Genomic DNA, 89,195 nt, shown 5'->3' on the forward strand with positions numbered 1-89,195 from the left:
AATCCGCCCCTCGATTCGGCCCGGGTGGGGCAGCGCTTCTGCCACAACCCGGCCGCCTTCGATGCCGACGGCGACAGCCTGGCCTATCGGCTGAGCGTACCGCAGGAAGGGCTGCAGGATGCCGGTTGCCGCGGTCGGTTCATTCCGGCCTACCAGGACCCGACCCGCTTCAGCCGCACCTCCGAGACGGGTGGCACCCCCACCTTCCAGATCGACTCCCGCACGGGCGAGCTCTGCTGGGATGCCCCCGGCGAAGAAGGCCAGTTCAACTTCGCCTTCATCGTCGAAGAGTGGCGCAACGGCGTGCTCATCGGCGAGACCACCCGCGACATGCAGATCATCGTGGTCGACAACCCCAACCGCCGACCCCGCATCAACCCCCTGCCCGACCTCTGCGTGGAGGCTGGTACGCTGATCAACCAGCCCGTAACGGCTACCGATCCCGATGGACAGCGGGTCATCATCACCGCCTTTGGGGGTGTCTTCAACGTGGGCCAGGACGGTCGTCCGCTGGCTCCCGGCGAACTCATCGCTCCGCAGTATGCCCAGCTTATTCCGGCCAACACGGCCCTGGCACAACCCGCCACGGTCAACTTCCGCTGGCAAACTAACTGCAACCAGATTCGGGAAGCCCCCTACGACGTCACCTTCAAGGTCAACGACGTGCCGCCCCGGGGCACCAACTCGCTGGTGTCGTTCCAGACCCTGCGCATCCAGGTCGTAGGCCCATCGGTCAAGAACCTCACCGCCCGACCTACCGCCACCGCTACCGGACGAGCCATCCAGCTCAGCTGGGATCCGTATACCTGTGGCCCTCCGGGTACACAGCTGATCATATACCGCAAAGAAGGTTGCGAAAACATTCAGATTCCGCCCTGTAGCACCGGGTTGGCAGCCAGCACCGGCTATCGGGAGATTATTCGGGTACCCATCACAGCTACGTCATACGTCGATACCAGCGCCCTGCGCCGGGGCGTCAGCTATTCGTACCGGCTGGTGGCCGAGTATCCCGACCGCAATGGTGAGTTCATCAATGGGGGTCAGAGCATAGCCTCCAACCAGGCCTGCCTCGAACTCCCCCTGCTGGCCCCCGTCATGACCCAGGTCACCGTCGACTCCACCCGCGACACCAACGGACAGATCACCGTCCGGTGGAGCCGACCCATCGGACTCAACCCCGGCGACCTACCAGGACCCTACCAGTACCGGCTCCAGCGGGCCACCGGACTCGACGCCCAGGACTTCGCCACCATCGCCACCATCAATACCAGCCTGCTGCCCAACCCCGACACCGTCTTCGTCGACCGCGGTACCCCCAGCGCCCCCCTCAACACCCAGGCCAACCCCTATAGATACCGCGTCGAGTTCTTCTACACCAGCACCGCCGGACAGCTCACCCGGCTCGACGTCACTGAAGCGGCCTCCAGCGTGCGGCTCACCACCCGACCCGCCAACCGGCAGGTCAGCCTCAGCTGGCAGGCCAACACCCCCTGGGCCAACACCAACCAGACCCACCTGATCTTCCGCAGCCGATCCGGACCCAACGGACCCTTCAACCAGATCGCCCAGGTCAGCGTCCAGGGACCCGACTCCTTCACCTACGTCGATGACGGCACCGACCGGCTCGCGGCCGATGGCAACACCAGCCGCACCCTCTCGGCCGACTCCAGCTACTGCTACCGGGTGATGACCCGGGGCCGCTACGCCGACGCCCGCCTGGCGGGCCTGGGCCTGCTGATCAACTACAGCCAGGTCAGCTGCGCCACCCCCGCCGACACCACCCGGCCCTGCCCCCCCAGCCTGCGGCTCGACAGCCTGGACTGCGCTAGTTTGAGCCCCGAGAGTGGCTGCAACCAGACCAGCTTCACCAACCAGCTGGCCTGGACACCCACCCAGGGACCCACCTGCGACCCCAACATCGCCACCTACCGCATCTACTACGCCCGCTACCAGCCCGACACGCTGGGCCTGCTGACCAGTGTGGCGGCCCCCACCACCAGCTTCAGCCACAGCAGCCTGACGACGGTGGCGGGCTGCTACTACGTGACGGCCGTCAGCCAGCGGGGCCTCGAGAGCCGCCCCTCCAACCTGGTCTGCAACCAGGCCTGCCCCTACTTTGCCCTGCCCAACGTGTTCACCCCCAACGGAGACGACAAAAACGACACCTTCCGGCCGATGCGCTGCGAGCGGTTCGTGGAGCGGGTGGAGCTGGTGGTCTACAACCGGTGGGGGGCGAAGGTCTTCGAGAGCAGCGGGCCGACGGTGAACTGGGACGGTCGGACCAGCGACGGTCAGGAGCTGCCCAGCGGTCTGTACTACTACCAGGCGACGGTGTACTATGCGGTGCTGGAGCGCAACGCGGCCCCCTCGGTGATCAAGGGCTGGGTGCAGATCATCCGGGGCGGAGGGGCCTGACCCCAACCCACCCTAAATAGAAAAGCGAAGGGGGCTGATGCGTTTGTTATAACGCATCAGCCCCCTTCGCTGTATTCGACGGATTACTTCATGTTATGGTATACGGTCTGAACGTCGTCATCTTCTTCGATGCGCTCGATCAGCTTCTCCACGTCGGCGGCTTCGTCGTCGGAGAGTTCCTTGTAGTCGTTGGCGATGCGTTCAAACTCCGCGCCTTTGATCTCGAACCCTTTTTCTTCCAGGTATTTCTGGATAGCGCCGAAGGCCGTGAATTCGCCGTAGATGACGATCTGGTTGGTATCTTCGTCGAGTTCGAGCTCGTCGCCACCGTAATCGATAATGTCGAGTTCGAGTTCTTCCATATCGACCCCGTCGGCCGGGATGCGGAATACCGATTTACGATCGAACATAAAATCGAGCATTCCCTGCGTGCCGAGGCTACCACCCAGCTTATTGAGGTAGCTGCGGATATTGGCTACCGTCCGGTTGTGGTTGTCGGTGGCGGTTTCAATGACCAGCGCTACGCCGTGGGGGGCATAGGCTTCGTATACGATTTCTTTATAATCTTCCTGATCCTTCGATGTCGCCTTCTTGATGGCCCGCTCCACATTCTCCTTGGGCATGTTGGCGGCCTTGGCGTTCTGGATGATAGCCCGCAGGCGCCCGTTGGTGTCCGGGTCGGGGCCCCCGCTTTTTACGGCGATCACAATGTCTTTACCAATTCGGGTGAAGGTCTTGGCCATCTGCCCCCACCGCTTCATTTTCCGGGCTTTCCGGTATTCAAACGCGCGTCCCATTTTGTTGAAAAAATGATGAGTGATTAGTGATGAGTTACTGCTGGTATGCCGGACTTATACAACCTGATCGTCGCTTACGGCTACCAGCTCGTCGCTGAATATATCGACCTGCCCCCGAACCAGATCCTCGAAGGTTTCGCGCTGACGAACCAGATGCGGCTTGCCGTCGTACACCAGGACTTCGGCGGGCCGTTCGCGCAGGTTATAATTCGAGGCCATGCTGAATCCGTAAGCCCCTGCATTCTCGAGCGACAGTACATCGCCGGGCCGCACTTCGGGCAGCTGCCGATCCAGCGCGAAGGTGTCGGTTTCACAGATGTAGCCCACCACGTCGTACAGCCGTTCGGCACCGGCTGGGTTCGAGACGTTCAGGATATGGTGGTAGGCTTCGTACATCATGGGCCGAATCAGGTGGTTCAGGCCAGAGTTTACCTGCACAAAGGTGCGGGTGGGGTTTTCTTTCACGACGTTGACCCCAACCAGCAGGTGGCCGCTTTCGCTCACCAGCAGTTTGCCGGGCTCGAAACACAGCTCCACCTCGCGACCATACCGGTCGCAGAATGATCGGAAAGCGGCCGATACCCTGGCGCCCAAATCGTTCAGGTTGGTGTAGTAATCGCCTTCGCGGTAGGCCACTTTGAAGCCGCTGCCGAAGTCGATAAACCGCAGATTCGGATAGTCGCCCGCCATGTCGAACAGCACGTCGGCAATTTTCAGGAACGTATTGCTGTCCTTGAAGTCCGAACCGGTATGGATGTGCAGCCCCACCACCGGAATCTGATACTGCTCTACCAGGGCCAGAATCTGGTCGCGGTACTGGTTGGGAATCCCGAATTTCGAATTTTCGTGGCCGGTCTGGATCTTGAACGTTCCGCCCTCGGCAATGCTGGGATTGATCCGCAGCGCCACCGGATACCGGCTGCCATACGTCTGCCCGATCTGCTCGAGCAGCGGCAGACTGTCGGCGTTCAGCTGCAAGCCCATTTCCAGTGCCTCCTGAATTTCGGGCCAGGCGTTACCGCTGGGGGTGTACATGATCTGACCAGGCTCAAAGCCCGCCAGCAAGGCCAGCCGCGCTTCGTTAACCGACACCACCTCTATGTCGATACCCTGCATCTTCATCAGCTTGAGGATGCTCAGATTGGTCAGGGCTTTGGCAGCGTACTTAATCTTCAGGTTGACCCCCTGAAACGCCGACCGGAGCGAGCCGATTTTTTCGATAATTTTGTTGGCGTCGTAGACGTATAGTGGCAGGCCGAACTCGTCGGCGATGTCCAGTACATCAACACCCTGAATTTGATAGCGGTAGTCTGACAGTTGCATAATCGGAAAACGAACCGCAAAATTACTTGATCTTTCCCCCATGTACAAAATTCACTGTAGGCTCCTGCTCGTCATTCTGCTCCAGAGTGCCCTGCTGGCAACCGCCCAGGTTCCCGTTACCTCCCGAACGAGCAAGACCGGCACCCCCCGGCGGGCCGCCCCGGCTACCCTCCTGCAGTCGGGGCCCATGGTTGGCTACTCCGACAGCCGGGAAGTAGCCCTCTGGGTACAAACCAACAAACCGGCCCGGGTGCAGATCCGCTACCATGAAGCGGGCAAGCCCAGTCCGGCTTACCTGACCAGCGAGGTACAAACCCACGAGAAAACGGCTTTTACAGCCCACCTGCTCGCCAACCAGGTGGAACCCGGAAAAAAGTACGCGTACGAACTACTGATCGGGGGCCAGAAGGTGAGCCTGCCCTACCCGACAACGTTCCAAACCCAAAACCTATGGCAGTGGCGGACGGACCCACCGGCCTTCCGGTTCGGCGTCGGAAGCTGCACCTACGTCAACGAGACAGCCGTTGACCGGCCCGGTACGCCCTACGGCAATGGCTACGAAATCTTTACGGCCCTCAACGCCCAGAAACCCGACTTCATGCTCTGGACCGGCGACAATACCTACACCCGCGAGGTAGACTGGAACAGCCGGACGGGTGTACTGCGTCGCTATACGCACACGCGCTCGCTCCCCGAAATGCAGCCGCTGCTGGCCAGCACCCATAACTACGCCATCTGGGACGACCACGATTACGGCCCCGACGACTCGGACCGGGCCTACTGGCTCAAACCCGTTACCCTCGAAGCGTTTAAGCTGTTCTGGAGCAATCCAAATTATATCTTCGACGAAGGCTGTACCGGCACCTTCACCTGGAACGACTGCCAGTTTTTCCTGCTCGACGATCGCACCTTCCGGGCGCCCGACGCCATGCCCGACGGACCCGAAAAGACGTATTTTGGCGAGAAACAGATGCGCTGGCTCATCGATGCCCTGCGCTTCAGCAAAGCAACGTTCAAGTTCATCATCACGGGCGGGCAGATCGTAAACCCCTCGGCTATTTTCGAAAACTATGCCGTTTACGGCACCGAACGCGAGCGACTCTTCAACGCCATTACCGAAGCCCGCATTCCGGGTGTGCTGTTCATTACCGGCGACCGGCATCATACCATTCTTCAGAAACTCGACCGGCCCGGCACCTATCCGCTCTACGACCTGACCGTTTCGCCCCTGACATCGGGCCCGGCCAAACCCCGCCCCGAAGAACTCAAACAGTCGACCGTTATTGACGGAACCCTCGTCACCGACCGTAACTTCGGCCTGCTGAGCGTTAGCGGCCCGCTCAACGACCGCGTACTCAACATTAAAGTCTATGATCAGAAAGGCATCCAGCGCTGGACCAGAGACCTGCGTGCCGCTGAGTTAAAATAAACCAGTAACCCAACCCCTCGAATGACCCTACAAACCTTCCCAACCCACGACCTGCTCTCTCAGCATACGGCCGAACACATGGTGGCCCTGATCAATCAAAAACCCGACGCGCTGATCTGCGTAGCCTCCGGCGATACACCCATCGAAACCTACCACCGGTTTGTAGAACTGGTCAGAGCCGGCAAAACCGACGTTAGCCGCTGTATGTTCATCGGCCTCGACGAATGGGTTGGCTTTGCTCCCGACGATGTAGGCAGCTGCTCCTACTACATCTTCCGGGACCTGTTCGAACCCCTCGCCCTGCGGCCCGACCAGATTCGGGTATTCGATGCCCAGTCAGACGATCTGGCAGCGGAGTGCCGCCTGACAGACGAGTTGATCGATCGGCGGGGCGGGCTGGACCTCCTGCTGGTAGGTATGGGCATGAATGGCCACATCGCTCTGAACGAACCCGGCACGCCCTTCACGAACGGTTGCCACGTGAGCCAGCTTGCCGAAAGTACCATTACGGTGGGCCAGAAATACTTCGAGAAAGAAACCGTACTGACGCAGGGCATTACCCTGGGGCTTCGGCACCTGACCGGAGCGCAGGAGGTCATCCTGCTGGTTAGTGGCGAAAAGAAAGCCCCCGTACTGCGCGATGCCCTCACCGGCCCCGTTACCGAGCAGCTGCCCGCCAGCCTTATTCAGACCCACGCGAACGCCCACGTATGGGTCGACGAAGCCGCCGGGCAGCTTGTGCAGGGCCTGTAAGAGTACCTCGTTGACCGCCACCCAAACCCAGACTGGTTCCAGGAGCCGTTCCGGGTTCACCGTAAACTACATACCGTGTCTCACACACCTTCTTACCGTACCGAAATACTGGCCGGGGTCTCTACCTTTCTGGCTACGATGTACATCATTATCGTGAACCCGTCTATCCTGAGCCAGGCGGGGTTACCGTTCAGCGGGGTGCTGACGGCAACGGTACTGCTATCGTTCTTCTGTAGTCTGATGATGGGGCTCTATGCCCGTAACCCGATCGTAGTAGCGCCGGGTATGGGGCTAAACGCCTTTTTCACGTTTACAGCCGTGAAAGGCATGGGCATCCGGCCCGAGGTAGCGCTGGGTGCGGTCTTCTGGGCGGGTATCCTGTTCCTGCTGCTTTCGCTGCTCAACGTCCGGTCGGCCATTGTCCGCATTATTCCGTTACCGATCCGCTATGCCGTATCGGCCGGTATCGGATTGTTCATTACGCTGATTGGCTTCGAAAACGCCCGCTTCATCATTGCCAATCCGGCCACCCTGGTGGGCATCGCCCGCCTGTCGGACCCCGTCGTGCTCACGTTTGTATTCGGCTTGCTGCTGACCGCCGTTCTGGTGGTGCGCGACGTGCCGGGGGCTATTATCATCGGTATCGTTCTCACAACCCTGGCGGCCTGGCCCATCGGGCGGTACTGGGGCGATGCATCGGCCATCAACTTCGGCCAGCGGACGCTCGTTAATTTTCAGGGTCTGATAGCCGCTCCCGACTTCTCGCTGCTCGGTAAGCTCGATCTGGCCGGGTCGTTTAGCTGGGCGCTGTGGCCCGTTATCTTTGCCTTTGCGTTCACCGATCTGTTCGATAGCCTCAGCACCTTCGTGGGCGTGGCCGAAGCGGGCGGCATACAGGACGAAAACGGACAACCCCGAAACCTGAACCGGTCGCTGCTCACCGATGCGGTCTCTACCACCCTGGCGGGCCTGCTCGGCACCAGCCCCGGTACGGCCTACATCGAGTCGGCAGTGGGTATCGCGCAGGGCGGCCGCACGGGGCTGACGGCCATTGTGGCGGGCTGCTGTTTTCTGCCCTTCCTGTTCCTGTCGCCCCTGCTGTCGGTCATTCCGGCCATTGCTACGGCCCCCGCGCTGGTGCTGGTGGGCGCGTTCATGATGAAGCCCATTACCCGGATCAACTGGGGTCAGCTCGACGATGCGCTGCCGGCTTTTCTGGCCCTCGTGCTGATTCCGTTCAGTTACTCCATTACGCAGGGGCTGATCTGGGGGTTTTTATCCTGGACCGTCATCAAAGTAGCCGTGGGCAAACGACGCGACGTACCGCTGGGGCTGTGGATCGTGGACGTCTTCTGCGTGCTGGCGCTGTTTTCGGGCCATTAGCCTCTTACTGCCCGGCCTTCAGTTGCGCATTGGTGCTGAAAACCAGCCGCTGTCCCAGATCGACACGCACCTGTCGGGCCACCGCCACCAGACTGGCCGGAATGGTTATGACATGCCGGATATAAACGACATCGGTGCTGACAGGAACCCGGTTACACGACCATACGGCTGGATCGTTCCATAACCCGGCTTTAACGGTGGCCATATTGAGACAATTGGTAGTGAACAGTACCGAGGCCGAAAAAGCAGAGGCTTCCGTTGCCGAGCAAAGCGTCCGGATCTGCCACTCGTACGTCAGGTTGGCGGTTAGCCCGGTAATGTCCGTAAACCCCTGCCCGTTGGTACTTCCCAGCCCGGCCAGAACGATCCAGTCGGCGGCATTGACGATCCGGTAGCGGACTTCGTAGCGGGTTTCGGCATTGGCCAGAAAATAAGACCAGTTGAGCCGGGCCGAGGTGCTGGTCTGCAGACTTGCCATCAGGTTGACAGGTACTGCACACGAAGGCGTTGTAAAGCCGTTTGTTCCCGAGAACTCCGACACCACGTTACTTTCGCAAAGGGTTCTGACCTGCCATTCGTAGGCGGTGTTGCCGGTAAGCCCCGTTATGGTAGCCTCGGTACCCGTCACAGCGCTCCCCAGCAGCCAGTTCTCGCTGCCGGTGGGTCGGTACCGAATCTGGTACTGGGTGCCAAACCCGGGATAGCTCCAGTTCAGGGTTGCCGAGGTGACCTTTGCCTGCACATACAGACTGTTGGGACTGGCGCACTGGGTGGTAAAAGCAGTGCCAGCCACAAAGTCGGACCCTTCGCTGGCCGAGCATATTGTTCTGATTTGCCACTCATACGTCGTATTGGTCAACAGGCCCGTCAGGTCGGCAGTACCAACGCGGTTCGTACTGCTCAGATTACCCACCAGGGTCCAGTCGGTGGTGCCGAGTGCCCGGTAGCGGAGTTCGTAGCGGCTGTCTGCATCGGCATAGTAAAAAGTCCAGCTCAACCGGGCCGAGCTTACGTTTGTCAAGGCCTGCAGCCCGAACGGCGCCGAACAGGAAGCGGTCTGAAACGTATACGCATCCGAAAAAGCCGAATACAGCCCGTCGCTGCATCGGGTTCTGACCTGCCACTCGTACTTGCTGTTGCTGGTCAGGCCGGTGATAGTCGCGTTGGGCGCCGTCAGCGTATTGATCATGATCCAGTCCGCTGTTCCGAACAGCCGATACCATATCTCGAACCCGGCCCCCGTTTCGGGCGATAGCCAGCCGATGGCAGCCGACGTGACAAACGCATTGACGCTCACGCTGACGGGTGCCGCACATTGGGTGGTAAAAAGCGGGCCGGGCGTAAACGTGGAGCTGGTCGTACCGGAGCATACCGCCCTGACCTGCCATTCGTACTGGGTACTGTTGGTCAGTCCCGTTAGCGAATAGCTGGTCGTAGTCAGACCGTCGATATTGGTCCAGTTGGCGGTTCCGGCTGGCCGGTAGCGCAGATCGAACCGGGTTTCGGCATCCGTGTAGTGACTCCATCGAAACTGAGCTGCCGTGGCCCACACACCGGTGACCTGCATATAGTCCGGATTGATGGCGTAACAACCCGTCGTGAACGTAATGACGGGCAGGTAGTCTGAATAGGCGCCGGGCGAACAGAGCGTCCGCAGCCGGGCTTCGTAGGTAGTGTTGACAGCCAATCCGGTTACGGTCTGGGTCGTATAGCTACCGGATAGATACCCCACAACGGTAGTCCAGCTGAGGCTCTGCAGGGGGCGGTACTGCAATTCATACGTACTGTTCGGTTCGGGCGTACCGGCGTATGACCAGTAGAACGAAGCGGCTGTAGCAGCGGGCTGGCTGCTCATTCCTACCACATTCAGGCAAACGGTCGTAAACGTACCCGAAGGGGTATAGTCGGAGAAGCTGCCCCCCAGGCAGGCTGTTCTCACCTGCCATTCGTACTGGGTGTTGTTGCTGAGGCCGGTCAGCGAATAGCTCGTTGTCGGTACGCTGCTGGTGTTCGTCCAGGTTGGAGTATTGACCGGTCGGTACCGGATTTCGTACTGCCGACCCGGATCATAATAGGCCGTGGACCACGACAGGAAAGCCGACTGCGACCTGACGTTCTGCGAATTTGGGAACAGGGGTGGCTCACACGAGCGCGGAGTAAACTCTGCCGAACCCGAGAAGCCCGACGCTTCGGTAGGCGAACATAACGTCCGGATCTGCCATTCGTAGCTCGTGTTGGTCAGCAGACCCGTCAGATCGAGTGTACCGACGCCATTGGTACTACCCAGATCAGAAATGGTTGTCCAGTCAGTAGTTCCCTGCACCCGGTAGCGAATTTCGTAGCGGGTGCCTGCATCGGCCGAGGAAAAATTCCAGCGCAGCTGAGCCGCATTGGCGTTGGTAGTGGTCTGTAAGCCATAGGGTGCCGAACAGGACGCGGTTTGAAAATAAGCCGGCGGGGAGAAATCAGCCGCAGCGCCATCACGACACAGGACCCGAACCTGCCACTCATACGACGATCCACTGGCTAATCCGGTCAGGGTTGTACGAGTGCTGCTCAGGTTACCGACCGTTGTCCAGGTGGTTGTTCCGGCTGGCCGGTAGCGCAGGTCGTAGCCAGTGCCGCTGGCCTCAGTCCAGGTCAGCGAGGCCGATGTTACCAGCGCAGTGGCACTCAGGCCACTGACCAGACCGCACTGGGTGGTAAAAGCGGGTCCGGGTGTAAACAGCGAATTAGGTGTATTGGGGCACGTAGCTCTCACCTGCCACTCATAAGGGGTGTTGCCGCTGAGTGCGGTCAGGGCATAGCTTGTCGTTGTCAGGCCACTGACCGTGATCCAGTCCGGAGCCCCTACCGGCCGGTAGCGCAGGTCGAATGCGGAGCAGGCGGCTACCTCACGCCAGGCCAACTGTACACCGGCAGACGTGATATTCGTGGCAGTCAGCGTAAGCAGGGCAACGTCGATACTGGTTGTCGGACTCAGGCTGCCCGTGGTCGTGTTGGACGGGCGAATCCGGTAATAATACGTCGTTTGGGGGGCTATGGTGGCGTCAATAAACGTGGTCCCATCCGGAGCCACCCCGCCGATTGGCACGAAGCCCGTAGTGGGCGAAACCGATCGTTCAATAAAGTACCCCATTTCGTTGGTCGCGTTATCCTGCCAGACCAGCTGCACCGACGAACTCGTCAGACTGGCAATCAGACCGCTGGGGGGCGTTACGTTGGCAGGAGGGGCGTTGAGGGTATAACTCGTATGCGTCTGCCGAAGCGCCAGCGCGGCCTGCATCTGGTTGTTCTGGTCAGGAGTAAACTCATGCGCACAATGAGACCGGTAATTTTGCCAATACGACATAATGTTCGACATCGACGGCACATATAGCTCCCCGTTGGCATCGCGGGCGGTACTGGTGGGGCTGTAGACCAGGCAGCCATTTACGTTGATATACCCGATCTCGTCCCACCGGCCGTATGGGTCGGCTGGTGTATCGCACAGAAAATCGCCTTCCTGCAAACAGTTGGCCCCGCTCCCCCGCGTCACCAGCTCCTTGCTCAACTGAGTACCGTTCCCAAAACCAAATGTATGATAGAGCGAAAAATTATGCCCCAACTCATGAGGTACGGTATTATTGGCCAGCCACTCCAGGTTAGCCACCGGATCGTTCAGGGCGTTGGTCAGAATATACGAATGGGTCGACAGTGGATTGTCGTACGGAAAACTCGCCAGGCCGCCATACCCGGCCAGACTACCCGAAAAGTGATTGGCATAGTACTGATTGAGGGCATTGTTATCGGTCTGTCTGGGCGATAAACTACCATCAAAATTGGCAAAAGACCCATCGTCGTCGATGTAGTCGGGGGTACTGCCGGAGAAATAAAACTGGATACCCGTATCATTTTTTAGAAAATAACTGTTGGTCAGGGCCATGACCTGGTTCATACTCGCCAGATCGAATCCGCCCGTACCGTTGCTGCGCCGAAAAATATGGGGCCGAATGGGTACGTAGGTTATAGCCGTCAATGAGCCCGTCTGCGCCCGCTTGCGTTCCAGCGCCTGAGTAGCCAGCTGGACCTGCAAACGAGCCTGGGCCGGCGTCAGTGCCGTTGTACCGCAGGCGGGTACAGCCGTCAGACTGCTGACCTGCGCCGAAGCGGCCTGATTGTGGATGCAGAGGTATACCACAGCAATAATGAATATAGTATAAATTTTTATCATATTTTGAAGAAATAATTTCATCTATATCATACTATTATCAAAGGTTGCTCTTTGCCGCAGGGATATTACCATACTTGACCAATATTTTTTTAATCGGTAGACAATCAGGGCTTTGCTATGCTTTTACGCTAACGCGGCCGCTTATACGCACGAGCTGTATTTAGTCTTTCCTGAACCTCCGGCGGTAAAATTGTACTTTTGTTAATCAGCTTCCTGAAAATCCGGCCACCCCCATTTCAGGCTTTTGTATACAACCGACTCGATTAACGCCGAACTGATGAAGAACCTGTTTCCTGTACTCCTGCTCATCTCCCACCTTGCCTTTTCTCAACAGTATAAAACCAGACCCGTTACGGGCTTGCTGGGTGCTTTTGGCGCCGAAGTGGCCCTGGTTAAACAATCGCTGAAAAACCCGAAAACGGTCGTCGTCGATGGCGTATCGTTCACCACCGGCCGCATTGGCAAACAGCAGGTGGTGGTAGCCGAAACCGGCATCGGCAAAGTCAACGCGGCCATGACCACGGCCCTGATGCTGAACTACTTCCGACCGGAGCGGATTCTGTTCACCGGTATTGCCGGCGGTACCAACCCCGACCTGCAACCCGGCGACATTGTCATTGCCCGGCAAACGGCTCACCACGACTACCAGTCGATCACGATGGACCGGAAACCGACCAGGCAGACCTATTCGCTGTCGGGCAAGGTGAACCCGGCCTTTTTCCTGGCCGATTCGGTCATGCTCAGCCGCGCCCAAACCACGGCCCGGTCGGTAGCGTTCGAGCCGATTCCGCTGACGACGCGCCCGCCAACGGTTATCACCGGGATTGTTGTCACCGGCGATCAGTTCATTTCATCGGCCGAGAAGGTAACGCAGCTCCGTCAGGCCTTCAATGCCGACGCTACGGAGATGGAAGGAGCCGCCGTGGCGCAGGTGTGCTACCAGATGCAGGTGCCCCACCTGGTGATCCGCAGCCTGAGCGACCGCGCCGACGACAACGCCCGTAACGACATGCTGTCGTTTTACCAGACGGCCGCCCGCAACTCGGCCAAGCTGGTGCTGGCCATCGTAGAAGGCCTGTAAACGGCTCGGGCGCGGTCCGGAACTCCGAATCGTTCCAAAACAGTCGCTGTCGATTGGGGGTTAGTTGTCTAGATTACCTCCCGACAACTCAATCGTATGCCATTGACCACTACGCCCGATTCATTCGTAAACCCGTTCAAATCATTCTGGTGGGCAGGTTTCGAATGTACGGACCAACTCAACTGTTTCGGCAATCGGGTCGACTTTTTACCGCTGACGGGACACCTTCAGCTCCTGCGCGACGACTACCAGCGGCTCAGTCCGTTCAACATCCGGACCGTACGCGAAGGAATCCGCTGGAGCCAGGTGGAGCGAACAGCCTACCAGTACGACTGGAGCGTCGTGGAGGCCATGATGACCGAAGGCCACCGCCAGGGTATTCAGCAGGTCTGGGACCTTTGCCACTTCGGGTATCCCGATGACCTGACGCCCCTGCATCCGATGTTTGCCCGGCGCTTTGCGCACCTGTGCCGCGCGTTCGTCCGTTTTTACCGCGACCGTTACCCCGACGATACCCTGATTGTTACCCCCATCAATGAAGTCAGCTTCATGTCGTGGCTCGGGGGCGATGCCTGCGGTACCTCACCCTATTGTACCAAGCAGGGCTGGGAAGTGAAAGTGGGACTGATGCGGGCCTATATCGAGGGGGTTGCGGCCATGCGCGAGATCGATCCCGGCATCCGCATCCTGACCACGGAGCCACTGGTGCAGATTGTCCCCCCGCTTCAGGCCACCGAGCAGCAAATCATCGATGCCGCCATTGCCGACGACAACCAGTTTCAGTCGGTCGATATGCTGGCGGGGCTGCTCACCCCCGAGCTGGGCGGCTCACCCGACTACCTCGACATACTTGGTTTCAACTATTACTACAATAACCAGTGGGTACTGGGCTTTCTGAATTTTCTGCCCTGGGCCGATGCCGTACCCGACCCGCGCTGGGTGGAGCCCCGGCGGCTGCTGATGAAAGCGTACCGCCGTTACCAGCGGCCCATTGTCCTGACCGAAACCAGCCATCCCGGTATTGACCGGCCCCAGTGGATCGAGATGATCGGTCGGGAGTGCGCGGCCGTGATTGAAGCGGGGGTACCGCTCTGGGGCGCCTGCCTCTACCCCATCATCGACCGGCCCGACTGGGACCACCTCGACCACTGGCACCATTCGGGCCTGTGGGATGCCGACCTGACAACCGTGCCCCCCGGCCGGGTGCTGGCCGAACCCTATGCCGAAGCGCTTCTGCGCGCCCAGGCCACCGTAACAGCCGCTCAGCCCACGCTGATAAATACTGTCTGATTTACCGTTACATGCCGACCCCCCCGGCGTCTCAGCGCATCATTTACTAAATCAGACTATGCATCAACGGATAACAGGTTTGTTTCTGGGTACCATGCTGGTGCTTTGCGCAGCCTTCACAACGGTTTTTGCCCAGGTTCAGGGCGGTAATGGAGGAGGTTTCGGCGGTAGTAACGGAGGAGGCTTTGGCGGTGGCAACCGCCCCTCAAACGGCCGGGTCGTGTTATATACGGGTATAAAGTACACCGGGCAGTCGAGGTCATTCGGGGTCGGCAATTTCACGGCCCGGCAGCTCGGCTTCGGCGTCATCGGCAAAATTTCTTCGGTTCAGATTCCCCGGGGCTGGTATGTCGATATAGCCGACAATCGCGGACGGCGGTACCGGCTTACGGCCAGCCAGACCGCCCTGAGCAGCATTGGCTGGGACAATCGGATCGTGTCGGGCGTTATCGGGGTGCTCAACGGCTCGGGTAACGGCGATGGTTTCCAGGGGGGTAACAATGGCGGTGGCGGTAATCAGCCTATCGTGGTCACCCTGCATTACGATCTGAACATGACCGGGCGGGCGGTTAACTTCGCCACCGGCTCGTTTCCCAGCGTAGGCGTAAACGTTGACAGGAATATTACCTCCATCACGGTAGCGCCGGGCTACGCCGTTCGGGTGTACAGTCAGACGGGGCTGCGGGGTCGATCGCAGATATTTGGCCAGTCGGTCAACGACCTGCGCCGGTACGGCTGGGACAACCAGGTGGCATCTATCGTCGTGTATGCCGTGGGGCAGGGCCGCCCGCCCGGTTTCGGTTCTAACTAAGCATCTGTCTACCTGTCTCTTTTTATTACACATCTGCTACTCATATCACCCCGGCCCGGCCGGTTGGCCGCTACGGTCATTAAGATGCGGCCGACCGGCCCCGGGGCAACACAGGCCTAACAAAACAGCAAAACCGATTCGTACACAGGTTCTAACCCAATCGCTACCAATCATCATTGACCGCCGGTTCGTACCGGCTCCATCCGCTCCTACTTATGCGCTATCTGCTCTCTTTACTCGCTACGGCTCTGTTTTGTACAAGTACCCTGGCCCAGGCCCTGAAGCCCGGTTTCGACAAGGCCGAATACATTGAAATGCTGAAGGTGTCGGCCCAGTTTGGCGACTCGACCTACGTGCAGGCGTTTCCGGCCCCGCAACAGTTCAAACTCGTTTACCGGTCGCCGGTTGTCGGGCTCGACAACCGCTGGGATCTATGGACCAACAACCGGTCGGTAGCGGTCATCAGCCTGCGGGGTACAACGGCCAACAGTGTGAGCTGGCTCAGCAATTTCTACGCGGCCATGGTTCCGGCCAGGGGAGAGCTTCAGCTATCGGCCGGCGAGACATTTCCGTATCAGCTGGCCACAGACCCCAAGGCAGCGGTTCATGCGGGCTGGCTGGTGAGTATGGCTTTTCTGTCGAAAGATATTATGCCCCGGCTCGACTCGGCCTATAAAAAAGGCACCAAAGACATGATTATTCTGGGCCACAGCCAGGGGGGCGCCATTGCTTTTCTGCTAACGGCTTACCTGTACAACCTGCAGAAACAGGGTCGCCTGCCGGCCGATATCCGCTTCAAGACCTACTGCAGCGCCGGCCCCAAACCGGGTAATCTGTTCTTTGCTTACGAATACGAAGCCGCTACCCAGGCCGGATGGGCCTATAACGTGGTCAACTCCGCCGACTGGGTACCCGAGGTACCCCTGTCGGTGCAGACGATCAACGACTTCAACGCCACCAATCCGTTCAAAAATGCCCCGGCCATGATCAAGAAGCAGAAGCTGCCGCAACGGATTGCGCTCAACTACGTCTACAACCAGCTTAGCAAACCGTCATTGAAAGCCCAGCGGAATTACCAGAAGTTTCTGGGTCAGTTTACGTCCAGAACCGTCAAGAAAAACCTGGCGGGCTTCGAATCACCGGCCTATTACAACAGCAGTAACTACACCCGCGCCGGCAACACCATCGTCCTGCTGGCCGATGCCGATTATTACAAACAATACCCCGACAGCGAGGAGAAAATCTTTGCCCATCATTTTCATCCGCCCTACCTGTACCTGACCAATAAACTGCCTTAAAGATACAGCGGGGCCATTTTCTGCCAGTCGTCGGCCTGGTGGGCCCGCCCGTCCCAGACGAACAGCTCGTGCGAAACCTGCTTGTCGGCCAGCGCCTGGCTGAGTGCTACGTTGCTGCCCAGGAAAGGATCGTCGGCACCGATGGTGAGCGTGATCTGCATCCGACGGAGCTGGGTCAGCAGCTGCTCATCGGTCAGGTTCGGCAAAAAATGATTAGGGCTGTGAAAGTAGATATCGTCGTCGTAATAGTCGTCGAACAGCCCCCTGAACTCGCCAACCGGAGCCGAGAGGTCGTACCGCCCGCTGAACGCCACGACCTTGCCAAACCACTGCGGATGCCGGAACGCCGTATTCACCGCGTGGTAGGCACCCAGGCTGCATCCGTGCGCAATCATAAACGGCTGCGGATTTTTGAGCCGCGAGAAAACCAGCACTTCGTTCAGGATGTACTGCTCGTACTGATTATGCCGCCGGATGCGATCGTGGGGCGGCACGTACCGGTTGTAGATACTTTCGCGGTCAACGCTGTCGACGCAGAAAAGCTGTAGCCAGCCATTGTCGATCCGATCAGCCAGAGCGTTGACCAGCCCGAAGTTTTCGTATTCATAGAATCGGCCGCGTCGGGTCGGGAACACGAGTACACGAGCGCCTGCGTGGCCAAAGACCAGCAGCTCCATATCGCGATTCAGGTTCGGACTAAACCATTTGTGATACTCGCGGTGCATAGCGGTAGTAACAGGGACCGGCGAAATTGCAACGTTTCTACCTGACTAGCCTACTTAGTGAGTAAACAAATCATTAAAAGTTATCAACGTGCGCCTGTAGCGCATTTTTCCAGACCTGATACCCCCTGGGGCTAAGGTGCAGACCGTCACTTTCGAAGTACTCGCGGGCGGGCCTACCGTCGGCACCCAGCAGCGGATCGGTCGTATTGACCAGTTGGGCGTGGGGCATCCGGCCAATCTCGCCGGCAATCAGCTGATTGGTCCAGCGAATCTGCCCGACCAGGTTCCAGCGGGACGGGCTAATCTTAATGCTGAGAAACGTCAGCGGTACCTGGGGCAGGTGACGACGCATTTTTTCGGCGAAAGCGCAGAAAAACAGATAGACCTCTTCGGGGTGGCGACCATCGCCCAGGTCGTTATCGCCGGCATAGAAGACCACCGAGCGGGGGTTGGCGGGCACGACCAGCCGGTCGAAGAACCAGGTGCAGGCCGCCAGCGTAGAGCCGCCAAAGCCCAGATTGAGCAGGTCCAGCTCCAGAAAATCGTTGGCCAGGGTTTTCCAGAGTCGGATGGAGGAGCTGCCGTAAAAAACAACCGGTCGGTTGCCGGCCGGTTGCTCACGCGTATTTTTTTCGAGTTCGCTTACTTCGTTTTCGTACCAGGTCATATAGCTCTTTACTTACATCCGGCTGGTTTTGTTTGCCCGGTGGCTGATCTTATGAGCTTACGCACTGGTCAGGCCAAGCATTAAACCGCGTAGTTCGGCCAGCCCCCGCAGCCGCCCAATGGCCGTATAGCCCGGGTTTATTTTCTTCGTCGACTGCAGATCGTCGAGCATCCGGTGCCCATGGTCGGGTCGGAACGGCATCCGCAGGTACCCATCACCGGGCGACGAGGCCTCGCTGACCCGGCGTTTGTTCTCGGCCAGCAACGCCCGCATGACCCCCACCATCGGCACATCGCCTTCGAGGTGGTTGGCCTCGTAGAACGAGCCGTCGGGTTCGCGCTGGGTGCTGCGCAGGTGAATAAAATGAATGCTGGGCGCCAGCCGTTCTACCATACCCACCAGGTCATTATCCGGACGAACACCGTAGCTACCGGTGCAGAAACAGAGGCCGTTGGCGGGCGAGTCGACAGCGGCCAGCAGCGCCCGGGCGTCGGCTTCGGTGCTAACCACGCGCGGCAGACCCAGAATAGGGTATGGCGGATCATCGGGATGGATGGCCAGCCGGACCCCTGCCGACTCGGCAACGGGTACGATCTCCCGCAGAAAGGCGTACAGATTCTGGCGCAGTTCCTGGTCTCCCACATCGGCGTAGGTAGCCAGCGCGTCGCGGAACTGCTCAACGGTATAGCTTTCTTCGGAGCCGGGCAGGCCCGCAATGATGGTACGGGTCAGTCGTTTGACCTGTGCGTCGGTCATGGCATCGAGCTGACGGCGGGCACGCTGTTTCTGCTCGTCGGTATAGAGGTACTCGGCCCCCGGCCGCTGCAGGATAAACAGTTCAAAAGCCGCAAACTCGGTAGCGTCGAAGCGCAGTCCCGTCGATCCGTCGACCATCGGAAAATCGAGGTCAGTACGGGTCCAGTCGAGTACCGGCATAAAGTTATAGCAGACCGTATCGATACCCGCCTGGGCCAGGTTAACGATCGACTCTTTGTAATTTTCGATATGCAGCCGAAAATCGCCGGTGCGGGTCTTAATGCTTTCGTGAACCGGAATACTTTCTACCACCGACCAGGTCAGCCCCGTTGCCTCGATCATTGTTTTCCGGTTCAGCACCTCGGCCAGCGGCCATACCTCCCCGTTTTTGATATGATGGAGCGCCGTTACGATTCCCGTGGCACCGGCTTGTCGGACGTCATTCAGCGATACGGGGTCGGCGGGGCCGAACCACCGCCAGGTTTGTTCAAGCATGGTTGATTTGATGGGTCATTCGCCCAAACGGATTGATAAAAATGGAATAAGGAACACAACTCGATAGCTGTAGTCAGGTAAAAAAGGCCCTGCCCGCGCTTTTCTCCCCAACTAAGCTATTTCTATTTTGCAAACGACCACCACTTCCGGCCGCTTCCGCTGGCGTATCGTAGCGCTCCTTTTTCTGGCAACAACCATCAACTACGTAGACAGGCAGGTCTTGTCGTTCACCATGACCGACGAAGTATTTCGCAAAGAAATGCTCGATCTGGCTCCCGATGCGGTGCTGACCAAAGAAGCAACGGATCGGTTCAAAGTGCTCTACGGCGATGTTGACGCGGCCTTCAAATTTGCCTACGCCATCGGTTTTCTGCTGGTCGGCTGGCTGATTGACCGGATCGGTACCAAACGTGGGTTCGCGCTCGGCATTACCGTCTGGAGCATTGCGGGGGTGCTGACCGCTTTTGTGAACAACATGGTAGGGCTACGCTGGGCCCGGGCGCTGCTGGGACTGGGCGAAGCGGCCAACTTCCCGTCGTCGATCAAAACCATTGCCGAGTGGTTTCCCCGGCGCGAACGGTCGTTTGCCAACGGTCTGTTCAACGCCGGAGCCAACGTAGGCATCATCCTGACGGCCATTGCCGTACCGTACCTGATTCTGGAATACGGCTGGCGATCGTCGTTTCTGGTCACGGGTATACTGGGTTTTGGCCTGCTGGTATTGTGGTGGCTGACCTACAGCAAACCCGAAACGAACCCCAAGCTCTCGGCCGACGAACTGGCGTATATCCGGAGTGACCAGGAGAAAGTAACGCCCCTGAAGATATCCTGGGGGCGGCTGCTGGGCTACAAACAAACCTGGGCTTTTGCGGTGGGCAAGTTCATGGCCGACCCCATCTGGTGGTTTTACATGTCGTGGCTCCCCGATTTTTTCAACTCGAACGATGCCCTCGACCAAAAACTCGACCTCAAAAGCTTTGGCGTTCCGTTCCTGATCATCTACGTCGTATCTGACGCGGGTAGTATTTTCTTCGGCTGGCTCACTACCCAGCTCATGAACCGGGGCTGGACGGCCAACCGGGCCCGCAAAACGACCATGCTCATCTGTGCGCTCTGCGTTGTACCGATCTTTTTTGCGGCCCAGACCAGCAGCCTTACCGTGGCCATTGCGTTAATTGCACTGGCAACGGCCGCGCATCAGGGCTGGTCCGCCAATATGTATACCTTTGCATCGGACCTGTTTCCCCGCAACGTGGTGGCTTCGGTCACCGGAATCGGGGGGATGTTCGGCGCCGTTGGCGGTATACTGCTGGCCTTGCTGGCCGGCCGGATTATAACCGCGTTTGGCTACTTGCCCATGTTCATCATTGCCAGTTGCGCGTACCTGATTGCGCTGGCTATTATCCACCTGGTACTGCCCAAAATGGAGCCGGTAAAGGCCGAAGAACTGACGCAGGAACTGGTATAACCCATCTATGAAAATTATTACGTTTGGCGAAGTCATGCTTCGGCTGAGTCCACCGGGCGTGGAACGCTTTGTGCAGACCGACGTCCTCGACATGCATTTTGGCGGCACCGAAGCCAATGTTGCCGTTTCGCTGGCCCAGTTCGGGCTCGATGCCAACCACGTCACCCGCTTTCCTGACCACGCCCTCGGGCGGGCCGCAGCGGGCTACCTGCGCCGGTACAATGTCGGTACGCAGTATATCCGTTACGGCGACGGACGCCTGGGGCTTTATTTTCTGGAGACGGGAGCCGGCAGCCGGGCCAGCCAGATCATCTACGACCGGGTCGATTCGGCTTTTACCCGCATCCAGGCTGACGGGATCGACTGGGAAACGGTGCTGACCGGGGCGGCCTGGTTCCACTGGACGGGCATCACCCCCGCCCTGTCGCAGGGAGCAGCCGACTGTCTGCTGGCCGGTATCCAGACCGCCAACCGGCTGGGGGTTCCGGTTTCGGGCGATATCGTTTATCGGAGCAACCTCTGGCAGTATGGCCGTACTCCCCAGGAAATCATGCCCGCTCTGACCGAGGGCTGTACGCTGGTGCTGGGCAGCAAAGCCTTGTTTTCAGAACTGTACGGAGTCGTTGGCAGCACGTTTACCGAAGCCGGCCGGGCGCTGATGGAGCGTTTCCCGCGGGTCAAATACGTAACCGATACCAAGCGCACGTCGCTCAGTGCCTCCCACAACCGGCTGTCGGCCAAACTCTACGATGGCGAAACCGTGTTCAAGTCCCGTACCTATACCATGAACCCCATCGTTGACCGGATCGGTACCGGCGATGCCTACATGGCCGGGCTGATTTACGGGCTGGTTTCGTTCAACGATCCGCAGCGCGCGGTCGAGTTCGGCGCTGCCGCATCGGCCCTGAAACATACCATTCCGGGCGATGTCAACCTGGCCACGGTGGCCGAGGTAGAAACCCTCGAACGGGGCGATAGCTCCGGTAAACTGAAGCGGTAATTCCGCCGTAACCATTTTTCGTTCCTATGGCTCGTCTGTCCCGACTGTCTGTCTATCAAACCATACGCGAGGTGCCGCTGGTGCCCGTTTTTTATCATCCTGACCCCGAGGTCTGCGCGGGCGTACTCACCGCCTGCTACCGGGGCGGCATCCGGGCCTTTGAGTTTACGAACCGGGGCGATTTTGCGCACGAACGCTTTGCGGAACTGAGCCGGCTCTGCGCCCGCGAGTTCCCCGACATGGCCCTGGGGGCCGGTACGCTGGTCGATGCGCCCACCGCTGCGTTATATCTGCAGCTGGGGGCCGACTTCGTGGTAGGCCCCAATTTCATCGAGGATATTGCCCGCGTCTGCAATCGTCGGAAGGTTGCCTACATGCCCGGCTGCGCTACCCTGACCGAAATTACCACGGCCCACGAGTGGGGGGTTGAGTTTGTCAAGATTTTTCCGGGCGATGTGCTGGGGCCGGGATTCGTAAAAAGCCTGCGCGGGCCCCTGCCGTATACCAACGCTATGGTGACGGGGGGCGTTGAGCCGAACCGGGAAAGCCTGACCAAATGGTTCAGCGCCGGTGTGGTAGCGGTTGGCATAGGCTCCCAGCTTTTCCCCAAAGAACGACTCGATACTCGTGCGTTTGATCAAATAGAAGCCACTGTTAGCGACCTGGTTCGTATTATTGCCGAAATAAAATGACGCCCATTGACACTATGTCCCGACTAAACCGTACTTCTCACCCGGCCCCTACTCATCCCGAAAAAATTCTGCAGTTTGGCACCGGTGTGCTGCTTCGCGGTTTACCCGACTATCTGGTCCAGAAAGCCAATGAAGCGGGCCAGTTCAATGGCTCCATTGTGGTCGTTAAATCGACGGGTAGCCAGACCGACGAATTTACCGGACAGGACAACCTGTATACGGTAGCGGTGCGGGGGGTTCAGCAAGGCCAGAACGTGGCCGAAACAACCGTGATCTCCGCCATCAGCCGGGTGCTGGCCGCTCCGACGCAGTGGGACGAGATATTACGCCTGGCCCGGAATCCGGCCTTGCAGATCATTATATCGAATACCACCGAAGTTGGTCTGAACTACGTGGAAGAAAGCATTTTTCAGCGCCCCCCCGAGTCGTTCCCGGCCAAGCTGACGGCGTTCCTGTACGAGCGGTTCCGCAGCGTGGGTGGGTCGAAAGCCAAAGGGCTGGTTGTTATTCCGACCGAGCTGGTCACCGACAATGGGCTCAAACTGCGCGAGGCCGTTGAAAAGCTGGCTACGTTCAACGAGCTCGGCAAGCTCTTCACCAAATGGCTCAAGTTTCATGTCCGGTTCTGCAATTCGCTGGTAGACCGGATCGTTACCCGCCCGACCGACGAGGCCCGGCAGGCGCTGGAAGCCGAAACGGGGTATGAAGATGAGCTGCTGACGTTCACCGAACCTTACCACCTCTGGGCCATCGAAGGCGACGACCGGGTACGGCAGATGCTGAGCTTTGCCAGCGACGCAACGCCCCAGATCATCATCGACGAAGACATTAACTTCTACAAAGAACGGAAACTGCGGGTACTGAACGGAACCCACACGCTTACCATGCCGCTGGGGTATCTGCTTGGTCTGGAAACCGTGGCCGATGAGATGCAGCATGCCGATATGAGCCGGTTCGTTGAGTCGCTGATGCTCGACGAGATCGTTCCGACCGTACCCGACTACGGCACTCCCGGTATGGACAAAGCCGCCATCCGGCAGTTTGCCCTCGACGTGCTGGACCGGTTCCGCAACCCGTATCTCGATCACCTGCTGCTGAATATTTCGTTGCAGGAGACCGCCAAGATGCAGGCCCGTAACGTAGCCACGCTGCAGCGCTATTACGACCAGTTCAATGCCGTACCGAAACATATGGCGCTGGGCTTTGCGGCTTATCTGCTCTTCATGAAAGCGGTGCGGGAAGAAGAAGGGCAGTTCATTGGCGAGATCACCGCCAGCGGGGGCGTTATTTCGTACCCGATCCGGGATGAAAAAGCAGCCTATTTCTACGGCGACTGGCAAACGGTCGATGTCAAAGAGGCCAGCACCGTGCATACCTTCGTCAAAAGCGTGCTGTCTGACGCAGCCATCTGGCAGGCCGACCTCAGTACACTACCCGGCTTTGTCGACGCCGTTGCCGAGAACCTGAACCGGCTGCTGAACGAAGGAGCCGAAGCCACACTACGCCAGCATATGACTGCCTGACATCGGTATCGGCACTGATCCATATCGGTGTGTTAACCAAGCTTTTTGTTTGATTAACACACCGATTTTTTAGTTTTATAGGCGGTTACCAGCGTTGGCCGTTTATTGACGAAACAGCCAGAAAACCGATCAGACCATGAGCTGCCTACGAAGCCGGTATTTGTTTTTTCTGCTGTTCCCACTCGCAGCCAGCGCCCAGCGTCTGGCGCCCCCCGCGCAACTCGCTAACCCCGCCGAAACGCGGCAAGCCTACCAGGCCAGCCTGACCCAGCTTCGTCAGGGCTACCCAGCCCGGTTTGCGGTGCCGGAGCTGTCTTTTTTTCTCTTCGGCATGGGCGACCGGCTCAAGCTCATCTACCGCAGCGGGCGGCTCCTCAACGCGCTCACCGGTAATATCGAAGAACAATGGACGGTAAAAAAAGAGGTTATCGTTCCGTCCGAATACACCGTTCATCTCGACCTGGCCGACGAACCGGGGCAGCCCCCCCGGTCTGTTCAGATTCGGGAAGATGAACAGGGCGTCTGGGTACTGCAACCCGGCAAACGCCCGCGCCTGATTCCCGGTACGCGCCGACCGCTGACACTGCCCCGCTTTGCCGACCAACCGTTCGGGCCTGTTCTGCGGGTGCTGCACCACGAAGTGCTGATCAACATCAGCGCTGGTCGTCCCCTGCCCAACTTTATGGTCTATGCCAGACCCCGGTATCGGGACGCGGCCCTGATGGCTATGGTCCTGCGCGAAACCGGCAACCTGGCTCTGATACGCGACTGGATCATGGCCCTGCGCGATCCGCTCGATCGCTACCAGGATATGACCGGCGCCGATAACCTGGGTCAGGTTCTGTTTCTGGTATCGCTGGTGTCGGACAAAACCCATCCGGTCGTGGCCGTGGCGCTCGACTCGTCCCGGCGAGCCATACCGCCACCGGCCGAACATGGCGTTTATCAGACCACCTGGATGAACTTCGGCCTGGCATCCCTGGGCCTGCCCAACCCCTACCCGGTGCCCAGACAGACCGATAGCTACGCATCGCTGTGCTGGTGGGCCCGGGCCGAAGAGCCGGTGCCCGCTCAGCCGGTTTCAGCCGCCGACCGGGAGCGCTATCCTTACCTGGCCTGGGCCAGCGATCATTTCAGAAGCCGCACCGGCAATCGGCAAAAACTGGCTCCCGTCGGTACTGCCGACTACCCGCTGAGCTGGGAAGCGCAAACCCGCGATGCGCATTATCCGGGGCTGACCGTACTGGACAAGGGGCTCGTGAAACAGAAACTGGCGGTTCTTCACGCCTGGCAGGCCGCCGAAATGTTTCTGGCTATTGCGCAGCCGTAGGCCGGTCAGGTGCCGCAGTATTTCAGCCCAAACGGGGATTGGATTCCGGGCAGGCTGACCGTTCAGTACTTACCTTTGCGGTCATGAATTACGTTTTTTTACTCCTTGCTTTCCTGACAGGACTCGCGATAACGGTTCAGGCGGGCGTAAACGCCAATCTGCGGCAGGCCATTACCAATCCGCTACTGGCCGCTGCCATCTCATTCGGAACGGGGTTCATGTCCCTGCTGCTGGTGCTGTTGACAACGAGTTCGTCGGCTCCTTCGATCGATACGTTTCGGCAAATAAGCTGGTGGAAATGGACGGGTGGCTTTATTGGGGCTATTTACGTATCGACGGTTATTGCCAGCGTCCCCAAAATAGGCTCCGGTAACCTGGTCAGCCTGAGCGTGGCGGGACAACTGCTGGCCGCGGTTGTGCTGGATCACTACGGACTGCTTGGCTTCACCCTCCACCCCGCCAACGGCTGGCGTTTGCTGGGGCTGGTCCTGATCATGGCCGGGGTTCTCCTGGTCGTTCGCAATTAGGCACACGGCCCTGACTGCTGGCCGGAGCGCCATTTCTTTCTGCCGGGTGTGTGCTCTCCTGAACGGAGGTCGGTATGGTGTATACCACTTTATCGATTATACCTATAGAAGACAAAGCTATTAAGCCTCATTGATTATCTTGCAGGATAAACCGACACGTAATTAATGACTGGCGAGCAGAAGCCTTTTAGTCGATACGATACCCTTGCCCTGGACCGATTGCAGTTTGCCTTGCAAGCCGCCCATGTTGGAACCTGGGATATTGATCTGGTCAATCAGCAGGTCTGGTGGGACGACCATTGCCAGGAACTCTTTGGTATTTCAGGAGCGAATCAGGTGCCGTTTGCCCAGGTACTGACGATGGTGCACCCGGCCGATCAGCTGCGGGTTGGGCAGGCCGTTCAGCGGGCCATCGACCAGGAGGAAAACGGCCGATACGATATTATGCACCGCGCCAACAGCGTTGATGGCAGCGAGCGCTGGTTACACTGCCGGGGCAAAGCCTATGTAAACGAGCAGGGGCTGCCTTACCGGCTGGCGGGTACGGTAGCCGACGTTACCGAGCAGGTTCTGGCCCGCCAGCAGGTCGATGCCAGCGAAGCCAGGCTCCGCTTCATCGTGGCGTCGGCCCCCATTGCCATCGCCCTGTTCACCGGCGAAGAGCTGGTGATCGACCTGCCCAATCAGACGTTTATCGACACCATCGGCAAGGGGCCCGACATTGCGGGCAAACCCCTGCGGCAGCTGATGCCCGAGCTGGAAAACCAGTCTATTTTACAGATACTCAACGATGTATACACAAGCGGCACCCTGCACCAGAGCTTCGGCACCCCGGTTGATGTAGTGCAGCAGGGTGTGCTGCGGCATAATTTTTACGATATCACCTATACGCCCATCCAGAATGCCGTTGGTCATACCTACGCGGTGCTGAACATATCGGTCGATGTAACCGAGCAGGTACTCGCCCGGCAAAAGATAGCCGAAGCAGAAGAGCGCTTTCGGGGCGCTATCGAACTGGCCGAGCTGGGTACCTGGGAAGTCGATCTGTCTACCGCTGAGTTCCGCTTTTCTGACCGGCTAAAAGCATGGTACGGGCTGCGGCCTCACGAATCCGTAACGGGCGAACATGTTTATCTGGCCGTTCGGGAAGCGGATCGGGCCCGGCTCTGGGCGGCTGCTTCTGACATCATAAGCCAGGCGTCGCCCAACCGCCTGTACGATGTTGAGTATACCATCGATGCCGCCCGCACGGGTCGTGAACGAATTCTACGGGCGCAGGGGAACGTATTCGTCGATGCCAGCGGACGGCCCACCCGAATCAGTGGTACCGTACAGGACGTAACCGAACAGCGCTGGGTGCAGCTGGCCCTGGAGCGGGAAGTGCAGGAACGCACCGAAGAGCTGGCGGTCATGAACCGGGAACTGATGACCACCAACGAAGAGTTTATGGTCGTCAATCACGCGCTCGAAGAAGCTAACAACGACTTGGTCCGGTCCAATCAGAACCTGGAGCAGTTTGCCTACATTGCGTCTCACGACCTGCAGGAACCGCTGCGCAAAATTCAGCAGTTTGGCGATTTGCTCAAGATCCGCTACGCCGACTCGGCGGGCGACGAACTCGACTTTCTGAATCGGATGCAGTCGGCGGCCGGCCGCATGTCGATCCTGATTCGGGATCTGCTGGCGTTCTCCCGCATATCGACCCGGCAGGCCTCACTAACCCCGGTGGCGCTCAGGCAGGCGGTTGATCAGGCTCTGGATAACCTATCGGTATCCATTGCCGAAACAAAAGCGCAGATTGACATTCACGACTTACCAGTCATTCCGGGCGACTCTTTGCAGCTGAGTCAGCTCTTTCAGAACCTGCTATCCAACGCCATCAAATTCAGCCGGCCGGGGGTTACGCCACACGTGGTGATCAGCAGCCACCCGGTGCAGGCCCGCGAACTCCCTCCCTCGATCAAGCCAACCCGGCTGGCGGCCGCTTACCACCGCGTCGAAGTAGCTGACAACGGCATTGGGTTCGACGAAAAATATACCGACCGCATTTTTCAGGTGTTTCAGCGACTGCATGGTAAAAACGAATTTGCGGGTACCGGGGTGGGCCTGGCCATCTGTGAGAAGGTAGCCGTCAACCACGGGGGAGGCATTACCGCCAGCAGCCAGTCGGGGCAGGGAGCCACGTTTTCGGTTTACCTGCCCGTCAGCGAATGAGCCGGAGGCTGGTCTTTTGTTATTAACTACTTATTACTTGCGTTTTGGGCGCTACTCAACAAACATCGGAAAATAGCCTCATCGAAGCGTCAGCTTTGTCCACGTCGCCCGTAGCACTGTTGCAGGGAATCCTGAACGCATCGCCGGGCTGTGTGGCGTATTACGAGCCGGTTCGTTCATCCGACAACGAACCCGGGCAGGTCATCGATTTTGTATACCGGGTGGTCAATACCCGGCTGTGTAGCCTGATTGGCCGGCCCGTCGATCAGCTCGTTGGCCAGCAAATGACTGAGCTTTCGCCGACGGTTAAAACCAACGGTCTCTTCGCGCGATACGTCCGCGTGCTGGAGACCGGAGAGGCCGATAGCTTTGAATCGACCTACCTCGCCGACGGCACCGAAGGCTGGTACATGATTACCGCTGAGCCGCTGGCCAGCGGTCTTGTTGTCTCCCTGATCGACATCACCGATCGGAAACAGGCCGAACTCCACGCCCGCCGGCAGGCCGACGAACTGCGGGCTACGCTGGATGCGTCGCTGAACAGTATTCTGCTGATGCGGGCCATGCGGGATGCGGCTGGTCAGATCATCGATTTCCGGATGGAAACCGCCAACAAATCGGTGGTTAACAGCCTGTTTCGGCAACCTGAAGAGCTGGTTGGCCAAACGCTGCTGTCCGTCTTTCCGGGTAATGTAGAGTCGGGGTTCTTCGCCTTATACGCCCGGGTGGCCGACACGGGTTATTCTGAACAGGCCGAATATTATTACCAGGATAAGAACGGATTTCGGGGCTGGTTCGAAGTATCGGCCGTTCGGCAGGAAACCGACCTGATTGTTCTGACCTTCAACAACGTGACTGCTCAGCGGGAAGCCCGCCTGGCTCAGGAAGGCCAGACGCAGGTGCTACAGGCTATTCTCGACCACTCGCAAACGGCCATTTCGCTACACGAACCCGTTCGGAATGAGCAGGGTCAGATCGTCGATTTCCGCCCCGTGCTGGCCAACCGGCAGGCCCTGCTGAGTCTGGCCCCCCTGACCGACGTGATTCCGCAGCAGTCGGTTGCCAACATCCAGCAAACCGATGAGTTTGCCCGCTACGTACGGGTCATCGAAACAGGTCAGCCCGATTCGTTCGAGGTAGCCTATAACAACCGCTATTACGCCATTACCATTGCCGGCGCCGACGGGGGCGTGGTTACCTCGGCCGTCGATGTGACCAACGACCGGCAGTACCGTTTCGAGCTCGAGGCCGTCAACCGGACGCTGCAACAGTCGAACGAGAGTCTGCAATCCTTTGCCTACGTAGCCAGCCACGATCTGCAGGAGCCGCTGCGCCGGATCCAGGCCTTCAGCGATATTCTCCAGAACCAGTTCGAAGACAACCTGTCGGAAGGGGAACGCGACATGGCCCGGCGCATTCAGAAGTCGGCCAACCGCATGCAGCTGCTGATCAAGGATCTGCTGGCCTATTCGCAGGTGGCTGCCCACCGGGACCCTTACGCTGCCGTTGACCTGAACGACGTATTCGACGATGTTGTCAGCGACCTGGACGTGTCGATTGCGGAGAAAAAGGCCACCGTTCAGGTGAACCCGCTCCCTACCGTTCAGGGGAGTGCGTCGCGCCTGCGGCAACTGATGCAGAACCTGGTATCAAACGCCCTGAAGTTCAGACGACCCAGCGTAGCGCCTTTTGTTCAGATCGACGCCCGCCCGGCCCAGCCCGGCGAGCTGCCCGAAAGCCTGCCCGACAACGTACCTTTCTGGCTCATCAGCATAACCGACAACGGCATCGGTTTCGACGAGAAATACAAGGATCGCATCTTCCAGCCTTTTCAGCGGCTTCATAACGTAGCGACCTATAGCGGAACGGGCATTGGCCTGGCCATTTGCCAGCGCGTTGCCGAAAGCCACGGCGGAGCCATCGACGTCAGCAGCCGCCCCAACGAAGGTACCACCTTCAGGCTGTTTCTTCCCGTTTCCTAAGCCGACGGGTCGGCCTCGGCAAGGTAAGCCTGCGCCCGGGTTTGCGGGAATAGCGTCTGATAGACTAAAAAGGCCTGGCGGGCACCTTCCACTACATCAGCCGGTTCCGCATCGGCGGAGGTCAGGAACGTACTGAACAACCGCCAGCGCTGCCCCGTGTCGGCGCCATAGCCGCGGTAGAAACGCGCGTTCTCCAGCAGGCTATCGAGAAACGGACTCTGGCGCAGCAGGTTCCAGACGGTTTTGCCACCCAGCATAGACCCCTCGCCCACGTAGGCAGCCCCCAGCAGCCAGGCTGGAGACCAGTCTTCGAACAGAGAGGCAGACACCGAATCTGCCGACAGCCCCGTTTGGGCCAGATCGTTCAGGAGCCAGGGTGTTTTCCGGCGCGTATCGGGTTCGTAATCCTGAAAAAAGGCCGGATGCCGATCGATAGCCTGCTCCAGCGACCCGTGAAACTGCGCATGCATCAGCAGCAGGTGGCGGTACTGATCGACCGAGAGCGTACCGGCCCGCAGCGCATCGGTGTACAGCAGCTGTTCGGTCTGCTCGTGGAGTAGCCGGGTCTCCTGCCGTAGTTGTTCATGAAGTGTATTCATTGATTTCCGAATCGGGTGTTGTCATGCAGCCAGAACTCGCAGAGCCGCTGCAACATCACGCCCGTTGCCTGATAGCTGCCTGGTTTTACGAGATAGGCATTGATCCCCGCGGCATACGCCTGTTCAATATCTTTGGGGTTATCGGATGTACTGAACGCTACGATAGGTAGCCAGCGGGTTCGTTCTTCGGCCCGAATCACCTCCAGCACGTCGATGCCGCTCATACCATCCAGATTCAGATCCAGCAACAGCAGCTTGGGCAGCGAAACGTCCTGGTTCGCATGGTCAGCCGGCGGGTTCGACAGGTACTCCAGCGCTTCCGAACCACTGTTCAGTATGGTGTAGCTGACTGGCAGGTTAAGCTTCCTGATCAATCGACAGAAAATGTCAGCATCATCTATATTGTCTTCTACATATAAAATATCAGTCATGATATACGCTAGCCTGATCGATTGGAAACGAAACAAAAAACGCAGCGCCCCGATTGGGTTCGCTATGATACCAGATTTTTCCGCCATGCCGGTTGATAATCCGCTTGACAATGGCTAATCCGACCCCCGTTCCTTTGAAAGAGCGGGCATTTTCCAATCGTTTGAACAAATCGAACATCTTACCGGCCCCTTTCATATCGAAGCCGATACCGTTATCCGTCACTGAATAAATTACATCGTCGGCCGTTTGCTGACCGGTTACCACGACCTTCCCCTCGGAGGCCGAGCGGGTATACTTGGCCGCGTTGGCCATCAGGTTCGTAAACAGCTGGCGCACCATGACCGGATCGGCATGAAGGGCCGGAGCCGCGTCAATATCGAGGGTCAGCACCCGGTCTTTTTCGGTAATCAGAATCTCTTCCCGAATCGTTTGCAGGAGTTGCTCCATATCAATCGGCTGGGCGTTGATTTCGGTGCGTCCCATGCGCGAATAGAACAGGATATGCCGAATCAGCGCCCGCATACGGTCCGTAGAATCCACGATTTTCTGGAACAGCACCTGCGCATCGGGGTTCAGCTCAGCACCGTGCTCTTCCTGCAGGATTTCGGCATAGCAGCGGATCGACGACAGGGGCGTACGCAGGTCGTGCGAAACGGTATAACTGAAGGCATCCAGCTCTTCGTAGGCCGCCTGGAGCCGCTGGTTGAGCAGCCGGATTTCGTTGGCCTGCCGGGTAACTACCTGCAGCACATCTTCCCGGAGCTTCACGGCCGCCGACACTTCGGTCTCTGTCCAGGACTCCGAGGTGTTATGAACCAGTTCGGTCCAGGCTTCGAAGCTCTTGCGCGGGCTGATGCGGGCTTGCCCGTTGTCGCTTACCGTCACCGGTTTCTCGGGATTACCGGCCCAGGTCACCTGCTGCACCTGCTCCGGCTTGAACCAGATCAGGTATTCGTTCAGCTCCCTCGACAGAACGACGGCCAGTATACCCGCCCCCGTCTCGCGAAAAGCTTCGGCCGCCGGGTAAAGCCGCGGCAGCTGGCTGGTTTCGATGATCGAGTCGGTGGTGTTGGTCCTGAGCCAGTCGGCCAGGCCCTGAATAGCGGCTTCGCCGGGCGTTTGCCCCAACGGATACTGTTTGTTGTTGAAGAGCAGCACCGCCCCCGTTGCCCGGGTCAGATCCAGCGCCGTCACCGAACGTCGGGTCAGGGCCTGTACGATATCGCCATCGAGGAGGAGCTGCTCGTGTAGTTTTTTTCCGTTCTCCCGGCTCAGCAACAGCTGCGCCTGGTCTTCTTCGTCTTTTCGGAACTCCAGTGCAGCCGACAGCAGCTGGCTCACGAACCGGGCCGACTGCCGGGCCCCGTAGCCCACAAAGCGGGGCGAGTAATGGTGACACGACATCAGGCCCCACAGTTCGCCCCGGTACAGCAGCGAAATGCTCATCGACGCCTGAACCCCCATATTTTTCAGGTACTCGATATGCACCGGCGATACGGCCCGCAGCGACGACTGAGTCAGGTCGAGCGGCTGATCATCGGGCCAGCCGGGTTGCGACAGTATGGGGGCGGGCGTGCTGCCAACATCGGCAATCAGTCGCACAAGATTGATCTTGTAGAGTTCGCGCGCCTGCCGGGGAATGTCGGAGGCCGGGTAATGCAGCCCCAGAAACGGTTCCAGATGCGGTTCTTTCTCTTCGGCGATGACCTGCCCGTGCCAGTCGTCGGCAAAGCGGTAAACCATAACCCGGTCGAAGCCGATGATGGTTTTGACCCGCCGGGCGGTGTTTTGCAGCAGCTCGACCAGCTGCCGGCTCGATTGCATTTCGGTCAGCGCTTCGGCAATCAGCCGCTGATTGAGCGAAATCAGCTCGGGCTCCTGAACGGGCTCCCACTCGAGCAGCAACAGGCCGTTATACTCGTGGACGATCAGGTTCCAGGGGTGACCGTTGATCCGCAGGGCCTGCGGGTTAATGGTATCCCAGGAGTGATTGCGCTGCCCTACGTTCAGCAACTCGACCAGGGTACTGGCGGGCAGGTCGGTCTGGGCCAGCAGCACCTCGATCGACTGGCCCAGTACGTCGGCCACCGGCTGGTTGATCAGATCCGGCAGGTTGGCACTCGCGTGTACAACCACGTAGGTGTCGGGCCGTAGCGCCACCAGATAACCGTGTGACTGGATATGGCCTAAGATATGAATGGGTTCCTGCTCGCAGTTCGTCAGGTCAACGTTGAAGTGAGTCATTCTGTGTAAAAACGGCATTTGTTGCCTGGTCAACTGCTAGCTAGCCGACCCCTGTTGATGGCAGTAAAAGCATTACGATAGGCAATATACGTCATATATGCTAAATGTACCAACCAGGCCATACTACTAACTGCCAGGAAAGCACCCCAAGCCCCATTGGCCCGGATAAATTTACCCATCGGCCCGGTTGGTAGTCTTCCGAAGAGCGGGCCCGACACCCGTTTCAGCACGCCTACGGCGCTACCCATGAACCAGTTGACCGGCACACAGGCCCGGCCCGGCGTTACCCTGGATCGACCTTATAAATTACTTAGAAATAAATTATAAAAAACTTATAATCAATTATTTACAAATCAATCTCTAGCCATACCGGGTTCATTTATAAAGGCTGTCATCGCACATAGCCATAGTACACCCGGTCCTGAAGGGCCGCCTAAACAGACGAACATATGGATTTAGTACGCGCCGAAAAGGAAACTATACTCAAACTGGCCGACCAGAGTCATCAACAATGCATCTCTATTTTTATACCTACCCACGTCAGGGGCAAGGAAGTTAACGAGAGACAGGATCAGCTTGCGTTCAAAAACCACAGCCAGACCATCCGGCGGGCCCTCGAACAGCAGTCACTGCGCAGCAACGACATCGACGAGCTGATGCAACCGCTGGAGTCCCTGCTCGACAACTCGCCGTTCTGGCGCCACCAGCGCGAAGGACTGGCGGTGTTCCGGAACCCCGATTACTTCGCCGTTTTCCAGAGTCCGCTTCCGCTGGAGAACAGCTGCCATCTGGACTCCAGCTTCCGGGTGCGGCCGTTGCTGACGTTTGCCGAGCCCTTCCCGATTTATTACGTCCTTCAGGTTGGCAAAGACGGCGTGGTTCTCTACCAGGCCGACCCGTTCTCTATCTCTCAGGTCGATACCGGCGAGGTGATGCCCCTGGGCCTGAGCGATATTACCCAGTATTACGATTTCGAGGAAGAGTTGCAGGGGCGTACGACAGGCCGGGGCGGTATGGCTACCAGGTACACCAGCGACGACCTGGACAACAAAGAAAAAGGGCATCTGCTGGCCGACTATTTCCGGCTTATCGACGAGGGCGTTATCAAGCTGATGGGCACCAGAAATGTGCCGCTGCTCCTGGCGTCGGTGGCCTATTACCAGCCTATCTACCAGCAGATCAACTCGTATCCGTATCTCAGAAAAGAAGGACTAACCGGCAACTTCGATCACGTTCAGCCCCGTGACATTCATCGGATGGCCAACGAACTGCTGATCGATGATTTCAGGCAAAACCGGCAGCTACGCATCGACCAGTACCAGCAGCATAGCGGCACGTCACTCGTATCGCGCGATCTGCGGCAGCTGCTGACAGCAGCCGTGATGGGCCGCATCGACGTGCTGTTTTTGCAGTCTGAGGCCGACGTATGGGGGCATTTTGACGAAGCTACGCTGGCTACTACCCTTCACGACGAGCGCCAGCCGGACGACCAGTCGCTGCTGGATCGGGTAGCGCTGCTGACGCTTCGCCAGGGCGGAGAGGTATATATGGTCGATGACATGACCATCGTAGACCCTCAGGGGTCGGGTTCCGTAGCGGCCTTATTCCGCTTTTAACAGTCAGTTCATTCTCTCATTTAATACGCTAAAACCAGTATGGAATACACCATCGATCGCATCAAAATAGACCTGCAAACGGTTGGGTTTCGGGAAACGCCCGAGTTGCTGAACCAGGTAGAACATGAACTTCGACGGGTCATGCGCTTTCGGCAGGACATCGTAGCGGCCGACTTCTACCTCCGCGAAGAAGGCCGTAACCCCACCAATAACAAGACGGTTCGCTGGCGGCTGGGGATTCCCGGCACCGATCTGTTTGCCGAAGGTGCCGGTCCATCCTGGGCAGCCGGCCTGCGCGATGCCAGCGATAAACTACGCCGGCAGTTTGTTGACTAGATAGCCCGCTACCAGCGGCAATTGATTCACAACCAAAGCCAGGCGGGGACAACAGCGCTGTCACATCCACCCGCCCCGACGATAAACACCCACCAACCAACCAATAATGCTCTATTCGTCAGCCAGTTAACTCACCGTTCGACTACCGACCTCTTGAAGTACGAGGGGTTTCCGGTAGTGAAAACAGCATGCTACAGGCCAAGGAATGAGGTTGGAGTCCTTCAACATCGGCCCAACTCTGGTTGCTGAACCACCCTAAGTTTCGGTTTGTACGCCCGGAAAAACCATGCCTTTGTTCCAGTCCTTAGGCCGCTCCTTCGACCAGACGTACCACGACCGGTATGGCGAATCCTTACGGCGCTGGGCCTCTTTGAACCACGGATGCTCGTTGGAGGTGTGGTTGATAACGAGAGCCATCACGACCCGGATATCCCGGCGGCTGGCCTGCTGCATGAACGTCTGGAAGTCGCGCTCGGTGCCCAGGCGCTTATCGATGCGGTAAAAATCGGACACGTCGTAGCCGTCGTCTTTGTTGGGCGTTGGTTGAAAAGGCGACAGCCAGATTACGTCGACGCCCAGGTTCTTCAGATAACCGAGCTGCTGGGTCAGGCCATTGACATCGCCGATACCGTCGTTGTCGGAGTCTTTGAACACCTCAACGTCGAGGTTGTAAACGAGGCTGTTTTTGTACCAAAACTCATTCAGAAAATCGGCCGGCACCGGAATGGGCTGCGCCCGTACCGACAGCGACGCCAATACGCCCGCCAACAGGCCGGCGCCTGGTCTCAATCTGCTCATAAGGGCATGGAGAACGATGTACCGAGTAAACCCCATTGAGTCAATAAGGTTAAACTACTTTACCTAGTTGATTACTATACCAATCCAAACATTTCAATTTTGACCGGGTTGACAGCTATAGTAATCAGACCAATGACCCGTAAACAACTCCTGCTCTTATGAACCGTTCGCCTTTGTTTATTCCCAACTCCTCGCTCATCCGCCGGGACTTTATCCGGCATCTGGGCGCAGCGGCCGTGGCCATACCCAGCCTGGCTACCCTGGCGAGTCTGCAAGCCTGCGGAGGCAGCTCGAACAACGAAACGGCAGGCACCGATGCCGCTGGCTCAGGCCGAACCGAGTCGGGCCGCAAACTGGGCATTGCGCTGGTCGGGCTGGGCAAGTACAGCGAGGGCGAACTGGCCCCGGCCCTGCAGGAAACGGAGTACTGCCGGCTGGCAGGGATTGTGTCGGGCACCCCCGAAAAAATAGACAAGTGGAAACGGAAATACGACATCCCTGATAAGAACGCCTACACCTACAAGACTTTCGACCAGATTGCTGACAATCCCGAAATCGACATCGTGTACGTGGTGTTGCCAAACGCCCTCCATGCCGAATACGTCATCCGGGCGGCTCAGGCTGGTAAGCACGTCATCTGCGAAAAACCGATGGCTACCACCGCCGAAGACTGTCAGAAGATGATCGATGCCTGTAAGAAAGCGGGCAAGAAACTCTCGATCGGTTACCGGCTTCATTTTGAACCTCATAACCTGGAAATGATGCGACTGGGCCAGAAACAAACTTACGGGAAGGTTAACCGGATCATTGCCGAAAACGGCCAGAAACAGGGTAACGACACCCCCTGGCGGCTGGGCAAAGGCCTGGCGGGTGGTGGCCCCCTGCCCGATGTTGGCGTCTACTGCATTCAGGGCGCCATCTATACCAAGGGCCAGGTACCCATTTCGGTTACGGCTAAATTCCACCCCGTAACGGACAAGGAAAAATTCAAAGAGGTAGAAGAAGGTATCGACTTCCAGTTAAGATTCGCCGACGGGTCCATTGCCGACTGCCGAACCAGCTACAACGACAAGTACAATAAGCTACGGGCCGAAGCGGCCAGCGGCTGGTTCGAGCTGGCCCCGGCCTATCAGTACGATGGCCTCAAGGGCGAAACCAGCCGGGGGAAGATGGACATCGAGAACGTGAACCAGCAGGCCCGCCAGATGGATGCCTTTGCCGACTGCATTCTGAACAACAAAGAAACCACCGTTCCGGGCGAGATGGGCATGCGGGATGTTCAGCTGATCGAAGCCATCTACCGCGCGGCCGAAACCGGCAGGCCCGTCTCGACCGCCGACGTACGCCAGGTGCTGGATTCGACCGCCGTTGCCAGTCGGTAAGCCCTTTCTGTTCTAACCCGGCAAGGCCCTGACACGTTGGGGCTTTTGTCTCTATCTTCAGGCCCTCATCTGGCAAACGCATGTCTGTACACTATCGTTTTTACCCATCGCTGCTCAACGTTTTTTCGCGCTACGTCCGCGGTGGTAATCTCTCGGCCCAGGCGTTGATTGACAGCATCAACCGGGTGCCAACGCCCACCACCGACGCCCAGGAGCGCGGCACCTCGTTCGAGGAAGCCATTATCAAAGGCACCAATGAAGAGCGCTTCGACCCGGAAATTGTCCGGCGGGTTCGTAAGCTGCTGCCCCGCCCTATCGTCGACACCCAGGTATTTTGTCAGTGGCAGATCGACGATGTTTTGTTCTACGGCTATGTCGACCTGATTGGTACGTTCAAGGCAGTTGACCTGAAAACAACTGGCTCGTACCAGAAAGACCGGTATCTGTTCAACCACCAGAACCTGTACCTGCACGCGCTGAAGCGAAAAGGAATCCGGCTGATGGAATACGTCATCACGGATTTTAATGACGTGTACGTAGAAAGCTACAGCCTGACCCACCCCATTGACCGGCAGCTGGAAGAGATCAGGCTGTTCAAAGCCTTTCTGGAGGAGCACCGCCCGCTCATTACCGATAAAAAGATATTTGTGGCCCCCGGCGAGGACCCGGCGGCCCAGCGCCGAGGCTGAGCCAGCCGAAACGCCTACCTTTGCGGCCATGCTGCAACGTACAATTCGTCTGTATCGCAATGCCTACCAGGGTCTCTCGCCATCGGTCTGGCTCCTGGCGGGTGTGATGCTCATCAACCGCTGCGGCACCATGGTGCTGCCTTTCCTGACGCTATACCTGACCCAGCATCTGCATTTTTCCGTCACCAACGCCGGTATCATCATGGCTGTCTACGGTGTGGGCGCTTTCGTGGGAACGTTTCTGGGTGGGCGGCTCACCGACCGATACGGCTTTTATTACGTACAGCTGATCAGCCTGCTGTCGGGAGGTGTTTTTCTGCTACTGCTCCAGTTCGTAACCGAGTTTTACACCCTGTGCGGCAGTGTTTTTGTCTTCACCTTGCTGGGCGATACCTTCCGGCCGGCAAACCAGGCGGCCGTGGCTCATTATGCCGGCACCGACACCCGAACCCGGGCTTTCTCGCTCAACCGGCTGGCCATCAACCTCGGCTGGGCGGTGGGGGGCGGTCTCGGCGGCTGGCTCGCCAGTGTCGACTATAGCCTGCTGTTCTGGGTAGACGGGCTAACCTGCGTAGCGGCCGGCATCGTGCTGGGCTCCTTTCTGCCCCGGCCCGCAACGGCCCAGCCGCTAACCCGCCCCCCGGCCGGCAGCCACCTGCCGAACGCACCGACGGCCGGGCATCAACCCGCGCAGTCGCCGTACCGCGACCGGCTTTTTGTCGGCTTTGTGGTCTGTTCGGCCCTGTATCTGATGGTGTTCATGCAGCTGTTCACCCTTGTACCGCTGTTTTTCAAGCAGGAACTGAACCTGACCGAGCGTACCATCGGCGGCTTTATGGCGCTGAACGGACTGGTGATCGTTGCCGTAGAGATGGCGCTGGTCTATGGTCTTGAGCAACGGCAGGTCCCCAAACCCCGGCTCATCGGCATGGGGGTCGTAGTGGGCGCGTTGTCGTACGCGCTGCTGTCGCTGGCCGGGCTACCGGGCTTCACCGGGCTGAGCGTTGCGTTCTCGTTTATCATGCTGGTTACCATCAGCGAGATGCTGGCCATACCCTTTATGCAGTCCTTCACGGTAGAGCGGGCCAGCCCGGCCACGCGGGGGCAGTACCTGGCCCTGTATGCCATGGGCGGAGCCTTTGCGCAGACCACCTCGCCCGCGTTCGGCTCACTGATGGTAACCTACGTTGGCTTTGCCAGCCACTGGCTGATCATGGCCAGCATCGCGCTCCTGTCGGCAACCGGTTTCTGGTGGTTTGGGAAACAGCTCCGCATCGAGCCAACCCAGCAGCCGGTTCCTGACAACGTAACGGGCTGATCAGCTCCGCACGGGCCACTGGAAGGTCGACGCCAGCTTGACCCGCTGTCCGGTATCGCCCGACTTGCGCGCGGCTTCGATGATATCGAGAACGTGCAGGGCATGTTCGGGCCGGATAAACGGTTCTTTGCCGGTAGCCAGACATTCGGCCACTACCGACGCCCCCATTTCCCAGACATAATCGGCCCGGTCGGTGGCGTATCGCTGCCCTTTTTCGTCGTCCAGCGTGGCCAGATCGACCCCGAACGGTGCCCAGTCGTAACCGATCAGTGCTAGGTTTCCTTTGGTGCCCCAGACCGAAATAGTCGGTTTCTCCTGCCCCTTGCCTTCGTGTCCGTAGGGATCGAAATAATTGAATCCGCACTGTATGTGCGATAACGTACCGTTGGCGTGTTCCATCAATACCATGGCGTTATCCTCGGCGACTACGGCAATGGGGCCTTTATTGCCGGTATTGCGGGTGGGGGTTACGATGCTGGTCATGGCCATCACCGAACGGGCCGGCCCCAGCAACCCCGTCAGGGTGGCGATGTTGTAGACCCCCAGATCAGGCAGACTACCGCCCCCCTTCTCGAAAAAAAACGCCGACCAGTCGGGGCCGAGGTGGCCGTAATGCGCGTGGGCGGCCGACACCCGCCCCAGTTTACCCGCCTGAATAGCCTGCGCCATAAACGCAAACTGCGGACTTTGCACCACCGCCGGAGCGCCCCAGATCCGGACCTTCTTCTGGATAGCCAGCGTGAGTAGCTCACGACCTTCGCGGTAGCTATTGGCCATAGGCTTCTCACTCCATACGTGTTTGCCAGCCAGCAGGGCCTGCCGGTTCAGCCGACCGTGTTCCTGCATATTGGTCAGGTTGACCAGCAGGTCGAAGGGCGCCCCGGCCAGGAGCGCATCGATGTGCGGATAATGGTTCGGGATGGCGTATTTCGTGGCGGCCTGCTGCGCGCGCTCCGGCAGAATATCGCAGGTGCTGACCAGCGTAACGAACGGCGACTTGCTCAGGTGCGGCAGGTACATATTCGAGACACTGCCGCAGCCAATGACGGCGACGCGTACTTTTTTATCGTCGGTTACACGGGCAGCCGACTGGGGAACAGCTAAAGCCGGGGTCAGGGCCGTGGTGGTGGTCAGGGCAGTGACCTGGGCCAGAAACGTCTGGCGGGTTATTTTTCGGTTCATGGGTGCTTACGTTGTACTCAGTAGCCGGAAAAGCCGGTTCTTCCTCCGATCTAACCACGCGCCAACCGCACAAACGCCCCGGTCCGTTTGTACCTTTGCGCCCGTACATGGCTTATCCGGGCAGGCGGGTTCTAAACCAGCCGGTTGCCCGATCACACTTTTTACGCTGTCACCACCTTGAAACTCTGGCAAAAAGAAGGCGTCAGTACCGCTGACCAAATCGAACGCTTCACCGTTGGACGCGATCGGGAGATGGACCTGTTCCTGGCTCCGTTCGACGTGTTGGGAAACCTGGCTCATGCGCAGATGCTTGAGACCATCCATCTGCTGACCCGCTCCGAGCTGGATGATATCAGCCGGGAGTTGAAACAGATATACGCGCAGATACAGGCCGGTACGTTCGTCATTGAAGAAGGCGTTGAAGACGTACACTCGCAGGTTGAGCTGCTGCTGACCCGGGCGCTGGGCGACGTAGGCAAGAAAATTCACTCGGGTCGGTCGCGGAATGACCAGGTGCTGGTCGACCTCAAATTATTTACCCGCGACCGGCTCTGGGCCGTTGCCGACAGCGTTCAGCGGGTGTTCGACAGGCTCGTCAGTCGGTCGGAGCAGCACAAAGATGATTTGCTGCCGGGCTATACGCACCTCCAGATTGCCATGCCGTCGTCGTTTGGCCTGTGGTTCGGTGCGTATGCTGAAGGGTTGGCCGACGATATGCTGACCCTGCAGACCGCCTACCGGCTGGCCAACCGAAACCCGCTGGGGTCCGGCGCTGGCTATGGCTCTTCGTTTCCGCTCAACCGCTCACTCACCACGGAACTGCTCGGGTTCGAAGGCATGCATGTCAACGTAGTTTACGCCCAGATGAGCCGGGGTAAAACCGAGCAGACGGCCCTAACGGCCCTGGCTGCGGTGGCCGCTACCCTCTCGCGCATGGCTATGGATATCTGCCTCTACAACAGCCAGAACTTCGGTTTCCTGACGTTGCCCGACGCGCTCACGACGGGGAGCAGCATTATGCCCCACAAGAAAAACCCCGATGTAGCCGAGCTTCTCCGGGCCAAGACCAACCGGCTGAAAGCGCTGCCGATGGAAGTGACGCTCGTGCTGAGCAACCTCCCCTCCGGCTACCACCGCGATATGCAGATTCTGAAAGAAGTGCTGATGCCCGCCTTCGACGAACTGCTCGACTGCCTGTCAATCACTGAATTCATGCTCGAGCACCTGCAGGTGAAGCCCAGCCTGCTCAACGATACGAAGTACGATCTGCTCTTCAGCGTGGAGCGGGTCAACGAACTCGTGCTTCAGGGTGTGCCGTTTCGGGAAGCGTACCGGATCGTGGGTCAGGAGATTGCCCAGCACACCTACGAGCCGCCCCGCCAGCTGCACCACACCCACGAAGGCAGCATCGGCAACCTCGGCACCGACCTGATCGTAGCCCATATGCAGGATGCCCGCGCCGGTTTCGGCGCCGAACGGGCCCAGCAGGCAACCGCCCGGCTTCTGGCCTAACAAACCAAACGACGCGACCGAAGCCCGGTCGCGTCGTTTGGTTTATAACGAATCGATCAGCTCACGGGCCAGCTTATCGGCTTAGCTCATAGGCTACCAGCTTGTTTTTCATAAACGTCGGCACGATCAGCAGCCTCCGGCCGGGAATGTAGTCGATATCGGCCGCGTTGATACCTTCTTTGCGCGTATCGAGCAGCTGTTGTTTGGCTCCTTTGGCGTCGACATGAAACACCTGACCGGTCCAGTCCGACACCAGGTAGTTTCCTTTGCCTTCGGGCACGATACCGTCGGTCCGGTCCATGCCCTCGGCCATAGTAGTCATGGTTTTGGTGTTGATGTCTACGGCTCGCAATGCTCCGGTTTTCGTGCAGCCAATCAGGAGTTTATCCTTTCCTACGGCCAGTACGCCATTGGGTTTGTTGAGCTGCTCGCCTTCCATCCAGACCTCCCACTTATCTTCTTTCAGCCGGTAGATCTTGTCGCTGCGGCTGTCTGACACGTAGATGGTCCCATCTTTGGCTACTGTCACATCGTTCAGGAACGCGGTTTTCTGGTCAACGGCATCGTAGGTTTTCTCGGCCTGTCCCGTCTCGGTATTGATGACGACGAGCCGGTACACATCCGTAACGTAGAGCCGGTTCCTGTATAGCCCCATACCTTTGGGCGCATTGAGACCCGATGTCCAGCGCAGGTTCTCGATCTTGCCATCGAGGGATACCTTCGAGATAAATCCGGTTCCATCGAGCGCGTCGGACTTACCATCGATGTTGGTTACATACAGGGTGTTCTGCCCATCATAGAGAACCGATTCAGGTACGCGCAGGGTGGTATCCGTTTCCCAGACTTTAACCACCTTCCGCGGTTTGGGGGCCGTAGCCGGAATCAGGGCGGTAGCGCCAATTCCCAGCAGGACAATCAATGAACAGCTGACGATGTTTTTCATACAGACGAGTTTATACCGGTTGATCTATTTTTTAATGTATCCGTTTGAATTGAACAATTCTGCTTCGAATCAGGGTTCAGCCGCCGGTATGGATAGAAACGCTGGTAGTATTTCAACATGACCGAAATACAGGCATCTTTTTGGCTAAACATTCTCTACATGAGCGCGTTTACAAACTCGCGTACAAAAGATACTGACACAACTAATCTCCTTGCAGCATGAACTCGTATCAACCAATGACCTTCCAGTCATCCGATCAGCCTATGGCTATGCCGGCCGTGCCCCTGAAAGAAAGCATCCGTGACATGATCCGGTTGCAGAAAGACTACCAGCTCTCGGACGAATTGTTCTGGGAAATTTTCAACACGCGGGTTCTGCTCAACGAATCCATCGATGTGAACGCGTTTATTCATGAACTGAATGCGCCAACTGTACGCGCATAACTTACCGCCTATCATGCATCCACGAAGCAGGCTCAGGCCTGAGTACCGCCAGTAACCCGGCTGATCTGCCCGCTACAGGGACACGGTCAGCCGGTTTTTTTTAATTCAGCTTTACCGCAAAGAGGGCTTTGGAGCGTACAAAAATATAGCTGACCACCACCAGCGTTACCACTCCGCCCAGCAGTACCGACGGCACCGTACCGAACAGCCGGGCCGCGACCCCCGATTCAAAAGCGCCGATCTCATTCGACGTACTGACAAAGATGCCATTCACGGCCGCTACCCGCCCCCGCAGGTGATCGGGCGGAAAAATCTGCATGATCGTTTGCCGGATAATGACGCTCACACTGTCGAACGCGCCCGTCAGCCCCAGCATCAGCAGCGAGAGGTAGAAATTAGTCGACAGCGCAAAAATAATCGTGGCGATCCCGAAACCGGCTACCGCCAGCAGCATGTTGCGCCAGGCGTTATGGATGGGCGGGTACCGGGTCATAAACGCCAGCGTCAGCACGGCCCCTATACTCGGGGCGGCCCGCAGAAAGCCCAGTCCTTCGGCACCGACCCGCAGAATATCTTCGGCAAATACCGGCAAAATGGCCACGACTCCACCAAACAGTACCGAAAAGAGGTCGAGCGAAATCGCATAGAGCACGATGGGCGTATCGAATACGAACCGGAAACCTTCTTTCAGGCTTTCGCGGAAACCGGCCTGGGGAGCCTCGTTCACCGGCACCGGTTTGCGACTCACCAGCGAGATCAGCCAGAAACAGAGTACCAGCAGGCCGATGACTACCAGCAGCGTATTATCGAACCCCAGCCCGCTGTAGAGAAAGCCCGCCACGCCCGGACCGACAATCGCACCCGTTTGCCAGAACGAACTGCTCCAGGTGGCCGAGTTGGCATATAATTCACGCGGTACCAGAAACGGCTTCAGCGACGAACTGGCCGGCGAATAAAACCCTTTGGCGGTGCCGATCAGCATCAGTACGCCATAAATCGTGGCCAGCCGCACCGTTTGCGACAGCTTAGCTACCACCGCCGGCTGGAACGTGAGATACAGGATGATAGACCCCAGAATAATTACCGCCAGACTCCATTGCAGAATCCGCTTCTTGTCGCGCCGGTCGGCCAGGTGCCCGCCAAAGAGCGACAGAATAATAAACGGGACGGCCTCAGCCAGCCCCACCAGGCCCAGCGCCAGCGGATCGTGGGTGATTTTATAGAGTTCGTACCCCAGAACCACCTCCTGAATCAGCAGCGTAGCCGTGATCAGGAAACTATTCATCACAAAATAGCGGAAGTCAGGAATACGTAGCGACGCGTAGGTATCAGTAGCCGGAGAAGGGGGTATCATTCGTCATGAACGTTTGAGAAATAACCGGATATTCGCCAAAAAATTCCGGCCCGGACCGTTAAATCTAGCTTACCTCATGCGTACCCGCCTAAAAATCTGCTGCATCAGCAGCATTGACGAAGCCCGACTGGCCATTCGACTGGGCGCCGATGCACTCGGTCTGGTAGGCCGTATGCCCAGCGGCCCCGGTGTGGTGGCCGATGAACTGGCCGCTGCCGTTGTTCGAGCCACGCCCCCGCCTGTGGCCACCTTCATGCTCACCAGCGAACGGACGGTAGCCGATATACTGGCCCATCAGCAGCGCGTAGGTGCCAACACCATCCAGCTCGTCGACGCCGTACCAGCCGGCACCTACGCCCAGCTTCGGGATGCGCTACCCGCAGTTAAACTAGTTCAGGTCATTCACGTGATCGATGAGCAAAACATAGCCGAAGCACTGGCCGCCGTTGAGGCCGGGGCCGATGCGCTGCTCCTGGACTCGGGTAACCCGAACCTGGCCGTTAAGGAACTGGGGGGCACCGGTCGGCAACACAACTGGCTGATCAGCCGGCAGATTGTGGCGCAGTCGTCGGTGCCGGTCTTTCTGGCGGGTGGCCTGCATGCCGGCAATGTCCGCCAGGCGATTGAGCAGGTGCAGCCGTTCGGACTCGACATTTGCAGCGGAGTGCGTACCAACGGTTATCTCGACGAACGAAAGCTGGACGCGTTTCTGGCCGCTCTCGGGTAATCACAGCCTGATCGTTGGGTATAAAAAAAGCCCGTATCGATCGATACGGGCTTTCTGTTAAAACGCCTGTTGCCCTTAGGCGATGGCGATTTCTTTCACCAGTTTTTCTTCTTTCACGTCTACTTTCGGCAGCGTTACGGTCAGGATGCCGTCGGTGTAGGAAGCAGCGATCTGGTCGGCATTAACGGATTTGGGCAGGCGGAAACCGCGCTCAAAAGCGTTCACGCCAAACTCGTGATGCGTAAAGGTCTCGGCGGTTTCGGTCGCTTCGGGCTTGTACGCAATGGTGAGGATGTTATTCTCTACGTTTATTTTCAGATCTTCTTTCTTCAGGCCGGGGGTAGCGAGCACCAGCGTAAAGCCGGTTTCCGTTTCTTTCACGTTAGCGGCCGGTACGTTTGGCCTGGTGTTGTAAAAACGCGTTACAGCCGGGCGAACGTAAAAAGGATTAAAGAACGAAGGAGTGCGGTTATATCGAACTAAGGTTGCCATTGCTTTATCTAGTTGCTGTTGATTGTTCATTGTCAAACACAACCTCCCTAACTCAAATCCTGTACCAGGGCATAAACACAGCCATTTTGTCTTAATAATCTAAGAAAAGACCGCACATCACGACAAAATGTCACCTTCAAGCAGATCACCTGATCAAAGACTGTCAGACAAAAACCGGACTACATGCATCCCGCGCGACTCTACCTACCTGCCTGTAAGGAACGACAATAGACTGTTAATCAGATGGATTTAGTATCATTTATACAATTATCCGATTTTTGAAAATTAATATATAGCAACTTGGCTTGCACATGGCAAAGGTCTATTTTTAGCACCCAAACTAACTATATCTCTCACCACCTGTCACTTTGTATTTACTTATGAAACGACATCTCCTGTCGGTAACGGCACTTTTGTGTGTCAGCCTCACCCAACCCGTCTTTTCTCAGCAAACCGCCGTTGATTTTTTTGAAAGTGGTGTCTCAAAAAGTAAGTCCGGCGATTACACAGGGGCATTACAGGCCTTCAGTATGGCCATCACCATGAACCCCGACAATGCGGTCAGTTATTACAACCGGGGTGTAGCCAAGGCTAGCTTGAAAGACCATCGGGGGGCCGTGCTTGATTACGATCGCGCCATTGAACTGAACGGCAAAGACGCACTGGCTTATCTGAGCCGGGGTATCAGCAAAAGCAAACAGGATGACCACCGGGGCGCCCTCCTCGACTACAGCCGCTCCATCGAACTGAACCCCGACGATCCGCAGACGTACTACAACCGAGGCCTGAGCCGGAGCCGCATCGACCAGTACAGCGGAGCCCTGGCCGACTTCAACAAAGCCATTGAACTGGATCCGGCCAACGTACAGACCTACTACGTGCGCGGCATTACCAAACAGAAGCTCAACGACTACGCGGGCAGCCTCCCCGATTTTGCCAAAGTGATTGAGTTAACCCCCAAACGCTCACAGGCCTACGCCGGCCGGGGCATATCGAAAACCGAACTGAACGATTATACCGGTGCCGTGGCCGATCTCAATAAGGCCATTGAGCTGAACCCCGACGATGGCGAATCGCACTTTTACCGTGGTTTCGCTAAAGGTAAGCTCGACGATTACAAAGGCGCTCTGGCCGATTATAACCGGGCCATCGCGCTAAAAGCCGATAATTACGCGGCTTATTACGGACGGGGGTTCTGCCGCAGCAAACTCGGTGATCAGAAAGGCGCCATCCAGGATTTTAACGAAGCCATCGAGATCAACAACAGCAATACCGAGGCTAAAGTCGTTTACAGCGGCCGGATCAACCGCGCCACCCTTGATAACCTGCGCAACGTGGTGCAGGAACGTAATAAAATCAACGAACTGGGCAGCGAACGCGCCGAAGCCTATTTCAGCCGGGCCGTCAGCAAGAGCAAACAGGGCGACCCCAAAGCCGCGCTGCTCGATCTCAACAAAGCCATAGAGCTTAATCCAACTTACGCCGAGGCTTATTTTACCCGCGGTATGATCCGATCGGCCCAGGGCGACCAGCGCGCAGCGATCATGGACTGCAACAGCGCCGTTAAGCTCAATCCGCGCTATGCCGAAGTCTATTACGTCCGGGGCATTATTAAACACAGCCTCGGCGACGAAAATGGCGGTTGCCTCGACCTCTCCAAAGCGGGCGAGCTGGGCTACAACCCATCGTATAAAGTCATCAGCGATTACTGCAACTAAGCGTCCATACGCTACCGGAACGCAACAGCCACACGCCGATCAGGGTCGGGTGTGGCTGTTTTATTGTAGATCTCCAGAGAGAAACGCAGCCTCTGTACTATAAACCTATAAACCGCACAGGCGGCATAAATGACGTAAAAAAGTCAGCGCCTTAGCCGTCCGATTATCGGCAGGACGGGCATGTGCCTGCCCAATCAAATCAGAATAACATATATCTTTTTCAGAAGAACCATCATGGAAGCGTAACGGAGAGAAGCGGTCATTTGCACCTGTTACACCAGTCCTTACCTGGTTAACACCTCAGTATGAAAATCAGAACTACATTAACCGCTCTTCTGGTACTGCTTGGCCTCTACAACTCAATTGCGCAGTCGGAATTAACCCTGGCCGGCACCTGGCAACTACGGCTGGACCCTACCGATGAGGGCATCCGTCGACACTGGTGGTCAGAACCTTTCCCCGATACGATCAGCCTGCCAGGCTCATTAACGGAACACGGAAAGGGCAATGAAGTGACACTACAAACGCCCTGGACCGGCGACGTGGTTGACAGCACCTATTTTTTTTCAAAATCGTACCAATCCTTCCGAGAAGGGGATTTAAAAATTCCGTTCTGGCTGAAACCAGTCAACTATTACGCCGGACCAGCCTGGTACCGAAGGCAGGTTGACATACCAGCCGGCTGGAAAAAGCAGCGGGTGGTGCTCAACCTGGAACGCTGCCACTGGAAAACTATGGTTTTTGTAAACGGGCAGTTTGCCGGCAGCCAGAACAGCCTCGTAGCGGCCCATCAGTTCGATCTTACCAATCTGCTTCAGGCCGGACGAAAAAATACCATCACCATACGCGTCGATAACAACACCCAGGTTTACATTGGCCAGAACTCGCACAGCATATCCGATCATACGCAAACCAACTGGAACGGCCTCGTCGGAAACCTGTCCCTACGGTCGGGCAACCTCACCGCGCTGGATGAGGTTCAGGTATATCCGAATATTTCTCAGAAAAACATCCGGGTAACGGTGGGCTTTAGCCAGCCCCGAAACCAGACGTTTTCCGGTAAGCTTCTGATGCAGGTTCGTTCGCTACAGAACAGCCGATCAACCCTCCCTCAGCAGGTAAAGGCAATTAAGCTTACGGCCGAGAACACAACGCTCGAAACGACTTATTCCATACCGTCTCCACAGCTCTGGGATGAATTTTCGCCGAACCGCTACGAGCTTTCACTGGTAGTGGTTGGTAACAGGGCAGATACTATCTCCCGGAAAAAGGTAACGTTTGGCATGCGCGAGATAGGCACAAAAGGAACCCGCATTACCGTAAACGGCCGACCGGTTTTTTTGCGGGGCGATGTAGACTGCGCTGCCTTCCCGCTTACAGGTTATCCGCCAACGGACTACAAACACTGGAAAAAAATCATGCGAACGCTGAAAGAGCATGGCTTGAACCATTTACGTTTTCACTCCTGGTGCCCACCGGAGGCCGCCTTCCAGGTAGCCGATGAACTGGGTTTGTACTTATACGTAGAAAGCCCGTCCTGGGCCAACCAGGGTAGCGCCGTTGGGGCAGGTGGTCTGGTCGACGACTTTATCTATCAGGAATCGGAGCGCATGCTGAAGGCATATGGGAATCACCCCTCGTTCTGTATGATGTCGTACGGCAATGAACCTGCAGGCGTTAATCAGGGCAATTTTCTGGGCAAATGGGTACTCCATTTCAAAGCCAGGGATGCCCGTCGCCTGTATACAAGCGGGGCCGGGTGGCCTATGCTACCCGAGAACCAGTTTCATATCCATTCAGATGCCCGAATTCAGCGGTGGGGAGAGGGGCTGGCCAGCATCATCAACCGCGACAAGCCAAGAACCGACTACGACTGGCGTACTATCATCAGGCCATCTAAAGTTCCTTATATCAGCCACGAAATCGGGCAATGGTGTGTGTATCCCAACTTCGATGAAATGGCCAAATACACCGGGGTGCTAAAACCAACCAACTTTGAGATTTTCCGGCAGACGCTTCAGGATCAGGGAATGGGCGATCAGGCCCGTGACTTTCTGATGGCCTCGGGCAGGCTCCAGACTCTCTGTTACAAAGCCGACATAGAAGCGGCCCTTCGAACTCCTGGTTTTGGCGGTTTCCAGCTGCTGGGCCTCCACGATTTTCCGGGCCAGGGAACGGCACTAGTGGGAGCATTAGATGTTTTTTATGAGCCTAAGCCCTACACCTCGAAAAGCGAATACAGCCAGTTCTGCAATGCTACGGTACTGCTGGCCCGGCTCGACAAACTCGTTTTTCAGACCAATGAATCCGTCAAAGCAGCTATTGAGATCGCTCATTTTGGTGCTCATGAACTAACCAACCAGACCGTCAGCTGGTCGGTTACCGATGACCAGTCGAAGGTGCTCGTTCAGGGTAAACTAAACAAAGAGCGGGTTCATATCGATAATGCCCAGCCGGTAGGCCTGATCAATGTCGATCTGTCTTCTATCAAAGAACCGACCCGCCTTACCCTGACGGTCCAGCTGGTCAACTCAGCCGTGAAAAACAGTTGGCACCTCTGGGTCTATCCGGCTGGTCTGAGGGCTGATGCTGCCGTAGGTAATGTACTGATAGCTCACTCTATGACGGATGAGGTGGTGCAACGGCTGGAGCAGGGCGCTACGGTTTTGCTGCTTCCTTACGGCCGTATTGCACCCGACAAAGGGGCACAGGTAAAAATCGGTTTTTCGACAGTTTTCTGGAATACTTCCTGGACCATGGGACAACCCCCTCATACCCTCGGTCTGGTTTGTAATCCGAAACACCCGGCTCTGGCCCATTTCCCAACCGAGTCATTTAGTGATTACCAGTGGCATGATGTTGTCAGCCACGCCCAGCCTATGATTCTGAATGAGTTTCCGAAGCGGTTCAGACCGGTTATCCAGCCGATCGACACCTGGTTTGAGAACCGACGACTGGCCCTGGCGTTTGAAGGAAAAGTAGGTAAGGGGAAATTGCTGGTTTGTAGCGTTGATCTGGAAACGGATCTGAGCAACAGGCCCCCTGCCCGTCAGCTGAAATACAGTTTGCTCCGGTATATGAACAGCGACCTGTTTAACCCTGAACAAGCACTGGATACACCCCTGATTCGCCAGTTGCTCACCAGTTCGGCTTCGGACCGGTGGTGAGTTATTACCCATCGTATAAAAAAACCGGGCGTTAGCACATATACGCCCGGTTTTTATTGCCATCGATCCGCGAAAGTCCGTATGTTCCTACTATCTTCTGGTGACGCGGTTCATTAATCCGCCGATTCAGCAACGCCATGATCAGCCGTGCTTCCAGCGTTCATGATCGTAAAACTTCCTATACGCTTACGGAGCCTTTCTGGGTTTAGCTCAACGGAACAGCCTGCTCGCTACAGCTATTGCTGACGAAAAGCTTTTGAAAGCACATTTCGCATACGGCCGTTCACATTGACTTTCAGGGGCCGGGCCGTGGGAGAAGTAACCCGGTAGCTGGTAACCCGACCGTTCTTCCAGGAAAAATCGACCGTGAAATTACTGCGGGCTTTGAGTCCTTTGACGGCCCCCTCTCCTTTCCAGCCATCGGGAATAGCCGGTAACAGATCAATGTATCCCTCGTGGCTCTGGATCAGCCTCTCAGCAATACTTGCTGTTCCGCCACTGAATACTAACGTAGCCGCTGGGCTTACAGTCAGTTTAAAATTTCCATCTGTATCCGTTGTCGTTCCTTTATTTGTCGCTCCATCAATAAGGATACTGACACCAAGCAGCGGGATTCCGGTAGAGTCTGAAACCGTACCTGATACACTTATTAACTCCTGAGCATACGAATGTGCTGAGCTTATCAAAACAGCAAGAATGAGGTATAAACCCATCATCCATATACGCCACGGGGAGAAACCGAAGCGTAGGAAACGTAGTATTTTTTCCATATCTATCCAGGCTTATAGTGTTAATAATGAATTGAATAAATAGAAATCGTACAAAATTAACTTGCCTCAATATCCTGTTTGGTTATATAATTGACTTTTTATAGTTCGATATTGACTTTGTTAAAAATATAAAGGCAGATTTTTTATTTTGTATTTTTAATGCAGCAACCTATTTTACAAGAAGCTCACCAATTTAATCCCTACAAAATATATAAGTGAAGTATACGGAAACTAAACGGCCTGAGAAACAATGGTATAACTACAACAAATAGAGTAAAATGATCTATTCATCTATTACAATTAATTTAACAGTATTGTACAACAGAAAAATTCTTCACAGAACAAATCCTGAAAACAAAAACGATAATAAACAAGAAATGCTATTCAACAGGCATTTTACTAGTGTATTCCTATAGTATTATTGTGTATTCAATTTTAAAATATCAAAAAAAATTCAGGCTAAAAAATTACTATCTATAGATCTCCGTACGCCATATTACATACTCATCAGACTACAAATCTCAGTTAATGATTATTTCTAATTCATCGATAAGCAACTAGTGACGACTGACCTATAGAAGTCAAATCATTAACAATCAATATTTTACAAACAAATCATATTTACACGAATCATAAATTATTATCAACAACAACAATAATTCCTACAAATACAATATGTTAAGTTCAGTATATACCATTCACGTTTCAATACTATCTCTATATAATATTTAGAGAAAAATAATTAAAAATAAATCCAAAAAATTTATTCATTCATTACAACCCTTTTTATTCGGACAGAGTCATCGATAAAGTAAAAACTTAAAAATCATTATGAAACGCGTAACTTCAATTGTACTACTCCTGTTCGTTCTTGGCGCTGCAGCCTGTAAGCGAGAATCCGAAAGTGTTACTCCAGAAAATACTACCACCCTCTCCGTTAAGAAAGGAGCCACATTCGACCTGACTTTACCAGTGCAATATTCTGCCGGTTCAACAGGGGTAATTTGGAATTTAGTAAACGCTGGTGATGCCACAATTCTTAAGATGAACAGCATGAACACGGTTGTGAATCCCGAAAATTCAGCTGTGTGGGGAAACCAGGTGTGGAATTATACTGCGCTCGCCAAGGGAACTACTACGCTGGAGTTTCATTTCGCTAGACCTACTGTTTTAAACGAGGTCATGGAGAAAAAAGCCTATAAAATTACGGTGACTGACTAACCAGTAGAGAGAATAGCCGAAACCGGCTCTGTCTTGTTGTATCTGGCTGTCATCAGGCCAGATACAACAAGACAGGATACACAACAAAGACTAATGGCAGCGTCTCAGGTTTCTTTACCTGAGCTATCGACCTATCTAATGAAGCACCAGGCGCCCGTCTGGTGCTTTTTTTGTCCGCCCAATGTATCATCAGTATCCGAGGCCATCGATCGCTATACGACTTTCCTGGTCAATATAAACGAAACGAGCGGCTGCCCGAAACCGACAGCCGCTCGCCTGGAAAATCCGTTCCTGCCATTGTTATTCGAAGCGCAGGTGCTTCACCGAATCGCCGGACATTTCGAGTTCGAGCAGGGAGTCGATGCCGATATCGAGGTGTTTGGTAACGAACTGTCCCGTAACCCGTTTATCACTTTCTTCGGTTTTTACCCCCTCGGGCACGAGCGGATTATCAGACACCAGTAACAGGGCGCCATGTGGAATGGAATTCGCAAAGCCAACGGTGAAGATCGTAGCCGTTTCCATATCGATCGCCATCGCCCGGGTCTCGCGCAGGTATTCTTTGAACACTTCGTCATGCTCCCAGATGCGCCGGTTCGTGGTATAGACCGTACCCGTCCAGTAGTCGAGTTCGTGCTTCTTGATCATCGACGACACCGCCCGCTGCAACCGGAACGAAGGCAGGGCCGGAATTTCCGGACGCATGTAATCATTGCTGGTTCCTTCGCCCCGGATGGCCGCGATGGGCAGCACCAGATCGCCAATCTGGGTCTTTTTCAGCCCTCCGCACTTGCCCAGGAACAGAACCGCTTTCGGCCGGATGGCCGATAACAGGTCCATGACGGTAGCGGCCATAGCGCTACCCATACCGAAGTTGATAATGGTGATGTTATTAGCTGTAGCGGTTTGCATGGCCCGGCCCAGCCCAAAAATTTCGGCGTTGAATTTTTCCGCAAACAGCTCTACATAATTAATAAAGTTGGTCAGCAGGACATATTCGCCAAATTGCTCGATGGGGGTTCCGGTATACCGGGGCAGCCAGTTATTGACAATCTCTTCTTTCGTTTTCATAGGTACAAAGTGGGATTAAAGAAAGCAGAGAAATACAGCGGGGGGTGGTCCAGATTCGGGCTTATTATTCCCGGTTGTCGATGCTTTCTCTGTATTTTTGGGGTATGCTTGCGTTGAACCTGCCCCCTTTTGATCACAAAACTAAGCAAGTCGAAGGGAAACCGTATATTTTCGACTTACTCCGCCGGAAGTATGTCCGGCTCTCGCCCGAGGAGTGGGTTCGGCAACATATTGTCAACCTGCTGCTGACGCATTACGCCTACCCGAAGGCCCTTATCCGAACCGAAGGCGGGCTTACGCTCAACCAGACGCAGAAACGGACCGATGTAGTGGCCTTTGACCGGCAGGGGCAACCGTTTCTGGTCGTTGAATGCAAAGCCCCCCACGTGCCGCTGACCCAGGCCGTTTTTGATCAGATTACCCGCTATAACCACATTCACCGGGCGCCGTATATCGTTGTTTCCAACGGGCTGACCCACTACTGCTGCTGCATTGACCACGACACGGCCGAAATCCGTTTCCTAGACGATTTTCCGGCGTTCGGAGCCTAGCAAAACGCCCCGGTACCGTACGGGGCCAGGGCGTTCGTAGCATCGGATAAAGGTGGCCTAAGTTACTGATTCACAACGGCCGTGAGTGCCCCACTACCCGCCCGCAACCGCGCCACCCGGATTCCCGATAGTCGCTTATGATACAGCACATAGTCGCTTAGCGGCTGGGCGGTAATCATGACCTGGCCCTGCTCCGACGATGCGTGCAGGAGGTGAATACGACCGTTTGGCTGACGAACGGCCAGCCCAACGTGTTTCATATCGAGACCCGGACGGGCCGCGGTCAGCATCACAATGTCACCCTCGCGCAGCTGGCTCTCAGCCTGCCGGATGTTCTTCCTGGGGATGAACGCAAACGTCTGCTGGTTCAGCTCGGCTTCGGTCAGCGCCATCTGCCGGTATACTGCCGGATCACGCAGGGCCGGGTATCGGTACGTGGCGGTTGTCATGTACGACACCGGTTTGGCCACCGACATAGCTCCCGGCAGTTCGCGGGTAACGTCGGTCAACAACCCCTTTCGTTCGTTATCGCGGAGCCAGTCCGAAAAATAATGAAGTCGGCTGGCGTACCCGTCTATGCGGCCATTGCGGTAGCGCAGCTGGGTCAGATACTGCTGAAAGCTACGTTCGAGCTGCGCGGGCGTCGCTTTTGCCGACAGCTCGAACCGCGCCAGTGAAAGCGCCAGCACCGTTTCGAGGTAGGTCGTACAGTCGAAGGCATCTACATTGACCACCAGCTGCTCGGTCGCGTTCAGGTCGAGCGTATTGGCTACGTACGGCTTACCGATCAATTGCTTGCCGACCTGCACGGCCGTTTCGGCGGGTGTTTTTCCGCCGGCACTGGCCCACTGACTCAGCTTCACCGCTATCGGTTCCTGAGCCAGCGAAGCCGTTGCTATGGTTAAAAGTACGCCCAGGGTAAACCTTTTTTTCATAGATTGAGATAACAGTTGCCTACGTCGTATGGACGACGCAAGCCGGATAAAGTACCGATTTTGTCAGGCTTTAATTTCCAGCACCCGAACACTGCGGGGCGGAACAGACAGCGCAACCCCCTCGCGGCCCACAGCCTCTACCTGCGTATCGCTCAGAAAAATATCGGTGAACCGGTAAGTCCGCATGGGGTCCAGCCCCAGAGTAGCGAACGCATGGCCTGGCAGCTGAACGGTGGTTTCGTAGGTTGTATGCGCCGAGAAGTTACAGACGATCAGCAGTTTCTGGCGATCGGTATAGCGCAGGTAACTGTACAGCTGATGAGCGTCGTAGCCTATGCTCTGGCCGTTGTCGTTAGCCCACTGAAGATCGTAGAAATAACCGTTCTGGATGGCGTCGGAGCCGTTGACGAGGTGGTTAAGCTGCTGGTAAAACGCCCGCAGCTGCCGCTGTTCGTCGGAGAGCCCCCCACCGTCGTAACGGCCCTGCTCGCCGGGCTGCGCGTTGAGCCAGCCCTGCCACTCGGGAATGCCCCAATAATCGAAGATGGTCGTACGGCCGTCGTCGCCACTGAATCCTTCGCTGCCCTCGGCCCGAACGCCTACCTCCTGCCCGAAATACAGCAGAAACGGCCCAGTATGCATGGTAGCGGCCAGGGTCATGGCCGGCACAGCCGCCCAGGGCGTATTGGCAAAAAACCGCGAGGCAATGCGTTGCTCGTCGTGGGTTTCCAGAAACCGGAGCATGTGCTGGGCATAATCGCCCGACTGCTGCTGCCACACCCGCGTGAGGTCGTAGCAGGAGCCGTGACCTTCCATCAACGCCCGCAGCGCATCGTACAGCCCCACCTTATCGTAGAGATAGTCGAACCCACCGTCGAAAATAAAGGGCCGGTACAGGTGCGGCTCGTAAATCTCGGCAATGAAAATAAGCCGAGGATACCGCTGCTTCACCCGTCCGATGGCCCACCGCCAGAACTCGACCGGCACCAGCTGAGCCATGTCGCAACGGAACCCGTCGACGCCTTTGTCGGACCAGAACAACAGGATGTCGAGCATCTGCTGCCAGGTGGCCGGTATCGGGTCGAAATGACGGCTGCCGTCGAAGACATTGATCCCGTAGTTGAGCTTTACAGTCTCGTACCAGTCGTTGCTATCGGGCGTGGCCGTAATGGAGCCCGACCCGGTAACCTTGGCCGGGTATTCGTGCAGCCGGGCGGGGCCATTGGTGTTCCCGGCCGGGGCTACAAAAGTCTGACCGGGCAGGTAATAGAAATTATTATCGGGCGCAAAGCTAACCGTCGTATCGTCCTGCTCGCCCAGATCGACTACCCCCGCCGGTTTGGCGTCGGACTGATACTGCCGGGCCACGTGGTTCGGTACAAAGTCGATGATGACCCGCAGTCCGTGGGCATGGGTCCGCTCGATCAGGGCGTCGAATTCGGCCATCCGATTCGGCACCTCAACGGCCAGATCAGGGTCGACATCGTAATAATCGCTGACCGAGTAGGGAGAACCCGCTCGGCCTTTGACCACGGCCGGATCGTGGGGTTGAATGCCATATGCTGCGTAATCGGTCTGGGTGGCGTGCTCCAGCACCCCCGTATACCAGACGTGCGAGGCCCCAAACTGCCGGATACTCCGTAACGCTGCGTCGTTGATGTCGGCGAATGTTCCGGACCCGTTCTCCGACTTTTCGCCATGGGGGCGGTTGGTGGTATTCGTGTTACCGAACAGCCGGGTAAAAATCTGGTAGATAATAAGTTTGTCCATTACGGGGACAACGGACGTCGTATTCATGAACGAGGTTACGGCTGTTTACAGTTTATAATGCAAAGCTATGGCCTTTTTCGCCGAAAAACTTGGGTTATTTTTGCCAACGAATAGCCCCTCGGTACGCAGGCAGGCCGCTGACAGGGGTAACCAAACCGGCGCCCGTCGGCCAGATCGCCTGCTACGCCTGGTTCGGCTTCATTTTCATCCAGCATAACCACTACATGAGACGATCATTGTTTACACTCATCTGCGCCCTGGCCACTACGCTGGCGGCTTTTGCCCAGACCGCTCAGATCCAGCGGCTGAACCCAACCAACTGGTGGGTGGGCATGAAAAACCCGAAGCTGCAACTACTGGTCTACGGCCCCAACGCCGGTACCCTGACCTATACGGTCAACTACCCGGGGGTTAAACTGGTCAAAGCCCATACTGTCGAGAACCCCAACTACGCGTTTCTCGACCTGACCATTGCCCCAACGGCCCGCCCCGGCACGCTGAAACTGATTGGCAAGCGCGGCACGCAGACGTTGACCCAGCCCTTTGAGCTGAAAGCCCGCAACCGCGAACCGAAAGCCCAGGGCGTAACGGCCGCCGACTTCATCTACCTGGCCATGCCCGACCGTTTTGCCAACGGCGACCCCGGCAACGACAAATTTACCGACCTGGCCGACCCTAACGCCGACCGGGCCAATCCGGTTTACCGCCACGGGGGCGACCTCGCCGGAGCCGCCCAGCACCTCGACTACCTGAAAGACCTCGGCGTGACGGCCATCTGGTTTACCCCCGTACTGGAAAACAACCAGCCGCTTACGAACGAAGGGGGCCTGATGCGGTCGGCCTACCATGGGTATGGCTTCACGGACCATTACACCATTGACCGGCGCATGGGCGGCAACGAAGGGTATAAGGAATTTGTCCGGAAGGCCCATGCCGCCGGCATCAAGGTCGTTCAGGACGCCGTGTATAACCACGTGGGTATCAACCACTGGTTTCTGAAAGACATGCCGATGAAAGACTGGCTCCACCAATGGCCTACCTACACCAATACGTCGTACAAATACCAGCCCATTACCGACCCGCACGGCGCCGAAAGCGATCGGCGCGTTTCGCTCGATGGCTGGTTCGTACCGCACCTGCCCGACCTCAACCAGAACAATCCGTTTCTGGCCAACTTCCTGATTCAGCACGCCATCTGGTCGGTCGAAGAGTTTGGGGTCGATGCCTGGCGGGTCGACACGTACATGTATAACGACCAGCCATTTATGAACCGCTGTAACGCGGCCCTGCTGGAACAATACCCCAACATCCACATCTTTGGCGAATCGTGGGTCAACAACGTAGTCGATCAGGCCTATTACACCCGCAACAAAATCGATTTTCCGTTCAAATCGAACCAGCCGGGCGGCCTCGATTTTGTGGTGTATTCGGCTATTCTCGACGCGCTGAAGCAGAATTTCAGCTGGGACGATGGCGTCAACCGGTTTTACCAGGCGCTGGCGCAGGATGCCGTTTATGCAGACCCCAGCAAGCTCGTCACCTTCCTCGACAATCACGATACCGACCGCTACCTGTCGGTCATCGGCGAAGACATCAACAAGTACAAGATGGGGCTGACCTGGCTGCTGACCACACGCGGCATACCCAGTATGTACTACGGCACGGAAATTCTGATGAAGAATTTCAAGAACCCGTCCGATGCAGAGGTCCGGCGCGATTTTCCGGGCGGTTTTCCGGGCGATAAGGAGAACAAGTTCACGGCCGCCGGGCGCGACAAACGCGAGAACGATGCGTTCGATTTTGTGCGGAAGCTGGCCACGTACCGCAAAGCTACCCCGGCCCTGCATACCGGTAAGCTCATGCAGTATCTGCCGCAGGACGGTACGTATGTGTATTTCCGGTACGATGCCAACAAAACCGTGATGGTAGCCAGCAACACCAACGACAAAGAGATTTCGCTCGACACCGCCCGGTTTGCCGAACGCATGGCCGGATTCCGGTCGGCCCGTAACGTGCTGACCGACGAAACCCTGTCGGACCTGAAACTGATCAAACTACCGGCCAAAACAGCCGTTGTGCTGGAACTGAAGAAGTAGTTATGCTCCTGATTGTTTGTCATGGTGACCAAGCCGGCCGCCCGGCTTGGTCACCATGACAAACAATGACTGCACCTTTATACCTCTGTAGACAATAGGCTTCTATAGCAGCGCTCAGCCTTATCGAAGAAGTCTACGCTTTCGTTAAAAGGCCCTACTTTTACGACTTACTACAACCTGAAACGCTATGCCCATCAAGGCTTTTTTATTCGATCTAGACGGCGTCATTGTCGACACAGCCGTATACCACTATCAGGCCTGGAAACGACTGGCCAATGAACTGGGCTTCGACATTTCGGAAGAGTTTAACGAACGGCTCAAGGGCGTCAGCCGCACCGAGTCGCTGGATATTATACTGGCCCACGGTGGCCTGACCTTACCCGATGAGGAAAAGCTGGAACTGGCTTCCCAGAAAAACAACTGGTACCTGGATCTGGTCAGCCGCATGACCGCCGAGGACATCCTGCCCGGCGTGGCTACATTTTTCTCGCAGGTTCGCAAAGCGGGCCTGCAAACGGCCCTGGGATCGGTCAGTAAAAACGCTCCGCTCATTCTGGAGCGCATCGGTATGTCGGCGGTGTTCGACGCGGTCATCGACGGCAACAAGATCAGCAAGGGCAAACCCGACCCGGAAGTATTTACCAAAGGCGCGGCCGAGCTGGAAGTTCGTCCGGCCGAATGCGTGGTTTTCGAAGACGCCGTAGCCGGGGTAGAAGCGGGCAAACGGGGCGGCATGTTCGTGGTTGGTCTGGGGTCGCCGGAGGTGCTGACGCAGGCCGATCTGGTAGCCCCTTCGCTCGACGTACTGACGGTCGACGAGGTGCTGACCAAAGCCAATGCGCGGCCGTAAACCGCTAGCGCTCAGCTACGCCCTTGCCGGTCGGCTCGGGCGTTTTGAGCAATTCGGTACCAGCCCAGCTTAGCCGGGCCACGCTCCCCCGCGCATCGAGCACGAAGCCTACCGCGTCGGTTCCCTCCCAGAAGTTGCTGTAGGTCAGCCGGAACGTGTCGTAATGCCAGTGATCGAGCCGGCCGGTCATCACGTCGTTGGCCGAAAAGACGAGTTTACCATCCTGCACGCTCACGCTGACCTTGCCATAGAGCGGGTCCGTATACTGCCCGGCATAGGCCGTGAGCGGCAGCGATGGTTTTGTATTCCTGACGCGCAGGCTGTCGACCCGGCGCTCGGCCGCTTTCCGGCGCAGCTGTATATCGCTGTACAGCTTGTAGAGATCGGCGTTCCAGTCGCGGCTGATCCCCAACGCAAACTGATCGAACGCGCGGTACATGAGCGCGTGGCGCAGTTCGGCATGATCGAGGTTGCCCTGTATGTAAACAGCCAGTTTCTGGTCGGGAAGCTGGGCATGCATGGCGACCATGCCCGTCAGGCTCCCGGTATGGAAGTTGACCCGGTGGCCCCGGTAGTCGTGCTGGAACCAGCCCAGGGCGTAGGTTTTCCAGGTCGGTTTGGTCAGCACCTGCGAGGGGTAAAACTGGGCATCGGTCACAATTACCTGCGGCTTGAACAGCTCGGCCCAGGTGGCGGGTTTGAGCAACTGACGGGCTTCGGTCTGTCCTGACCGATACCGGCCCGAATCGAGCATACACTGCATCCAGAGGGCCAGATCGTCGGAACACGACCAGACCGACCCGGCCGGCCCTACCGCGTCGACGGCGCCCTCTTCGCGTTTGTTTTTAACGACCCGGACCGTATCGTTTACCGCTACGTGTGGCCAGGCCCGGTTGGGGTCGGTCACCTCCCGAAACAGCGCTTTGGTGCGGGTCATACCCAACGGTTCGAAAATACGCTGCCGGATAAACGTTTCCCAGGGCTGGCCGCTCACTTTCTCCACCACTTTGCCGGCAGCCAGATACATGATATTCTGGTAAATAAACCCCGACCGCAGCGAGTATACCGGTTTGACCAGCCGCATCCGATGCAGAATCTCATCGGACGGAATCTGCATAATGGTCCAGAGCAGATCGGCATTCCCAACGCCGGTGTTATGGGTCAGCAGGTCGCGCACCCGCAACTCGCGCGTAACGGCCGGATCGTACAGCTGAAAATCAGGCAGGTAATTGAGGACCGGATCGTCCCAGTGGAGTTTGCCTTCGTCGACGAGCATGCCGAGACAGGCCGCCGTCATGGCTTTGGTGGTCGACGCCATGGCAAAAAGCGTCTGCGTATTGACGGGCTCCGCTTTGTTGAGCTCCCGAACGCCGTAGCCTTTCTTGAGCAGCACCTTTCCATCTTTCACCACCGTAACGGTGAGGCCCGGAACGTGCCAGTCGCGCACGGCCTGCTGTACGTAGGTGTCGTAGGCCACGACCGGGTCGGCCTGCCGGGTTTTTGACTGGGCCATCAGGCAGTGGCTGCCGATGAGGAGGGTACACAACAGGGCGAGTTTCATAGAGGGGAGGATTGAAGAGCCAATATACACAGAGATCGACCAGTATTTTACGGATTGGCACCAATCATCAGCGCCAGGCCATTAGCTTTGCTTTTCATCCTGTTTGTGCCCAATACATCCTGACAATGATTCACCTGTACAGTCAACGAACCCTGCTGCTGGCGGCCCTGAGTGCCTGCATCAACCTGGCCAGTCCATCCGGTATCCATGCTCAGTCCAAAGCCCGATCCGCTTCACCCGCCGGAGCCGCTGCCATCCGCGAAGCAGACATCAAACGCGACCTGTTTGCCCTGGGGGGCGATCATTTTCGGGGTCGCGAGGCCGGCTCGCTCGATGAGCTGAAAGCCTCGGTCTGGATTGCCGAACAACTCCGCGCCATGGGCCTGCAACCCGCCGGCGACGACGGTACGTTTTTCCAGTTCTTTCACATCCAGCGCACCCGCATCACCGAAACCAGCCGGCTCGCCATTGGCAGTCGACAGCTCACCCACGGCCAGGACGCCTTTCTGCTGGCGCCGGCTATTGCCTCGGTCGATGCCCCCCTCGTCTTCGTCGGTACGGGTTCGCCGGGCGAGATGGCCAATGTCGATATTAAAGGCAAGGCCGTAGCGATCCTGTTTTCGGGAACCGGCCCGGCCGAGCTGAGCTACCGTCGGTTTTTGTTCGGCACCATGACCCGGCGGGCGGCCGAACTCGTGAAGGCGGGTGCCGTGGCGGTGGTGTGGGTATCTAACGAGCAGGCCCAGTCGTATTTCGAGCGCTGGACAACGGGGCTGGAACGCGGCCGATACGATCTGCCCGGCGGGCCCAACACGCGCATATTTACCCAGGCGCCAACGGTCTGGTTACCGGCCAGCGCCATCGACTGGATCAAACAACCCAACCAGCAGTTTACCAACGTGGTCAACGTGGAGAGTTTCAGCTACCCGTCGGTCAACATCGTCGCCAAAGTAGCCGGTACCGACCCAACGCTGGCTAACGAGCACATCCTGTTCAGCACCCACCAGGACCACGACGGCGTTCGGCGGGCGGTAGCGGGCGATTCGATCTGGAACGGTGCCGACGATAACGCCAGCGGCTGCGTTGCCACGATGGCCATTGCGAGAGCGTTTGTCAAACAACCCGCCAAACGCTCGGCGCTGTTTGTGTTCCACGGCGCCGAAGAACGGGGGCTGCTCGGTTCGCGCTATTACGTGGACAAGCCTACCGTGCCGCGCGGGTCGATCGTGGCGGTGCTGAACGCCGAAATGATCGGCCGTAACGCCCCCGACAGTGCCTGTATTCTGGGTCAGCAGCCACCCCACCGTAACTCGACCGACCTGGTCAGTGCCGCTCTGGCCGCCAACCAGGCCAACACCCGGTTCAAACTCGACACGCTCTGGGACAAACCAGAGCACCCCGAAGGCTGGTATTTCCGGAGTGACCACCTGCCCTACGCCCGGGCCAATATCCCCGCCATCGCGTTTACGAGCCTGCTCCACCCCGACTATCATACCCCCAAAGACGAACCCGAGCGCATCGACACCGGCAAAGTGACCAACATAGCCCGCTGGATGTACCTCACCGGCTGGGACATTGCCAATCGCCCGACCCGCGTCCGGCTCGACCCGAATTTCAAGCTGGAACGATAAACGGCTCACAACAAACCTTTCTCTACGCGCATGACGCATCTCTATTCCCGCCCACTGGTTGCCGCGTTGCTGTTGTGGCTGGTGGTTGCCTGCCAGCGCCCCGTTTCGTCCTCGGCAGTATACTATCCGCCCAAAGGCGATAACTGGGCCACAATAACGCCCGAAAAAGCAGGCATGAACCCTGCGTTGCTCGACGCAGCCGTGGCCTTCGCCAAAACGCAGGAAACCACCCAGATGAAACCGGATTTCTCGACCCAGGAAGAGATCTTCGGGAAGCTCCTCGGGCCAATGCCCACCAGCCGGGCAGCCACGAACGGCATCATTCTCCGCCACGGCTACATCGTGGCCGAATGGGGCGACACCCGCAGCGTTGACCCAACATACAGCGTAGCCAAAAGCGTGCTGTCGACGGTGGTAGGCATCAGCCACGAGCGGGGCCTGATCCCGGACATTTTCGAGCCGGTCTCGACGCTGATTCACGATGGCGGCTATGATTCGGAACAGAACCGGGCCGTAACCTGGGAGCAGCACCTCCGCCAAACAACCGAGTGGGAAGGCAGTCTCTGGGGTAAAAACAGCGATTTTATTGGCAAGGAAGCGTTTGGCCGCGGAGAACGCAAGCCCCGCACCCTGCAAAAACCCGGCACCTATTACGAGTATAACGACGTACGGATCAACCGCATGGCGCTTTCGCTGCTGCGGCTCTGGAAAAAGCCGATCCCTGAGGTAGTGCGCGATGAGATCATGAACCCCATCGGCGCGTCGGACACCTGGCAGTACATCCCCTATCCTACGGCCGTAGCCGACGTGGATGGCCAGTCCATGCCCTCGGTGAGTGGCGGTACCCGCTGGGGGGGTGGCCTACGCATCAGCGCCCGCGATCTGGCCCGGTTCGGCTACCTCTACGGGCGGCAGGGACGCTGGCAGAACCGGCAGATTATTTCGGCCGACTGGGTCAGGCAGGCTACTACCGGCAACGCCGTTGGCCCCGACTACGGCTACCTGTGGTGGCTGAATACGGGCAACGCAGCCGGCGGCAAAAAGCCCTGGCCCGACGCACCGACCACCAGCTTTGCAGCCCTTGGCGCGGGGTCGAACACCGTCTGGGTCGACCCCGAACACGATATCGTTATTGTGTGGCGCTGGCATAACGGCAGTCCGAACGAGCTGATCAAACGGGTACTGGCTGCGGTACAGCCGTAACGGTACGATCGGCGGGTTATCGACGTAAGTAGCTGGCTACCAGGAAATCGTCCGGGCGGATTTGCTGCTTCAGCGCCCACTGGCGGCCGATGTCGACGCGGGCTCGGTTGAGTTGACGCACCACCCGTTTCCGGTAAATGTTCAGACAACGCCCCGGCAGTTTTTCTTCGTAGATCAGCTGGTTGGTTTCATCGTAGAAGCGTACAATCGTATAGGGCGATGGCTTGCGGTTGGTTTCGGTCATCCAGAAAATGCCCGATGGTTCGGCCGGTGCGGCATAGCCCGCCAGTCGGTTTTTTTCCGTGTAGGAGCCCGCGGTCAGGGTCTGCGCATAGCCAGTCAGGCTCAGGCTGGTCAGTAGTAGACAGAGGAGTGTGATTTTACCAGTCATAGACGTAACGAGTAGTCATTGTGCCGGCCCCTACCAGGGCCGGCACAATGGGTTTGGAGGTTTAGGAATAGCTGTCTGATCAACTCAGCATCCCTTTGTCGGTATCGAACCGGCCGAGGGTAACACGACCAGTACCCGTATTGAGCGAACGGTCATGGAGAGCCTTTTTGGCGCATTTTACTGGCATACAAGCGGTTCGCAACCCGTATACGCATGAAATTTTCAATTATTAAGTCAGCATGCATACTATCTTTGACGGCTGATTCATCAGCGAGCCTGCGCTTACCCGCCTGACATTAACAGATCACTTATGACCACAATAGCCGAACGCGAACGTCTGTACGAACGAGCCGACAACAAAGGGTGGAAAAAATGGGGACCGTATTTATCCGAGCGGGCCTGGGGTACTGTCCGTGAAGACTACAGCCCCTACGGCGACGCCTGGAACTACGTAACCCACGATATGGCCCGCTCCCGCGCCTACCGCTGGGGCGAAGAAGGCATCGGCGGCATTTCCGATAACAAAGGTCATATCTGCTTCGCTCTGGCGTTCTGGAATCATAAAGACAATATCCTCAAAGAGCGGTTGTTTGGCCTGTCGGGGCCCGAGGGTAACCACGGCGAAGACGTAAAGGAGCTGTATTATTACCTCGACAGTACCCCCACGCACTCCTACATGAAGATGCTTTACAAGTATCCGCAGCAGGAGTTCCCCTACAACCGCCTGGTCATCGAAACCGCCCGCCGAAACCGACAGCAGCCCGAATATGAACTGATCGATACCGGGGTTTTTGAGCAGGATGAGTACTTCGATATTTTCATCGAATACGCCAAAGCCGATCAGAACGACTGGCTGGTAAAAATTACCGCCCACAACCGATCTGCCCAGACAGCTCCGCTAACGATGCTGCCCACGATCTGGTTTCGCAACACCTGGTCCTGGGGTTACGAGCAGTACAACGCCCGGCCCATGATGAACGGGATCGCCAACAACCAGATCGAGGTGAACCACAAGCAGCTGGGGAAGTATAAACTCTACTGCGAAGACGCCGACGCGCTGCTGTTCTGCGACAACGACACCAATACCGAGCGGCTCTACGGCCGGCCCAATGTAGCCAAGTACCCCAAAGACGGGATCAACAATTACATTACGTCGGGCGGGAAGAAAAACTTTATCAACCCCAACCAGATCGGCACGAAAGCGTCGGCTCAGTATACCCGGCAGATACCGCCCGGCGAGAGCATCAGCGTACGGCTGCGCTTCAGCGACCAGACGCTGATGGGCCAGCCCTTTGCCGACTTCGACGACATCTGGAACCAGCGCCTGGCCGAAGCCGATGCGTTTTACGCCAGCCTGCAAACCAACGTAACCGATCCCGAACTGCTTACGATTCAGCGACAGGCCTACGCCGGTATGCTCTGGAACAAGCAGTTTTATTACTATAACGTCAACGAGTGGCTCAAGGGTGACCCCAAGATGCCGGTACCGTTTCAGGGGCGGGTCTATGCGCGCAACGAGAGCTGGCGGCATATGTACACGGCCAATATCCTGAGTATGCCCGACAAGTGGGAATACCCCTGGTTTGCGGCCTGGGATCTGGCGTTTCATACGCTCACCCTGGCGCGGCTCGACCCCGATTTCGCCAAACGGCAGCTGGCCGTTATCCTGCGGGAGTACTACATGCACCCCAATGGTCAGATACCCGCCTACGAATGGAATTTCAGCGATGTGAACCCACCGGTTCACGCCTGGGCTACCTGGAAAGTGTACGAGATTGACCGGGAGCAGAACGGCACCGGCGATGTGGCCTTTCTAGAGCGGGTGTTCCATAAGCTGCTGCTTAACTTTACGTGGTGGGTGAACCGCAAAGACGTCGAAGGCAACAACATTTTCGGGGGCGGCTTCCTCGGCCTCGACAACATCGGGGTGTTTGACCGGAGCCAGCCGCTGCCGATGGGTGGGCGCATCGAGCAGGCCGACGGTACGGGCTGGATGGCCATGTATACCCTGAACATGCTGCGGATTGCCTGCGAAATATCCCTGACGCGCCCCAGCTATCAGGATATGGCCAGCAAGTTCTTCGAGCACTTTCTGCACATAGCGTCGGCCATGAACAACCTCGGCAAGCAGAACATCAGCCTCTGGGACGAGGTCGATCAGTTCTACTACGATGTCCTTCACACGCCCGACAACAACGCCCGCCTGCTGAAGATCCGCTCAATGGTGGGGCTGATTCCGCTCTTTGCGGTCGAGATTCTGGACGAGGAACTGCTCTCCAAACTCCCCGACTTCAAGCGACGGGTCGAATGGGTACTGACCAACCGCCCCGACCTGGCCTCGCTGGTGTCGCGCTGGCACGAGCCGGGTAAGGGCGAAACCCACCTCCTGAGCCTGCTGCGCGGTCACCGGATGAAGATGATCATGAAGCGGATGTTCGACGAGACGGAGTTCCTGTCCGACTTTGGCATTCGCGCCCTGTCGAAATTTCACGAGCAGACACCGTATCAGTTCGAGCTGAACAGCGAGATTTTCCAGGTGCGGTACTCGCCGGCCGAGTCGGAAATGAGCATGTTCGGGGGTAACTCCAACTGGCGCGGTCCGGTCTGGTTCCCACTTAACTTCCTGCTCATCGACTCCCTGCAGAAGTTCTACCAGTATTACGGCGACGACTTCGAGGTAGAATACCCCACTAATTCGGGTCAGGTGATGAGCATCAAGGAAGCGTCTGTTCAGGTAGCCGAGCGGTTGATCAACCTCTTCCGGCGCGGGGCCGACGGCCGTATTCCGGCCTACGGGTTCGATAAGAAACTACAAACCGACCCGCATTTCGATAAGCTTTACCTGTTCTTCGAATATTTCCACGGCGACGTTGGAGCGGGTCTGGGCGCCAACCACCAGACCGGCTGGACGGGTCTGGTAGCCGACCTGATCGAGTACTGGTACAAGTACCAGAGTGAAACGGTTGCTGTGCCCGCTACCAAATAAACAGGCTAACCGTATAAAACCGAATCCGTACGGCCCTAAAAAAGTCCTCCCCATGCATGGAGAGGACTTTTTTAGGGCCGTATGTCAAGTGACTCAACGAATATCCCTATCTCAGGGCCTATCGCTCATGTCGAACCCAGCCTACGGTCATTTTGCGGATTAGTCTACAGCTTTGTCAGGATCGGCATACCCATCGGTATGAATCACCTGTCGACAATTCGCTAATTCGCAGCCGGAAACGACACGGATCCTTTTGTGGCTACAAACTGTAACGTCCCCCCTCTGTATACGAGTTGTCTGGCCCACTGGCTTAGCTGGTCTACCGATACGATATGCCCATTGTCCAGAAACACCACATCATTAATTGTTGGCAGACGGTTGCAGGACCAGGTGGCCGGATTTGACCAGGTGCCCGACTGCACCGTACGCATGGCATCCCGGCTGAGGGTAACCGCAACCCGGTTGCTGGGGCAATATCCCATACACTGGCTCTGTACATAAACCGTTTGGCTGGCAGTGGTCGACAGTGGCGGGCTATACGAACTCCCGGTTTCCAGCAGTGTACCGCTGGCAGGTGCGCTCCACCAGGTGAGTGTAGCTGGCGGAACACTACCCACTGTTTCAACCGTTACCGAGAATCCGGATACACAAAGCGGATCCAGGGAATAGTCGTCCAGCGGTAATAGCGTCCATACACCGTTAGGGTTCTGCCCCGTAAGTATAGAAAGCGACTGCGCCGGTGAAAACGTACCCGACCTGGGGGTTGAGCCAAAGACAATAGCGGGAGCACCATCCTGAAAAACCGTCGTTATACTACCTGCATAGGCCGTATTCAGGCCATAGGTACGGGCAGGCACCAGCGTAATGATAGTGCCCTGGGGCGACTGAAGCTGAAACTGGACTTCTTCATTGAACGGATTACCGGAGCCAGCCGGCAGGCCGCAACTGGTTTCGTAATTTCCATCTTTCTTTTCCCAGGTAATTGACACAGCAATTCGGCTCAACTGCGCCAATCCGCTTATCTGTACCGTTGGGTCGTTCCCGCTTTTCAAGCGGCCATCGTAGCCAACCACTCCTCCGCTGTAGGTGGCGGTCTGGGTTATACTGGTTGGACAGGCAGTCGCTGCGGCAGTCAACGACGTGGTAGAAGGGCGGGCCGGATCAAGTCCGCACAGGGTCAGGCTGGAGGCTGCCGGTAGCGGACTTCTGACATCCAGAAATTGCAGAGGCAGTTGATTGGATGTGAATAAGCAATTCTGGATAGTAGCACGAGCCTGGTACGTACCTGCCTGCGTTGCGCCAAGGGTTGATGACACCGCGCCCGACACAACCGCACCGTTACGGAGCCACTGGTAACTGGCCGGAGGTAGTGTATTGGTACTCAACATGATCTGGCCACCCGTACAGCCCACGGTCATCGAACTGCCAATTGTGACGGTATGTGCCACAACGGTTGTTGATACGGGTGTTGCCTCAATCTGACACCCTGGAAAGATAACGGATACCGTATACGTACCTGTGATTCGGGAGGCAAGACTGGCCGAATGAATGCCGGTTATGACCTGCCCATCGCGGCTCCAGGTGTAGGGCAGGCTGCTACGAACAGCCGCGCTGGCATCAACCGCAATGGCCTGCAAAATTGTCGAGTCGCCACTGCAGATACCGGGCGGACGCGTGGTTGAGATCTGAAGCGCGCCCGGCAGCTGCAGGACCAGTTTGCGGGTAGACGGAATAACGCAGTTACCGGTATTGATCGAGGCCGAATATACACCACTCTCGGCAACAGTGAGCGTCGGGGTCGATATCGCCAACGAGGCATTGTCTCGCTGCCACTGGTAGGTGGCTCCCGCTACCGGCACCAGACTCAATGTCGTCTGCTGGCCCGGGCAAAGTGTCGTACTACCCGACGCCGACAGGTTTGGGTCGACCACAACCTGCGTTACCGATATAACCGGACTTACAGCGGTACAGCTCAACCCGGCGGCTTCCAGACTAACAGAATAATCGCCCCCCTGATTGACCATGAGCCTCGACCGGTTCGTACTCGCCACGAGGCCGTTCCGATACCATAGTACCGTTCCGGCATAGGTAACAGGAATGCTTAGTTCTACAGAATCGGTCTGGCACAGGAGCGGTCGTTTACTGGTCGTCACGCTCAGCGAAGCCGGAATAAACGTCACGTTCACTGCCGACGCCGATACGGGACAGCCCTGCGTACCCTGTACCGTTAACCCATATACGCCTGTTTGTGTAACGGCGAGGGTAGCAGCATCGGGACCCGTCGGCTGACCATCTCTGGTCCATTGGTACGACTGCGTCCCGGTCAGGCTCGTGGCGCGCAGCGTTAACGGCGTACCCGCGCAGAGGACCGGGTTACCGGAGGGTGTAATACTAACCGTCGACGAGCTTATGCAGGCTTGCTGAACGGCCCGCAGCGCGTTAATCCGACCGCTTCCCAGCAAACCCGAAAAACCGGGGTTCTGCGCATCTATGTTATCGCAGGTATTTTTTATGAGCGTAATCAACTCCGAACTGGTCAACGCTGGTTTCACCGACCAGATATACCCAAACAGGCTCGCTACCAGCGGAGAAGCCATAGAGGTTCCGCTGTATGTGGCATAGGTGCTGGTCGGCACCGTGCTGTAGATCGACGATCCGGGCGCGAACAGATCGACCCAGGGGCCGTAGTTACTGAATGAACTCCGCGCATCGGTTGAGGTAGAACTGCCTACCGAGATGATGTTATTGTAAGCGGCCGGATAGGACACCGAACTTGTATTGGAATTGCCGGCCGCTGCTATCCAGATTATGCCCCGGCTGAATACGTCGTTGGCTAACGTCTGGGCTGTACTGGAGTAAGCACCGCCCCCCCAGGACGTGTTGATGATGTTTGCCCCATTCTGAGCTGCCCAGGCAACTCCTTCGTATGCATGGGTAATCGCATTGCTACCCGCCGAAGCGTCGGTTGATGACTTTACCGGAATGAGTTTTATGTTGTTAAACCCCATCGATGCAACCCCTACCCCATTGCCCGTTACGGCACCAACGATACCTGCTACGTGGGTCCCGTGCGACATGGATGTATTCGGCGGATTAGGGTTATTATCTCCGTCGGCCACATCGTACCCCGAAAGCATATTGGCCGCCAAATCAGGGTGGGTAATCTGCACGGCATCGTCGCAGATCGCTACTTTAATGGTTGCATACCCCTGGTTCAGATCCCAGGCCTGGTAAGCCTTGATGGTACTCAGATGATACTGGCTATTGAGGCTCGGATCGTTAGGGGTCAGACTCGTTCGCATGAGCGGAACCCGCTCAACATATTCGATATCCGGACGCGCCTTTATCTCGTCCATAAATTTTTCGACGAGTTTGTGATTGGCCAGTTTCAGCCGGTACACTCGCTGCAGGTCGGCATTCGTAGAAAAGAAAAACGAACGCTCGGCCCTGTCGACGGCAAACTGCGTACTGAGCTGGGCTATAAACGGTAACTCGGCCTGTATGTTCACCGCGTTGCTCCCTTTGCGCTGAACGGAGCTCACTGACTTCAGCTTGACATATACCTCGCCGTCGACATACTCTTTGCTACTATCCTGCGCCTGTCCACCGAGGGAGAAACACAGAAACAACAGAGTGAACAAGCACCATACCCGATTCATAGAAGGCTCTTTATCAATAGTTGGAGAGCCCAAATATATAAAATACTTTACGGGATATACTTAGCAAAAATACTCAATCCGTTTAAAGTGAATTTTTTAACTCGTATCACACCACGGCTGGCTCAAGTAAACGAATCAGGCCTTTCTCGGCGTCCATATCGGCGTTGATTCCGATCGGTACGGTGAACTTGTCGGTAATATGCCCAATCATGGCGCCGGCAAAAGCCGGAATATTCAGCGGCCCTATATGCTCGATCAGCACGTCTTCGAGCGTCAGCGACCCGTAGCCCCCGCTACCGGGACCGCAACGCGTACACTTGCCGAACACGAGCCCCGACAACTGGTTGAGCACCCCGGCCAGTTTCAGATGGGTCAGCATTCGGTCAACACTGTAGATATCCTCGCTGACATCTTCGATAAACAGGATTTTATTACGCCAGTCGGGTACGTAAGCAGACCCCAGCAGGTGGCAGAGCACCGTCAGATTGCCACCCACCAGCGGACCACGCGCCGTACCGGGCCGGATCGTCCAGATGCGGTCGTCGGTCTGGGCGAGCGTATCGCCCTTGTCGGTCGGGTTTTCATACACGACCGGTTCGCCCTCCATAATCACGCGCCGGAACCGGTCTACGGTATACGAATTCCAGGTGGCCGAGCCTACCGGGCCATGGATGGTAGCCAGCCCGGTTTTGGTATGAATACCCAGCAGGAGGGCCGTAATGTCGCTGTAGCCAATGAGTAGTTTGGGGTTTCGGCGGATCAGTTCGTAGTCGAGCAGCGGCAGCAACCGGGCGCAGCCCCAGCCGCCGTGCATGGCCATGACCATCTGGATATCCGGGTCGGCAAACATGGCATTCACGTCGGCAGCCCGGTCGGCATCGCGCCCGGCCAGGTAGCCGTAGCGGTCATAAAAGTGCGGAGCCAGCCTGGTTTTCAGCCCCATCGCCACCAGCGACTCCTGGGTAACCTGTACTTCTTCGCGGCTGTAGGCCGGCGCAGCCGGACAAACCAGCCCCACCGTATCGCCGGGCTTGAGCCGGGCCGGTTTTATAGTAGCCAGTGGTTTTTGGTCGTAGGTAGCAAAGGGCGCAAGCGCAGTGGTTTTGAGCAGAGAACGGCGGGTCAGCATGGCAACAAGTTGTTTGCAGAAATCATTGTATAATACTAACAAAAAATCGCATAAGAGATCGTTCGCGGATTTTTTCCCGTTTCCGGACGGGTTACGGCAATACGATTCAGCCCAATTCAGGCCGTCATTAGCGGCTGGTTTCGCCGGGCACCTTTGTTAAAAGACCTTAACGGTACAACGCATCGACCCGTGCGGGTATCCTGCTGGTAACCAAACCCCATACCCAATGGCTCATGTCAACAGGCTTCTGATTATCATTATCCTGGCGCTCGCCCAGCCCCTGACCGCTGCCCCGGCTATGCGCCCTAAGAATATACCGTGTGCCCCACCCGATTACAGGATATATCATCGCAGCATTGCCCGCATCCATGACCTGATTGCCAGTCAGCAGTACAACGATGCATTGGTGGCCTACAAAAATGTATTTACCAGCTATGATTTCGTCTTCCTGCGGGACTACAAAATAGCCGCCCAACTGGCATTATATCTGGGCAGGCCCGGCGAGGCTCTGGGCTTCGTTCACAAGGGCTTCGCAGCGGGCATGACACCAAAGCAGATCCGTAAGCACGCCTTTCTCAGGCAGCTTACCGACCAGCCCGACTGGAAAAAACTCAAAAAACAGTACCCTGCACAACGGGGCATCTATCAGCAACGCATAAACCCGGCGGTTCGAGCCGAGGTGCAGGCCATGTTTCGTAAGGATCAGTGGAAAGCACTAGGTGCCTTGTTTACCTTCAGTTCTAGACGACAGGACCACTATGCCGAAAAGCGGTTCGCCCCGCATAGTCAAATTCAGCTGGCCAGGCTCACCAGGATTCTGAAAGCCTACGGCTATCCTGGTGAGAAGCTAACGGGTAATGGCAGTTGGGGAGCCGTTATTCTCAGCCACCACAATTCCATTAGCCAGCGCCATGCCCTTGCGGATACACTCTATCCGGCACTCAAACCTAAACTTCTCAACGCACTGGCATTGGGGCAGCTTTCGCCCTATGAACTGGCTCTGATCGATGACTGGTATGTAGCCGTCAAAAGCAGTCGCCGGGAAAAACGCTATGGCTACATGGACGACGTCCTGACAGAAACCGAACGGGACAAAGTCAACGAGTGGCGCGGTGAGATTGGCCTTAGCCGGGTTGAGACAATCAATGCGCTCATGGACAGACAACAGGAAACCGGCCTGAACTTTCATCTTCCATTCCGCCAACCCGCTAAAACCCGCATTCGACCCGATAGCCTGTGACTCTGTATAGCCACATAAGGGCCTGAGACCGATGTGAATAATCTGACTGCACCGGGGTTATTCCATCGCTCGTGCCGTTAGATCGGCCATTCTAACGATTAAACCAGCGATTTATGACCTACTGGTTCATAGTGAACCGGTTAGCGATGAGCCTGCTCTGTTAGGCTACTATTGCAAAACAATCACACACAGAGGCAGTTTATAATATAAACAAAACACAACCAGCGTTATGAAAATTGCCGTAGAAAAAGGACAGGATAAACCACTGCTGGCCGACGGGCACCACAGCGTTACGATCACGCACATCGACGAAGGTACCAGCGAGAACAAAGGGGTGCCTTTCTTTGCCGCCCGCTTTGAAAACGAAGACGGGTATGTTTCGCACCGGTTTTACCAGTCGCAGGCGGGTATGGCCAGTATTGTCGGCCTGTTCGAGCAGGCGGGTATAACCGTAGAAGAAGGCAAGGAGCTGGACACGAAACAGCTGATTGGCAAACAGGTAGACATTGAAGTCGGCGAACGGTCGTATACGGACCCCGAAACCGGTAACGAGCGCACCCTCAAACAGGCGATGAATTTTCTGGTAAGCTAAACCAGGCTGCGCCAGCTGCTTCCGGGTGGCTGGCGCAACCAGTTAGTCAGAAAACCAGTCTGCTTTTCGGTCCTATCGCCGGATCAGGTATCTTAGCCGTTCATGTTTACTCCTTACGTTATGAAACCTGTGTTCGGCCTTCGCTTCTGCCTGCTTTTATTGACCTGTCTGCTCTGGAACTGCAAAAGCGACGACCCCGCCCCTACCCCGTTTCAGGCCACCGATTTTGAGGTCGTTATCAATACGACCACCCAGTCCGGAAACGACTACCGGGTCAACTACGATATCGTCAACAAAACGACCCGCCGGTACGCAGCCCCCAGCGATCAGCTGTTCAACGTTGTTTTTACGGCCAAAGCAGCCGATGGCTCAACCTATACCGAGCAGGAGGGCGTACCGGAGTTGGATGCCAGCTCCCGACAATCGCGGGTAACGCTGGTCAGCACGACCGGCAAGCAAACTACCATTACGGCCGAGGTGCTCAAGGCCCAATAGGGTTTACTTTTTGTAGGCAAATCGCATCAGATACCCTTTCTTGCCATCGCCTTCGCTCGCGATGAATAGATCGCCGTTGGGTGCAAAACAGATGCCTTCGGGCTGGCGAAACCGCTTCGGGTCGAGCGACTCCGAGTAGGTAATTTTGGCCTGTCGATTCGTAATGACCAGCCGCTTCCCGGCCGAGGTCAGGATATACCACTCGCCCGTTATGGGGTGAACAGCAATGGCCGAGGGCTTGTAGGATTTAGGATCGATGCCCGCGCCGTTCAGCTGCTCGTCGTTTAGCTGCATATCCTTAAATACCGCCCGGTTCAGCAGATCGAACGAGTAAACGGCTTTATCGCTCGACGCACTCCCCCCGTTCTTGACCGCCAGTAGCAGCCGTTTGGTCTTAGGATCATAGCCCAGCCCTTCTACCTCGGTTTTGGCGGGCAGGTCGGTTTTGGTGCGGCCAATCTGCGTCGACTCCGGCTTGAACCGGAACAGGTTGCCATTACTTTCGAGTACATACACCTCCCCGTTCACGTATTCGATCCCTTCAAAATCGCCGTATCCGCCGAAGCCAAAGTCTTTGACTACTTTCTTTTTGCGGATATCGTAGACGTACACTGCCGCTTCTTCATCCTGCACGCAGAGCAGCTGTCCATCCTTGTAATACGTCAGACCCGATATCTCTTCCAGCGCTTTGGGCAACGTCACGTTGTCGTCGGGCGATTGGAGGTCGTAGGGAAGTTTGAACGGGGCCGCTATGGTTGCGGACTCGGGTTGGTTCTCCGTTTTGGTCGATGAGGTGCCGCAGCCAGCCAGCCCAAGCAGTATTCCCAACAAAAAGCGATTCATACAGGATGCAGGTTTGGCGCAAAGGTACGTGCCTAACCGATCTGCACACCGATCGGCTGCCCAACCGCCGTTTTTTTAACATGACGACATGGCCCTATTTTACTCGGAACGCTGAATCTCAGGCCCGTCGGGCAAAAACCGTCGTTCATCCACATTGCTTTTGCGGGTTGATTCGGGCAGCACACCTTTGTCTCAGTCAAACGAACCAAACAAATACGAACCATGAAAAAAGTATTCGTTCTGATGCTGGGACTGGTAGCCGGTACCGCATCATTTGCCCAGACCACCGCCGACAAAGCGCCCGTCACCTACGTATCCGTCACCACTGACCAGAAGATTCAACTCGTTGTCGGCCGTGAACAGGCCACCGCTACGGTGAGCCTTCGCGATGAGCAGGGCCGCATCCTGTACGCGCAGAACGTAAACCTACGCGATGGCCTCCACCAATATTTCAACATTGCTGAACTGGCCAACGGAACCTACCAACTGGCCATTCGTGTCGGTAAAGAGCAGATAGTGAAAACGTTTGTAGTCGGCGAGCAGCCCGCTCAGAAAGTGGTTGCTTTTGAGTCGTGATCCAAAATTCGTCACCCAACCCACCGAAACCGGCATTCCGCCGGTTTCTTTTTTTGTAGCATAGGTAGGATGTGTAGATTTGTTATATGACCACCGTACCGACAACATACCGCCTGACCAACCGGCAAAAATGGCAGCTCGCCCTGAGCGTGTTTGTTGTCTACTGGCCCCTGCGGCTTTATGTCAATATCTCGAACCCCAGCTGGGCCCTGCGGGCGTCGCGGCTGCCGTTCTTCATTCTCGAGATTCTGCTGTCGCTGTTCTTTTTCTTTCTCTGGATCAGCATTACCGAGTGGATACAGCGACGGCTGTTCAGCTGGTTCGGCGACGGGTTTCTGCTGGAGTTCAAAATTCCGGCTCAGCTGGCTACCCTACTCATTGCCAGCGTCATAGCCCTTTCGTTTAACTATGGCTTTTACACCATCTGGCGCACACTGGACAGCTTCGTTGACGAGCGGTTTCCGGCGTATCGGTCGCAGCGCCCCCCCAAATCATACACTCCCCTCGACGTAGCCGTTTGGCGGCAGGGGCGCGAACAGCGGGCCCGGGCCAATAATAGCCTCACCGTTCTGGCACTGCTGTCGGCTTTTTACCTGGCGGCCAACCGGCGTACCAACCGCCGGCTCGAACTGGTTCAGGTGCGGGCCGAACGACTCGAGAAAGAAGCGGTACAGGCTCAGTTTACGGCCCTCAAAAGTCAGGTCAATCCGCATTTCCTGTTCAACAGCCTGAGTATTCTATCGTCGCTGGTTCATGCCGACGCCGACCTGTCTGAGCGCTTCATCGACCAGCTCTCCCGGGCGTATCGGTATATTCTGGAGCAGAAAGATAACGAGAGCGTATCGCTCAAAACTGAGCTGGAGTTCATTCAGGCCTACCGCTTTCTGCTCAACATCCGCTTCGAAAACAAGTTCGATGTCATCATCAACGTACCCGAGGCCGATCAGGTCCGGTACGCCATTGCTCCGCTCACCCTGCAGCTCCTGGTCGAAAACGCCGTAAAACACAACCGGATGTCGGCCAAAGAGCCGCTGCAGGTACAGATCTTTCTGGAAGACGACAGCCTGGTTGTGCAGAACAACCGGCAGCTGCGTCCCCAATCCGAGGTGTCGACCGGTGTGGGTCTACAGAATATTGTCAACCGATATACGCTGCTTACCGATCGGCCTGTGCACGTCAGTGAGAACGAATCGGCTTTTATTGTCAAAATACCGCTACTCGGCGAACGGGTACCGGCATAGCCTCCCTACAGGTTTTTGTTTACGGTAGTTCGTCGGCTGGCTCTGCTGCTCCGATTATGAATGTATTGATTATTGAAGATGAGAACCTCACCGCCAAACGGCTGGAGGGCATGTTGCAGAAATACGATCCCGGTATACAGGTGCTGGCGGCCATTCCGTCGGTAAGTGAAGCCGTGGCGTGGTTCAACCAGCCGGCCCGCCCCAGTGTCGATCTGGTTTTCATGGACATCCACCTCGAAGATGACCTGGGGTTCCGCATTTTCGAGCAGGCCAACCTGACTACGCCGGTCGTTTTTACCACCGCCTATGATGAGTACATGATCCAGGCGTTTAAGGTAAACAGCATCGATTACCTGCTCAAGCCCATCAACTACAACGAACTGGTAGCGGCCATTGAAAAATTCAAAGCGCTGAAAAAGCAGTTCGGCTCAGCGAGCGCATCGGCTCCCGACCTCGAAACCCTCCTGAGCCTGATTGGCGGCCCCCGCCAAACCGAGTATAAGGACCGGTTCATGATTACGGTGGGCACCAAAATCCGGAGCATCGAAACAACCGATGTAGCGTATTTCTACCTCGAAGAGCGGGTGGTCTTTCTGGTCACCAAAGACGGGCTCAACCTGCCGATTGACTATAGCCTCGACAAGCTGACCCAACTGCTGAACCCCCGGCAATTTTTCCGGATCAGTCGGCAGTTTCTGGTGTCCTTGTCTGCCATTCAGACCATCCACACCTATTCGGCGGGCAAACTGAAGCTCGATCTGATGCCCAAATCGCGGCAGGAGGTGTTTGTCAGTGGCGACCGGATGACCGAGTTTAAGGAATGGTTGGGGAAGTAGGGTCAGCCAGCCGGTCCAGTTCGCTGCGTAACACAGGTAACGCCTGCTCCAGCCCGGTTTTGAAGTGATTCCAGCGGCTAATTACCCCCTCTGGTTCGGGCGCTGACTTGGCATACTGCTCCAGCTGGCGCAACTCCATTTCCAGCGACGTCAGTCCGACCATACCCACCCAGGGCACAATCTTATGGGCCACATCGGCCACACCGACCCAGTTTTGCTGCTCCATACCGGCTTCCAGCTGGTCAAAATCCGGCATGACCTCATCGAGAAACAGATGAAGTACACTCACAATCTGCCCTCGGCTTCCGCCATGCAGCCGGTCTAGTCGTGGGTAATCAATAGCGGGGGCGGTTAATGGCATAGTAGTTGGATGAGCAAACGGTGGTGATCAGGCCCGGCGGTACGTTACCGCTGGGTATATCGGGCAATTTTTTCGAATAAATCGTCAGGATTGAACGGTTTGGTGACGTAATCGTTCATGCCGATCGCAAAGGCGCGGTCCTGGTTGCTGAACGGAGCCGATCCGGTCAGGGCCAGCACGGGTACAGCCGGATTTTGCTGCCGAATAACCTCGGTAGCCAGATACCCATCCAGAACCGGCATCTCCAGATCCATCAGTACAATATCGTACGTACCGGCGCTGAATTTATCGATGGCTATCTGTCCGTTCTCTGCGGTATCGACCAGAATTCCCCACTTCTGCATAAAGCGCTGCGCCATTTTAAGATTGATCGGGTAATCATCGACCAGTAACAGCCGGATGCCAGCCAGCGGCTGGTCACTGCCATCGGCTGGCGTCGGTTTTTGAGAAGAGGACAGGCTATCCACGGTATATATCGGTTTGTCAATCAGGTGTATGGCACCCATGATTCGCTGAGAATTCAGCCTGAATCAGGTCCTGCAACAAATATAAGTTAGTTTACCATTTCTTAACTCAGGCAATTAAAATTTTACTTTTCAGGAAAAATAGAGTTTTTAAGCGGTGTGTTTCGGGCTCAGCCTGCGCCAACGAACCCCGTTTGGCTGGTTCAGTTACGGCTGGCAGGCAGCCTTGCCGGGTACTGAGACTGAGGCTTTCTACGGGATGTTTATCGGCCCGAATCCGGTTAATCGGGTTTGTACCCGTACCTTTGCCGGATGACCGGCTCGTTATGGCCGGTCTTTGACATCTGGTATACTATGCAACATTCCGATCAGCCGCGTCGACGCGGTCAGCGCACCGACCAGCAGCTCACGGTTCAGGCTCCGGCCCAACTGATGGCTTTTCTGATTGACAAGCTGCCGCACAAGAATCGTAACAATATCAAATCGCTGCTGAGTAATAAACAGATTCTGGTCGACGGGCGGGTTTATACCCAGTTTAACCACCCGCTGCAACCCGGCCAGATCGTTACCGTAGCGGGCAACCGGGCGCCCGAGACAACCCAATACAGAGGCCTGACCATTCTGTACGAAGACCCACACCTGATCGTGATCAACAAACAGGCTGGTCTGCTGTCGATGGGCACCAGTAAGGAGCGCGACCGTACGGCCTACAGCATGCTGAGCGACTTCACCAAGAAAGAGGATCCGAAGAACAAGATTTTTATCATCCACCGGCTCGACCGCGAAACATCGGGGGTGATGATGTTTGCCCGGAGCGAGAAAGTGCAGAAGCTGATGCAGGAATCGTGGAACGATACCACCAAGCAGCGGACCTACGTGGCGCTGGTAGAGGGCGTACCGGAACCGCCGGCCGATACCATCACCTCCTACCTGCGCGAAAGTAAAGCCCTGATCGTATACTCCAGCCAGAACCCCGAATACGGGCAGCTGGCCGTCACGAACTATACCGTACTAAAGGCCGCCAACGGATATGCCCTGCTTCACCTGGAGCTGGAAACCGGGCGCAAGAACCAGATTCGGGTACACATGCAGGATATTGGTCACCCCATTGCGGGCGACAGTAAGTACGGCGCCACTTCTGACCCGGTCGGGCGCCTGGGGCTGCACGCCGAGATGCTGGCCTTCGAACACCCCATCACGGGCGAGGCCATGCGGTTCGACGCGCCGGTGCCCAAATCGTTTCTGAGCGTTTTAAAACAGTCCGAATGAATAGTTCAGACTGCGGACCCGTTACTCAGCGGGTCCGCAGTTGACGTTTGAAGGTATTCAGCACCCGGGCCAGGGTCAGCGTATCGCCAAAGGCCTGCCGGACAATCTTCAGCGAAGCGCCCTTGCTCACGCCCGACTCACGCGGGTGATATCTGGACTCTACCTGCCGAACGGTATGCCCCGTAACGAGCAGCTTCGCGCATATTTCACTTTCTACCAGGGAGCTCTCCAGCTCGACCTTCAGCGACTGAACGGCCTGGGTCTTGTAGATCTTTACCCAGTTTACATCTTTCAAATCAAAGCTGAGCAGGAATCGGTTCACAAGCCGGTTGGCGTACGAGAGCGCGTTCCGGAGCATGGTATAGGTCGTATTCTCGAGCCGGTAAAACGACACGAACGACCGGTCCGGCACGTTCATGTGCGGAATCAGCTCATCGGTATCGAACTGCCCATCGGCCGGAACCGCCGTCAGGTTTTCGTAACGCGCATTGGCGTATCCTGTCCGCAGCGCATGGCCAATACCCCGGTTGACCGGATGAATCAGCGGCCGGATTACGGCATATTCTGCAGCCAGCTCCCGTACCACATCGGCCGAGCCATCTGAACTGCCGTCGTCGACCAGCAAAATTTCATACAGGCCGGGTTTGTACTGCTCAAACGTCTGAATCAGTTTGGTAACGACTTTCCGAACGGTACCTACTTCGTTGTAACAAAAGACGACTACACTCCAGGTTTGGTCCATCAATAGCGGTTGATCACGTCAATAACCTGATTAACTTCTTCGTCGGTCAGTTCGGCAAACATCGGTAGCGATACACAGTGTTCGGCCAGGTATTCGGCCTGGGGGAAATCGCCTTTGTGATACCCGAGCGATTCGTAGGCCTTCTGGAGGTGGCAGGGCACGGGATAATGTAAACCAGCCACAATGTTGTTTTCTTCCAGATAGCGCAGGAAGTCGGCCCGGTTCTCGACCGTAACCACAAAGAGGTGATAAACGGATTCGGCAAAGCCGGGCTGCTGCTGCATTCGTACACCCGGGTTGGTGATCTCCTGCTGGTAACGGTCGGCAATAGCCTGCCGACGGGCATTCCACTGATCGATATACCGCAGCTTGATGCTCAGGATAGCGCCCTGAAGACCATCCATCCGCATGTTATACCCAATCTCGTCGTGGTAGTACCGCGTCTGCGAACCATGGTTGCGCAGACTTAGCACATGATCGTAATAGGGTCGGTGGTTGGTCGTTATCCCTCCGGCTTCGCCATAGGCGCCCAGGTTTTTGCCGGGATAAAAGCTGAAGCAGGCCATTTCACCAAAGCCCCCCACCCGCGTACCGTTGTAGCGGGCGCCGTGGGCCTGGGCGGCATCTTCGATAAAGCGCAGGTTGTGCTGTTCCGCTACGGCCTGAACGGCCGCAATATCGAAGGGTTGCCCGTACAGGTGTACGCCCGCAATCACTTTGGTCCGCTCGGTGATCCGTTCGGCAATTTTCGATGCGTCGATCTCCCAGGTGTTCGGGTCGCAGTCGACAAATACGGGGGTAGCGCCCACGTGCGACGCGCCCCAGGCCGTAGCAATGAACGTATTGGCCGGAATGATGACTTCATCACCGGGGCCAACGCCGAGTGCCAGCATGGCCAGCTGCAGGGCCGTGGTTCCGTTATTAACCCCCATGGCATGCGATGTACCACAGTAATCGGCAAAGGCCCGCTCGAAGGTGGCAACGTAGGGACCGCCGGAGAACGCGTTCGATTCAAAAACTTCTTCGGTTACTTTGAGCACCTCGTCTTTCAACTGGTGATACTGTTTCCGCAGATCAAGAAAAGGAATTTTGTGGGTGGCTACCATCTGATAAATTGAGTTGGCGCGATGGAAATTAGGATTTCACAGACTTAAGAACACGGGCTGGGTTACCCGCCACGATGGTGTTGGGCGCAACGGATTTAGTCACGACCGAACCGGCGCCGACAATGGCTCCTTCGCCAATGGTGACCCCGCACAGAATCGTGACGCTCGACCCGATCGACGCGCCTTTTTTCACCCAGGTTTCTTCCATAGTCCAGTCGGCATCGGTCTGTATCGACCCGTCGGGGTTGGTAGCACGGGGGAAACGGTCATTAATAAACGTCACATTATGCCCGAGAAACACGTTATCCTCGATATGGACGCCTTCGCAGATAAAACTATGGCTCGATATTTTGCAGTTCTTGCCGATGGTAGCGCCCCGCTGAATTTCAACGAACGTGCCGATCTTAGACCCATCGTCGATTGTACAATGGTAGGCGTTTACAAAATCGTATATCTTGACGCCTTCGCCGACCTGCACCTGATTCAGCGAACGTTTGGGCGAGTCTTCTGTCAGTGTAGTCATGTTACAGTTTAATTTCTTTCCCGTTTTGTTTGATCGACATTTCGGCGGCTTCGAGTACGCGGACGACCTCCAGGCCTTTGTGTCCATCTACTAACGGTTGTTTCCCGTGCAGGATTGCCCCCACAAAGTCGGCCGCCATATCGGCCAGCGCTTCCTTCGGCGACACTTTCGGGATAAACACATCGCCGGTTCGGTAGTCGACCTGCTTGCGGTGTTTTTCCTGTTCCGACTCGTTGAGCTGGTAGCCCGTGTCGTAGATCCGGATTTTATCGGTCGGTTCCACGTCGTCGTAGAGTACCATCTTCCGGTCGCCCCCGATCAGGATCCGGCGTACCTTCAGCGGAGAAATCCAGGAGCAGGTAAAGTGAGCGATAAAATCGGACTGGTAGTGCAGCGTCAGGTAAGCAATATTCTCGATGCTGTTGATAGCGTGGGCTTTACCGGTTGCCGTCAGGCTGTAGGGTTTCTCGCCAACCAGATGGAACAGAATCGAAATGTCGTGCGGAGCCAAATCCCAGATCACGTTGACATCGGACTGAAACAGGCCCAGGTTGATCCGGGTGGAGTCGAAATACTGGAGCTTGCCAAACTCGCCCGATTCGCAGAGCGATTTGATTTTCTGCACCGATCCCGTATAGAGAAACGTATGATCGACCATCACGACCAGGTTCCGCTGAGCCGCCAGTTCGATCAGCTCTTCGGCTTCGGCAACGCTGGCCGTAAACGGTTTCTCGACCAGCACATGCTTCCCCGCCAGCAGCGCCTGTTTGGCAAGTTTGTAGTGGGAGAAGACGGGGGTGGCCAGCACGACCGCGTCGATAGCCGGATCGGCCAGCAGGTCAGCATAATCGTGGGTACCGCTAACCGTTGGATAGCTCTGCCGGGCTACGGCCAGCCGCTCGGCCCGCGGATCGCAGACGGTTTTAACGGTGCACTCTTTGGCGTTCATGAAGTTACGAAGCAGATTGACTCCCCAATATCCGTAACCGACCAGGCCAACTTGTATCATTCGATATGACAATAAATAAGGTTAATACGCTGCTCTTTTCGGCAGGCAGCGCTGCATTACTTGCTCATCCCGATGAGCCGGGCTGCCTTGAACTGGATGGCCAGCAGCCAGATTAAACAACCAACGATAACGACCTCCAGTACGTATTCGGCCACGGCCTTAGCGGTGGTGAGGTCGCTCAATGAACTGAACAACGGCATATCCATACTCCACCAGAGGGGTGGCTGAACCACAACCGCCACGTTGAACAAAAGCAGGAACAGCAACTGGTTCCGGCTGGTCAGCGCAACAACGCCGAACAGCATGGGCATGACATAGATATACGCGTAGTTGGCCAGCGAACTCTGCTGAACAATCATCATAAACGCGTACGTACTGACCCATAGCGTCACAAAACCAGCCTCGAACCGCGGTCGGTTGCGGTAAGCCACGTAACAGCCGAACGCCAGAATAGACGCCAGCCCCACCCAGTTGAGCGATTTCTGACCCAGCGGGATAACACTGCCCAGCAACGGCCGCAGAACGGTCCAGATATTCGGAGTCCGCGGATCGTTGGCCTGCTGAACGGGCTCCAGAAACTCAAGCCCTACTAAACCATACATAATAGCTAGAGCTGGTAAACCAACTAGCAATAATCCGGCCACATACCGCAGCTGGTTACGAACCAGAAAAAACACCGGTATGAGGGTCAGTACCAGAATGGCTTTGGTTACGACCATACCCAGACCCAGCACCAGCCCCACCGACAGATCGTCCTGACGGTGACGCCAGGCCATCAGCGCCCATACGCCAAAGAGCCACATCAGTTCATCTTCCTGCCCGCTCAGCACCGACAGTACCATCGAGATGGGCAGCAGCAGGTACAGGATGGCTTTCTGGAACGGCTCGTCGGCCGGGCCCGGCAGGCTGCGGTAGTAGCGGAAGGTCAGCGCCAGCGTCAGCCCCTCCAGCAGAATCAGCAGCAGGGTAATGGCTTCCGGGCTGTACCAGATCAGCAGGGGCAGGGCCGTCAGATAGGCAAATAAAGGCGAGTAAGCCGAATCGAAATCGCGGTAAACCACCTTCATCTCAAGCGCTTCTTTCGAGGCTTCAAAAAACATGGGCACATCCGAACGCGCAGCGTAGCCCAGCACGATGTACAGGCCAATAAACGGAACGATACGGAGCAGAAAAAAGGCAATCCCCAAAGCGAGGGGCTGGCGGTTATAGGCGGGCGTAAGTGCCTGACGATAATACCAGAACAGAACAAGCAACACGGATAACAGGAATGCAATAGCCGCTTTGGGAATGACTGACGACGGGAAATCTGGCATTGGTGGATTGCTTGTACGCAACAAAACTAAGATAAAAGTACAGATCCGCGACGAATTAATTATCTACCGTATGTTGTGTAAACGGTAGCAGCCTGGTTTGACCACTTTTTGTTCCCGGGGTCAATCCCTGCTTTCGGCACCCAAAAATCGGCATTCGGCCAAATTGATTTCCCGGCCAGACAGCCTGTCATCACCTTTGGGGCATCAGTCCTATCACCAGATATACAACCCTATGAAAACGTTATTACTTGTTTTATACATCGCTTCGGCAACGGCCGCGCTGGCTCAGGTTCCTGCCGGAGCAGGGGCGGGCAGCTCTGGCGGATTTGGCCGGCCTGCCGACGAACGAACTCAGCGCCCTACAGCTACCATTTCCGAGTCTGATCCGCTGCCCCGCGGCAACGGTAAAATTGCGGGTCTGCTCATGGACTCCACCACCAGCAAGCCCGTTGAGTTCGCGACCATAGCCGTACTCAGCGCCCAGACCAACAAACCCGTTGACGGGACCACCACCGATGAAAAAGGCCGGTTCACCCTGACCAAGCTGGCTCCCGGCCAGTACCGGCTTCAGTATTCCTTTATCGGGTACCGGGACAAACGGTCTGCGCTCATCACCGTTGAACGGGGTACCGACCTCAACCTGGGCATCATCAATCTGGCCCCCGACATTCGCACGCTCAGCGAAGTAAACGTGGTAGGTCAGGCGGCCATGATCGAAGAAAAAGTAGACCGGCTTGTTTACAACGCCGACAAAGACATTACGGCCAAAGGGGGCGACGCCAGCGACGTGATGCGCAAGGTGCCGATGCTTTCGGTCGACCTGGACGGCAACGTGAGCCTGCGTGGCAGCAGCAACGTAACCGTACTGATCAATAACAAGCCCAGCACGATCGTGGCCAGCAGCGTAGCCGATGCGCTCAAGCAGATTCCGGCCGACATGATCAAAACCGTAGAGGTCATTACCAGCCCCTCGGCCAAATACGATGCGGAAGGGTCGGCGGGTATCATCAACATCGTGACCAAGAAAACGACGCTGCAGGGGGCTACCCTGAACGTCGACGGGGGCGTTGGCAACCGGGGGGCGCTGCTCGGCCTGAACGGTAACTACCGCACCGGCAAGATGGGCTTCTCGCTGAGCGGCTTCGGCCGGGCCGAGTATAATGTGCGTGGCGCCTTCAGCAATGACCAGACAACGGCTTCGCCCAATGGCACCATCCGTACGCTGCAGAGTGCCAGCACGCAGAACCAGCGCATCTTCGGCAACTATCAGCTGGGCTGGGATTACGACATCAACAAGAATACCTCCCTGACCGCCAGCGTTCGTTACGGAGCCCGTAATGGACTGACGAGCCAGAACAACCTGCTGACCCAGACCTTTCTGCCCAACGGTTTCTTCCCGATCAATAACCTGCGGAACGTAGACACCAAGGATTTGTCGGGTACGGTCGATGCCAACGTAACGTATACCCGTACGTACAAGCCCCAGCAGGAGCTGAGTATTCTGGCCCTGTATAGCCGGAACAACCGGACCAACAACTTCGTTGCCGACATCCTGAGCGGAACCGACTTCCAGACCATTACGGCCCGCCAGCGAAACGATAACCAGAGCTACAACCAGGAATCGACCCTTCAGCTCGACTATCAGGTACCGGTCGGCAAAAACCAGCTCTTCGAACTCGGTGGTAAAGGTATTTTCCGGCAGGTCAACAGCGATTTCCAGTATTTGATTGCCGACGGCCCCGACGCCCCCTACGAGACGGACAACAGCCGCCGGGCCAACACCCTCTTCTACGATCAGCAGATTGCCGCGTCGTATCTGTCGTATACCCTGACGACCAAGAGTAAATTCACGATCAAAGCCGGAGCCCGGTACGAGTATACCTTCATCGGCGCCCGGTTCAGCAACGAGCAGGGCGCCCCAGCCGCGTCGATTCCCGACTATGGCAATCTGGTTCCGAGCATCAATATCTCGAAGAACCTGGGCGGTGGCAAAATCATCAAGCTGGCCTACAACCGCCGAATCCAGCGGCCGGGTATCCAGTTCCTGAACCCGAACGTAAACACGGCCAACCCGACCAATATCACCACGGGTAACCCCTACCTCTCGCCCGAGTTGACCGATAACATCGAGCTGGGTACGAGTGCCAACATCAAAGGCATTTACCTGAACGCAACGGTTTTTGCCCGGCGCACCAACAACGAGATTACCGCCGTTCGGGATACGTCGACCCAGAACTTCGGCGATCCAACCAACCCCGTTTTTCAGCAGGTTATCCGGACCGGCTATCAGAACGTTGGGCGGCAGGACGCCTTCGGTCTCAACCTGTTCGGTAACGCTACGTTGTTTTCGAAGTGGCAGCTTGGTGGCGGTGTCGATGTGTTCCATGTCAGCCTGACCAACAACAACAGCAACCCCATTTATGCAGCCTCTAACTCGGGCTGGATCGTGAGCGGTCGTCTGATGACCAGCCTGACCCTGAAGGGCGGCTGGGGGCTACAGGCCTTCGGTGGTATGCGGGGTCGGCAGGTGCAGCTCCAGGGCTACCAGAGCACCATGTACTTCTACAGCATGGGGGTTCGCAAGGATTTCAACCAGAAGAAGGCCAGCCTGGGCCTGGCTGCCGAAAACTTCCTGAACCATCCGTTCGTACAGACCTCCGAACTGCGCTCGCCCATCCTGACGCAGAACAGCACCAACAGCTTCTACAACGCCGGGGTTCGGTTGACATTCAGCTACAAGATTGGCAAAATGAGCTTCGACGCCCCGCAGAAACGCCGGCGGTCGATTGACAACGACGACATAAAAAGTGGCGAAGGTGGCGGCAACGACGGTCCACAACAGGGCGCTGCGGGCGGTGGCGGAGGGGGCGGTCGCCCAAAAAATTAGTGGATACAGGCCCGTACCGTTCAGCGCTGGCTAACGTATTCAGTACAAGCAATTAATTAGATAGGTTGACGGTAATCCCTTCTGCACTGCGGGGGGGATTCCTTTTTTTAGTGTGTTTGCGCGAAAGTTGCCGGGCCAACACTTGCGCGACATAGCGGAAAGCACTACTTTTGCCCCACAATTCAGGAGACGCCAGTGTCGGATAGCGGTCGATTCCGCCTGATTTGTAATCAGGATGCGCAAGCGCGTCGGGGGTTCGAATCCCTCCACTGGCTCAAAAAAAGCACGTATAGCCCAGGCCGTACGTGCTTTTTTTGTTCGTTACGCCAGCGCGGGCGGTACCTGAACGCTGCCTTCGTATACGGTAGTCGACCCCGTTAAGAGGTTGTTTGGGGAAGGAATTTATGTGAATTCTTCTAGCCCGAATGGCTGCCTTTTCGCCCCCCAGCCCCTTCAGAGCTTGTCTGGGGAAGGAATCTGCTGGCTTTAGTCGCTCGAATGGGCACCTTTTTTACCCCCCAGCCCCCTAAAGGGGGAGAAAAAACGGCTGGGTTAACTCCCCCTTTAGGGGGCTGGGGGGCAAAGTCCGGTCTCTTTATGGCTTTACCTGCTTATCAACCCTTCCCCAAACAACCTCTATAGTGTCGTTGCCGGTTTGAGCAATTGCTTCCTGATTTTATCAGCCGCCGACAGGTCCGTCAGGGTAATATTCATCCGGTGGCGCATGGTGGGCGAAGCCGTTAAAATTTC

General features: G+C 56.7%; 71 protein-coding genes and 1 tRNA gene. 42 read left to right on the forward strand and 30 right to left on the reverse strand.

Features of this window, described 5'->3' with window-relative positions; all coding sequences use genetic code 11:
* Positions 1 to 2,415 (forward strand): gliding motility-associated C-terminal domain-containing protein (locus B1C80_RS24020; protein WP_139361724.1); only part of this gene is annotated, 2,415 nt, incomplete at its 5' end.
* Between the two features lie 83 nt (positions 2,416 to 2,498).
* On the opposite strand, the gene B1C80_RS24025 is transcribed toward B1C80_RS24020, so the two are convergent.
* Entirely contained in the window at positions 2,499 to 3,212 is a 714-nt protein-coding gene (locus B1C80_RS24025) for a YebC/PmpR family DNA-binding transcriptional regulator (RefSeq protein WP_077923773.1), read from the reverse strand.
* 54 nt (positions 3,213 to 3,266) lie between these two features.
* Complete coding sequence (gene lysA, locus B1C80_RS24030; RefSeq protein ID WP_077923774.1) at positions 3,267 to 4,535, reverse strand: diaminopimelate decarboxylase; 1,269 nt, start codon at positions 4,533 to 4,535, stop codon at positions 3,267 to 3,269.
* A gap of 40 nt (positions 4,536 to 4,575) precedes the next feature.
* Here lysA and B1C80_RS24035 point away from each other — a divergent pair, with 40 nt between their 5' ends.
* From B1C80_RS24035 to B1C80_RS24045, 3 genes are all read left to right on the forward strand, one after another.
* On the forward strand, positions 4,576 to 5,964 hold the full coding sequence (locus B1C80_RS24035; RefSeq protein WP_077923775.1) for an alkaline phosphatase: 1,389 nt from the start codon (positions 4,576 to 4,578) through the stop codon (positions 5,962 to 5,964).
* Positions 5,965 to 5,985: 21 nt separating this feature from the next.
* Complete coding sequence (locus B1C80_RS24040; protein ID WP_077923776.1) at positions 5,986 to 6,717, forward strand: glucosamine-6-phosphate deaminase; 732 nt, start codon at positions 5,986 to 5,988, stop codon at positions 6,715 to 6,717.
* A gap of 75 nt (positions 6,718 to 6,792) precedes the next feature.
* Positions 6,793 to 8,100, forward strand: coding sequence for an NCS2 family permease (locus B1C80_RS24045; protein ID WP_077923777.1), 1,308 nt, complete (start codon positions 6,793 to 6,795; stop codon positions 8,098 to 8,100).
* Between the two features lie 4 nt (positions 8,101 to 8,104).
* Here the strand turns inward: B1C80_RS24045 and B1C80_RS24050 are convergent, their stop codons facing one another.
* Positions 8,105 to 12,313, reverse strand: a complete 4,209-nt coding sequence (locus B1C80_RS24050) for a fibronectin type III domain-containing protein (RefSeq protein WP_161492815.1) — start codon at positions 12,311 to 12,313, stop codon at positions 8,105 to 8,107.
* Positions 12,314 to 12,590: 277 nt separating this feature from the next.
* Between B1C80_RS24050 and B1C80_RS24055 the strand changes: the two genes are divergently transcribed.
* From B1C80_RS24055 to B1C80_RS24070, 4 genes are all read left to right on the forward strand, one after another.
* Complete coding sequence (locus tag B1C80_RS24055; RefSeq protein WP_077923835.1) at positions 12,591 to 13,394, forward strand: 5'-methylthioadenosine/adenosylhomocysteine nucleosidase; 804 nt, start codon at positions 12,591 to 12,593, stop codon at positions 13,392 to 13,394.
* A gap of 96 nt (positions 13,395 to 13,490) precedes the next feature.
* A complete protein-coding gene (locus tag B1C80_RS24060; RefSeq protein ID WP_077923779.1) occupies positions 13,491 to 14,684 on the forward strand; it encodes an amine oxidase in 1,194 nt (397 codons plus the stop codon).
* Between the two features lie 58 nt (positions 14,685 to 14,742).
* Complete coding sequence (locus B1C80_RS24065; RefSeq protein WP_139361725.1) at positions 14,743 to 15,495, forward strand: hypothetical protein; 753 nt, start codon at positions 14,743 to 14,745, stop codon at positions 15,493 to 15,495.
* Positions 15,496 to 15,710: 215 nt separating this feature from the next.
* On the forward strand, positions 15,711 to 16,793 hold the full coding sequence (locus B1C80_RS24070; RefSeq protein ID WP_077923781.1) for a lipase family protein: 1,083 nt from the start codon (positions 15,711 to 15,713) through the stop codon (positions 16,791 to 16,793).
* Here B1C80_RS24070 and B1C80_RS24075 read toward each other — a convergent pair.
* From B1C80_RS24075 to uxuA, 3 genes are all read right to left on the reverse strand, one after another.
* Entirely contained in the window at positions 16,790 to 17,518 is a 729-nt protein-coding gene (locus B1C80_RS24075; protein WP_077923782.1) for an esterase family protein, read from the reverse strand. The genes B1C80_RS24070 and B1C80_RS24075 overlap by 4 nt on opposite strands.
* A 73-nt stretch (positions 17,519 to 17,591) precedes the next feature.
* The gene (locus B1C80_RS24080; RefSeq protein WP_077923783.1) at positions 17,592 to 18,185 is read right to left on the reverse strand and encodes a GDSL-type esterase/lipase family protein; all 594 of its coding nucleotides are present in this window, start codon (positions 18,183 to 18,185) and stop codon (positions 17,592 to 17,594) included.
* Positions 18,186 to 18,242: 57 nt separating this feature from the next.
* Complete coding sequence (uxuA, locus tag B1C80_RS24085) at positions 18,243 to 19,436, reverse strand: mannonate dehydratase (RefSeq protein ID WP_077923784.1); 1,194 nt, start codon at positions 19,434 to 19,436, stop codon at positions 18,243 to 18,245.
* 127 nt (positions 19,437 to 19,563) lie between these two features.
* Between uxuA and B1C80_RS24090 the strand changes: the two genes are divergently transcribed.
* The 8 genes from B1C80_RS24090 (at position 19,564) to B1C80_RS24125 (ending at position 30,172) form a co-directional block, all read left to right on the forward strand.
* Entirely contained in the window at positions 19,564 to 20,904 is a 1,341-nt protein-coding gene (locus tag B1C80_RS24090; protein WP_077923785.1) for an MFS transporter, read from the forward strand.
* Between the two features lie 7 nt (positions 20,905 to 20,911).
* Positions 20,912 to 21,904, forward strand: coding sequence for a sugar kinase (locus B1C80_RS24095; protein ID WP_077923786.1), 993 nt, complete (start codon positions 20,912 to 20,914; stop codon positions 21,902 to 21,904).
* A 26-nt stretch (positions 21,905 to 21,930) separates the two neighbouring features.
* Entirely contained in the window at positions 21,931 to 22,596 is a 666-nt protein-coding gene (locus B1C80_RS24100; RefSeq protein ID WP_077923787.1) for a bifunctional 4-hydroxy-2-oxoglutarate aldolase/2-dehydro-3-deoxy-phosphogluconate aldolase, read from the forward strand.
* Between the two features lie 14 nt (positions 22,597 to 22,610).
* Entirely contained in the window at positions 22,611 to 24,119 is a 1,509-nt protein-coding gene (locus tag B1C80_RS24105) for a tagaturonate reductase (protein WP_077923836.1), read from the forward strand.
* A 136-nt stretch (positions 24,120 to 24,255) separates the two neighbouring features.
* The gene (locus B1C80_RS24110; RefSeq protein WP_077923788.1) at positions 24,256 to 25,449 is read left to right on the forward strand and encodes a hypothetical protein; all 1,194 of its coding nucleotides are present in this window, start codon (positions 24,256 to 24,258) and stop codon (positions 25,447 to 25,449) included.
* An 83-nt stretch (positions 25,450 to 25,532) separates the two neighbouring features.
* Positions 25,533 to 25,976 carry a DMT family transporter gene (locus B1C80_RS24115; protein ID WP_077923837.1) on the forward strand — a complete coding sequence of 148 codons (444 nt, stop codon included), beginning with the start codon at positions 25,533 to 25,535 and terminating at the stop codon, positions 25,974 to 25,976.
* Positions 25,977 to 26,141: 165 nt separating this feature from the next.
* Positions 26,142 to 28,190, forward strand: a complete 2,049-nt coding sequence (locus B1C80_RS24120) for an ATP-binding protein (RefSeq protein WP_077923789.1) — start codon at positions 26,142 to 26,144, stop codon at positions 28,188 to 28,190.
* Between the two features lie 44 nt (positions 28,191 to 28,234).
* Positions 28,235 to 30,172 (forward strand): ATP-binding protein, encoded by a 1,938-nt coding sequence (locus B1C80_RS24125; RefSeq protein WP_077923790.1) that lies wholly within the window; start codon positions 28,235 to 28,237, stop codon positions 30,170 to 30,172.
* Here the strand turns inward: B1C80_RS24125 and B1C80_RS24130 are convergent.
* The 3 genes from B1C80_RS24130 to B1C80_RS24140 are packed head-to-tail and all read right to left on the reverse strand — an operon-like array spanning position 30,169 to position 33,447.
* A complete protein-coding gene (locus tag B1C80_RS24130) occupies positions 30,169 to 30,771 on the reverse strand; it encodes a biliverdin-producing heme oxygenase (RefSeq protein ID WP_077923791.1) in 603 nt (200 codons plus the stop codon). The two genes, B1C80_RS24125 and B1C80_RS24130, sit on opposite strands and share 4 nt — an antisense overlap.
* Positions 30,768 to 31,202 (reverse strand): response regulator, encoded by a 435-nt coding sequence (locus B1C80_RS24135; RefSeq protein WP_077923792.1) that lies wholly within the window; start codon positions 31,200 to 31,202, stop codon positions 30,768 to 30,770. The genes B1C80_RS24130 and B1C80_RS24135 overlap by 4 nt, the downstream gene beginning before the upstream one ends.
* Positions 31,195 to 33,447 carry an ATP-binding protein gene (locus B1C80_RS24140; protein WP_077923793.1) on the reverse strand — a complete coding sequence of 751 codons (2,253 nt, stop codon included), beginning with the start codon at positions 33,445 to 33,447 and terminating at the stop codon, positions 31,195 to 31,197. Before B1C80_RS24140 ends, B1C80_RS24135 begins: the two co-directional genes overlap by 8 nt.
* Before the next feature lie 449 nt (positions 33,448 to 33,896).
* Here B1C80_RS24140 and B1C80_RS24145 point away from each other — a divergent pair, with 449 nt between their 5' ends.
* Both B1C80_RS24145 and B1C80_RS24150 read left to right on the forward strand, forming a co-directional pair.
* Positions 33,897 to 35,063: a hypothetical protein gene (locus B1C80_RS24145; RefSeq protein ID WP_077923794.1), complete on the forward strand. Its 1,167-nt coding sequence runs from the start codon at positions 33,897 to 33,899 to the stop codon at positions 35,061 to 35,063.
* A gap of 39 nt (positions 35,064 to 35,102) precedes the next feature.
* Positions 35,103 to 35,399 (forward strand): HPF/RaiA family ribosome-associated protein, encoded by a 297-nt coding sequence (locus B1C80_RS24150; protein ID WP_077923795.1) that lies wholly within the window; start codon positions 35,103 to 35,105, stop codon positions 35,397 to 35,399.
* 255 nt (positions 35,400 to 35,654) lie between these two features.
* Here the strand turns inward: B1C80_RS24150 and B1C80_RS24155 are convergent, their stop codons facing one another.
* Complete coding sequence (locus tag B1C80_RS24155; protein WP_077923838.1) at positions 35,655 to 36,197, reverse strand: alpha-amylase family glycosyl hydrolase; 543 nt, start codon at positions 36,195 to 36,197, stop codon at positions 35,655 to 35,657.
* A 158-nt stretch (positions 36,198 to 36,355) separates the two neighbouring features.
* Here B1C80_RS24155 and B1C80_RS24160 point away from each other — a divergent pair, with 158 nt between their 5' ends.
* The 3 genes from B1C80_RS24160 to B1C80_RS24170 all read left to right on the forward strand — a co-directional run bounded on the left by B1C80_RS24160 (position 36,356) and on the right by B1C80_RS24170 (position 39,586).
* On the forward strand, positions 36,356 to 37,579 hold the full coding sequence (locus B1C80_RS24160) for a Gfo/Idh/MocA family protein (RefSeq protein ID WP_077923796.1): 1,224 nt from the start codon (positions 36,356 to 36,358) through the stop codon (positions 37,577 to 37,579).
* Between the two features lie 80 nt (positions 37,580 to 37,659).
* Positions 37,660 to 38,268: a hypothetical protein gene (locus B1C80_RS24165; RefSeq protein WP_077923797.1), complete on the forward strand. Its 609-nt coding sequence runs from the start codon at positions 37,660 to 37,662 to the stop codon at positions 38,266 to 38,268.
* Between the two features lie 28 nt (positions 38,269 to 38,296).
* Complete coding sequence (locus tag B1C80_RS24170; protein ID WP_077923839.1) at positions 38,297 to 39,586, forward strand: MFS transporter; 1,290 nt, start codon at positions 38,297 to 38,299, stop codon at positions 39,584 to 39,586.
* Here B1C80_RS24170 and B1C80_RS24175 read toward each other — a convergent pair whose 3' ends face one another.
* The gene (locus tag B1C80_RS24175; protein WP_139361726.1) at positions 39,587 to 40,768 is read right to left on the reverse strand and encodes a Gfo/Idh/MocA family protein; all 1,182 of its coding nucleotides are present in this window, start codon (positions 40,766 to 40,768) and stop codon (positions 39,587 to 39,589) included. It lies immediately after the preceding gene.
* Between the two features lie 177 nt (positions 40,769 to 40,945).
* On the opposite strand from B1C80_RS24175, the gene argH reads away from it, so the two are divergent.
* Positions 40,946 to 42,280 carry an argininosuccinate lyase gene (argH, locus tag B1C80_RS24180; protein WP_077923841.1) on the forward strand — a complete coding sequence of 445 codons (1,335 nt, stop codon included), beginning with the start codon at positions 40,946 to 40,948 and terminating at the stop codon, positions 42,278 to 42,280.
* A gap of 73 nt (positions 42,281 to 42,353) precedes the next feature.
* Here the strand turns inward: argH and B1C80_RS24185 are convergent, their stop codons facing one another.
* Positions 42,354 to 43,223: an SMP-30/gluconolactonase/LRE family protein gene (locus tag B1C80_RS24185; protein ID WP_077923798.1), complete on the reverse strand. Its 870-nt coding sequence runs from the start codon at positions 43,221 to 43,223 to the stop codon at positions 42,354 to 42,356.
* A gap of 218 nt (positions 43,224 to 43,441) precedes the next feature.
* Between B1C80_RS24185 and B1C80_RS24190 the strand changes: the two genes are divergently transcribed.
* Positions 43,442 to 43,666 carry a hypothetical protein gene (locus tag B1C80_RS24190; RefSeq protein WP_236648906.1) on the forward strand — a complete coding sequence of 75 codons (225 nt, stop codon included), beginning with the start codon at positions 43,442 to 43,444 and terminating at the stop codon, positions 43,664 to 43,666.
* A 100-nt stretch (positions 43,667 to 43,766) separates the two neighbouring features.
* Here the strand turns inward: B1C80_RS24190 and B1C80_RS24195 are convergent, their stop codons facing one another.
* A complete protein-coding gene (locus tag B1C80_RS24195) occupies positions 43,767 to 45,020 on the reverse strand; it encodes an MFS transporter (protein WP_077923800.1) in 1,254 nt (417 codons plus the stop codon).
* A gap of 76 nt (positions 45,021 to 45,096) precedes the next feature.
* Here B1C80_RS24195 and B1C80_RS24200 point away from each other — a divergent pair, with 76 nt between their 5' ends.
* Positions 45,097 to 45,747 carry a phosphoribosylanthranilate isomerase gene (locus tag B1C80_RS24200; protein WP_077923801.1) on the forward strand — a complete coding sequence of 217 codons (651 nt, stop codon included), beginning with the start codon at positions 45,097 to 45,099 and terminating at the stop codon, positions 45,745 to 45,747.
* Between the two features lie 75 nt (positions 45,748 to 45,822).
* Here B1C80_RS24200 and B1C80_RS24205 read toward each other — a convergent pair whose 3' ends face one another.
* Positions 45,823 to 46,239 carry an Hsp20/alpha crystallin family protein gene (locus B1C80_RS24205; protein WP_077923802.1) on the reverse strand — a complete coding sequence of 139 codons (417 nt, stop codon included), beginning with the start codon at positions 46,237 to 46,239 and terminating at the stop codon, positions 45,823 to 45,825.
* A 380-nt stretch (positions 46,240 to 46,619) separates the two neighbouring features.
* On the opposite strand from B1C80_RS24205, the gene B1C80_RS24210 reads away from it, so the two are divergent.
* Positions 46,620 to 47,957 carry a tetratricopeptide repeat protein gene (locus B1C80_RS24210; RefSeq protein ID WP_077923803.1) on the forward strand — a complete coding sequence of 446 codons (1,338 nt, stop codon included), beginning with the start codon at positions 46,620 to 46,622 and terminating at the stop codon, positions 47,955 to 47,957.
* A 305-nt stretch (positions 47,958 to 48,262) separates the two neighbouring features.
* Positions 48,263 to 51,124, forward strand: coding sequence for a glycoside hydrolase family 2 (locus tag B1C80_RS24215; RefSeq protein WP_077923804.1), 2,862 nt, complete (start codon positions 48,263 to 48,265; stop codon positions 51,122 to 51,124).
* A gap of 236 nt (positions 51,125 to 51,360) precedes the next feature.
* On the opposite strand, the gene B1C80_RS28805 is transcribed toward B1C80_RS24215, so the two are convergent.
* On the reverse strand, positions 51,361 to 51,894 hold the full coding sequence (locus B1C80_RS28805; RefSeq protein WP_077923805.1) for a glycoside hydrolase family 95-like protein: 534 nt from the start codon (positions 51,892 to 51,894) through the stop codon (positions 51,361 to 51,363).
* A gap of 831 nt (positions 51,895 to 52,725) precedes the next feature.
* On the opposite strand from B1C80_RS28805, the gene B1C80_RS24225 reads away from it, so the two are divergent.
* Positions 52,726 to 53,115, forward strand: coding sequence for a protease inhibitor I42 family protein (locus tag B1C80_RS24225; protein ID WP_077923806.1), 390 nt, complete (start codon positions 52,726 to 52,728; stop codon positions 53,113 to 53,115).
* 300 nt (positions 53,116 to 53,415) lie between these two features.
* On the opposite strand, the gene B1C80_RS24230 is transcribed toward B1C80_RS24225, so the two are convergent.
* The gene (locus B1C80_RS24230) at positions 53,416 to 54,186 is read right to left on the reverse strand and encodes an AMP nucleosidase (RefSeq protein ID WP_077923807.1); all 771 of its coding nucleotides are present in this window, start codon (positions 54,184 to 54,186) and stop codon (positions 53,416 to 53,418) included.
* 104 nt (positions 54,187 to 54,290) lie between these two features.
* Between B1C80_RS24230 and B1C80_RS24235 the strand changes: the two genes are divergently transcribed.
* Positions 54,291 to 54,737, forward strand: a complete 447-nt coding sequence (locus B1C80_RS24235) for a type I restriction enzyme HsdR N-terminal domain-containing protein (protein ID WP_077923808.1) — start codon at positions 54,291 to 54,293, stop codon at positions 54,735 to 54,737.
* 62 nt (positions 54,738 to 54,799) lie between these two features.
* Here the strand turns inward: B1C80_RS24235 and B1C80_RS24240 are convergent, their stop codons facing one another.
* Both B1C80_RS24240 and B1C80_RS24245 read right to left on the reverse strand, forming a co-directional pair.
* Positions 54,800 to 55,672, reverse strand: coding sequence for an N-acetylmuramoyl-L-alanine amidase-like domain-containing protein (locus B1C80_RS24240; RefSeq protein ID WP_077923809.1), 873 nt, complete (start codon positions 55,670 to 55,672; stop codon positions 54,800 to 54,802).
* Positions 55,673 to 55,735: 63 nt separating this feature from the next.
* Positions 55,736 to 57,469, reverse strand: a complete 1,734-nt coding sequence (locus B1C80_RS24245) for an alpha-amylase family glycosyl hydrolase (RefSeq protein WP_201723583.1) — start codon at positions 57,467 to 57,469, stop codon at positions 55,736 to 55,738.
* Positions 57,470 to 57,666: 197 nt separating this feature from the next.
* On the opposite strand from B1C80_RS24245, the gene B1C80_RS24250 reads away from it, so the two are divergent.
* Positions 57,667 to 59,538 carry a glycoside hydrolase family 13 protein gene (locus B1C80_RS24250; RefSeq protein ID WP_077923810.1) on the forward strand — a complete coding sequence of 624 codons (1,872 nt, stop codon included), beginning with the start codon at positions 57,667 to 57,669 and terminating at the stop codon, positions 59,536 to 59,538.
* A gap of 187 nt (positions 59,539 to 59,725) precedes the next feature.
* On the forward strand, positions 59,726 to 60,388 hold the full coding sequence (pgmB, locus tag B1C80_RS24255) for a beta-phosphoglucomutase (protein WP_077923811.1): 663 nt from the start codon (positions 59,726 to 59,728) through the stop codon (positions 60,386 to 60,388).
* Positions 60,389 to 60,392: 4 nt separating this feature from the next.
* Here the strand turns inward: pgmB and B1C80_RS24260 are convergent, their stop codons facing one another.
* Positions 60,393 to 61,949 carry a serine hydrolase gene (locus B1C80_RS24260; RefSeq protein WP_077923812.1) on the reverse strand — a complete coding sequence of 519 codons (1,557 nt, stop codon included), beginning with the start codon at positions 61,947 to 61,949 and terminating at the stop codon, positions 60,393 to 60,395.
* Positions 61,950 to 62,074: 125 nt separating this feature from the next.
* Between B1C80_RS24260 and B1C80_RS24265 the strand changes: the two genes are divergently transcribed.
* A complete protein-coding gene (locus B1C80_RS24265; RefSeq protein ID WP_077923813.1) occupies positions 62,075 to 63,580 on the forward strand; it encodes a M28 family peptidase in 1,506 nt (501 codons plus the stop codon).
* 30 nt (positions 63,581 to 63,610) lie between these two features.
* Positions 63,611 to 64,783, forward strand: a complete 1,173-nt coding sequence (locus B1C80_RS24270; RefSeq protein ID WP_077923814.1) for a serine hydrolase — start codon at positions 63,611 to 63,613, stop codon at positions 64,781 to 64,783.
* Positions 64,784 to 64,799: 16 nt separating this feature from the next.
* Here B1C80_RS24270 and B1C80_RS24275 read toward each other — a convergent pair whose 3' ends face one another.
* Complete coding sequence (locus B1C80_RS24275; RefSeq protein WP_077923815.1) at positions 64,800 to 65,174, reverse strand: hypothetical protein; 375 nt, start codon at positions 65,172 to 65,174, stop codon at positions 64,800 to 64,802.
* A gap of 310 nt (positions 65,175 to 65,484) precedes the next feature.
* Here B1C80_RS24275 and B1C80_RS24280 point away from each other — a divergent pair, with 310 nt between their 5' ends.
* Positions 65,485 to 68,160: a glucosidase gene (locus tag B1C80_RS24280; RefSeq protein ID WP_077923816.1), complete on the forward strand. Its 2,676-nt coding sequence runs from the start codon at positions 65,485 to 65,487 to the stop codon at positions 68,158 to 68,160.
* A gap of 221 nt (positions 68,161 to 68,381) precedes the next feature.
* On the opposite strand, the gene B1C80_RS24285 is transcribed toward B1C80_RS24280, so the two are convergent.
* Both B1C80_RS24285 and B1C80_RS24290 read right to left on the reverse strand, forming a co-directional pair.
* Positions 68,382 to 71,801, reverse strand: a complete 3,420-nt coding sequence (locus B1C80_RS24285; protein WP_165358935.1) for a S8 family serine peptidase — start codon at positions 71,799 to 71,801, stop codon at positions 68,382 to 68,384.
* Between the two features lie 124 nt (positions 71,802 to 71,925).
* The gene (locus B1C80_RS24290) at positions 71,926 to 72,948 is read right to left on the reverse strand and encodes an LD-carboxypeptidase (protein WP_077923818.1); all 1,023 of its coding nucleotides are present in this window, start codon (positions 72,946 to 72,948) and stop codon (positions 71,926 to 71,928) included.
* A gap of 226 nt (positions 72,949 to 73,174) precedes the next feature.
* Here B1C80_RS24290 and B1C80_RS24295 point away from each other — a divergent pair, with 226 nt between their 5' ends.
* The 3 genes from B1C80_RS24295 to B1C80_RS24305 all read left to right on the forward strand — a co-directional run bounded on the left by B1C80_RS24295 (position 73,175) and on the right by B1C80_RS24305 (position 75,275).
* Positions 73,175 to 74,188, forward strand: coding sequence for a hypothetical protein (locus B1C80_RS24295; protein WP_077923819.1), 1,014 nt, complete (start codon positions 73,175 to 73,177; stop codon positions 74,186 to 74,188).
* 229 nt (positions 74,189 to 74,417) lie between these two features.
* Positions 74,418 to 74,780, forward strand: coding sequence for a hypothetical protein (locus B1C80_RS24300; protein WP_077923820.1), 363 nt, complete (start codon positions 74,418 to 74,420; stop codon positions 74,778 to 74,780).
* 120 nt (positions 74,781 to 74,900) lie between these two features.
* Entirely contained in the window at positions 74,901 to 75,275 is a 375-nt protein-coding gene (locus B1C80_RS24305) for a hypothetical protein (protein WP_077923821.1), read from the forward strand.
* Positions 75,276 to 75,278: 3 nt separating this feature from the next.
* Here B1C80_RS24305 and B1C80_RS24310 read toward each other — a convergent pair whose 3' ends face one another.
* Positions 75,279 to 76,118 carry an SdiA-regulated domain-containing protein gene (locus B1C80_RS24310; protein ID WP_077923822.1) on the reverse strand — a complete coding sequence of 280 codons (840 nt, stop codon included), beginning with the start codon at positions 76,116 to 76,118 and terminating at the stop codon, positions 75,279 to 75,281.
* Positions 76,119 to 76,340: 222 nt separating this feature from the next.
* Here B1C80_RS24310 and B1C80_RS24315 point away from each other — a divergent pair, with 222 nt between their 5' ends.
* The 3 genes from B1C80_RS24315 (at position 76,341) to B1C80_RS24325 (ending at position 78,771) form a co-directional block, all read left to right on the forward strand.
* A complete protein-coding gene (locus B1C80_RS24315) occupies positions 76,341 to 76,694 on the forward strand; it encodes a hypothetical protein (RefSeq protein WP_077923823.1) in 354 nt (117 codons plus the stop codon).
* An 86-nt stretch (positions 76,695 to 76,780) separates the two neighbouring features.
* Positions 76,781 to 77,935: a sensor histidine kinase gene (locus tag B1C80_RS24320; RefSeq protein WP_077923824.1), complete on the forward strand. Its 1,155-nt coding sequence runs from the start codon at positions 76,781 to 76,783 to the stop codon at positions 77,933 to 77,935.
* A gap of 56 nt (positions 77,936 to 77,991) precedes the next feature.
* Positions 77,992 to 78,771 carry a LytTR family DNA-binding domain-containing protein gene (locus B1C80_RS24325; protein WP_077923825.1) on the forward strand — a complete coding sequence of 260 codons (780 nt, stop codon included), beginning with the start codon at positions 77,992 to 77,994 and terminating at the stop codon, positions 78,769 to 78,771.
* On the opposite strand, the gene B1C80_RS24330 is transcribed toward B1C80_RS24325, so the two are convergent.
* Both B1C80_RS24330 and B1C80_RS24335 read right to left on the reverse strand, forming a co-directional pair.
* Entirely contained in the window at positions 78,749 to 79,132 is a 384-nt protein-coding gene (locus tag B1C80_RS24330) for an Hpt domain-containing protein (protein WP_077923826.1), read from the reverse strand. The two genes, B1C80_RS24325 and B1C80_RS24330, sit on opposite strands and share 23 nt — an antisense overlap.
* Before the next feature lie 44 nt (positions 79,133 to 79,176).
* Complete coding sequence (locus tag B1C80_RS24335; protein ID WP_077923827.1) at positions 79,177 to 79,638, reverse strand: response regulator; 462 nt, start codon at positions 79,636 to 79,638, stop codon at positions 79,177 to 79,179.
* 312 nt (positions 79,639 to 79,950) lie between these two features.
* Here B1C80_RS24335 and B1C80_RS24340 point away from each other — a divergent pair, with 312 nt between their 5' ends.
* On the forward strand, positions 79,951 to 80,865 hold the full coding sequence (locus B1C80_RS24340; protein ID WP_077923843.1) for an RluA family pseudouridine synthase: 915 nt from the start codon (positions 79,951 to 79,953) through the stop codon (positions 80,863 to 80,865).
* 25 nt (positions 80,866 to 80,890) lie between these two features.
* Here the strand turns inward: B1C80_RS24340 and B1C80_RS24345 are convergent, their stop codons facing one another.
* From B1C80_RS24345 to B1C80_RS24365, 5 genes are read right to left on the reverse strand one after another with little or no spacing between them, the layout of a single operon-like run.
* Complete coding sequence (locus B1C80_RS24345; protein ID WP_077923828.1) at positions 80,891 to 81,607, reverse strand: glycosyltransferase family 2 protein; 717 nt, start codon at positions 81,605 to 81,607, stop codon at positions 80,891 to 80,893.
* Positions 81,607 to 82,713: a DegT/DnrJ/EryC1/StrS aminotransferase family protein gene (locus tag B1C80_RS24350; RefSeq protein WP_077923829.1), complete on the reverse strand. Its 1,107-nt coding sequence runs from the start codon at positions 82,711 to 82,713 to the stop codon at positions 81,607 to 81,609. The genes B1C80_RS24345 and B1C80_RS24350 overlap by 1 nt, the downstream gene beginning before the upstream one ends.
* A gap of 28 nt (positions 82,714 to 82,741) precedes the next feature.
* The gene (locus B1C80_RS28935) at positions 82,742 to 83,236 is read right to left on the reverse strand and encodes an acyltransferase (protein ID WP_077923830.1); all 495 of its coding nucleotides are present in this window, start codon (positions 83,234 to 83,236) and stop codon (positions 82,742 to 82,744) included.
* Between the two features lies 1 nt (position 83,237).
* A complete protein-coding gene (locus tag B1C80_RS24360; RefSeq protein ID WP_077923831.1) occupies positions 83,238 to 84,245 on the reverse strand; it encodes a Gfo/Idh/MocA family protein in 1,008 nt (335 codons plus the stop codon).
* Positions 84,246 to 84,301: 56 nt separating this feature from the next.
* Positions 84,302 to 85,558 carry a hypothetical protein gene (locus B1C80_RS24365; RefSeq protein WP_077923832.1) on the reverse strand — a complete coding sequence of 419 codons (1,257 nt, stop codon included), beginning with the start codon at positions 85,556 to 85,558 and terminating at the stop codon, positions 84,302 to 84,304.
* Between the two features lie 232 nt (positions 85,559 to 85,790).
* On the opposite strand from B1C80_RS24365, the gene B1C80_RS24370 reads away from it, so the two are divergent.
* Complete coding sequence (locus B1C80_RS24370; protein WP_077923833.1) at positions 85,791 to 88,445, forward strand: TonB-dependent receptor domain-containing protein; 2,655 nt, start codon at positions 85,791 to 85,793, stop codon at positions 88,443 to 88,445.
* 191 nt (positions 88,446 to 88,636) lie between these two features.
* Positions 88,637 to 88,720 (forward strand) — tRNA-Thr (locus B1C80_RS24375).
* Positions 88,721 to 89,195 lie beyond the last annotated feature (475 nt).

This window comes from Spirosoma sp. 209, assembly GCF_002006735.1.
Classification (GTDB): domain Bacteria; phylum Bacteroidota; class Bacteroidia; order Cytophagales; family Spirosomataceae; genus Spirosoma; species Spirosoma sordidisoli.

Bases quoted from the DNA above. Each gene is read 5' to 3' on its own strand.
- B1C80_RS24140 (WP_077923793.1), bottom strand. From the start codon at position 33,447: ATGACTCACTTCAACGTTGACCTGACGAACTGCGAGCAGGAACCCATT.
- B1C80_RS24055 (WP_077923835.1), top strand. From the start codon at position 12,591: ATGAAGAACCTGTTTCCTGTACTCCTGCTCATCTCCCACCTTGCCTTT.
- B1C80_RS24335 (WP_077923827.1), bottom strand. From the start codon at position 79,638: ATGGGTGCCATACACCTGATTGACAAACCGATATATACCGTGGATAGC.
- B1C80_RS24135 (WP_077923792.1), bottom strand. From the start codon at position 31,202: ATGACTGATATTTTATATGTAGAAGACAATATAGATGATGCTGACATT.
- B1C80_RS24050 (WP_161492815.1), bottom strand. From the start codon at position 12,313: ATGATAAAAATTTATACTATATTCATTATTGCTGTGGTATACCTCTGC.
- B1C80_RS24370 (WP_077923833.1), top strand. From the start codon at position 85,791: ATGAAAACGTTATTACTTGTTTTATACATCGCTTCGGCAACGGCCGCG.
- B1C80_RS24305 (WP_077923821.1), top strand. From the start codon at position 74,901: ATGAAACCTGTGTTCGGCCTTCGCTTCTGCCTGCTTTTATTGACCTGT.
- B1C80_RS24345 (WP_077923828.1), bottom strand. From the start codon at position 81,607: ATGGACCAAACCTGGAGTGTAGTCGTCTTTTGTTACAACGAAGTAGGT.
- B1C80_RS24275 (WP_077923815.1), bottom strand. From the start codon at position 65,174: ATGACTGGTAAAATCACACTCCTCTGTCTACTACTGACCAGCCTGAGC.
- B1C80_RS28935 (WP_077923830.1), bottom strand. From the start codon at position 83,236: ATGACTACACTGACAGAAGACTCGCCCAAACGTTCGCTGAATCAGGTG.
- B1C80_RS24315 (WP_077923823.1), top strand. From the start codon at position 76,341: ATGAAAAAAGTATTCGTTCTGATGCTGGGACTGGTAGCCGGTACCGCA.
- B1C80_RS24200 (WP_077923801.1), top strand. From the start codon at position 45,097: ATGCGTACCCGCCTAAAAATCTGCTGCATCAGCAGCATTGACGAAGCC.
- B1C80_RS24310 (WP_077923822.1), bottom strand. From the start codon at position 76,118: ATGAATCGCTTTTTGTTGGGAATACTGCTTGGGCTGGCTGGCTGCGGC.
- B1C80_RS24265 (WP_077923813.1), top strand. From the start codon at position 62,075: ATGATTCACCTGTACAGTCAACGAACCCTGCTGCTGGCGGCCCTGAGT.
- uxuA (WP_077923784.1), bottom strand. From the start codon at position 19,436: ATGCTTGAACAAACCTGGCGGTGGTTCGGCCCCGCCGACCCCGTATCG.
- B1C80_RS24100 (WP_077923787.1), top strand. From the start codon at position 21,931: ATGGCTCGTCTGTCCCGACTGTCTGTCTATCAAACCATACGCGAGGTG.
- B1C80_RS24350 (WP_077923829.1), bottom strand. From the start codon at position 82,713: ATGGTAGCCACCCACAAAATTCCTTTTCTTGATCTGCGGAAACAGTAT.
- B1C80_RS24105 (WP_077923836.1), top strand. From the start codon at position 22,611: ATGTCCCGACTAAACCGTACTTCTCACCCGGCCCCTACTCATCCCGAA.
- B1C80_RS24300 (WP_077923820.1), top strand. From the start codon at position 74,418: ATGAAAATTGCCGTAGAAAAAGGACAGGATAAACCACTGCTGGCCGAC.
- B1C80_RS24280 (WP_077923816.1), top strand. From the start codon at position 65,485: ATGACCACAATAGCCGAACGCGAACGTCTGTACGAACGAGCCGACAAC.
- lysA (WP_077923774.1), bottom strand. From the start codon at position 4,535: ATGCAACTGTCAGACTACCGCTATCAAATTCAGGGTGTTGATGTACTG.
- B1C80_RS24175 (WP_139361726.1), bottom strand. From the start codon at position 40,768: ATGAACCGAAAAATAACCCGCCAGACGTTTCTGGCCCAGGTCACTGCC.
- B1C80_RS24120 (WP_077923789.1), top strand. From the start codon at position 26,142: ATGACTGGCGAGCAGAAGCCTTTTAGTCGATACGATACCCTTGCCCTG.
- B1C80_RS24150 (WP_077923795.1), top strand. From the start codon at position 35,103: ATGGAATACACCATCGATCGCATCAAAATAGACCTGCAAACGGTTGGG.
- B1C80_RS24195 (WP_077923800.1), bottom strand. From the start codon at position 45,020: ATGATACCCCCTTCTCCGGCTACTGATACCTACGCGTCGCTACGTATT.
- B1C80_RS24185 (WP_077923798.1), bottom strand. From the start codon at position 43,223: ATGAAAAACATCGTCAGCTGTTCATTGATTGTCCTGCTGGGAATTGGC.
- B1C80_RS24095 (WP_077923786.1), top strand. From the start codon at position 20,912: ATGAAAATTATTACGTTTGGCGAAGTCATGCTTCGGCTGAGTCCACCG.
- B1C80_RS24245 (WP_201723583.1), bottom strand. From the start codon at position 57,469: ATGAATACGACGTCCGTTGTCCCCGTAATGGACAAACTTATTATCTAC.
- B1C80_RS24040 (WP_077923776.1), top strand. From the start codon at position 5,986: ATGACCCTACAAACCTTCCCAACCCACGACCTGCTCTCTCAGCATACG.
- B1C80_RS24235 (WP_077923808.1), top strand. From the start codon at position 54,291: ATGCTTGCGTTGAACCTGCCCCCTTTTGATCACAAAACTAAGCAAGTC.
- B1C80_RS24075 (WP_077923782.1), bottom strand. From the start codon at position 17,518: ATGCACCGCGAGTATCACAAATGGTTTAGTCCGAACCTGAATCGCGAT.
- B1C80_RS24070 (WP_077923781.1), top strand. From the start codon at position 15,711: ATGCGCTATCTGCTCTCTTTACTCGCTACGGCTCTGTTTTGTACAAGT.
- B1C80_RS24205 (WP_077923802.1), bottom strand. From the start codon at position 46,239: ATGGCAACCTTAGTTCGATATAACCGCACTCCTTCGTTCTTTAATCCT.
- B1C80_RS24190 (WP_236648906.1), top strand. From the start codon at position 43,442: ATGAACTCGTATCAACCAATGACCTTCCAGTCATCCGATCAGCCTATG.
- B1C80_RS24210 (WP_077923803.1), top strand. From the start codon at position 46,620: ATGAAACGACATCTCCTGTCGGTAACGGCACTTTTGTGTGTCAGCCTC.
- B1C80_RS24365 (WP_077923832.1), bottom strand. From the start codon at position 85,558: ATGCCAGATTTCCCGTCGTCAGTCATTCCCAAAGCGGCTATTGCATTC.
- B1C80_RS24035 (WP_077923775.1), top strand. From the start codon at position 4,576: ATGTACAAAATTCACTGTAGGCTCCTGCTCGTCATTCTGCTCCAGAGT.
- B1C80_RS24290 (WP_077923818.1), bottom strand. From the start codon at position 72,948: ATGCTGACCCGCCGTTCTCTGCTCAAAACCACTGCGCTTGCGCCCTTT.
- B1C80_RS24160 (WP_077923796.1), top strand. From the start codon at position 36,356: ATGAACCGTTCGCCTTTGTTTATTCCCAACTCCTCGCTCATCCGCCGG.
- pgmB (WP_077923811.1), top strand. From the start codon at position 59,726: ATGCCCATCAAGGCTTTTTTATTCGATCTAGACGGCGTCATTGTCGAC.
- B1C80_RS24230 (WP_077923807.1), bottom strand. From the start codon at position 54,186: ATGAAAACGAAAGAAGAGATTGTCAATAACTGGCTGCCCCGGTATACC.
- B1C80_RS24170 (WP_077923839.1), top strand. From the start codon at position 38,297: ATGCTGCAACGTACAATTCGTCTGTATCGCAATGCCTACCAGGGTCTC.
- B1C80_RS24260 (WP_077923812.1), bottom strand. From the start codon at position 61,949: ATGAAACTCGCCCTGTTGTGTACCCTCCTCATCGGCAGCCACTGCCTG.
- B1C80_RS24215 (WP_077923804.1), top strand. From the start codon at position 48,263: ATGAAAATCAGAACTACATTAACCGCTCTTCTGGTACTGCTTGGCCTC.
- B1C80_RS24130 (WP_077923791.1), bottom strand. From the start codon at position 30,771: ATGAATACACTTCATGAACAACTACGGCAGGAGACCCGGCTACTCCAC.
- B1C80_RS24360 (WP_077923831.1), bottom strand. From the start codon at position 84,245: ATGATACAAGTTGGCCTGGTCGGTTACGGATATTGGGGAGTCAATCTG.
- B1C80_RS24225 (WP_077923806.1), top strand. From the start codon at position 52,726: ATGAAACGCGTAACTTCAATTGTACTACTCCTGTTCGTTCTTGGCGCT.
- B1C80_RS24065 (WP_139361725.1), top strand. From the start codon at position 14,743: ATGCATCAACGGATAACAGGTTTGTTTCTGGGTACCATGCTGGTGCTT.
- B1C80_RS24320 (WP_077923824.1), top strand. From the start codon at position 76,781: ATGACCACCGTACCGACAACATACCGCCTGACCAACCGGCAAAAATGG.
- B1C80_RS24270 (WP_077923814.1), top strand. From the start codon at position 63,611: ATGACGCATCTCTATTCCCGCCCACTGGTTGCCGCGTTGCTGTTGTGG.
- B1C80_RS24165 (WP_077923797.1), top strand. From the start codon at position 37,660: ATGTCTGTACACTATCGTTTTTACCCATCGCTGCTCAACGTTTTTTCG.
- B1C80_RS28805 (WP_077923805.1), bottom strand. From the start codon at position 51,894: ATGGAAAAAATACTACGTTTCCTACGCTTCGGTTTCTCCCCGTGGCGT.
- B1C80_RS24025 (WP_077923773.1), bottom strand. From the start codon at position 3,212: ATGGGACGCGCGTTTGAATACCGGAAAGCCCGGAAAATGAAGCGGTGG.
- B1C80_RS24080 (WP_077923783.1), bottom strand. From the start codon at position 18,185: ATGACCTGGTACGAAAACGAAGTAAGCGAACTCGAAAAAAATACGCGT.
- B1C80_RS24145 (WP_077923794.1), top strand. From the start codon at position 33,897: ATGGATTTAGTACGCGCCGAAAAGGAAACTATACTCAAACTGGCCGAC.
- B1C80_RS24340 (WP_077923843.1), top strand. From the start codon at position 79,951: ATGCAACATTCCGATCAGCCGCGTCGACGCGGTCAGCGCACCGACCAG.
- B1C80_RS24155 (WP_077923838.1), bottom strand. From the start codon at position 36,197: ATGAGCAGATTGAGACCAGGCGCCGGCCTGTTGGCGGGCGTATTGGCG.
- B1C80_RS24330 (WP_077923826.1), bottom strand. From the start codon at position 79,132: ATGCCATTAACCGCCCCCGCTATTGATTACCCACGACTAGACCGGCTG.
- B1C80_RS24110 (WP_077923788.1), top strand. From the start codon at position 24,256: ATGAGCTGCCTACGAAGCCGGTATTTGTTTTTTCTGCTGTTCCCACTC.
- B1C80_RS24115 (WP_077923837.1), top strand. From the start codon at position 25,533: ATGAATTACGTTTTTTTACTCCTTGCTTTCCTGACAGGACTCGCGATA.
- B1C80_RS24250 (WP_077923810.1), top strand. From the start codon at position 57,667: ATGAGACGATCATTGTTTACACTCATCTGCGCCCTGGCCACTACGCTG.
- B1C80_RS24295 (WP_077923819.1), top strand. From the start codon at position 73,175: ATGGCTCATGTCAACAGGCTTCTGATTATCATTATCCTGGCGCTCGCC.
- B1C80_RS24325 (WP_077923825.1), top strand. From the start codon at position 77,992: ATGAATGTATTGATTATTGAAGATGAGAACCTCACCGCCAAACGGCTG.
- B1C80_RS24240 (WP_077923809.1), bottom strand. From the start codon at position 55,672: ATGAAAAAAAGGTTTACCCTGGGCGTACTTTTAACCATAGCAACGGCT.
- B1C80_RS24060 (WP_077923779.1), top strand. From the start codon at position 13,491: ATGCCATTGACCACTACGCCCGATTCATTCGTAAACCCGTTCAAATCA.